Origin of the sequence: Pseudomonas sp. K2I15, assembly GCF_002204795.1 — a bacterium.
GTDB lineage: Bacteria > Pseudomonadota > Gammaproteobacteria > Pseudomonadales > Pseudomonadaceae > Aquipseudomonas.
In genome coordinates this window covers 1-85,323 of record NZ_NIXO01000026.1, presented here as the reverse complement: position 1 = coordinate 85,323, position 85,323 = coordinate 1, and the positions used below count along the sequence as shown (strand labels likewise).

The 85,323-nt window shown below is 61.4% G+C and carries 76 protein-coding genes and 1 pseudogene; 45 read left to right on the top strand and 32 right to left on the bottom strand.

Annotation, left to right across the window (positions count from 1 at the left end):
- Positions 1-138 precede the first annotated feature (138 nt).
- Positions 139-1,467: a hypothetical protein gene (locus CEC48_RS17130; RefSeq protein WP_088424814.1), complete on the bottom strand. Its 1,329-nt coding sequence runs from the start codon at positions 1,465-1,467 to the stop codon at positions 139-141.
- Between the two features lie 216 nt (positions 1,468-1,683).
- On the opposite strand from CEC48_RS17130, the gene CEC48_RS17125 reads away from it, so the two are divergent.
- The 3 genes from CEC48_RS17125 to feaR all read left to right on the top strand — a co-directional run bounded on the left by CEC48_RS17125 (position 1,684) and on the right by feaR (position 4,819).
- Complete coding sequence (locus tag CEC48_RS17125; RefSeq protein ID WP_088424813.1) at positions 1,684-3,183, top strand: APC family permease; 1,500 nt, start codon at positions 1,684-1,686, stop codon at positions 3,181-3,183.
- Positions 3,164-3,748 (top strand): DUF3156 family protein, encoded by a 585-nt coding sequence (locus CEC48_RS17120; RefSeq protein WP_088424819.1) that lies wholly within the window; start codon positions 3,164-3,166, stop codon positions 3,746-3,748. Before CEC48_RS17125 ends, CEC48_RS17120 begins: the two co-directional genes overlap by 20 nt.
- A gap of 117 nt (positions 3,749-3,865) precedes the next feature.
- Positions 3,866-4,819, top strand: a complete 954-nt coding sequence (gene feaR / locus CEC48_RS17115) for a transcriptional regulator FeaR (RefSeq protein WP_088424812.1) — start codon at positions 3,866-3,868, stop codon at positions 4,817-4,819.
- A gap of 105 nt (positions 4,820-4,924) precedes the next feature.
- Here feaR and CEC48_RS17110 read toward each other — a convergent pair whose 3' ends face one another.
- The 8 genes from CEC48_RS17110 to CEC48_RS17075 all read right to left on the bottom strand — a co-directional run bounded on the left by CEC48_RS17110 (position 4,925) and on the right by CEC48_RS17075 (position 15,294).
- Positions 4,925-5,341, bottom strand: coding sequence for a hypothetical protein (locus tag CEC48_RS17110; protein ID WP_088424811.1), 417 nt, complete (start codon positions 5,339-5,341; stop codon positions 4,925-4,927).
- Positions 5,342-5,343: 2 nt separating this feature from the next.
- Positions 5,344-10,128 carry an RHS repeat-associated core domain-containing protein gene (locus CEC48_RS17105; RefSeq protein WP_088424810.1) on the bottom strand — a complete coding sequence of 1,595 codons (4,785 nt, stop codon included), beginning with the start codon at positions 10,126-10,128 and terminating at the stop codon, positions 5,344-5,346.
- Between the two features lie 174 nt (positions 10,129-10,302).
- Entirely contained in the window at positions 10,303-11,064 is a 762-nt protein-coding gene (locus CEC48_RS17100) for an SDR family oxidoreductase (protein ID WP_088424809.1), read from the bottom strand.
- Complete coding sequence (locus CEC48_RS17095) at positions 11,057-11,857, bottom strand: SDR family NAD(P)-dependent oxidoreductase (RefSeq protein ID WP_088424808.1); 801 nt, start codon at positions 11,855-11,857, stop codon at positions 11,057-11,059. Before CEC48_RS17095 ends, CEC48_RS17100 begins: the two co-directional genes overlap by 8 nt.
- The gene (locus CEC48_RS17090) at positions 11,850-12,671 is read right to left on the bottom strand and encodes a molybdenum cofactor biosynthesis F family protein (protein WP_088424807.1); all 822 of its coding nucleotides are present in this window, start codon (positions 12,669-12,671) and stop codon (positions 11,850-11,852) included. Before CEC48_RS17090 ends, CEC48_RS17095 begins: the two co-directional genes overlap by 8 nt.
- A gap of 85 nt (positions 12,672-12,756) precedes the next feature.
- The gene (locus CEC48_RS17085; RefSeq protein WP_088424806.1) at positions 12,757-13,416 is read right to left on the bottom strand and encodes a LuxR C-terminal-related transcriptional regulator; all 660 of its coding nucleotides are present in this window, start codon (positions 13,414-13,416) and stop codon (positions 12,757-12,759) included.
- 52 nt (positions 13,417-13,468) lie between these two features.
- The gene (locus tag CEC48_RS17080) at positions 13,469-13,834 is read right to left on the bottom strand and encodes a cupin domain-containing protein (RefSeq protein WP_088424805.1); all 366 of its coding nucleotides are present in this window, start codon (positions 13,832-13,834) and stop codon (positions 13,469-13,471) included.
- 161 nt (positions 13,835-13,995) lie between these two features.
- Positions 13,996-15,294, bottom strand: coding sequence for an FAD-binding oxidoreductase (locus CEC48_RS17075; protein ID WP_088424804.1), 1,299 nt, complete (start codon positions 15,292-15,294; stop codon positions 13,996-13,998).
- A 195-nt stretch (positions 15,295-15,489) separates the two neighbouring features.
- Between CEC48_RS17075 and hpaR (CEC48_RS17070) the strand changes: the two genes are divergently transcribed.
- Positions 15,490-15,912 (top strand): homoprotocatechuate degradation operon regulator HpaR, encoded by a 423-nt coding sequence (gene hpaR / locus CEC48_RS17070; protein ID WP_010175444.1) that lies wholly within the window; start codon positions 15,490-15,492, stop codon positions 15,910-15,912.
- Between the two features lie 148 nt (positions 15,913-16,060).
- On the opposite strand, the gene hpaI is transcribed toward hpaR (CEC48_RS17070), so the two are convergent.
- From hpaI to CEC48_RS17030, 8 genes are all read right to left on the bottom strand, one after another.
- On the bottom strand, positions 16,061-16,861 hold the full coding sequence (gene hpaI, locus CEC48_RS17065; protein WP_088424803.1) for a 4-hydroxy-2-oxoheptanedioate aldolase: 801 nt from the start codon (positions 16,859-16,861) through the stop codon (positions 16,061-16,063).
- Positions 16,862-16,879: 18 nt separating this feature from the next.
- The gene (hpaH, locus tag CEC48_RS17060; RefSeq protein WP_088424802.1) at positions 16,880-17,683 is read right to left on the bottom strand and encodes a 2-oxo-hept-4-ene-1,7-dioate hydratase; all 804 of its coding nucleotides are present in this window, start codon (positions 17,681-17,683) and stop codon (positions 16,880-16,882) included.
- A gap of 10 nt (positions 17,684-17,693) precedes the next feature.
- Complete coding sequence (locus CEC48_RS17055; protein WP_088424801.1) at positions 17,694-18,998, bottom strand: MFS transporter; 1,305 nt, start codon at positions 18,996-18,998, stop codon at positions 17,694-17,696.
- A 49-nt stretch (positions 18,999-19,047) separates the two neighbouring features.
- Positions 19,048-19,440, bottom strand: a complete 393-nt coding sequence (locus tag CEC48_RS17050; protein WP_088424800.1) for a 5-carboxymethyl-2-hydroxymuconate Delta-isomerase — start codon at positions 19,438-19,440, stop codon at positions 19,048-19,050.
- Between the two features lie 162 nt (positions 19,441-19,602).
- Entirely contained in the window at positions 19,603-20,460 is an 858-nt protein-coding gene (gene hpaD, locus CEC48_RS17045; RefSeq protein ID WP_017478949.1) for a 3,4-dihydroxyphenylacetate 2,3-dioxygenase, read from the bottom strand.
- A gap of 170 nt (positions 20,461-20,630) precedes the next feature.
- Positions 20,631-22,091 (bottom strand): 5-carboxymethyl-2-hydroxymuconate semialdehyde dehydrogenase, encoded by a 1,461-nt coding sequence (gene hpaE, locus CEC48_RS17040; RefSeq protein ID WP_088424818.1) that lies wholly within the window; start codon positions 22,089-22,091, stop codon positions 20,631-20,633.
- 5 nt (positions 22,092-22,096) lie between these two features.
- Positions 22,097-22,867: a fumarylacetoacetate hydrolase family protein gene (locus tag CEC48_RS17035; protein ID WP_088424799.1), complete on the bottom strand. Its 771-nt coding sequence runs from the start codon at positions 22,865-22,867 to the stop codon at positions 22,097-22,099.
- A complete protein-coding gene (locus CEC48_RS17030) occupies positions 22,864-23,529 on the bottom strand; it encodes a fumarylacetoacetate hydrolase family protein (protein WP_088424798.1) in 666 nt (221 codons plus the stop codon). The genes CEC48_RS17035 and CEC48_RS17030 overlap by 4 nt, the downstream gene beginning before the upstream one ends.
- Before the next feature lie 143 nt (positions 23,530-23,672).
- Between CEC48_RS17030 and hpaA the strand changes: the two genes are divergently transcribed.
- Positions 23,673-24,575 carry a 4-hydroxyphenylacetate catabolism regulatory protein HpaA gene (hpaA, locus tag CEC48_RS17025; RefSeq protein WP_088424797.1) on the top strand — a complete coding sequence of 301 codons (903 nt, stop codon included), beginning with the start codon at positions 23,673-23,675 and terminating at the stop codon, positions 24,573-24,575.
- 11 nt (positions 24,576-24,586) lie between these two features.
- On the opposite strand, the gene CEC48_RS17020 is transcribed toward hpaA, so the two are convergent.
- Positions 24,587-25,843: an OprD family porin gene (locus tag CEC48_RS17020; RefSeq protein ID WP_088424796.1), complete on the bottom strand. Its 1,257-nt coding sequence runs from the start codon at positions 25,841-25,843 to the stop codon at positions 24,587-24,589.
- 210 nt (positions 25,844-26,053) lie between these two features.
- Here CEC48_RS17020 and hpaR (CEC48_RS17015) point away from each other — a divergent pair, with 210 nt between their 5' ends.
- From hpaR (CEC48_RS17015) to CEC48_RS16985, 7 genes are all read left to right on the top strand, one after another.
- Positions 26,054-26,476 (top strand): homoprotocatechuate degradation operon regulator HpaR, encoded by a 423-nt coding sequence (gene hpaR, locus CEC48_RS17015; protein ID WP_088424795.1) that lies wholly within the window; start codon positions 26,054-26,056, stop codon positions 26,474-26,476.
- 86 nt (positions 26,477-26,562) lie between these two features.
- Positions 26,563-28,953: a TonB-dependent receptor gene (locus CEC48_RS17010; protein ID WP_088424794.1), complete on the top strand. Its 2,391-nt coding sequence runs from the start codon at positions 26,563-26,565 to the stop codon at positions 28,951-28,953.
- Positions 28,954-29,086: 133 nt separating this feature from the next.
- Positions 29,087-30,007, top strand: a complete 921-nt coding sequence (locus tag CEC48_RS17005) for a Fe(3+) dicitrate ABC transporter substrate-binding protein FecB (protein ID WP_088424793.1) — start codon at positions 29,087-29,089, stop codon at positions 30,005-30,007.
- Positions 30,008-30,009: 2 nt separating this feature from the next.
- The gene (gene fecC, locus CEC48_RS17000; RefSeq protein ID WP_176438729.1) at positions 30,010-30,999 is read left to right on the top strand and encodes an iron-dicitrate ABC transporter permease FecC; all 990 of its coding nucleotides are present in this window, start codon (positions 30,010-30,012) and stop codon (positions 30,997-30,999) included.
- Positions 30,996-31,964 (top strand): iron chelate uptake ABC transporter family permease subunit, encoded by a 969-nt coding sequence (locus tag CEC48_RS16995; RefSeq protein WP_088424792.1) that lies wholly within the window; start codon positions 30,996-30,998, stop codon positions 31,962-31,964. Before fecC ends, CEC48_RS16995 begins: the two co-directional genes overlap by 4 nt.
- 4 nt (positions 31,965-31,968) lie before the next feature.
- Entirely contained in the window at positions 31,969-32,760 is a 792-nt protein-coding gene (gene fecE, locus CEC48_RS16990; protein ID WP_088424791.1) for a Fe(3+) dicitrate ABC transporter ATP-binding protein FecE, read from the top strand.
- A 118-nt stretch (positions 32,761-32,878) separates the two neighbouring features.
- The gene (locus CEC48_RS16985) at positions 32,879-33,505 is read left to right on the top strand and encodes a TetR/AcrR family transcriptional regulator (RefSeq protein WP_088424790.1); all 627 of its coding nucleotides are present in this window, start codon (positions 32,879-32,881) and stop codon (positions 33,503-33,505) included.
- Between the two features lie 109 nt (positions 33,506-33,614).
- Here the strand turns inward: CEC48_RS16985 and CEC48_RS16980 are convergent, their stop codons facing one another.
- Complete coding sequence (locus CEC48_RS16980; protein WP_088424789.1) at positions 33,615-36,368, bottom strand: glycoside hydrolase family 3 protein; 2,754 nt, start codon at positions 36,366-36,368, stop codon at positions 33,615-33,617.
- Between the two features lie 508 nt (positions 36,369-36,876).
- On the opposite strand from CEC48_RS16980, the gene CEC48_RS16975 reads away from it, so the two are divergent.
- From CEC48_RS16975 to CEC48_RS16915, 13 genes and pseudogenes are all read left to right on the top strand, one after another.
- Entirely contained in the window at positions 36,877-37,104 is a 228-nt protein-coding gene (locus CEC48_RS16975; RefSeq protein WP_076016050.1) for a hypothetical protein, read from the top strand.
- A gap of 125 nt (positions 37,105-37,229) precedes the next feature.
- Entirely contained in the window at positions 37,230-38,924 is a 1,695-nt protein-coding gene (gspE, locus tag CEC48_RS16970) for a type II secretion system ATPase GspE (RefSeq protein WP_256579724.1), read from the top strand.
- The gene (gspF, locus tag CEC48_RS16965; RefSeq protein ID WP_088424787.1) at positions 38,921-40,123 is read left to right on the top strand and encodes a type II secretion system inner membrane protein GspF; all 1,203 of its coding nucleotides are present in this window, start codon (positions 38,921-38,923) and stop codon (positions 40,121-40,123) included. Before gspE ends, gspF begins: the two co-directional genes overlap by 4 nt.
- Before the next feature lie 20 nt (positions 40,124-40,143).
- The gene (gspG, locus tag CEC48_RS16960; protein WP_003209911.1) at positions 40,144-40,569 is read left to right on the top strand and encodes a type II secretion system major pseudopilin GspG; all 426 of its coding nucleotides are present in this window, start codon (positions 40,144-40,146) and stop codon (positions 40,567-40,569) included.
- The gene (locus CEC48_RS16955; protein WP_088424786.1) at positions 40,569-41,000 is read left to right on the top strand and encodes a type II secretion system protein; all 432 of its coding nucleotides are present in this window, start codon (positions 40,569-40,571) and stop codon (positions 40,998-41,000) included. The genes gspG and CEC48_RS16955 overlap by 1 nt, the downstream gene beginning before the upstream one ends.
- Positions 40,997-41,368 carry a type II secretion system protein gene (locus CEC48_RS16950; RefSeq protein ID WP_088424785.1) on the top strand — a complete coding sequence of 124 codons (372 nt, stop codon included), beginning with the start codon at positions 40,997-40,999 and terminating at the stop codon, positions 41,366-41,368. Before CEC48_RS16955 ends, CEC48_RS16950 begins: the two co-directional genes overlap by 4 nt.
- A complete protein-coding gene (locus CEC48_RS16945; protein WP_088424784.1) occupies positions 41,365-41,997 on the top strand; it encodes a prepilin-type N-terminal cleavage/methylation domain-containing protein in 633 nt (210 codons plus the stop codon). The genes CEC48_RS16950 and CEC48_RS16945 overlap by 4 nt, the downstream gene beginning before the upstream one ends.
- Positions 41,994-42,716, top strand: a complete 723-nt coding sequence (locus CEC48_RS16940; RefSeq protein WP_088424783.1) for a general secretion pathway protein GspK — start codon at positions 41,994-41,996, stop codon at positions 42,714-42,716. Before CEC48_RS16945 ends, CEC48_RS16940 begins: the two co-directional genes overlap by 4 nt.
- Complete coding sequence (locus CEC48_RS16935) at positions 42,713-43,765, top strand: PilN domain-containing protein (protein WP_088424782.1); 1,053 nt, start codon at positions 42,713-42,715, stop codon at positions 43,763-43,765. Before CEC48_RS16940 ends, CEC48_RS16935 begins: the two co-directional genes overlap by 4 nt.
- Positions 43,740-44,351: a type II secretion system protein GspM gene (gene gspM / locus CEC48_RS16930; protein WP_088424781.1), complete on the top strand. Its 612-nt coding sequence runs from the start codon at positions 43,740-43,742 to the stop codon at positions 44,349-44,351. The genes CEC48_RS16935 and gspM overlap by 26 nt, the downstream gene beginning before the upstream one ends.
- Positions 44,348-44,872 (top strand): general secretion pathway protein GspN, encoded by a 525-nt coding sequence (locus CEC48_RS16925; RefSeq protein WP_088424780.1) that lies wholly within the window; start codon positions 44,348-44,350, stop codon positions 44,870-44,872. The genes gspM and CEC48_RS16925 overlap by 4 nt, the downstream gene beginning before the upstream one ends.
- Entirely contained in the window at positions 44,869-47,100 is a 2,232-nt protein-coding gene (gspD, locus tag CEC48_RS16920) for a type II secretion system secretin GspD (RefSeq protein ID WP_088424779.1), read from the top strand. The genes CEC48_RS16925 and gspD overlap by 4 nt, the downstream gene beginning before the upstream one ends.
- A 503-nt stretch (positions 47,101-47,603) precedes the next feature.
- Positions 47,604-48,332, top strand: a pseudogene (locus CEC48_RS16915) (MFS transporter); the annotation flags it as partial.
- Between the two features lie 387 nt (positions 48,333-48,719).
- Here the strand turns inward: CEC48_RS16915 and bamA are convergent.
- On the bottom strand, positions 48,720-51,086 hold the full coding sequence (bamA, locus tag CEC48_RS16910; protein ID WP_088424778.1) for an outer membrane protein assembly factor BamA: 2,367 nt from the start codon (positions 51,084-51,086) through the stop codon (positions 48,720-48,722).
- A gap of 224 nt (positions 51,087-51,310) precedes the next feature.
- Between bamA and CEC48_RS16905 the strand changes: the two genes are divergently transcribed.
- From CEC48_RS16905 to CEC48_RS16885, 5 genes are all read left to right on the top strand, one after another.
- Entirely contained in the window at positions 51,311-51,994 is a 684-nt protein-coding gene (locus CEC48_RS16905; protein ID WP_088424777.1) for a response regulator transcription factor, read from the top strand.
- Positions 51,991-53,271: a HAMP domain-containing sensor histidine kinase gene (locus CEC48_RS16900; protein WP_088424776.1), complete on the top strand. Its 1,281-nt coding sequence runs from the start codon at positions 51,991-51,993 to the stop codon at positions 53,269-53,271. The genes CEC48_RS16905 and CEC48_RS16900 overlap by 4 nt, the downstream gene beginning before the upstream one ends.
- A gap of 80 nt (positions 53,272-53,351) precedes the next feature.
- Entirely contained in the window at positions 53,352-53,801 is a 450-nt protein-coding gene (locus CEC48_RS16895; protein ID WP_088424816.1) for a hypothetical protein, read from the top strand.
- A gap of 123 nt (positions 53,802-53,924) precedes the next feature.
- Positions 53,925-55,289 (top strand): MFS transporter, encoded by a 1,365-nt coding sequence (locus tag CEC48_RS16890; protein WP_088424775.1) that lies wholly within the window; start codon positions 53,925-53,927, stop codon positions 55,287-55,289.
- Between the two features lie 75 nt (positions 55,290-55,364).
- Positions 55,365-56,495 (top strand): MFS transporter, encoded by a 1,131-nt coding sequence (locus CEC48_RS16885; protein WP_088424774.1) that lies wholly within the window; start codon positions 55,365-55,367, stop codon positions 56,493-56,495.
- Between the two features lie 757 nt (positions 56,496-57,252).
- Here the strand turns inward: CEC48_RS16885 and CEC48_RS16875 are convergent.
- On the bottom strand, positions 57,253-57,774 hold the full coding sequence (locus tag CEC48_RS16875; RefSeq protein ID WP_088424773.1) for a DUF3087 family protein: 522 nt from the start codon (positions 57,772-57,774) through the stop codon (positions 57,253-57,255).
- 151 nt (positions 57,775-57,925) lie between these two features.
- Here CEC48_RS16875 and CEC48_RS31590 point away from each other — a divergent pair, with 151 nt between their 5' ends.
- Positions 57,926-58,099, top strand: coding sequence for a hypothetical protein (locus tag CEC48_RS31590; RefSeq protein WP_176438728.1), 174 nt, complete (start codon positions 57,926-57,928; stop codon positions 58,097-58,099).
- Between the two features lie 23 nt (positions 58,100-58,122).
- Positions 58,123-58,317 carry a DUF6021 family protein gene (locus CEC48_RS16870; RefSeq protein WP_088424772.1) on the top strand — a complete coding sequence of 65 codons (195 nt, stop codon included), beginning with the start codon at positions 58,123-58,125 and terminating at the stop codon, positions 58,315-58,317.
- Positions 58,318-58,350: 33 nt separating this feature from the next.
- Here the strand turns inward: CEC48_RS16870 and CEC48_RS16865 are convergent, their stop codons facing one another.
- Positions 58,351-58,596 (bottom strand): DUF6555 family protein, encoded by a 246-nt coding sequence (locus CEC48_RS16865; protein WP_063028819.1) that lies wholly within the window; start codon positions 58,594-58,596, stop codon positions 58,351-58,353.
- A gap of 157 nt (positions 58,597-58,753) precedes the next feature.
- Between CEC48_RS16865 and CEC48_RS16860 the strand changes: the two genes are divergently transcribed.
- The 3 genes from CEC48_RS16860 (at position 58,754) to CEC48_RS16855 (ending at position 60,344) form a co-directional block, all read left to right on the top strand.
- Positions 58,754-59,584 (top strand): arylamine N-acetyltransferase, encoded by an 831-nt coding sequence (locus tag CEC48_RS16860; protein WP_088424771.1) that lies wholly within the window; start codon positions 58,754-58,756, stop codon positions 59,582-59,584.
- A 141-nt stretch (positions 59,585-59,725) separates the two neighbouring features.
- Positions 59,726-59,875 carry a hypothetical protein gene (locus CEC48_RS31585; protein ID WP_176438727.1) on the top strand — a complete coding sequence of 50 codons (150 nt, stop codon included), beginning with the start codon at positions 59,726-59,728 and terminating at the stop codon, positions 59,873-59,875.
- 31 nt (positions 59,876-59,906) lie between these two features.
- Positions 59,907-60,344: a carboxymuconolactone decarboxylase family protein gene (locus CEC48_RS16855; RefSeq protein WP_088424770.1), complete on the top strand. Its 438-nt coding sequence runs from the start codon at positions 59,907-59,909 to the stop codon at positions 60,342-60,344.
- Positions 60,345-60,662: 318 nt separating this feature from the next.
- On the opposite strand, the gene CEC48_RS16850 is transcribed toward CEC48_RS16855, so the two are convergent.
- Positions 60,663-62,807, bottom strand: a complete 2,145-nt coding sequence (locus CEC48_RS16850) for a TonB-dependent siderophore receptor (RefSeq protein WP_088424769.1) — start codon at positions 62,805-62,807, stop codon at positions 60,663-60,665.
- A 190-nt stretch (positions 62,808-62,997) separates the two neighbouring features.
- Between CEC48_RS16850 and CEC48_RS16845 the strand changes: the two genes are divergently transcribed.
- Entirely contained in the window at positions 62,998-63,777 is a 780-nt protein-coding gene (locus CEC48_RS16845) for an acetoin reductase (protein WP_088424768.1), read from the top strand.
- A 125-nt stretch (positions 63,778-63,902) separates the two neighbouring features.
- On the opposite strand, the gene CEC48_RS16840 is transcribed toward CEC48_RS16845, so the two are convergent.
- Positions 63,903-65,768 carry a sigma-54-dependent Fis family transcriptional regulator gene (locus CEC48_RS16840; RefSeq protein WP_088424767.1) on the bottom strand — a complete coding sequence of 622 codons (1,866 nt, stop codon included), beginning with the start codon at positions 65,766-65,768 and terminating at the stop codon, positions 63,903-63,905.
- Positions 65,769-66,078: 310 nt separating this feature from the next.
- Between CEC48_RS16840 and CEC48_RS16835 the strand changes: the two genes are divergently transcribed.
- From CEC48_RS16835 to CEC48_RS16825, 3 genes are read left to right on the top strand one after another with little or no spacing between them, the layout of a single operon-like run.
- A complete protein-coding gene (locus tag CEC48_RS16835) occupies positions 66,079-67,056 on the top strand; it encodes a thiamine pyrophosphate-dependent dehydrogenase E1 component subunit alpha (RefSeq protein ID WP_088424766.1) in 978 nt (325 codons plus the stop codon).
- A 39-nt stretch (positions 67,057-67,095) separates the two neighbouring features.
- Positions 67,096-68,115, top strand: a complete 1,020-nt coding sequence (locus CEC48_RS16830) for an alpha-ketoacid dehydrogenase subunit beta (protein WP_088424765.1) — start codon at positions 67,096-67,098, stop codon at positions 68,113-68,115.
- Positions 68,112-69,215 (top strand): acetoin dehydrogenase dihydrolipoyllysine-residue acetyltransferase subunit, encoded by a 1,104-nt coding sequence (locus CEC48_RS16825; protein WP_088424764.1) that lies wholly within the window; start codon positions 68,112-68,114, stop codon positions 69,213-69,215. The genes CEC48_RS16830 and CEC48_RS16825 overlap by 4 nt, the downstream gene beginning before the upstream one ends.
- Positions 69,216-69,333: 118 nt before the next feature.
- On the opposite strand, the gene CEC48_RS16820 is transcribed toward CEC48_RS16825, so the two are convergent.
- Complete coding sequence (locus CEC48_RS16820) at positions 69,334-70,236, bottom strand: helix-turn-helix domain-containing protein (RefSeq protein WP_088424763.1); 903 nt, start codon at positions 70,234-70,236, stop codon at positions 69,334-69,336.
- 141 nt (positions 70,237-70,377) lie between these two features.
- On the opposite strand from CEC48_RS16820, the gene CEC48_RS16815 reads away from it, so the two are divergent.
- The 5 genes from CEC48_RS16815 to CEC48_RS16795 all read left to right on the top strand — a co-directional run bounded on the left by CEC48_RS16815 (position 70,378) and on the right by CEC48_RS16795 (position 77,333).
- A complete protein-coding gene (locus CEC48_RS16815; RefSeq protein ID WP_088424762.1) occupies positions 70,378-71,736 on the top strand; it encodes a glutamine synthetase family protein in 1,359 nt (452 codons plus the stop codon).
- Positions 71,737-71,769: 33 nt separating this feature from the next.
- On the top strand, positions 71,770-72,858 hold the full coding sequence (locus tag CEC48_RS16810; protein ID WP_088424761.1) for a polyamine ABC transporter substrate-binding protein: 1,089 nt from the start codon (positions 71,770-71,772) through the stop codon (positions 72,856-72,858).
- Positions 72,855-74,153, top strand: coding sequence for an FAD-binding oxidoreductase (locus CEC48_RS16805; protein WP_088424760.1), 1,299 nt, complete (start codon positions 72,855-72,857; stop codon positions 74,151-74,153). Before CEC48_RS16810 ends, CEC48_RS16805 begins: the two co-directional genes overlap by 4 nt.
- A gap of 98 nt (positions 74,154-74,251) precedes the next feature.
- Positions 74,252-74,452 carry a hypothetical protein gene (locus CEC48_RS16800; RefSeq protein WP_088424759.1) on the top strand — a complete coding sequence of 67 codons (201 nt, stop codon included), beginning with the start codon at positions 74,252-74,254 and terminating at the stop codon, positions 74,450-74,452.
- Positions 74,453-75,794: 1,342 nt separating this feature from the next.
- A complete protein-coding gene (locus CEC48_RS16795) occupies positions 75,795-77,333 on the top strand; it encodes a diguanylate cyclase (RefSeq protein ID WP_088424758.1) in 1,539 nt (512 codons plus the stop codon).
- Positions 77,334-77,706: 373 nt separating this feature from the next.
- On the opposite strand, the gene CEC48_RS16790 is transcribed toward CEC48_RS16795, so the two are convergent.
- From CEC48_RS16790 to CEC48_RS16760, 7 genes are read right to left on the bottom strand one after another with little or no spacing between them, the layout of a single operon-like run.
- Positions 77,707-78,738 carry an ABC transporter substrate-binding protein gene (locus CEC48_RS16790; RefSeq protein WP_088424815.1) on the bottom strand — a complete coding sequence of 344 codons (1,032 nt, stop codon included), beginning with the start codon at positions 78,736-78,738 and terminating at the stop codon, positions 77,707-77,709.
- 17 nt (positions 78,739-78,755) lie between these two features.
- Complete coding sequence (locus CEC48_RS16785; RefSeq protein ID WP_088424757.1) at positions 78,756-79,859, bottom strand: FAD-binding oxidoreductase; 1,104 nt, start codon at positions 79,857-79,859, stop codon at positions 78,756-78,758.
- Entirely contained in the window at positions 79,856-81,199 is a 1,344-nt protein-coding gene (locus CEC48_RS16780; protein WP_088424756.1) for an NAD(P)/FAD-dependent oxidoreductase, read from the bottom strand. Before CEC48_RS16780 ends, CEC48_RS16785 begins: the two co-directional genes overlap by 4 nt.
- Entirely contained in the window at positions 81,196-81,486 is a 291-nt protein-coding gene (locus CEC48_RS16775) for a (2Fe-2S)-binding protein (protein ID WP_088424755.1), read from the bottom strand. Before CEC48_RS16775 ends, CEC48_RS16780 begins: the two co-directional genes overlap by 4 nt.
- Positions 81,486-82,280 (bottom strand): ABC transporter permease, encoded by a 795-nt coding sequence (locus CEC48_RS16770; RefSeq protein ID WP_088424754.1) that lies wholly within the window; start codon positions 82,278-82,280, stop codon positions 81,486-81,488. The genes CEC48_RS16775 and CEC48_RS16770 overlap by 1 nt, the downstream gene beginning before the upstream one ends.
- A 4-nt stretch (positions 82,281-82,284) precedes the next feature.
- On the bottom strand, positions 82,285-83,130 hold the full coding sequence (locus tag CEC48_RS16765; protein WP_088424753.1) for an ABC transporter permease: 846 nt from the start codon (positions 83,128-83,130) through the stop codon (positions 82,285-82,287).
- Entirely contained in the window at positions 83,127-84,155 is a 1,029-nt protein-coding gene (locus CEC48_RS16760) for an ABC transporter ATP-binding protein (RefSeq protein WP_088424752.1), read from the bottom strand. The genes CEC48_RS16765 and CEC48_RS16760 overlap by 4 nt, the downstream gene beginning before the upstream one ends.
- A gap of 239 nt (positions 84,156-84,394) precedes the next feature.
- Here CEC48_RS16760 and CEC48_RS16755 point away from each other — a divergent pair, with 239 nt between their 5' ends.
- Positions 84,395-85,225, top strand: coding sequence for an IclR family transcriptional regulator (locus CEC48_RS16755; protein WP_088424751.1), 831 nt, complete (start codon positions 84,395-84,397; stop codon positions 85,223-85,225).
- Positions 85,226-85,323: the final 98 nt, after the last annotated feature.

The following is an 85,323-nucleotide window of genomic DNA, read 5'->3' as shown; positions in this document are numbered from 1 at the left end:
GGAAAGCGCACGCTGCCTGATTCGGCAGCGGTATGTCGTAAAGGTCACACGGCGCAGAGCTGTGGGAGCTTGGCTGTCTTTGAGAACGATGCCTAGGTTATGGCCATCAAGACAGTTGCTCCCACATCTGGACTCGCGCTAGAACGGTACGGCCACGGTGACTTGGCTGTAGAGGTTGGTACCGTTGCCGCCCACTTGATTGCCGCCGTTACTCTCATCCTTGTTGGGCTTGTACAGGCCCAGCAGCGGCGTGACGATCAGGTGCTCGTTCACCGCCCATTCGGCATATAGGTCAACCTCGCGGCCGTCCAGGTTGAGCATGCCGCCCTTGCTCAGCGTCTTGTAGTCAAAGAACAGCGCGCCGACGGTCACGTTGTCCAGTGGCTTTACCTTCAACGCCACGTGCTGCACCTCGGTATTGGTATTGAAGGGCCCCGAGTAATTACCAGCCACTTCGCCCTGCACCCAGGTGCCGTAGCCACGGCTGAAGCCTGCGAACATTGCATCCCAGTTTTTCGAATAGCGGCTGTAGCGGTAGGTCAGGTCTGGTGACCACGGCAGCGCGGCGAAGGTATAGCCGCCCTCGGTGTACCAGGCTTTTTCCGGGCCCGCGTCCTTGTCCTGCCAGGCGTATTCAAAGGAAAAGTGCGCGTTCTCGATCCCGGCATTGCCGGCGCCCCGCAGGCTGTAGATGTTCATCCCGGCGCGCTGTCTTTGCAGGTCGTTGGCATAACGATCGTCGACGCTGATGCCATGGATATAGGTCAGCCCCACGGTGCCCGGTGCGGTGGTGTAGTCCAGGGTGCCGGCGGCCATTTCGGTGTTGGCCTGGGCGCGGTTGTCGGACTTGATCCACATCACGCTGCCATGCACGCCGTCCTTGCCCCCCAGGCGTAACACGGCGGTTTGATCAAAGGCATGGCGCGCGGCAATGTAGTAGGCGCCGCCCCGGTTGAACTGGCCGTCACCAACGCCCTTGCCCAGGTTCGGGCCGTCGTCATTGATGATGAAACCGTCGCCGAGCAGGATGATCTGGCGGCCGAACGACAGGTCGACGCCATCCTTGCCCAGCCCCGGAAACAGCTCGCCCGAGCGCCAGCCGGCGAAGGCTTCGTCGAACTTGGTGGTGCGCTCGCTGCCGGTGGTCACGCCGGACGCGTCGCCGTCGCCCCAGGTGCCGGAGCTGACCAGGTTGGCGGTGCCATACACGCTGCCCAGGGCGCCGAAGCGCTGGTCGATGCTCAAGCCATACTTGATAAAGCCTTCGCGCCAGGTAGAACCACCGGTGGTGCCGTCGTAGTTCTTGCGGCTGTTGAACATCCCGTACACCGCCAGGAAGTTGCCGGTGACCTTGGTGTCGTCATCGGCATACAGCTCGAGCGCCTGGGCCGATGACTCGACGATCATCAGCGCAATACCCAGGCTCACGGCCTTGTACAGCCGACGGGTTTTTTGTGTGTGCTCCATTGTTATAGTCCCCAGCAGGTTGAGTTGAGGGCGCATTAGGGCGAGCGGGGTCGGGCAAGTCTTTCCTCTGCGTGCCAGGCAATTGACCCTGGCCGCCAGCGGCGGGGCGGTGGCAGGCAGCAACAAAACCGGCGGCAGCCAGGAGCAAGACGATCAGCCAGGGCGGGGCGCAGAGTGCCAATACTTCTAAAAATCCGCTTCTTGAGGATCCGCACCATGTCGATCAACGACCGGCTCACCGAACACTTGAAACGCGGCACGGTGGGCTTTCCCACCGCGCTTGCGAGCACCATTGGCCTGATCATGGCCAGCCCGGTGATCCTCACCGCGACCATGGGGTTTGGCATCGGCGGCAGCGCCTTCGCGGTGGCGATGTTGATTGCGGTGGTGATGATGCTGGCCCAGGCGACCACCTTCGCCGAAGCCGCCTCGATCCTGCCCACCACCGGCTCGGTCTACGACTACATCAACTGTGGCATGGGCCGGTTCTTTGCGATCACCGGCACCTTGTCGGCCTACCTGATCGTGCATGTGTTTGCCGGTACAGCTGAAACCATCCTCTCTGGGGTGATGGCGCTGGTGAACTTCGAACACCTCAACACCCTGGCGGAATCCGCTGGCGGTTCGTGGTTGCTGGGGGTGGGCTTCGTGATTGTGTTCGGGGTGCTGAATGCGTTTGGCGTCAGCGCGTTCGGCCGCGCCGAAATCATCCTCACCTTCGGCATGTGGACCACCTTGATGGTGTTCGGCGTGCTGGGCCTGATCGCGGCCCCGGCGGTGCAGCTGGACGGCTGGTTCGGGGAATCCCTGGTGGGCACCGACCTGATCACCATCCTGTCGTTGGTGGGCATGGCGATGTTCATGTTCGTCGGCTGCGAATTCGTTACGCCGCTGGCGCCGGACCTGCGCAACTCGGCCAAGGTCATGCCCAGGGCGATGGTGCTGGGGCTGCTGGGCGTGGCCACGTGCATGTTCATCTACGGCGCGGCCATGAAGCGCCAGGTGGAAAACGTATTGATCGACGCCGCTGGCGGCGTGCACCTGCTGGACACGCCGATGGCCATCCCGAAATTCGCCGAGCAGGTCATGGGCAGCATCGGCCCGATGTGGCTAGGCATCGGCTTCCTGTTTGCCGGCGCTGCGACCATCAACACCCTGATGGCCGGTGTGCCACGGATTCTGTACGGCATGGCGGTCGACGGTGCGTTGCCCAAGGTCTTCACCTACCTGCACCCGCGCTTCAAGACGCCGCTGCTGTGTATCCTGATGGCGATGCTGATCCCGTGCCTGCACGCGCTGTACCTGGGGGGCAATACCGACAACATCATGCACCTGGTGCTGGCGGCGGTGTGTGCGTGGAGTTTTGCTTACCTGCTGGTGACGTTGTCGGTGGTGATGTTGCGGATTCGCCGTCCTGATCTGCCTCGTGCCTACCGTTCGCCGTTCTTTCCGCTGCCGCAGATTTTGTCGAGCATCGGCATCCTGCTGGGCATGTGGTTTATCACCCCGCCGGGCATGAACCCCGCAGACATCTACATCCCCTTTGGCGTGATGCTCGGTTGCACGGCGGCGTACGCGCTGTTCTGGACCCTGGTGGTGCAGAAGGTCAATCCATTCAAGCCAGCCTCGGTGGAAGAGGTGTTGGCAAAGGAGTTCGCCCATGAGCCGGGTCAGCCACACAACGGGTATGTCAGCCATGCTGCAAAAACTGTCTGAACTGTTCAGCGCCCGGCGTGCGCCTGCCGGGTATCGGCCCGGCGTCACACTGGAACATCTGCGACGCAACCTCGGCCTGGCGGGCTATGAGGTGTGCGGACCGACGACGGCCCGGGTTGCCCTGGACGATCTCGGGTTGCAATTGGAGATCGTGGAGCGCACCGAATCCCAGCTGTTGATGCACCTGGTGATGACCGAATTCGTACTGCGCATCCCTGCCTCGCAGCAGGGCACGGCGAGCTTCGAACTGCACCACACCGGGGCCGTTCGACGCACCGGAATTCGCTGTCGGCAGCGCTCAGGAGACAAGGCGGTGTTGAGCGTTCTGCAAACCGAATTGCAGGCGGGCAGTGCGTTGCATCGCGCCTTGATGCCGCTGGATTTCAAGCGCCTGCGCATCGACCTGCAGGATCGGCAGTGGTGCGTGCGGCTTGAGCATATGGGCGGCAGCGAGGTGGTCAACCGCATGCCGGCGTTCCGGCGCTACATCGCCTTGAGCAGCGATCAGCGCGCCTGGCTGCTGAACGCGTTAAGCGGTTTCCAGCGCGCATTACAGGCCCACTGACCACAGGATTTGGCATCAATAGTGCAACCACTTTGGCAGACACGTACTTGTTGCGCGCATATAGATAACATGTTAACTATTGCCCGACAAAAACAAAAAGCTAAGGTGGAAACAACCATGAGCATGCAACAGATTGGGCAAGACGGGCTGGACCGCTGGACCCGCGATCTGCGCGCGGTTTGCGGTCACTTCGACACAGAACTGGCCTTCAACCGCTCGCTGTTCATCGGCAGCATCTCCACCTTTTCCCGCGGAGGTTTGCCGTTGGCCAACCTGCGCACCAACGCCGGCCTGATCAGCCGCCCTAAAGCGCGCGCCAATCACGATGACGACCAACACTGCTTCCTCGTCAGCCAGCGCAGCGGCTACTGCCAGATCACCCAAAACGGCCAGAGCGTACAACTCGCCCCCGGTGAATTGTTATTGATGGACTCGGTGGGCTCCATCGACATCACCCCGTTCGGGCTGATCGAACACGCCTCCCTTTCCTTGTCCCGCTACGAAGTGTGCAAACAGTTCGGCAACCAGCCCAAGACCTTCGGCAAAATCTCCTCAAGCAAAGCCTGCGGGCGCATGTTGCATGTGCTGATGGATCAATTGTGCAAAGACGCATTGAACGGCGAAGGCGCGGTAGGTGAGGGGCAGGCGTTGCAGGCGGCGTTTGTGTCGCTGCTGGGCTCGGCGTTTGAGCAGGAAGACGATGAGCGCGATGACTGTGGCGGGTTGCAGGGCGGTAATTTGCGCAGCTATGTGCAGAAGGTGATCGATGAGTCGTTGACCCAGCCCGGGTTAAGCCCGGTGGGGTTGGCGAGTCGGTTGAATATCTCGGTAAGGCATTTGTACCGGTTGTTTGAGGAACAGGATGACAGCGTGTGCCGGTATATCCAGCGGGCGCGGTTGAAGCGCAGTGCGGATGATTTGACTAACCCGTTTTTGCGCAGTGAATCGATTACGTCGATTGCGTATAAGTGGGGGTTTACGGATTCGGCGCACTTTAGTCGGTCGTTTAAGAAGCAGTTTGAAGTGTCGCCGAAGGATTTTCGGGCTGGGCGGTTGCAGCAGGTGGGGTGAGTAGCCCTATTTGCGGTAGTTTATGGCAGGTATTTCGTCGGCTCCCATAGATTAACTGTAGGAGCAATCGGTAGTGCAATGAGGGAGACACTCAAAGTTTCAGGTCTACCAAGTAGACTGATCTTCCATGCTGGCTTTTTGAAGTTCCTGTTTCCACTCATCACTCGCTAATTTATAGATTTCTTCAAAAAAAACTCTCGGATCATCTATCTCTGTCTCATCCCACGCCATTATTTTATGTTTTTCGTGATTGCTTTCAAATTCTTTTGAAAAATCAGAGCTAGGGTTTTCTAACGCTTCTTTCAATATAGAAATTAAGACAAACCGGTGTCTGTAGGTTAGATAGGTTAGGTCGTTTAAGATAAATGACCTGATGATTTTCTCTCGGTCTCCAGGATTATTAGGGTTGTATTGCCAAAGGGCTTCGCCTTTAGTTTCTTCTTGATCATATATCGAGAGCGCTCCCAATATATGAGAGAGTTTTGGTTCGTAGGGTGCGTCTATAAATGGGATTTTTAACATTGTTATCTCACAGGGAATGCGGTAAAGGGGCGGCTCACGTTGTTTTTGTCAAACCGGACTTCGGCTTTGTTCATGTTTTCCGAGTATTTTGGATTTTGTTTGTCTTTACTATTCGGCCTGTATCCATGTCCTGCTTCTGGTAGCTCCATAACGACTACTGGGTTGCCTTCATTGTCAAAACCTGTAGGTGAAGGGTTTTTACCCTGCATCTTATACAAAGCTTTATTTATTACATGAAGCTGCATTTTCCAACTTTTAAATTGGGAGCTTGAACTTATTTTCCCTTTTTTGCCATTGGCTGGGTTAGTTCCATCTATCGCACGTTGCTTCATAGCCCAGTCGGGTATTTCTGGTCCATGCTTGACTACAGTATGCATGTCGTATTTCTTTTCAAATTCTAATACCCGCCTTTTTGCGTTCGCCTCCGTTAGCTCGCCAATTTTTGCCCGGCGCTCGGCTTGCGTTTGTTTGGGTAGCGGCGGCTCGCTGTCATCAACTTTCGCAGTCGGTTTTTCTACGCCTGCACTTGGTTTACACCCATCCCCTCCCGGACAGGTACTTAAACCCAACGGATCCACCCACCCCGTCGGGTTGGGCACGTATTGGTATCCGTTCAGCCCGCCCGCCAGCTTCACCGGATCGGGCGTCAGGTAGCGACCAACGTCCGGATTGTAGTAGCGATGGCGGTTGTAGTGCAGTCCGCTTTCCGGGTCGAAGTATTGGCCCTGGAAGCGCAGCGGGTTGGTGACGGTATTGACGTCCAGCTTCGCGATTTGGCCGTAGGCGCGGTAGTGCGCGGACCAGACGATTTCGCCATCGGGTGCGGTGAGTTCCTGCGGGGTGCCAAGGTGGTCGAGTTGGTAGTGGAAGGGTTTTGCGTCTTCCGGGCCGTAGCCTTTCAGCAGTGCTAACGGGCGGAAGCTGTTGGGTTCATAGATATAGCTTTGGTGATGATCAGCGCTGTGCTCGGCGATCAGCGTGTCGCCTTGCCAGAAAAACTCTGTGGTCTGGCCGTCGAGGGTTTTCGCTATGCGCCGACCGAATGGGTCGTAGCGGTAGCTGGCCTGTGTACCGTCCGGTTGGATGACACTGATCAGTCGATGCTGGCAGTCGTAGCGGTACTCGGTGACCAACTGCTGGGCCCGGCCCCGACGCTCGCGTAGGAGGTTGCCGAAGGTGTCGTAGTCGTAATGACGGTCGCCTTGCATCAGCAGGCGGCTGCCTTTGATCACACTCGGGCCTACGCGGTCCTGCATCAGCAGGTTGCCGGCGGGGTCGTGGAAGAAGCGCTCCTGCAGGTCGTGCGAGTGGTCGGCGCGGGTCAGGCGGTCGAGCGGGTCGTAGTGGTAGTCGTGTTGGCCTTTGCGGGTGTCGAGGATGCGGGTGAGGTTGCCGCGTTTGTCGTAGTCGTATTGGCGGCGCTGGTGACGTTGTTCTTGTTGGGTGATGGCGTGGGCGTGCAGGCGGCCCTGGTCGTCGTAGTGGTAGTGGCTGAGAAGTTGGCCTTGCTGGCGCTGGTGTTCGCGGCCGGATTTGAACAGGTGCGAGGTGAGCGGGTTGCCATTCAGTTCGACGGTGGCGAGGTCGCCGCCTTTTTCGTGGTGGAAAGCCAGGCGGTTGTTGTCGGGCAGGCGCAGGTAGTTGAGTTGCCCGCATTCGTCGTAGCGGTAGCGCAGGGTGCCCCAGCCTTGGTGCTCGGCGGTAAGGCGGTTTTGCAGGTCGTATTCGTAGTGGAGCGGCCAATTCCCGTCGTCGACGCTGAGGAGATTGCCGAGGCGGTCGTAGGTGTAATCAACCTTGCTGCGGTCGGGCAGGGTTTTTCTTACAAGCCGGCCTGCTGGGTCTCGTTCATATCGGGTAACCAGCTGACTGCCATCGTCGCCGTATTCGGTCTTTTCCAGCAGATGCCCGGCGAGGTCATAAACGTAGGCAGTGCGGCGACCATCAAAGCCGGTTTCCTGTTGGATCAGGCCGTTGGCGTGGTAGTCGAGTCGATAGGTTTCGCCGACTTCGTTTTCAATTTCGGTGAGTAACAGCCGGACATTGTCGTAGCGGTATTTGAGCTGCGTGCCGTCGGGGTTAATGCGCCGGCTGATCAGGTGCAGGCCGTCGGCGTACTCGTAGCGAGTAACCCGGCTCAGCTCGTCACGCTCGGCAGTGATTTTTCCGTACGGGTTGTAGCTGAATTCGCGAGTGGCGCCCCCCGGCTGAATCACTTTCAGCAAACGACCTACGGCGTCCCACTGATACTGGGTCAGCGCACCATGCTCATCCTCGCAAGCAACCTGCCGCCCCAGCTCGTCATAGCGATAACGCCGCACACCACCGTTGGCCAGCTTCTCTTCGGTGAGCTGGCCGCGCTCATTCCAGATCAGCCGCTGACTGCTGTTGTCCGGGTGCCAGACGCCGCTGAGCTTTCCGTGTTTGGTGTAGGTGTATTCGGTGTAGCTACCATCCGGATCAGTCTTGCGGGTGACATCGCCCTGATCGTTACGCTGGTATTTCCACACCGCGTCACCACGGCGTACAACCCGCACGAACCCGTTGTCATGCTCGTAGGACGTGGGTGCATCGTCACCGGGAAACAGTGCAATCAGTCGCCCGGCTTCGTCGTACTGATACGCCGTCACCGCCCCAAGCGGATCCTGCTCGACCGTTAGCCGGCCTTTTTCATCGTAGGATTTGAAGTGCTCCGCGCCGTCCGGATCAATCCGTTGTACCAGCCGTGCGCGCTGGTCGTGCACATACACTTCCTGGCTGCCGTCGGCGTTGTGGACGGTGACGGTGCCCTTGTCGTCCCAGGTATATCGCGTGTCCATCTGCGAAAAGCTGGCCCAGTGCCGGATGCAGCGCGCAGCCTTGCCGGACCGTTCCCACTCCCAGAAGAAACTCGCCCCACCGGCCAGTTCCCGTTCCAGAATCACCTGCTGATCGTCGTACCGATAACGCTCGCTTTCGCCTACAGCGTTGGTCGCCTCAATCAACCGCCAAGCGTCGTCGTACTTGTAGGAAACAACGTTCTGCTCGGTAACCCAGGCGAGCTCCCGCTGCACCTGATAGTCGACCGCAACGATATGTCCGCGCTCATAACGCAGCAGCAACCCCTGGCCGGCGCCGTTATCGATCCGCTGAATCCGTCCGGAATAGTCGCGGGTAATACGCAGCCGATTGTCGTACGCATCGCTGATCGACGTCAGCACACCGTCGCGGAAGTGGTAGAAAAGGGACGTTTGAGCCAGTACCAGCTCATCGGGCAAAGCGCCCAGATAAATCGCAGCTTCCGCCAGGCTGTTGATGATTGCGGGCCGTGCAGCAGAGGGCAGGGGAAAGGTGGTGCTGCGGTTCTCGTGATCGGTCCACACTACCGAGTCACCGTTAACAATCAACCGCTGAGCCAGCGAATGACTCCAGCCAAACCCCAGCCCGCAATCCACTTCCACCGCACTGGAGCGGTACAGCCGCGTCCAGGCAAACGTGAGCACACCCTCCAACGAGCCGTCTGTGAGGGTCAGCAGCTCCTCACCGGTAACCATCGATACCGGGCAACCGTCTTTACAGGTGTCTACCGCGCAGACCGACGCATCCCCATTGGGGTTTTTCGAAGAAGCAGGCGCATCATCCACATGCTCCTGCTTCACCAGCGCCGTGCGCGCCGTCTTCGGCTCCCGCACCAGAGCCGCCGGGTTCGAAACTTCCTCCACGCCAACCTTCAACGGCACCGCCGCTGCCTTGACCGGCACCGCATGGCTCTGAAGCGATAACGGCTTAAGCACCTCGGAATGCCCGTCAATCCGGGCCGTACCGCCCAACTTGGCAATCTGCTCCAACCACTCCCGTGCCCGCTCGGACTTGACCTTGCCCAGCACCTGCGCACCCAGCCGCACCGCCACACCCATACCGCCGGTAGCCCACAGCAACAGCAGATTGAGCAGAACCTCGGTGGTGATTTCCCCCAGCAACTCAAACAGGTAATGGGGCGGCAGCATGCGCATCCAACTGACCATCGCGGACAGGTAGATGAACAGCAGCGGCTCGTCGCTGAGAATCAACAATCCTTTGGCAATCGCCTCCTTACTGAGCTTCAGCAGCGCTCCAAGCTCGGCCTGGGAGAGGTAATGCAGGAGCTTTTCGCTGTTGGGCTTGATGTCTGCCAACCACTGGTACAGCTGCGCAATACCGTCCCAGAGGCCGTAAAGCACGTTGCCAAACCCTTGCGCGTAGGCCATTTGCAGCGAAGTGTACCGATCGACATAACCGGCCTTGGAATAGCTCTCCCATATCGGCTTGAACGTGCTCGTCCACTCGCCACGCAAGCGGCCTTCCAGCGAGCTGATCTCGGACTGATAGGAGGCATACAGCGCCTTGATGTGGTCCCTGGACACGTTGGGATAAAAGCTGATCCGGTACTGCCGGTCGACGGTGCACTCGGTGACTTCGAGCATGCCGCTGGGGCCGATGGTCTTATGGATGGGATCGCCGAGCGGGCCACCGTCTTGCGCGATTTCCTGCAGCATCACCGGTGTATTGCCTATGGGCACGAACCGTGTGCTCTGGAACATATGCACCAGGGTCATCGACGCATTGGCCTTGCAGGTCGCGACGGTGCTGCTGGGATACAGAGAGCGGGTGATGGGCGCGACCAGCGAAACCTCATCGCCGACCTTGAACACCTGCTCGACATCCAGTGCCGAGAAGCTCCAGAAGCTCTCGGCCCATGCGTCGTAGGTGTTCAGGCAATGTGTGAAGTCGTTGAGAACCGCATTGACGTCGCGCGTCTTGGGGTCCATCGCCGCCACGACCAGAAAGCCTATGGCGGGATTCAAGAGGCAGCCCCATCGGGCAGGGCATTAATCGTAAAAAACATCGGCGTTCCCTCGCGCTGTGTGATCAGGCGAGGGACTTTGCAGAGGTTCTCAGGGCAGGGGAGTAGAGGTTATCCGGCAGTTCGGTAGGACGTTTCGTTAAACCTCCGGCAAGGTCGAACCGCCGTCCACCACCAGCGTCTGCCCGGTGATGTAACCCGCCAGGTCCGACGCCAGAAACAGCATCGCCCCGGCAATATCCGCCGGTGCACCCAGCCGTCCCAGCGGCACCCGGCTGGCGATCTGTGCATTTACCTGGTCATCTCCCAGATTGCCCATGGCCGGGGTTGCGATCATGCCGGGTTCCACACCGTTGACCCGAACGTTCAAACCGGCCAGTTCCAGTGCTGCATTACGAATGAACCCGTTGACCCCGGCCTTCGACGCTGCGTAGTGACTCAGGCCCGCAAATGCGACCCTGGGCCCTGTGACGGAAGACGTGACCAGCACACAGCCCCGACCCTGGCGGCGAAACATCGGCAGCGCCGCCTGGGTGAGCCAGAACAACGCCGAGAGATTGACCGCCAAGGTACGGTCGAGAATCTCTGGGGTGATTTCGGCAAACGCCGTCAGCGGAAAATACCCGGCGTTATGCACCACAATATCCAGCCGGCCCCAACGTTGTTCCAGCCCCTCAACCAGCCCGAATACCGCAGCCGCCTGCGCCAGATCCACAGCTACCGCCTCCACCTGGCAGCCGCGGCCGCACAGCTCCTGCACGAGTGCCTGCGCCAGTTGCAGATCGGCGATCATCACCCGCGCACCGCGCAGGGCAAAAGCTTCAACGATGGCCCGGCCAATGCCTTGTGCACCGCCCGTTACCAATACGCTACGGTCAGTGAAATCCAGGTCTTCATTCATGACCCAACTCCATACGCGCATACGCCAACGTCGGCACATCGACGATGCTCGAACCACCATCCGCCACCAGCGTCGCGCCCGTGATGATCGACGCTTCACTCGAAGCCAGAAAACGGCACACCCTGGCGATTTCCTCAGCGCTGGCGGGTCGGCGCAACGGCACGTCGGCACACACCCGGTCATAGGCGTGCTGCAGCGTCTCGCCATAAAAGTCCATCAGCGGCTGCATCTCTTCATCAGCCATCGGCGTGCGCACCCAGCCGGGGCACACGGTGTTCACCCGCACACCACGCGGGCCGTAATCCCGGGCCAGTGAGCGATTGAGCCCGAGCAAGGCATGCTTGGCCGTGGTGTAGCCGCATACTTCAGGCCCGGCGGCCAGTGAGGCAATCGAGCCCATCAGTACGATATTCCCGGCACTTTCCAGCAGCAGCGGCAAACACGCCCGCGCACTGTAGAACGCGCTGTCGAGGTTGCTGCGCAGCGCCGCTTCCCAGGTCTGCGGGCTGGTATCGGTGGCGCTGCCAACTCCATGGCCGCCCGCGCAGGCCAGCAGCACATCAATCCGGCCATAGCGCTGGCGAATCTGCTCCACAAAGCCTGCCCATGTGTCAGGGCAGGCCGCATCACCCACCAGCACCAAACCACCGGTTTCCCGTGCAACCTGCTCCAACGGTTCGCGACGACGGCCGATCAGCACCAACTGTGCACCCTCGGCGGCGTGCAGCCGGGCGCAGGCGGCACCGATACCCGTGCCGGCGCCGGTAATCACAATAGTGCGTGGCTCAGTCATCGGGGTGCTCCGTGCGGTTGAGCACCTGGCAGTAGGAACTGATGGGAAAGTTCGACAGCTCATCGAAAGCCGCCCCGGCATAGCCGAAGATCTTGCCGTCGCTGCGATGTTGTTGCAGATCGATCAGCACCAGGCCGAGGGTGGGGATGATTTTTTCGCGCCAGACAAACAGGTACAGCTGATCGGCGATCTTGTAGTAGTGGCAGCGGTCGGTGTCGCACAGGCCTTGCTCGACGCCCTTGAGGCATTGCCAGGCGTAGAACTGGTCGTTGAGGTAGATGTGCTCGTAGACCTCGCTTGGGCTGTAGCGGTACTGGTTGCGCAGGCCGGTCAGTTCGGTGGTGGGGGCGTGTGGGCATTGGCCTGCCTGCCAGGGGCGGTCGAGGCTGCCGTGCAGGAATTCCACTTCCACCGAGGTCAAGGGCTTGCCGGCCAGGGCGCGGCTGTAGAGGCCTTCGCGGGTTTGCTCCTGGGTGGGCATGCGCCCGAGTACGGCGGTGAACGAGGCGCTGGTGGTGTCGAGCACCAGGCTTACCGACCAGGCTTGGGTGCCTTCGTGCTTGATGAAGTCCACCAGGTACAGGCCGGGGCGCACCGAGGTCGCACGGTAGGTTGCGCTGCCACTGGAGTGACCGTCGGCGGCGACCCAGGCCAGGCTGTCGCGCTCGAAACGGTGCTCGATCTGCCAGCCATTGGCAAAGTACAGGGTGAAGGTCTTGCCGCTTAAATCAGCGAGATTCGGCAGGATGAAAGCCTCTGCAGCGAAGCCGTCAGCCAGGGCGCCTACGGTGATCCAGTCAGAAGGTGTGGTCATTGCGATGCTCCGGTTGGGTGGATGAACACCACGGATCATCGCGCCCGGGAGCGGGCTCGGGTATCAACCGGATGGTTGAGGCGGGCTACAGAAACAGCGTGCCCACCAGCTCTGTGCGGCTACTGACGCCGGTCTTGCGAAACAGGTTGATCAGGTGGGTCTTGATGGTTGGCAGGCCGACGTCCAGCTCCTGGGCCAGCTGTTTGTTGCTGGCGCCCTGGCGCAACAACAGGGCGATCTGGCGCTCCTTGGGCGTCAGGCCGGCCAGCGCATCTTCAGCGGGCTGCATGTTGGCGACGGCCAGTTGCAGCAAGGTTTGCAGGGCATTCAGTTGGGCCAGTTGCTCGCCGGTGAAGGCGCCTTGATCAGCCGTGCGCAACAGCGAAATCGCCGCCTGTGGTTGGCCGGCGCGCTGGGCGAGGATTTCCACCACATCGACCACGCCATAGCGCCGCAAAAAATCCCCATAACGCCGGGTATCCCGCGTTGGCTGGCGGGCCATCGCAAAGCCCAGCGGCACCACTGCCAACCCGCTGGACAGGCAGTTGCGGGGTTGAAGAGGATCGAATTGGCGGTAGTTGTCCAGGTAGTCGCGGTGCATTTCGCCGCTCATGCCGTGCAGCTGGAAATCCCGCGCCTGCAGGTGCCGGTCGACACAATAGAACGCGGCCTGGCTGACCGGAATCAGCCGGGTGAAAGCCTGCAGGCACTGGCCGGCGACTTCGTGGGCGGGGAGGGCGTGCATGGTCAGTCACCTGCGCCAAAGGGCTGCCGACGGGTGCCGGCAGCCGGGTCCATCACACCACGGCGAAGTAGTGTTTGACGAAACTTTCGCTGACCACTTCCCACAGCACCGGCGTGCCTTTGGTCACGAACCAGCTGTCGCCGGCCTTGTAGCGGGTGCTCTGGCCGGTGGACTCATCGGTGAGCACCACTTCGCCGGTGACCACGGTGGCCTGTTCGGCGAATGGGTAGACCATGCGGAACTTGCCCTGGGTGGTGCCGAAATAAGCGCTGCTGACCGGGTCGGTGGGTGCGCCGAAGGTCATTTTGCCGAAGGCCCGGACTTCGCCTTCGAGGATGGTCGAACCGAGGTCGGCGACGGTGCCCCAGGCGTCGAGTTCCGACAGCTGGATGTCTTTCTTGAGGGTGATGAGGGTCATGGCAGTTGCTCCTGATGGGAAAAAATAGCGATCAACTGTAGGCGCGAGCTTGCTCGCGAAGGTCGTCAACGATGACGTTGGCGTCCTGAATGAACGCGGCGTCCTTGAGTTTTTCGCGAGCAAGCTCGCTCCTACAGGTGTCAGGTGTCAGGTATTGGGCTTTAGCGGCGGCCGTTCCAGTAACCGGAGAGCTGGTGCCAGGACTTGCCGGCAGTGAGCAGCAGCGGGCGGATCGCGTCCTTGCCGATGATGGTCGGGCGATGGATCGAGCTGACCAGGTCATACCGCGCCGAGCCTTCGCTCATGCCCTCGGCCAGCACCTTGCAGATGATGTGGCTCGGGGTGACACCGAAGCCCGAATAGCCCTGTACATAGAACGCGTTGCTGCGACCGGGCAGGGTGCCGATCTGCGGGAACAGGTTCGGGGTGCAGGCCATCGGACCGCCCCAGGCCAGGTCGATCTTCACGTCCTTGAGGTACGGGAAGATTTTCAGCATCAGGTTGCGGTTCCAGGCTTTTAAATCGCCGGGAATGTGCTCGACCAACGGCGTGGCGGCGCCGAACAGCAGGCGGTTTTCGTTGGTGACGCGGTAGTAGTCGATCACCGGGCGAATGTCGCTGTAGGCCCCGCGAATCGGGCTGATGCGGTTGATCAGCTCCTCGGACAACGGCTCGGTCATCATCTGGAACGCGTAGGTGTTGATGGTCGAACGGTGCAGTTCCGGCTCCAGCTTGTTGAGAAAACTGTCGCAGGCCCACAGCAGCTTGCTGGCCTTGACCGAGCCACGCCCGGTGCGCACGGTGATGCGTTCGCCGTAGCTGACTTCCAGCGCCGGGCTGTTCTCGAAAATTTGCACGCCATGGCCGGCCAGGGCCTTGGCTTCACCCAATAGCAGGTTCAACGAGTGCACATGCCCGCCGCCCATGTGTAGCAGGGCGCTGCTGTAGGCATCTGAGCCGATGATCTGCTTCACGTCGGAGCCGCCGAGGAAGCGGATCTCGTGTTGGGAGTTGATGGATTTGAAGTCTTTTTCCCAGGCGCGCAGGGTCTTTTCCTGGCGGGCGTTGAAGCCCATGTAGCCGTAGCCGTGGCAGAAGTCGGCATCGATGTCGTACTTGGCGATGCGGTTCTTGATGATGTCGGCGCCCAGGTCGCTGATCTCGAAGATCTGGCGCAGGCCATCTTCACCCACCTCCTTCTTGATCTTTTCCAGGTCGTGCCCGATGCCGGCCATGATCTGCCCACCGTTGCGCCCGGTGCCCCCAAACCCCAGGTAACGCGCTTCCAGCACCACGATATTGGTGATGCCTTTTTCAGCGAGTTCCAGGGCGGTGTTGATCCCGGAAAAGCCGCCGCCGATGATCACCACATCGGCTTCCACGTCCTGTTCCAGGGTCGGGAAGCTGAGGTTGTATTTCTTGGTCGCCGTGTAATAGGTCGGCGTTTCGATATTGATCATTGCGCTGCCTGACAGTGAAGAGCTAATGAGCGTATTAAGAGCGTTGGCGCGGCGGATGTCTTGATTCTGTGTGCCGCAGGTTTTGATCCTGCGCGCCAGAGCCTTCGCCCGTCTCACAAGTTATAGCGTGAGGAGGGGAGGAGAGTGTTAGAGTTTCGTTAAAACATTAACTAAATTTATCGTGACCCTGAGCCTATGTTGAAACCCAGACAATCCCTGACCTTGACCTTGCTTCAGGCCCGTGAAGCGGCCATGAGCTTTTTCCGGCCCTCGCTGAATGAGCATGGGCTGACCGAGCAGCAATGGCGGGTTATTCGAATTCTGAGCCAGCATGACGAGCTGGAGATTTATCAACTGGCGGAGCTGGCGTGCATTCTCAAACCGAGCATGACCGGCGTGCTGGTGCGCATGGAGGCGGCGGGGATGGTGCATCGGCGCAAGGCCGAGCAGGATCAGCGACGGGTACTGGTGACGCTGGCGGAGAAGGGCAAGGCCAGTTTTGAGTCGATGAGCCAGTGCATGGAGGAGAATTACCAGCGCTTGCAGGGGCAGTTCGGGGAGGAGAAGTTGCAGGTGTTGTTGGGGTTGCTGGATGAGTTGAAGACCATCAAGCGGTGAAACACCCCGGATCCCAATGTGGGAATGGGCTTTTGTGGGAGCGGGCTTGCTCGCCAATGCGGTGGGTCAGCCAACAAATCTGGCACTGATACACCGCTTTCGCGAGCAAGCCCGCTCCCACATTTTGGATCTTTGTTGTTTCAGAGAGTCAGTACACCCCGCCGGAAGTGGCGGGTGCTGCGGTGTCTTTGAACTTGGCCGCCAAGCCCTGCAACCCACGCATCAACACGGTCGTATCAACCCCGACCGCCACAAACGCCGCCCCCAACTCGATATACCGCCGCGCCAGCTTCTCATCTGCACTCAAAATCCCCGCCGCCTTGCCAGCCCTTTGAATCCGCCCGATCGCGTCTTCAATCGCCAGCTGCACCTCAGGATGCCCCGGATTCCCCCGATGCCCCATGGCCGCACTCAGATCCGCCGGCCCGATAAATACCCCGTCCACCCCGTCAACCGCCGCAATTGCGTCCAAATTCTCCAGGCCTTCACGGTTCTCGATCTGCACCAGCAGGCACATCTGCGCATCGGCCTCATCCAGATACCCAGGAATACTGTTCCAGCGCGACGCCCGCGCCAGCGCACTGCCAACACCCCGTACGCCATGAGGCGGATAACGCATCGCCCGCACCAGTTGCCGCGCCTGTTCAGCCGTCTCCACCATCGGCACCAACAGCGTCTGCACGCCAATATCCAGCACCTGCTTGATCAACGCCGTATCGCCGATCACCGGGCGAATCACCGGCTGGCTGGCGTACGGCGCAACCGCCTGCAACTGGCCGAGCATCCCGCGCAGGTCATTCGGCGCGTGCTCGCCGTCGATCAGCAGCCAGTCAAACCCGGCATTCGCCGCCAGCTCGGCGCAATAGGCATCGGCCAGGCCGAGCCACAGGCCGATCTGGGTTTCGCCACTTTGCAGGCGCTGCTTGAAGCGGTTGATGGGCATGTCCATGAAACAGTCCTCCAGTATTCAGACAAAGCGGCAGGAGATGGAGCCCAGCATGTCGTAGTCGACATGGAAGGTGTCACCCGGATTTGCTGCCACCGGGCGGGTAAAGGAGCCGCCGAGGATGATCTGGCCGGGTTGCAAGGTGACGTCGTACGGCGCCAGTTTGTTCGCCAGCCACGCCACACCCTTGGCCGGATGATTGAGCACGGCCGCCGAAACGCCGGATTCTTCGATCACCCCGTTGCGGTACAACACCGCCGGCACCTTGCGCAGGTCGATCTCGGTCGGGCGCACGGCACGGCCGCCCATCACCACACCGGCGTTGGCGGCGTTGTCGGAGATGGTGTCGAACACCTTGCGCGTGGCATTGGTGTGCGGGTCGATTTGCTGGATGCGTGCGTCGATGATTTCCAGCGCCGGGATCACCCATTCGGTGGCATCGAGCACATCGAAAATCGTGCAGTTCGGGCCTTTGAGCGGTTTGCCAAGGATGAACGCCAGTTCCACTTCCACCCTTGGCACGATGAAGCGCTCGAACGGGATATCAGTGCCTTCGTCGAAGAACATGTCATCGAGCAGGGCGCCGTAGTCCGGCTCGCTGATGTTCGACGACACCTGCATGGCCCGGGAGGTGAGGCCGATCTTGTGCCCGACCAGCTTGCGCCCGTCCTTGATTTTCTGTGCCACCCAGGCGCGCTGGATGGCATAGGCGTCTTCGAGGGTGATGTTCGGGTGCTCCAGGGAAAACTGGCGCACCTGTCCACGGGAACGCTCGGCCTGGTCGAGGCGGGCGGCGGCTTGCTGGATAAGGGCTTGATCAAGCATGACGAACTCTCTACTGGGGGTTGACGATGGCAGCGTGGGTGCGCAGCACCAGCAGGCCGCCGAGGGCGATAAGCAGCGCCAGCACGTACAGGGCCAGGCTCGCGCTTTGGGTGGTGTCGCGCATCCAGCCGATCAGGTACGGCGCAAGAAACGAAGCGATGCTGCCGAACGAGCTGATCAGCGCGATGCCGGCCGCCTGGGTGCTGTTGGACAGGAACGCCGGCGGCAGTTGCCAGAACATCGGCAACGCCGCGCTGGCGCCCATGCCGGCCAGGATCAGGCCGCCCAGCACCAGGGTCGGGTTGGTGGGCGAGAGCCCGGCGACGGCGATGCCGATGGCCGACATCAGCAACGGCACGCACAGGTGCCAGCGGCGCTCGCGGTGGCGGTCGGATGAGCGTCCGCAGCCGATCATGAAGAAGCACCCGGCCAGGTACGGCACGGCACTCAGCAGGCCCACCTGGCTGTCGCGGCCGATGCCGGCGCCGTGAATCAGGGTGGGCATCCAGAATGCCAGGGTGTTCACCGCCAGCATCACCGCGAAGTACACCGCCACCAGCAACCACACCTGCGGGTCCCGCACGATGCCGCCAAAGGAGGTGATGGATTTGCGCTGTTCTTCATTGCTCAGTTGCTCGCGCAGTTGTTGCTTTTGCGCCGGTTCCAGCCACTTCACGGTTTCGAAGCTGTCCGGCAGGTATTTCAGAACCACCAGGCCCAGCAGCACTACCGGCGCACCTTCGATCAGGAACATCCACTGCCAGCCGCGCAGCCCGCCAAAATCATGGAAGTGCTCCAGGATCGCGCCGGACAACGGGCCGCCGATCACACCGGCCATGGGCACGGCGATCGCAAACAGCGCGGTGACTTGCGCCCGGCGCCGGGCCGGGTACCAGCGGTTGAGAAACACCAAAATCCCCGGGAAGAAGCCGGCCTCGGCCACCCCCAGCAAAAAGCGCAGCACGTAGAAGCCGGTGGAGCTTTCGATCCACAACATGCTGGTGGACAGCACGCCCCACACCACCATCAGGCAGGCGATCCAGCGCCGTGGCCCGACCCGGTCCAGGGCCATGTTGCTCGGTACGCCGAACAGCGCGTAGGCGATGAAAAACAGGCCGGCCCCGAGGCCGTACACCGTGTCGCTGAAGTGCAGGTCGGTGCTCATCTGCATCTTGGCGAAGCCGATGTTGATCCGGTCCAGGTGGGCAAACAGGTAGCAGATCAGCAGCAACGGCATCAGTCGCCAGGTGACGATGCTGTGGGTGCGCTGATGTTCGATCAGGGTGGTGCTGTCGGCAGTATTGGCTGTGCTCATGATGTTGTTCTTTTTTGTTTGAGTGCCATGGGCGGAAAGCGGGCTGTGGTCAGCCCGCCTGGTTCTTCAGGAATGCGTGCACGTTGTTCTGCTTGAAATTCAGCTCGGGGTGCAGCTCGATCATCTCGAACGACAACGCCAGCAGCCGTTGGGATTGCAGCTCGGCGAAGTGTTCGGTGATGACCTTGAACAGCGCTTCGGCGACTGTCTTGCGGGTCTCCAGGTCCCGTCCGTGGCCGACCTTGAGGGTCATGTGGACGAAGGCGTAGTCATGCTTGCCGTCGGCCATGCGCCAGGTGTCCAGGCGCACCCCGCGACTGCGAATGCCCCCCAGGGGAAACACGCCGCTGTCGCCCAGCACGGCGTGAACCTGTTCGAACAGCGCCGGCAGGTTGGCTTGCTGTTCGAGGTTGTCGGTGTATTCGGCAATGAAGTGCGGCATGTGTATCTCCTCTCATGGTGAGGTGCAGCTGATTCCTTGTGGGAGCTGTCGAGCTTTAGCGAGGCTGCGATGGCATCACCGCGGTGTACCTGTCGGACCGTAGCGATCCCATCGCAGCCTCGCTGGGGCTCGACAGCTCCCATATTTGATCCTCACCAAGGCTCATAAAGGGAAAATGGCATTGATCTGGCCGGTACCCGAACTGCCGAACGGCTGGGTGATGATCTCGGCCGGCTGGTTGTAGTCCGGCCCGCCCAGCAGACCCAGGAGCATCGCGGTGTCGTGCATCTTGCCTTCGCCGAAGCAGTGCTCGGCGTAGTCCGGCAGCATCGCGCAGAACTCCTTGAAGCGGCCTTGCTTCCACATTTCCACCACGTGCAGGTCCATCTGCTTGTCGAATTCACGGGTCCAGTTGTGGATGTTGGCTTCGGCTTCGCGGTCGTCCGAGAAACGGTGGGAGAGGGAACCCGAGGCCAGCACCAGGACTTTGCGGTCGCTCTTCTCGATGGCCCGGCGCACGGCAGCGCCAAACGCGAAGCTGTCTTCCAGGCGGTGCCAGGCGCACCAGGCGGCGATGGAGATCACGTCGAACTTCTGCTCGTCGGGTACGCCCATGTGCATGTAGCGCATCGGTACCAGGGTGCCGTATTCCAGCTCCAGGCTCGGGATGTTGTGGGCCATGGTGCGCACGCCGGCCAGGTTGGCCTCGGCGGCGATCAGCTCACCCAGCTCCGGGCAGCCCGGGTACTCGTACTCCATATTCTTGATGAAGTGCGGCAGCTCGTTACTGGTGTAGGTGCCCTTGAAATGCTCGCCACAGTTGACGTGATACCCGCTGTTGACCAGCCAGTGCACGTCGAACACCACGGCGGTGTCGGCCCCCAGTTCACGGGCGCGCCGCCCGATTTCCTTGTGCCCGGCGATGGCTGCTTCACGGCAACCGTGGTGCTTGCCGGGCAGTTCCGACAGGTACATTGAAGGAACGTGGCAGATCTTCGCTGCCAGGACGACTTCGCCCATGATGATTCTCCTGAATAATTGTTTTTGTCTGGGAAGCGTGTTGTCAAAGATCAAATGTGGGAGCTGTCGAGCCCCGGCGAGGCTGCGATGGGATCACCGCGCTGTCTCCGGCAGACCGCAGCGCTTGCATCGCAGCCTCGCCAAAGCTCGACAGCTCCCACAGGGATCACTCAAACACCCCAGCGCGGGATGTGATGACTGCCCATGGAAATGCACACGTTCTTGATCTCGGCGAACACTTCGAAGCTGTACTGGCCGCCTTCACGGCCGGTGCCGGAACCTTTTACGCCACCGAACGGCTGGCGCAAGTCCCGCACGTTCTGGCTGTTGATGAACACCATGCCGGCTTCTATGCCGTAGGCCAGACGATGCGCTTTGCCGATGTCCTGGGTCCAGATGTAAGACGCCAGGCCGTACTCGGTATCGTTGGCCAGTTGCAGCGCCTCGGCTTCGTCCTTGAACGGAATCAGGCACACCACCGGGCCAAAGATCTCTTCCTGGGCAATGCGCATTTTATTGTTCACATCGGCGAATACCGTCGGCTGGATAAACTGCCCACGGCTCAAGTGCGCCGGCAGGTTGGCCGGGCGCTCCAGGCCACCGGCCAGCAGGGTGGCGCCTTCTTCGAGGCCAATCTTGATGTAGCCGGTGACCTTGTCATAGTGGGCCTGGGTGATCATCGAGCCGACCTGGGTTTTCGGGTCCTGCGGGTCACCGACGATCAGGCGTTTGGCGCGGGCGGCAAACTCGGCGACGAACTGCGGATACACGCTCTCCTGAATGAAGATCCGGCTGCCGGCGGTGCAGCGTTCACCGTTCAGCGAGAAGATGGTGAACAAGGCTGCGTCGAGGGCGCGATCCAGGTCGGCATCTTCAAAGATCAGCACCGGCGACTTGCCGCCCAGCTCCATCGAGTACTTTTTCAGCCCGGCGGTCTGCATGATTTTCTTGCCGGTGGCGGTGCCGCCGGTAAAGGAAATCGCGCGCACGTCGGGGTGGCGCACCAGCGCGTCACCGGCGGTGGCGCCGTAGCCCTGGATCACGTTCAACACGCCTTTGGGAATGCCGGCCTCGACCGCCAGGCGCCCTAACTCATTGGCCGTCAGCGGCGACAGCTCGGACATTTTCAAAACGGCAGTATTGCCCAGCGCCAGGCACGGCGCGGTTTTCCAGGTAGCCGTCATGAACGGCACGTTCCACGGCGACACCAGCGCGCAGACACCCACCGGCTGGTACAGGGTGTAGTTGAGCATCTGGTCGTCCACCGGGTAACTGTGGCCGTCCATGCGGGTGCAGACTTCGGCGAAGAAGTCGAAGTTGTGGGACGCGCGGGGAATCAGCACGTTTTTGGTCTGGTGGATCGGCAGGCCGGTGTCGAGGGTTTCCAGCTCGGCCAGGTGCGGCACGTTCTGTTCGATCAGTTCACCGAGCTTGCGCATCAAGCGGGCACGTTCCTTGGCCGGGGTTCCCGCCCACTTCGGAAAGGCTTCCTTGGCTGCCGCTACCGCCTGCGCCACTTCCTCGGCGCCGCCGCTGGCGACTTCACCGATGGCTTCGCCGGTGGCCGGGTTGTAGTTGATAAAGGTGTCTTTGCTTTCGACCTCACGGCCGTTGATCCAGTGTTTGATCATGCTGCTCATGCCTCTTGACCGGCGGCAAAAAAGTCCGCCTCGCTGACAATTCGATTAACCAGGCGACCTACGCCTTCCACTTCCACGATCACTTCGTCCCCCGGCACCACATCGGCCAGGCCTTCCGGCGTGCCGGTGGCGATCATGTCGCCGGGTTGCAGGGTCATGAAGCTGGACAGGTATTCGATCAAATACGGGATGTCGAAAATCATGTCCTTAGTGCTGCCTTCCTGGCGCAGTTCACCGTTGATCCAGGTGCGCAGCTTCAGGTTGCTTGGGTCCGGCACGTCGGCGACGTCGACAATCCAGGGGCCGACGGGCGTGGTGGCATCGCGGTTTTTCACCCGCAGGTTGGGGCGGTAGTAGTTTTCCAGGTAGTCGCGGATCGCGTAGTCGTTGCACACCGTGTAGCCGGCCACGTAGTCCAGGGCGTCTGCACGCTTGACGTTGCGCGCCGGTTTGCCGATGACGGCCACCAGCTCGCACTCGTAGTGCATGTAGGCGACGTTGTCCGGGCGCCAGGTCACCTGGTTGTGGCCGGTGTAGGTGCCGGGGGACTTGATGAAGGCCAGCGGTTCGGTCGGCGGCTTGAAGGCCAGTTCGGCGGCGTGGTCGGCGTAGTTCAGGCCGAGGGCGAACATACTGCCGGTGGCCGGTGGCAGCCATTCGACCTGGTCTTCAGCCACCCGGCGGCCATCAGCCAGGCGCACGGCGTTCTGGGCTTCGACCAGAACCTGGTGCACGGCACCTTCAAAGCGAATACGGGCGTGTTTCATGACAGCTCCTCTGCCTTGATGTGGTTGACCAGGCGGCCCAGGCCGCTGATCTCGACTTCAACCGTGTCGCCGGGTTGCACATCCACCCGGCCTTCGGGTGTGCCGGTGATCAGCACATCGCCTTCGTGCAGGGTCATGAACTCGCTGATCTCGGCGATCAACTGCGGGATGCTGCGCACGAAATTGGCGGTGGAGTTTTGCTGGCGCAGTTCACCGTTGACGAACAGCTTCACGCTTAATTGGTGCGGGTTGGCAATCTGGTCACGGGCCACCAGTTCCGGGCCCAATGCGCAGAAACCGTCCCGGCACTTGGCTTTCACCGCCGGGCGGTAGTAGCTGTCTTCCGGCAGGCTGAACTCATTGACGATGGTGTAGCCGGCCACATGCTCCAGGGCGTTTTCAACGCTGACGCGGCTGGCGCTTTTGCCAATCACCACCCCGAGTGCCGGGCCGGGTTGCAGGCGTTCACCCGGAGGGTGCAGCACCACACCGCTGTGGCTATTGCGGGTGTTGGGCGTCTTGATGAACAGCACCGGCTTGACCGGTGGTTTCTGGTAAGGCGCTTGTTCGAATTCGGCGAGACTTTGGTTCAGCAACCCCTGGTAGTTCAGCGCAACGCCGAACAGGGTGCCGTTCGCAACATCATGCAGGGCACGGCTCATGCTTTTCTCCTGGCAGTGGCGGGGCAGATTCGGCTCTGCTCCGTGGGATATTCGTTAACCTGTTAACGTTATAATTAAGATGTTAACTATCGTCAAGCGTGGCAATATTTCGGGGCACGCAAAACAACAAAGAGAATGCAGTGATGAGCGATCGTCAGCCGATCCCCAACATCAACATCGGGCAGGTCTACGACCAGCGTTACAGCGATGCCGAGGTGCACTACGACAGGCTCGGCAACCTGGCGGGTTTTTTTGGCCGCAACATGCCGGTGCATCGCCACGACCGGTTTTTCCAGGTGCATTACGTCAAGACCGGCGCGGTGCGTGTCTATCTGGACGACCAGCAGTACCTCGAATCCGGGCCGATGTTTTTCCTTACGCCGCCCACGGTGGCGCATTCCTTTGTCACCGAAGCCGACGCCGATGGGCATGTGCTGACCGTACGCCAGCAATTGGTGTGGGCCTTGATCGACGCCGACCCGAGCCTGGCCCCCGGCGCGCAATTGCCCCCCGCCTGTGTGGCGCTGGCGCGGCTGGCGCCGGAGTTTCATTCCGAGGTGCGCCGCCTGGAATTCCTCTTCGACGAGCTGTGCAACGAGATCAACGCCCAGGCCTGTGGGCGCGGTTCGGCGCTGGACAGCCTGACGCGCCTGATCATGATCAGCCTGCTCAGGCTCTGCGCCAATTCCCTGGAGGCCCGCCCGGCACGCCACGAAGACTTGCGGATCTTCCACCGCTTCAACGAACTGATCGAAGACCACTACCGGCAACACTGGCCGTTGTCGCGCTACGCCGACGGTGTGGGTGTCACCGAAGCGCGGCTGAACGAAGTGTGCCGACGCATCGCCGACCTGCCGTCCAAACGCCTGATCCTTGAACGGTTGATGCAGGAAGCCCGGCGCCTGCTGCTGTTTACCGGCAGTTCGGCGAATGAAATCTGCTACCAATTGGGGTTCAAGGACCCGGCGTATTTCAGCCGGTTCTTCCAGCGTTACGCGCAGATGACGCCGGGGGAATACCGCCAGCGTCAATCGGGGCTGCGTTGAGGCGCTTACCCTTACCACAGGGCCACGGTGTAGCCGATGATCACCCGGCTTTCGTCGATGTCGCTGGTCAGGCCGTTGCTTGAGCGCAGCGTGGCGTTGCGCAGGCGCACGTTGACGTTCTTCAGTGGGCCGCTTTGCACGGTGTAGACCAGGTCGGTGTCGCGTTCCCATTCCCGGCCGTTGCGCACCGTGGCGGTTTGCGCGTGGCTGCCGTCGACGTAGCGGGTCATGAAGGTCAGGCCGGGCAGGCCGAGGGCGGCGAAGTTGTAGTCGTATCGCGCCTGCCACGCGTCGGTGTTGGCCTTGGTGAAGATATTGATGGTCACTAGGTTGACCGAGTACGGGTCTTGCCCCGGGAAGGCAAAATCGCCGTCACCGGAAAGGTTCTGGTAGCCCAGGCCGAATTTGTGCGCGCCCACCGACAAGCTGAACATGCCGTTGAAAAAGCGGTTGTCGATCCGCCCGCCGTCAACCCGGGTAGGGCTGCGCAGCAGCGCGCTGCCTTGCTCGCGGGTGTCGAAGTAGCGCAGGTCGGTGCGCAGGCTCACGCCCTCGGCCAGCGGCAGGTCATGCACCAGGCCGATAAAGTTCTGGCGGTAGATGTCCTGCATCTGCGCGTAATAATAGGTCGCCGCCAGGTGCGGGTTGATCGCGTAGGTGCCGCCGGCCAGGTCCAGGTGGCTGCTGGTGACGCCGCCGTAGCTCATGGATTCGTTGTTGGAGGAGTCCCGCAGGTTTTGTTTTTCCAGGCGGCCCACATTCAGGGTCAGGCCATCGATATCCTGGGACGTCACCAGTTCGCCGTTGTAGGTCGACGGCAGCAGGCGGGTGTCGTTGTAGGCGGCCACCGGCAGTATGGGTTGCAGGGTGCCGAGCTTGAGCACGGTTTTAGACACGCGCAATTTGGCGGTCAGGCCGAGTTCGCTGTAGCTGTCGGCAGGCTCCCCGCTGGCGCCAGACGGCAGCAGCCCGGTGCCCCGGCGGTCGCGGCTGGAGTCGAGCTTCAGCCCCATTTCACCCAAGGCATCTACGCCAAAACCGACCACGCCTTCGGTGTAGCCCGACTCCAGGCGCAACACAAAACCTTGCGCCCATTCGTCAGCCTTGTTCTGCGGCGCGTTGGCCTGGCGAAAGTCGCGGTTCATGTAGAAATTGCGCAGGTCCAGGCTGGCTCTGCTGTCCTGGATGAAGTCGGCGTGGGCGACCAGAGGGGTAAACGCGGCGCACAGGCCAGCGCTTGCCGCCGTGCGAAAGAGGCACGAGTGCATGAGGGCGTTCCTTTTATTGTTTTTGTTGGTGGAGCCCGCCGCCGGGGCAGGGGCGGCATATTGTTAACATGTTATATTTAATCTGAATAGCGGGATTAACAGCTTTTTACGAATTCATTTCGAAATTAACGACTTGCTGCGTGCCCCGAGTTGCATGCACAAGGCACCGACTCTAAGCTTCGACGCTTCGACCTCTTATGCGCGTGAACCATGCCCACCCCTAGACCGTCCCTTACGCTCACCTTGCTCCAGGCCCGCGAAGCGACCATGGCGTTCTTCCGGCCGTTGCTCAATGAACATGACCTGACCGAACAGCAGTGGCGGGTGATCCGCATCCTGCGCCAGCAGGGCGAACTGGAAAGCCACCAACTGGCGCACCTGGCGTGCATCCTCAAGCCGAGCATGACCGGCGTGCTGGGGCGGCTGGAGCGTGACGGCATCGTGCGCCGGCGCAAATCGTCCGAAGACCAGCGCCGGATGTTTGTTGCCCTGACCGAGCAGGGCCAGCAGTGTTTTGTCGACATGAGCGCCGGGATGGAAAGCAATTACCAGAAGATTCAGGAGCAGTTCGGCGAGGAATCCCTGGAGCAATTGCTGGAGTTGCTCAACAAGCTGAAAAGCATCAAACCGTAATTTCGAAAATATTGGCTGAAGCCTGTCCCCTTTTTTCACGTGGCTGGTCATTCCAGGTAAGTGAACAAAATCGAGAGCTTCTGCCAATGCCCGCAATACGCCCGTTGCTGAATTTCAGCCTCATGCTGAGCCTGAGTGCCAGCCCGTTGTTCGTCCCCATCAGTTATGCCGAAGACGGCGCGTCCCGGCGCAGCTACCAGGTGCCGGCCGGCAGCCTGAGCGCCGCGTTGACCCGTTTCGCCGGCCTGGCGGGGGTCAACCTGTCGGTGGACCCGGCGCTGGTCAGCGGCCGCAACAGCAGCGGGTTGTCCGGCGAATACGGCGTGGAAGAAGGTTTCGCGCGCCTGCTCCAAGGCTCGGGCCTGCAACTGCAACCCATGGGTGAACAGGCTTACATGCTGACCCCGATTCCCGAAGGCGGCAGCCTGCAACTGGCGCCCACCTCGATTCTCGGTACCACCAGCGACGCTGGCAGCGAGTCCTTCGCCGGTGGCCAGGTGGCGCGCCGTGGCTCCCAAGGCCTGCTGGGCTCGAAGGACTTCATGGAAACCCCGTTCAGCATGACCACCTACACCAGCGAGGCGGTCAAGAACCAGCAGGCGCGCACCCTTGGCGACCTGATCGCCAGCGACCCCTCGGTGCGCGCCACCAACCCGGCGGGCGGGCGCTATGAGCAATTCACCATTCGCGGCTTCAGCCTGTTCAACAGTGATGTCGCCTACAACGGTCTCTACGGCGTATTGCCGACCTACACCATCGACATGGAAATGGCCGAGCGCGTCGACATCATCAAAGGCCCCAGCCAGTTGATCAACGGCATCTCGCCACGGGGCAGCGTGGGCGGCGGGATCAACGTGGTGCCCAAGCGCGCCACCGACACACCCATCACCTCGTTTACCGGTAGTTGGGCCTCCGACAGCCAGGCGGGCGGGGCCGTGGATATCGGCCGGCGTTTCGGTGAAGACAACAAGTTCGGCCTGCGTTTCAACGGCGTGAAGCAGTCCGGCGACACCGCCTGGGACCACCAGAGTGTCGACCGCGAGATGGCGGTACTGGGCCTGGATTTTCGCGGTGAGCGCCTGCGACTCTCCACCGACATCGGCCGCACCGAGCGTGACACCGACGCCCCGCAAGAACGCGTACAGGTCGGCCCCGACGCCAAGGTGCCGAGTGCCAACGACGTGCGCCACAACTACGCGCAGCCCTGGAGCAAGGCGAGCACCAACGACACGTTCGGCACGGTCAACGGTGAGTTCGACCTCAGCGACAACGTGATGCTCTACGGCGGCGTGGGCGCGCGCAAAAGTAACCACGACTTCCTGCGCCACGCCGTGTCAGTGACCAACAATGCCGGTGATTTCAGCGTGCAGCCCCGCGACTTCACCCGCGACGAAAACGTGCGTACTGCTACGGCCGGCGTGCGCAACTGGTTCCATACCGGCCCGGTGAGCCATGAGGTCAACCTGGCGGCCAGCTACTTCTACATGGACTTCGAAAACGGCGGCGCGCGCTATGCGTCCGGTACGAGCAATATCTACAACCCTGTGCAAACCCCCGCGCCCGGCCGGCCAACGCGGTTCGACTCGAAGGTCTACACCGAGAACCGCTTCAGCGGCGTGGCGTTGTCCGACACCCTGGGCTTCTTCGATGACCGGCTGCTGCTGACCCTCGGCGCGCGCTGGCAGCGGGTCAAGGTGGACGACTGGACCGATAACGTCAAAGGCAAGACCGCCTACGACGAAGAAAAGATTTCACCCTCGGGCGGCATCCTGTTCAAGGCCACCGACAAGCTCTCGTTGTACGCCAACTACATGGAAGGCCTGAGCCAGGGCAAGGTCGCGCCGTCGACCTCGATCAACGACGACGAAATCTTCCCGCCGTTCATCAGCCGCCAGGTCGAAGTCGGCGCCAAGTACGACGCCGGTGCGTTCGCGGTAACGGCGGCGGTGTTCCGCATCAAGCAGCCGGCCTACGAGACCAATGCCACCACGCAGGTGTTCGGCCCCAACGGCAAGCGCCAGAACGACGGCGTGGAACTCAGCGTGTTCGGCGAACCGCTCAAGGGCTTCCGCCTGCTGGGCGGGGTGATGTACATCGACAGCGAGTTGAGCAACACCACCAACGGCACCTTTGATGGCAACCGCGCACCGGCCACGCCCAAGTACAACGTCAACCTGGGCGCCGAGTGGGATGTGCCGACCGTTGAAGGCCTGACCCTGACCAGTCGCGGGATCTATTCCAGCTCGCAGTACCTGGACCAGTCCAACGTCAAGGAAATCGACGCCTGGACCCGCCTCGACGTCGGCGCACGCTACGCCTTCAAGCTCGACGACAAGCACATTACCCTGCGGGCCAATGTCGAGAACGTGGCCAACCGGCGCTACTGGAGTTCAGCGGGTGCCTCGGATGACAGCGAGCCGGGGTTGACCTTGTCGACGCCCCGCACGTATTTGCTGTCAGCCACTGTTGACTTTTGAGGACAGGGCAGGGGGTGAATAGGAAGCTCACGCAACGGCGAATGTTTTTTGATCGTATCGCCGCGATATGGAATAGTACCCGCCGTTTTCCCAGGCCTGTCTAGCGTGGGCGTTTCAAGCCAAGGTACTTGCCATGCGTATGTTCAGCTTCATCCCGACCCTTGCCGCCTGTGTTCTGGCTTTGTCTTGCAGCGTGTTGCGCGCCGAGCCCATCGATGTCAACGATGGCCAGCATGCGGTGCATCTGCCTGATGCGCCCAAGCGCGTGGTGGTGCTGGAATTTTCGTTTCTCGACAGCCTGGCCGCCGTTGACGTGACCCCCGTAGGCGCTGCCGATGACGGTGATGCCAACCGCGTGTTGCCGCGTGTGCGCCAGGCCATCGGCCAGTGGAAGTCTGTCGGGTTGCGCTCCCAGCCGAGCATCGAAGAAATCGCTCGACTCAAACCGGACCTGATCGTTGCCGACCTGAACCGTCATCAAGCGTTGTACAGCGACCTGGCCAGCATCGCGCCGACCCTGTTGTTGCCCTCTCGCGGTGAGGATTACGAAGGCAGCCTGAAGTCAGCCGAACTGATCGGCAAGGCCCTCGGCAAAAGCCCGCAGATGCAAGCGCGTATTGCACAGAACCGTGAGCATCTAAAGGCGATTGCGCAACAGATCCCGGCAGGTGCCAGCGTGCTGTTTGGCGTTGCCCGAGAGGACAGTTTTTCAGTGCACGGGCCGGACTCCTATGCGGGCAGTGTGCTGCAGGCCATCGGCCTGAAGGTGCCTGCCGTGCGCGCCAAGGCGGCGCCTACCGAGTTCGTCAGCCTGGAACAACTGCTCGCGCTAGACCCTGGTTGGTTGCTGGTAGGTCACTACCGGCGTCCGAGCATTGTCGACAGTTGGAGCAAACAACCGCTGTGGCAAGTGCTGGGGGCGGTGCGCAATCATCAGGTGGCCGAAGTCGACGGCGACAGTTGGGCGCGTAACCGGGGGGTATTGGCCTCGGAGCAGATTGCTGAAGACGCCTTGGCCATTCTCAAGGGCGGCAAAGCCGTGCTGAGCCAATAAACGTGCCGCGCGGGATCGCGACGGCGTGCATTGTGCTGCTTGGCGCCGGGTTGTTCTGGCTTTCGTTGTATAGCTGGTCGCCGTTTGCAATCAGCCAGGCGGATGCGTGGAATGGTTTGGTTCATCAAGGGCAAGCAGGCGGCAACATGGCCTATATCGTCGCGCAGTTGCGTGTTCCGCGTGCCCTTTGCGCCGCATTAGTGGGCGCTTGCCTGGGCCTGGCGGGTGCGTTGATGCAAGGCATCACGCGCAATCGCCTGGCATCGCCTTCGTTGTTCGGCGTAACAGCCGGGGCGGCCTTGGGGCTGGCGTTGTTTTCCACCGGCCTGGTGGCGCCGCCGTTTGCCGGTGGTGCATTGCTGATGACCTGTGTGGGCGGCGCCCTGGCCTGGGTCACGGTGTTCAGCCTGGGCGGCGCCTGGTCTGCGACCACGGCCCAGGGCCGGCTGGTGCTGGCCGGTGTCGCGGTGGCTGCGTTATGCGCCGCGTTGACGCGCCTCACGGTGATCCTGGTCGAAGCGCAAGCGCAGAGCGTGCTGAATTGGCTGGCCGGTTCGTTGGCCAACGTGGGCGCGGCGCAGGTGCAATTGCTCTGGCCCTGTACGTTGATCGGCGGGCTGTGGGCGCTGTGGTGCGCGCCGCGTTTGAACCTGATCAACCTGGGCGAAGACGCTGCACGCTCGTTGGGCGTCGGTATTGCCAGCCTGCGCCTTCAAGTCTTTATCGCCAGCCTGCTGCTGGTGGGCGCCAGTGTCTGCGCGGTGGGCCCCATCGGTTTTGTCGGGCTGATTGCGCCGAATATCGTGCGCCAGTTCCTGGGCAACGACTATCGCTGGCTGATTCCGCTGAGCGCGGCGTTGGGGGCGGTGATCGTGCTCGGGGCGGATCTGCTGAGTCGCGCGGTGGCCTTTCCCGTGGAGACGCCCGCCGGTGTAGTCACCGCACTGATTGGCGCACCGTTCTTTCTGTTCCTCGCCAGGCGCACCTTATGACCCGGCCGCGAATGCGTGTGTGGCTGTTGGTGGGCCTGTTGCTGCTGGCAACCTTTGTCAGCCTCAGCGCCGGCACCTTGTGGCTCAAGCCGGAAACAGTGTTGGCCCGTCTGTTGGCCCATGACGCCCTGGATTTTGAGGTGTGGAACCATCGCCTGCCGCGCAGCCTGATCGCGATACTCGCCGGCTGTGCGTTCGGCCTGGCCGGGGCGATCGTGCAGGGCGTGATTCGCAACCCGCTGGCGTCGCCGGAGATTCTGGGTGTCACCCAGGGGGCTGGGCTGGCGCTGACCGTGGCGATCATCGCCTGGCCGCAGTTGCCGATTGTGTGGTTGCCGCTGGTAGCCTGCCTGGGCGGTGCCGGTGGCGCATTGCTGCTGGCGCTGTACAACACCGGGGTGAGTTTTTCCGGGGTGCGTTTTGCCCTGTCCGGGGTGGCTATTGCGGTGACCCTTTCCAGCGTTACTGAATTTCTGATCCTGTCCCATCCACTGGATATCAACACGGCGCTGCTCGCGCTGACCGGCAGCCTGTGGAGCCGTAACTGGCACCACGTGGTGCTGGTGCTGCCGTTCCTGGTGCTGATCCCCTTGGGAATGTGCCTGGCCAAACCGCTGAACCTGATTGCCCTCGGCGATGAGGCCGCGCACAGCCTGGGCACCGCACTGGGCCGCACGCGCTGGCTGGCGATGGCGTGTGCGGTGTTGCTGACCAGCCTGGGCGTTGGCGTGATCGGGCCGATCGGCTTTATCGGCCTGGTGGCACCGCACATGGCACGGCGCCTGGTGGGCGGGCATCATCAGCAGCTGTTACCGGCCTCGATGCTGATCGGTGCGCTGCTGCTGGTGCTGGCCGACACGCTGGGGCGCACGCTGATCGCGCCCAGCGAAATCCCGGCGGGGATCCTCACAGCGGTGATTGGCGCACCGTATTTTCTTTGGTTGCTGGCACGGTTCAAAGGCTGATGACATGAGCACTCTTTACGCACGCCAGCTCGATGTTGGTTATGGCACGACGCGCATTGTGGAAGGCTTGTCCTTCGCGCCACCTCCCGGTCGCGTCACCGCCCTGATCGGCCCCAACGGTTGTGGCAAGTCGACGTTGCTGAAGGCTTTCGCGCGGATCCTCAAGCCGACCCGCGGCGAATTGGTGCTTGATGGCCAGTCCTACCACACCTTGTCTGCACGCGAGTTGGCGCGCCACATTGCATTTCTGCCCCAGGTGCTACCGGTGCCGGAAGGCGTCAGCGTGCGCCAACTGGTCGCCTATGGCCGCAGCCCGCACAACTCATTGTGGGGACGCCTGAGCGGCAGCGATCAGTCCCACGTCGCGCAGGCCATGCAACGCCTGGAACTGGACACCCTTGCCGAGCGTGCCCTGGCGGACCTGTCCGGTGGCCAACGCCAACGCGCCTGGCTGGCGATGGTGCTGGCGCAGAATGCCCCCGTGGTGTTGCTGGACGAGCCCACCACGTACCTCGACATCAGCCACCAGGTTGAACTGATGGATTTGATGCGCGAATTGGCCGCTGAAGGCAAAACCGTGATCACCGTGTTGCACGATATCAACCAGGCCTGCCGCTACGCCGACCACCTTGCCGTGATGCGGGGCGGCAAGCTGGTGGCGGATGGCACGCCGCAGGTGGTGATGAGCGCCGGGCTGATGCACGAGGTGTTCGATGTGCAGGTGCAGATCATGCGCGAACCGGTGGCGGGTACGCCGATGTGCCTGGTGGAAAAAAGCACCCGCAGTCACTCCTGATGCCACACCGCGTCTTGCGCGTTGGCGTGCCGCTTGATCGAGCGCGAGAGCGCCTGAGGTTTATTTGCGGCTCCTGGCCATTTTGGATACGGTGCAGACCTGCCCAAAGGACCTTCCAATGACCGAGACGCAACCCGCTACCTTGCCCAAATCCCGACGTGCGCCCAAAGGTGAAAAACGCCGGGAAGAATTGCTGGACGCCGCATTACAGGTGTTTTCCCTGGAAGGTTACAGCGGCGCCTCGATGGCGCAGGTGGCGGCGATCGTCGGGATCTCGGTGGCCGGCCTGCTGCATCACTTTCCCAGCAAGATTTCGTTGTTGATGGGTGTGCTGCAACGCCGGGACGAGGTCAATCAACGGATTGCCGACGAGGTTCGGGCCGAGAAGTCATTGTCCGGGTTGCTGGGGAGCCTGCGGGCGATCAACCGCTCCAACGCGACTGCGCCGGGCGTGGTGCGGGCCTTTACCATTCTGAATGCGGAAAGCCTGCTGGACACCCAGCCGGCCTGGGGCTGGTTCCAGGAGCGCTATGCGGGCATTCAGCGGCGCCTGCACGGGCAGTTTGCAGACCTTGTGGCCATGGGTGAGGTGCGCGGTGATGTGGACATCGCCGGGCTGGTGGAAGAGATCCTGGCCATGATGGACGGCTTGCAGATCCAGTGGCTGCGCTTTCCTGCTCAGGTGGACCTGGTGGCGCGTTTCGATACCTACATCGCGCGGGTCGATGCGGCCATACGAGCGTGAATGTAGGAGCGAGCTTGCTCGCGAAGGACGTCAACGATAACGCGGGCATCCTGGATTAACGCGGTGTCTTTGCGTTTTTCGCGAGCAAGCTCGCTCCTACAGGGTTTTATCAGTTGCCAGTCGAACTGCCCTGGCTGCTGTCATCCGAGGTGTCGTAGCCGTCACCGTCGCTGGTGTCGGAGTCACCCTGGTTCTGCTGCAGGACACCACCGGTCTTGACTGTTGGCTGCTCACGCAGCGTGGAGTTGAGTGCCGAACGTGGCAGCGGGTTGCTGGTGGTGGTCGACAGTTCCTGGCGGAACGGGTTGACCAGTTTGGCGTTCAGGCGAATGTCCTGGGACGAGGCGCCGACCGACAGGTTGAAGCTGTCAGCGTCCACCACCCATTGCTTGCTCGCCACATCGAAGTAAGCCAGTGAGCGGTCGTTGAGTTCGATGGTGACGCGCTTGCTCTCGCCGGGCTTGAGGAACACCTTTTTGTAGCCCTTCAGTTCCTTCAGCGCCCGTTCGACTTTTGGTTTGTTCTGGCCCACATACAGCTCGGCGACTTCAGCGCCTGCCACCTTGCCGGTGTTGCTCAGGTCAAACGACACCTTGATCGGCGCGCCGGCCACCGCCACCCCGGGCGTCACGCTGATGTTGCTGTAGCCGAAGGTGGTGTACGACAGGCCATAGCCGAACGGGTAGAGCGGCTTGATGCCTTTCTTTTCGTAGCCGCGATAACCCAGGAACAGGTCGTCCTTGTAGCTCATCTGCGTGAGGGTTTCCTGATTGTCGAATTTCGGGAAAGTCGCGTAGATCGGGTTGTCTTCAATGTTGCGTTCGATGCTGATCGGCAGCTTGGCGGACGGGTTGACCTTGCCCAGCAAAATCTCCGCCAGGGCCTGGCCGCCGTTCTGCCCCGGGTAGAACGCATGCAGCGCCGCCGGCACCTGGTCGATCCAGTCGCTCATCTTCAGCCCGGTACCGCCGTGCAGGGTGACCACGGTGTTCGGGTTGACCTTGGCGATGCTCTGGATCAGCAGGTTCTGATACTCCGGCAAGTCGAAGCTGTGGTCGAAGCCTTCACCTTCGTACTCATTGCTGTTGCCTGCGGCCACCAGTACGGCGTCGTACTGGGCCAGGTCCTTGGGCGCCACCAACGAGGCCCAGCTCATTTGCACGCCTACCAGGCCGCCCATGGTCGAGATGTAGCCTTTGCGGCGCGAGTACTCAAGCTTGATATCCACGGCTTTGCCGGCTTCAAGATTGACCTTGGCAAACACCGGAATCGTCGGCGGAATGCTGTTGTTGGGCAGTGGATTGCCGTCGCCGTTGTCGAGGACTTTCTGGCCATTGACGTACAGGCGCACGGCACCGTCGGCGCGCACCTTGAACACCTGTTCGCCGCTGACGGTCGGGGTGATCTGGCCGCTGTAGCGGATCGACGTGGCGGCAGTGTCGCCATTCACCGGCAGGCTGTCGGTGGACCAGTCGAGGTCGACATGGTTGTCGGTACGGGTGGCCGCAGGGTCGCCGGACCAGTTGGTATTGCTGAAGAACTCGGTCTTCAAGCCCTTGACGCTGTTGCCGTCGCTGTCGGTGTGGGTCCAGTTGGACGCCGTCTGGTCCAGGGACAGCCCGTCGATGAACTCGACCTTGGCGTTCGGCGCCAATTGCTGCAGGCCGCTCAGCTCACTGATGTAGTGGGTGGCCATCACGTTGGCGCTGCCAAATCCGGTAGGCGGTGCGTACTTGGCCAGGTTGCCGACCACGGCGATGCGCTTGACCTTCTTCGCATCCAGGGGCAGCAGGCTGTTCTGGTTTTTCAGCAGCACGATGCCTTCGCGGGCCGCATTCAGCGCCGTGCGGTTGCTGGTGGCGCTGTTCATGTTGTGGCTGGTCAATGGCGCCTTGCTGTCGAATTTGTACAGGTAGATCTGCTTGAGGATGCGCCGCACCTTGTCATCGATGGTGGCGCTGGCAAGCTCGCCACTGTCGAGGAACGGCTTGAGCACGGTGCTGTTCATCTGGTAGCCCATCATGTCCAGATCGGTACCGGCCTGTGCCGCCGGCAAACCGTCGACCACAGCGTTGTAGTCACTCTGCACGAAGCCCGGATAGCCCCATTCGGTCTTCAGGATATCGCGCATCAGGTGCTTGTTCTCGCAGGCGTACTCGCCGTTCACCTTCTGGAATGAACACATCATCATCGCCACTTTGCTGTTCTTCGAGGCGGACTCGAAGGGCGGCAGGGTCATCTCGCGCAGTACCCGTTCGCTGATGGTCTCGTCGAGGTGGAAGCGGTTGCTTTCCTGGTCGTTGGCGGCGAAATGCTTGGCGTTGGCCCATACCCCGCGCGACTGGATGCCATTGATCAGCGCCGGCCCCAGGCTGGCGCCAAGGAACGGGTCTTCACCGGACAGGTACTCAAACGCCCGGCCGCTGTAGGGCATGCGGTACAGGTTCACCCCGGGCCCGGTGACGAATTGATAACCGCCGCTGGCGGTGTCGTAACCCAGGGCGCGACCCAGGTCGATGGCGCGGCGCGGGTTCCAGCTGGCCGCCAGGTTCGGGCCGGAGGGGTACACCACGCCCTGGTCATTGCCTTCGCTGGTGTAGCGCACGCCCACGCCACCGTCGGCACCATGAATCTGCGGCACGCCATACTGGGTCAGCGGCTTGACGTCCCAACCACCGGTGCCGCCGATATAGGCGAGTTTTTCTTCCATGGTCATCTTGGCCAAGGTCTTGTCCGCGGCCTTTTCGGCACGGCTTACCCGGGCTTCATCCAGGGCAGGGCTGGTGGCTGCATGCACCTGTGACACGGCAAGTGCCAGCAGGGCGAAAGCCGACTGCGCACCGATCATTTTGCGTTTACTCATGGGGCTCTCCGACAACTGATTATTGAAAACTGGGCGCCGAGAAGTGCGTTTCGTTGTGCACGCTCGTCACTTTTTTACGGGCAATAGTTCGCCTTTGTCGCAACTTTTGGCCGATGGCTAATTGCGATTACGGGGCGGATTCCGCAGTTTTAAAAGTGTAATAATTAAACTAATTATTGTTATGAATAGTGTCTAAGCGATATCACGAGATGGCATTTTGAACCGCGAAAACACGGTAATTAAGTCAATTCTTGCCATAAAATGTCAAACGAAAGCTAATTTTTGCGTGAAATAAGAAATATTTTCTTACGTTTGTGAACTTAGATTAAACCTACCAGTCGATTGGTTTAAGAAAATATGCGCGGTCATGGCTAACTAGTGGCTTCTGCCAGTAGTTCTAAATGGCCATAACTCAAATGGGCTGTAATACAAAATGCTTTGGTGTAGGGTCTTGACCTTGTCAGGACAGCGCCTGGGCGATTGATTGTTTTTGATCTGGAGAAAGTTGATGAAGATTTCCCTGTTGAGTGCTGGTGTTGTACTGGGCGTTGCACTAAGTGGTGCGGCAATGGCCGTTGAGTCGACGGACGCCGACGCGAAGTCCGGTGCCGCCGATTCCACGGTGATCACCCAGGCCCACGACGCCAAGGCGGCGAAGAAGCAGAAGGCCGAAACCACCAAGGGCGGTCGCCCGCTGAGCAACAGCCAGGCGACTGCGCCAAAAACCTCCAACTAAGGTTGGATGTACCTGTTCCCGCACGCCCCACCCGCAGGCGCCACGGGAACAGGTTTTTTAAATAGCCCCTCAGATTTGTGCAGATGCCCCAGCCCATACCGTCACTACCCATCGATGCTTGCCGAATGCAGATTCCGGATGCCGAACAGGTGTGCGCGTGGCTGATGCGCAAGGCCGGTTTGAAAACCGTCGACCTGGAGCGTGCCCGACGGTTATCCCAGGAATCCGACGACACCGAATTGCTTGGCCTGCTGACGCGCCTGGGGCTGGTCTCCGAAGTGGAACTGGCGCGGGCCTGGGCCGATTTGCTCGGCGCGCCGTTGCTGCTGGCCGACGCCGCACCTCCCTTGCTCGACCCGCTGCCGGCGCTGACCGAGCGCTTCATGCGCCATTATCAGGTGGTGCCCGTGGGCTGGAGCCATGGCGGGGTGCGCGTGCTGGCGGCCAACCCGGCGTTGCTGTATCCGTTCCAGGCCATGGCTTATGCCTGCGGCGTGCCGGTGTGGCTGGCGGTCGGGCCGCGCAATGAAGTCGAAACCCTGATCGAGCGTTATTACGGCCAGGGCCGTTCCGCCATGGGCACCCTGATCGAAAACCTCGACGAGCAGGGCGGCGCCCTGGAAGACATCGAACACCTCAAGGATATGGCGTCCGAAGCGCCGGTGATTCGCCTGGTCAACCTGATCCTGCAACGCGCCGTGGAGCATCGCGCCTCGGACATCCATATCGAACCCTTCGAAAACCAGCTCAAGGTGCGCTACCGCATCGACGGCGTGCTGCACGAAGCCGAAGCGCCGCCGTCGAGTTCCTCGGCGGCGGTGATTTCCCGGGTCAAGATCATGGCGCGGCTCGACATCGCCGAGCGGCGGCTGCCGCAAGACGGCCGGATCATGTTGCGCATCCAGGGCAAGGAACTGGATTTGCGCGTGTCCACGGTGCCCACCAGCTTTGGTGAGTCGGTGGTGATGCGCCTGCTGGACCGCCAGACCGTGCAGTTCGATTTCCAGAGCCTTGGCTTCGACGGCCAACGCCTGGAAACCTTTCTTGAAGTGCTCGAACGGCCCCACGGCATCCTGCTGGTGACCGGGCCTACCGGCTCGGGTAAAACCACCACGCTCTATACCGCGTTGTCGCGGCTCAATACCGCCGAGCGCAAGATCATCACCGTCGAAGACCCGGTGGAATATCAGTTGGAAGGCATCAACCAGATCCAGGTCAAGCCGGCGATCGGGCTGGACTTCGCCGGGGCGCTGCGCTCGATCGTGCGCCAGGACCCGGACGTGATCATGATCGGTGAAATCCGCGACCTCGAAACCTGCCGCATCGCTATCCAGTCATCCCTGACCGGCCACCTGGTGCTCTCGACCCTGCACACCAACAGCGCCGCGGCGAGTATCACCCGCCTGCTGGACATGGGCGTGGAGAGCTACCTGATCGCCTCCACCGTCAATGGCATCCTCGCGCAGCGCCTGGTGCGCCGCCTCGACCCGGCTACCCGCGAGGCGTTCGAAGCGCCGGCGGAGTTGATCGAGGAACATGGCCTGGACCGCTTCACCGACCAGCGCCCGATTCTGCTCTATCGGCCGCGCGCCAACGCCCCGGGCGGTGGTTACCACGGCCGCAGTGCAATCACCGAATTGCTGGTGATGAATGAAGAGCTGCGCAGTTTGTTGATGCGACAGGCCGACGCCGCGACCCTCGAACAGGCTGCCCGCCGCGGTGGCCTGCGCACCCTGCATGAAGAAGGCCTGCGCCAGGCCGTGGCCGGTGTTACATCCCTTGAAGAAGTGCTGCGCGTCACCCGTGGAGAGGGCACGTGAGCCTGTTCAAATACCGGGCCCTGGACAGCCAGGGCGTCGCGCAAAACGGCACCCTCGAAGCCAAGGACCAAGCCGCTGCGGTCGCCGCGCTGCACAAGCGCGGCTTGTTGCTGTTGCACATCGAGGCCGCCGGTGCCCAAGGGCTACGCAATGCGTTCGGGCGCGGCCAGTTGAATGGCGCGGCGCTGGTCAGTTTTACCCAGCAACTGGCCACGCTGCTCGGCGCAGGCCAACCGCTGGAGCGCTCGTTGGGCATCCTGCTCAAGCAACCCGGCCAACCGCAAACCCGTGCGCTGATCGAACGCATCCGCGAACACGTCAAGGCCGGCAAGCCGTTGTCGGCAGCGCTGGAGGAGGAGGGCAGCCAGTTCTCGCCGCTGTACCTGAGTATGGTGCGCGCCGGTGAGGCGGGCGGCGCGCTGGAGAACACCCTGCGCCAGCTCAGCGACTATCTGGAGCGCAGCCAGTTATTAAGGGGCGAGGTGATCAACGCCCTGATCTATCCCGCATTCCTGGTGGTCGGCGTGCTCGGTTCCCTGGCCCTGTTGCTGGCCTATGTGGTGCCGCAGTTCGTGCCGATCTTCAAGGATCTGGGCGTGCCGATCCCGCTGATCACCGAAGTGATTCTGGGCCTCGGCCAGTTCCTCGGTGCCTATGGCCTGGCGGTGCTCGCCGGGCTGATCGTGACGATCTGGGGCCTGGCGGCACGCCTGCGTAACCCACAGCACCGCGAAAATTACGACCGGCGCGTGCTCGGTATTCGCCTCATCGGCCCGCTGTTGCAGCGGGTCGAAGCCGCACGCCTGGCACGCACCCTCGGCACCTTGCTGAGCAACGGCGTAGCGCTGCTGCAAGCGCTGGTGATCGCCCGCCAGGTCTGCACCAACCGCGCCTTGCAGGCACAAGTCGCCCAGGCCGCCGAGTCGGTGAAAGGCGGCGGCACCCTGGCCAGTGCATTTGGCAGCCAGCCGCTGCTGCCGGACCTGGCCCTGCAAATGATTGAAGTCGGCGAACAGGCCGGTGAACTGGACAGCATGCTGCTCAAGGTCGCCGACGTGTTCGACGTCGAAGCCAAGCGCGGCATCGACCGCCTGCTCGCCGCCCTGGTGCCGTCCCTGACCGTGGTCATGGCGGTGCTGGTGGCGGTGATCATGCTGGCGATCATGCTGCCGCTGATGAGCCTGACCAGCAATATATGAAAACCCGAGGAAGCAAGCCGATGCGCCATACCCGTTTCAAACCTGCCCGCCGCCAAGGCGGTTTTACTTTGCTGGAAATGCTCGCGGTGATCGTGCTGCTGGGCATCGTCGCCACCATCGTGGTGCGCCAGGTGGGCGGCAACGTCGACAAGGGCAAATACGGCGCGGGCAAGGCGCAACTGGCCAGCCTGAGCATGAAAATCGAGAGCTACGGCCTGGACGTCGGTTCGCCCCCCAAGACCCTCCAGCAACTGGTCGACAAGCCCGGCAACACCGCCGGCTGGGCCGGGCCGTATGCTAAGCCGTCAGACCTCAAGGACCCGTTCGGCCATGCCTTCGGCTATCGCTTCCCCGGTGAACATGGCGCCTTCGACCTGATCTTCTACGGGCAAGACGGCCAGCCCGGCGGCGAAGGCTACAGCGCTGACCTGGGCAACTGGGAATAATGCCGGCCCTCCAACGCGGCTTTACCCTGCTGGAGATGCTGGTGGTGATCGTGTTGATCAGCATCGCGGCCGGGTTGGTGGGATTTGGCTTGCAACAAGGCCTGCGGGTTGCCAAGGAGCGTCAGGCGGTCGGGCAGATGGTCGATGCCCTGCGAAGCACACGGGCGAGGGCGATTGTCAGCGGCATGCCGGCCAAAACCGTATTCGACTTGGGAAAACTGAGCTTCCAGGCGCCGGGACGTCCGGCCAAGCACTGGCCGGCCGACCTGCAGGTGACCCTGCACACCGCCGAGCACGCAGGCTCGGCCGTGGAGTTTTACCCCGACGGCAGTTCCACCGGCGGCAACCTGTTGTTGGCCAATGGCTCGCGGCGCTGGCGCATCGATATTGGCTGGCTGACTGGCAGCGTGCAGTCCAAGGCATTGCCATGAACCGCCAATCGGGTTTCACCTTGCTGGAGATGCTCGCCGCACTGACCCTCATGGCGATCTGCAGCACGGTGTTGCTGGTCGCTTTCGGCCAGAGCGCACGCTCTTTATTACAGGTCGCCCACAGCGACCGCCTGACCCATGCCGCCTTGAGCGTGATGGATCAGGAAACCTCGGGCCCGTTGGCCAGCGGCATTCGCCAGGGCAGCCTGGGCGACGGTATCGATTGGCAATTGACGATCGCCCAGCAGCCGACGCGTATCGGTCAACCGCGTTTGTTTCGCCTCGACCTGACCGTCAGCGAGGCTCGACGCCAGGCCCATTTCAGCACCTTGAAATTGCGCGCCGCTACCGACAGGGCCGGCCTGTGAATCAGCGTCAACAGGGTTTTACCTTGCTGGAAATCATGATCGTGCTCAGCTTGCTGGGCGTGCTGTTGACCCTGGTGGGTGGCGCGTTGCTGGGCGCCAACCGCGCGGTGCTCAAGGCTCAGCGCTACACGGTCAGCCTCGATGAAATGCGCGCCGCACAACAGTTTCTACGCACGTCCATCAGCGAGGCGCTGCCGCTGGACGTGACCGAGGACGACAGCCAAACCAACGGCTTTTTCGCCGGCTCCGCCCAGCGCCTGCAATTCGTCGCGACCTTGCCGGGCGTGCTCGGTGGTGGCATCCAGCGTTTCACCTTGCAGTTGACCGGGCCCGAGGAGCAGCGCGAGTTGCAGGTGGCATTCGCGCAGTTTGAGTCCAACGCCCAGGTCAGCGTGCCGGCCACCCGCAGCGAGCCGCAAGTATTGCTGAAGAATGTCGAGGATCTGCAATTCAGCTATCGCGGTGTGTCGCCCAAGGGCCAGGCCACCGGCTGGATCAGTGACTGGCCGTGGACCAAACGCCTGCCTTACGCGGTGCGTATTGCCGCGCGGGTCAACGGTCCGGTGCCGTGGGTGACCCAAGTGGTTGCCCTGCGCCTGAATCTCTCCAGCGGAGCATCGGACCAATGAAGCGTCAGCGCGGCGTTGCACTGCTGCTGGTGCTGTGGGTGCTGGCGTTGCTCAGCCTGCTGCTGGGCGGCCTGGCCGGTTGGGTGCAACTGGAAAGCCGCCAGGCCCTGTGGCATCGCCAGCACACCCAGGCGTTGCTGGCAGCGGAGGCCGGCGTGGCGTTTGCCATGCAGGCCTTGGCCGACCCGCTACAGCGCAAACAATGGATTGCCGACGGCCGCGAAATGCCCTTGGTGTTTGATGACGCACAGCTGCACGTAAGCCTGCACAGCGAGCGCGGCAAGCTGTATTTGAACAGCGCCGAGGCGGCCGACTTTGCCCGCCTGGCCCTGGCCTGCGGTGCCACCCAGGCCCAGGCCAACCGGCTCGCCAAAGACCTGGACGTGCGGCGCAACGAAGGCCTGCCACCGTTGCGCGTGGTGGAGGAAGTACGGCAATTGCCCGGCATGACCCAGGCGCTGTACAGCCGGCTGGTCCCGGAAATCAGCTTGTGGAGTGGCCTGGACCGGCCCGATCCCGCTTTCGCCAGCCCGTTGATGCGCCAGGCGTTGAACCTGCCCCGGCAGAGTGCGGTGGGTGCCGACGCCGGTGAAGTACTGGTGATCGACAGTCGCGCGCAACGCCCCGGCGGTTACCACGCCCGGTTACGAACCACGGTTTTATTGAGCCCATCGGAGGGAAGCGCACAACCTTATCGGGTGCTGCGTTGGCAAGAATGAATCCAAACCTTTCGGCGCCAGTGGCGCGCCTTCAACGGCTGGCAGAACCGCTCACCCGGCGCTGGCGCGGCAGTTTGCTGCAATTGGGCTGGCGGCTGTGGCTCAAGGAGCTGCGTGGCTGCCTGCCGGCGTGGCTGTCGATCCACGACATCCCCGAGCAGCGCTACCACTGGCCGTTGACGGCGCCTGTGGCAAAACCTGCCGGCGAAGTGCGCGAGGTGCTGGTGCTCGCGCCCTCGGCGGTGTTGCTGCAAACCCTGCAACTGCCGTTGGCGGCGGCGCGCAACCTGTCGACGGTGGTGGGTTATGAGCTGGACCGCTTTACCCCGTTCGAGGCTGAGCAGTTGTACTTCGTTGCGCGTCAGGAACGGCGCACCGCCACACACTTGCAGGTGACCCTGGTGGCGATCCTGCGAGAGCGTCTGGATCAAATCCTGGTGGACTGCGCCGCCCTCGGGTTGCAGCCCCACGCGGTGGATGTGGACGGTGGCGCAGGCGAGCCCATGGGCATCGATTTGCTGCCGACGCCCTTGCGCCCACGCCAGCGCCCGGCCGGGAAGGGCTTGCAACGCAGCTTGCCGTGGCTGTGCGGCGCCTTGCTGATTGCGGCGATGCTGCTGTGGCTCAACGACCGCCAGCGTGTGCTCGACGTGATGCATGAGCAGGTGCAGCAGCAAAAAGCCCAGGTCGCCGAAATCCAGAGCCTGCGCCAGCAACTGCTCAACACCCGTGGTGCCGCGCAGTACCTGATCCGCCGCAAATCGGCACAACCGCCGTTGGCCGCGCTGCTGAATGAGCTGACCGCGTGCCTGCCCGCCGACACCTGGATCGACCAGTTGGAGGTCAACGACGGCGCCGACGTTTCATTCTCCGGGCAGAGCGCCAAGGCGAGTGCCTTGATCACCCGGATCAAGGCCTGTCACAGCCTGGAAAACGCCCAGTTCGAAGGGGTGATCCAACCCGATGCGCAAACCGGCAAGGATCAGTTTTCCCTGCGCGCCCACTTGCACCAAGAGGCCGCCGATGCGCAGACCACTGACACCCCGTGAACGTCGTGGCGCGGCCTTGCTGGTCCTGGCGCTGGTGCTCGGCAGCGGTTACTGGTTGCTGATCGACAGCTGGTTTGCCGGACCCTTGCGCGCCATGGGCGAGCAAGCCGAACAGTTGCGCGAACAACAGCAGCGGTATGCCGGCCTGCTGCACCAGGGCGCCGCCTTGCGCGAGCAACTGGAGCAAGCCCGCCAGGACCCGGCCAGCAGCACCAGCCTGTTGCCCGGGGATGACCCCAGCGCTGTGGCGGCAGACCTGATGCAGCGCATCGCCGACCTGATCAGCAGCCGCGCCGGCCTCGGCGGCGGTTGCAGCCTGACCCAGCGCATGCCCATCACCCCGGAGCAGGACGACACCGAGCCCTATCGCCAGGTAAAAGTCAGCCTGACCCTCAACTGCGCCATCGAACCCCTGACCGCGATCCTGCATGAGCTGGAGTACCAGCGGCCGTTCCTGTTCGTGGATGAAATGAGCATCCGCCGCGGGCCGAATGCCCCGGCCAGCGGCAGCGCCGGAAAGCTGGTGGTGCATCTGCTGGTGCGCGGCTATCTGCAACCGGCAATCGCTACGCAGGCCCGCCGATGATCAACTCATTACGCCCCCTGGAGTGGGGTTTGCTCGGTGTGGCCGGGCTGCTGGGCCTGCTGATGGTGGGCATCTTGAGCAGCATCGGCGATGCACCGCAGTGGCTGGATGAGCCTGCCTCCACTACGCGCGCCAATGCTTCAGCCAAGGTTTACGTGGCCCCGAGTGCAGCCCTGGAAAGCCTCGCCGGCACCTGGCAGGCGCCGCTGTTCAGCCCCGACCGCAGCCCCGATGCCGCCGTTGGCCAGGCCGAGGTCTCCAGCCTGTCGGGCCTGAAGCTGAGCGGCGTGCTGCTCGACGGCGACTTGCGCGTTGCGCTGCTCAAGCGCGCCGACGGCCCGCCACTCAAAGTCCACCAAGGCCAGACCCTGCCCAACGGCTGGCGCCTGGAACACCTGACACCGCTGCACGCCCGTTTTGTGCTGGATGGCCGCACGCAAACCCTGAGCCTCAGCGCCCCGCGTTTGCCGCCGCCGTCCACCACACCACCGATTTCCCTTCCTCACGAGCCCGCACCTTGATCGATACTTTCCCTGGCGCCTTGCGCACCACCGTGTTTTGCCTGGCCACTGCCGTCTCCCTGGGCGGCTGTGGGTCATTCCCCGATCACCTCGACCCGGACGATGCGTTGCTCCACGAGGCGATGCAGGGCACCGGTTCGCAGCGGCCACCCGTGGACCCGGCCAGCGAGCAGCCTGCCGTCGACAGCCGCCAGCCGCAGGCGACCACGGCGCCCCAACGCCAGTTGATTCGTGGTAACCAGCAGTTTGTGCGTCAGCCCGCACCGGCGCCTGCGGTCAAGGATGAAGCCAGCGGCGACATCGTGTTCAACTTCGCCGACCAGCCGATTGAAGCGGTGATCAATAGCGTGATGGGCGACCTGCTGCATGAGAACTACAGCATCGCCCAGGGCGTGAAAGGCAACGTGAGCTTTTCCACCTCAAAACCGGTGAACAAGAAGCAGGCGCTGTCGATCCTCGAAACCCTGTTGTCCTGGACCGATAACGCGATGATTCGCCAGGGCCAGCGCTACGTGATCCTGCCGGCCAACCAGGCGGTGGCGGGCAAACTGGTGCCGGAAATGAGCGTGTCGCAACCTTCCAACGGGCTCTCGGCGCGGCTGTTTCCGCTGCGCTACATCTCGGCCACGGAAATGCAGAAACTGCTCAAGCCGTTCGCCCGGGAAAACGCGTTCCTGCTGGTGGACCCGGCGCGCAATGTGCTGAGCCTGGCCGGTACGCCCGATGAGCTGGCCAACTACCAGGACACCATCGATACCTTTGACGTCGACTGGCTCAAAGGCATGTCGGTGGGGGTGTTCGGCTTGCAACGGGCCTCGGTGGCCGAGTTGATGCCCGAGCTGCAAAAAATGTTCGGCCCCGACAGCGGCATGCCCCTGGCGGGCATGGTGCGGTTCTTGCCGATTGAGCGGACCAATTCGGTGGTGGCGATCTCGTCCCAACCGCAGTACCTCAGCGAAGTCGGCGACTGGATTCACACCATCGACGAAGGCGGCGGCAACGAACCGCAGATGTACGTCTACGATGTGCGCAACATGAAAGCCACGGACCTCGCCAAGTACCTGCGGCAGATCTACGGCACCGGCGCGATCAAGGACGATACCCCGGCCAAGGTGGCGCCGGGTTTGCGCACCGCGACGTTGTCGTCACTCAACACCAGCGGCGGCACCTCGGGCGGCCTGAACAACAGCGGCAATAACGCAGGCATCAGCAACAACCCGCCGGCCGGTGACGATGAAGATCAGGCCCCGGCCGCCAGCGAAGACAGTGAAAACGCAGAGCAGGGCGCCGCCGACGGTACCGCCTCCAAAAGCCTCGACGCGGGCACCCGGATCACCGCGCAAAAAAGCAGTAACCAGTTGCTGGTACGCACCCGCCCGGTGCAATGGAAGGAGATCGAATCGGCGATCAAACGCCTCGATAACCCGCCGCTGCAAGTGCAGATCGAGACGCGCATCCTCGAAGTCAAACTCACCGGCGAACTGGACCTCGGGGTGCAATGGTACCTGGGCCGCCTGGCGGGCAATTCCACCAGCACCACAGTGGCCAACGCCTCCGGCAGCCAGGGCGCGTTGGGTGGTGGCGGCGCGGGATTGGGCACGGACTCGCTGTTCTATTCCTTCGTCAGCTCCAACCTGCAAGTGGCCTTGCACGCCCTGGAAACCAATGGTCGTACCCAGGTGCTGTCGGCGCCGTCGCTGGTGGTGATGAACAACCAGCCGGCGCAGATCCAGGTGGGCGACAACATCCCCATCAGCCAGACCACGGTCAACACCGGCAACTCCGACACCACCTTGAGCAGCGTCGAATATGTACAGACCGGTGTGATTCTCGACGTGGTGCCGCGCATCAACCCGGGTGGCCTGGTGTACATGGACATCCAGCAGCAGGTCAGCGACGCCGAGAGCCAGACCACCAACAGCAGCGACACGCCCAATAACCCGCGTATCTCCACACGTTCAGTGTCCACCCAGGTGGCCGTGCAAAGCGGCCAGACCGTGTTGCTTGGCGGGCTGATCAAACAGGACAACGCCGAGAGCGTCAGCGCCGTGCCATACCTGGGGAAAATCCCGGGGCTGCGCTGGTTGTTTGGCAGCACCAGCAAATCCAAGGACCGCACCGAATTGATCGTGCTGATCACACCCAGGGTGATTACCAGCAGCAGCCAGTCGCGGCAGGTGACGGATGACTATCGCCAGCAGATGCAACTGTTGCGCCCGGCGAACTAGTTCACGGGTGCTACGGCCTACTCGGTAGCATCAAACGCATCGTGGTACTTCACGCTGGCGGTGTGGTTCCTGAAGCCGATGACTTGCCCCATTCAAACTCAGAGCCGCTCTTCTGTAGGAGCGAGCTTGCTCGCGAAAAACCTGAGGACGCCGCGTTCATTCAGGATGCCAACGTCATCGTTAACGACCTTCGCGAGCAAGCCCGCTCCTACAGGAAATCGCGTTTGCTTTTAACCACTCAAGCCGGCCGGTAGGCCGCCATGCGTATGCCGTTTAGCAGCTTCCCTTGCTGCACCTGCGGTGCGACCGATGCCCAATGAATTCAGGGTCATCGATTTAAACTGCATTCTGCGCCATAAGAAAAACCGATACCTGCTTAAGGATTTCCCGCAGGCCGGGCAGCCAACTGTGGTTTTAGAATCATACGCAACGTTCGACGGTTGGCGCGTAGGCCTTAACCCCCGAACCTGTCGGCATTTCTATAAAAATAAGAAGGTGCAAGCATGAGTAACGAAACGGTCGATATCAAAGCGTGGATCGACAACCGCCCGGTTGCAAGGTACCAGTGGCTCATCATGGGCCTGTGTTTTTTCATTGTTCTTTTCGATGGCTTCGATGTGGCGGTGATGGGGTTTATCGCGCCTTCACTGATACAGGAGTGGGGCCTGTCCAAAGCCGCGTTCGGCCCGGTCATGAGCGCCGGTATGATCGGCCTGGCCATTGGTGCCTTGACCGCTGGCCCTTATGTCGACCGGCTCGGGCGCAAGAAGGTGCTGCTGATCGCGGTGACCGGTTTCAGTGTGCTGAGCCTGGCCTGCGCCTTCGCCCGCAACCCTTACGAACTGGCTGGCCTGCGCTTGCTCGCCGGCGTCGCACTGGGCGCGGCGTTGCCGAACACCACGACGCTGTTATCCGAGTACCTGCCTGAGCGCAATCGTTCGCTGCTTATCACCCTCATGTTCACGGGCTTCAATATGGGCTCGGGCCTGGGCGGCTTTCTTGCTGCGTGGCTGATTCCGAGTCACGGCTGGCAATCGGTGCTGTTGGCGGGCGGGTTTTTGCCGCTTTTGCTGCTGCCGTTCCTGTGGTTGCTGCTGCCTGAATCGGCGCGGTTCCTGGCGACACGTAATGCGCCGGCGATCCAGATCGCCAAGGTTTTGAACAAGTTGGGCGGCACTTTCAGCGCCGCCACGCGGTTCATCATGACGGAGCCCCAGGCCCAGCAAAAAGCCCACACGGACAAAACGCACGCACATGCATCAGACTGGGCAGTTCAGGGGAGTCCATAGGGTGTGCTCGCAGGTGGGTTGTTGCGGTGGGTCATGCCGCCACCACTCGGCGCGCGCCAATAAAAAACGCATACGTGCAACAGCGTAATACATTCGGCCCGCCTGTTCACGGGCGGTGCGGTCTGGGTGCCGGACGACCTTTAGGTTTTGTGCTCAGCGGAGAAATAACCTGACTCCAAGGCATGGGGGCTTTCCGGCGAAGTTGGTTCGCCGAAAAGTGTCAACCATGTCCCCGCACACCCGTCAACCAAGCGTGCGGTCCGTGCACGTTTTTGAAGAGAGGAACCATAAGCCGCCGTTACCGCAGCAACGGATATACAACCCAGCGACTCAGAACGTCTGTCCGAAGGAAAACTGAAACACCTGTTTCTCCGCGTTTTCAGGCGTGCGGATCGGGTATGCCAAATTCACACTCAACGGCCCTAACGGGCTGTACCACGTCACGCCTACGCCCACCGAGCTGGCCATCTGGCTCAGGTCCACACTGCCACAGCCCTGCGTGGTGCTCAGGTAGCACTTGTCCGAATACACCGAGCCCACGTCCCAGAACACCGAGGTGCGTACGGATTTGTTGTCTTTGATAAACGGCACCGGGAACAAGTACTCCGCGCCGCCGGTAATCAGGATATTGCCGCCCAGCGCCTCGGTGTCACGGTCTGAGTAGTACGCCTGCCCGGCACTGGCGTAAGCGCCGGTAGCCGGGGTGTTGCGCGGGCCGAGGGTACCGCTTTCAAAACCGCGCACCGTGCCTTCGCCGCCTGCCGTGTAGGTTTCGTAGAAGGGGAGGCCGTCCGTAGAGCCATAGCCGCTGCCGTAGCCGAGCTTGGTGTGGAAGCGCAGCGATGTGTTATTGCTTACGGGTAAGAACGTCTGCCCCGTGTAATCGATTTTGTAGAAGCTCAGGTCGCTGCCGGGCACCGTCACCATCAGGTTGAGGTTCTGCGAGTACCCGCGAGTCGCCAGCACGCCTTTGTTCAACGTCGATTCCGACCAGCCAAGGTTGGCCTTGAAGTTGGTGAACTCCTTGCCTTCGCGCTCAATAAAGTCGTAGATCTCATCGGCGCTGTAGGTGCCCGGTTCGATGCTGTCGTGTTGTGCCGTCAGGCCAAAACTCAGGCGCGAGGTTTCGTTGATCGGGTAGCCGAGGGTGGCGCCCAGGCCAAAGCTGTTGATGGCGTAATAGGACACGCCGTCATCGTAGTATTTGTTGTAGTCGGTCTTGCTGTAGAACGCGTTGTAACCCAGGCTCACCCCATCGGTGGTGAAGTAGGGGTCGGTGAAGCCGATGTTGTATTTGCTCTGATAGGAGGAGCGCGTCAGTCCGAGGCTGGCAGAATTACCGGTGCCGAGGAAGTTGTTCTGGCTGATCGAACCGCCGAGGATCAGGCCCGAGTTCTGGGCAAAGCCGACACTGGCGGTAATCGAGCCGGACGCCTGTTCTTCCACGGCGTAGTTCACGTCCAGTTGGTCATCCACACCGGCAACTGCCGGCGTTTCCACGTTCACTTCCTTGAAGAAGCCCAGACGGTCAAGACGCACCTTGGATTGGTCGATCAAGTAGGTCGACGCCCAGCCACCCTCCATCTGACGCATCTCCCGGCGCAGTACTTTATCGTCAGTCTTGGTGTTGCCACGGAAATTGATGCGGTTGACGTAAGCCCGCTTGCCCGGGTCGACGGAGAACGTGACGTCAACGGTGTGGTCTTCATCGTGGGCCTGCGGCACGCCATTGACGTTGGCGAACGTATAACCTTCATTGCCCAGGCGGCGGGTAATCAGGTCCGAGGTGGTGGTCATCAATTTGCGCGAGAACACCTGGCCCTTTTGCACCAATAACAACGACTGGACCTGGTCCTGCGGGACTTTCAGCTCGCCACTCAGCTTCACCTCGCGCACCGTATACTTCTGGCCTTCGTTGATGTTCACGGTGATGTAGACGTGCTTCTTGTCCGGGGTCATGGACACCTGGGTCGAGGCGATATCCATGTTGATATAGCCACGGTCCAGGTAGTAGGAGCGCAGCCTTTCGAGGTCGCCGGAGAGTTTTTCCCGGGCATATTTATCGTCATTCTTGAAAAACGACAGCCAGTTGCTCGTCTTGAGGGTGAACTGGTCGATCAATGCCTCATCGGGGAACACTGTATTGCCCACCACGTTGATGTGCTTGATCGACGCCACTTCGCCCTCATCAATCTTGATCTTTACCCCCACTCGATTGCGCGGCTGGGGCACGATCTCGGTGTCGACCGATGCCGAGTAACGTCCCTGGGCAACGTACTGGCGCTGCAACTCGTTGCGCACGCCTTCAAGGGTCGCACGTTGGAATATCTCGCCCTCGGCCAGGCCAGATTGCTTCATGCCCTTCATCAGGTCATCGGTGGAGATGGCTTTGTTGCCTTCGAACTCGATACTGGCAACCGAGGGGCGCTCGACTACATTGATAATCAGCACATCGCCTTCGCGGCTCAGTTGGATGTCCTGGAAGAAGCCGGTCTTGAACAGCGCGCGGGTGGAATCCACCAGCCGTCGATCATCCACTTCGTCACCCACGTTTAAGGGCAAGGCACCAAACACGCTGCCCGCGGAGACCCGTTGCAGGCCGTTGATACGAATATCCGAGATTTTGAAGGCTTCAGCGTGTGCAAGTGTGACATTGAGCAGCAGCGCAACCGAGCAGAGCAGGCGCGAAAAATTCATCAAGATCTTTTCCAGAACACATCGACAAGCAGCGCAAGCGCGCAGGGATGACTCGCCGCAGACGGATCACCACAACGCGGCCAGACGGGTGGACGGCAAGCATAAGAGCGCTGGGGGTTTGGTGCGGTTAACCAAGTGTCAAGTTAGGTAAAGGTTGGCCCCGGGGCGATGACGTTGGGCGGTGCAAGGGCGATACTGTGCCGATACCCCCTCACGAGCTCGCCATGATCCGCGTATTGCTAGTCGACGATGACCAGGAACTGACTGAAATGCTGGGCCAATACCTGGAGCATGAAGGCTTTGAAGCGACCTGCGTGCACACCGGCGAGGAAGGTGAGGTGGAGGCGCTGTCGGGTCGCTACAGCATTGTGGTGCTGGACGTGATGCTGCCCAGGCTGTCGGGAATAGAGGTGCTCCGGCGTATCCGCGCCAGCAGCCAGGTGCCGGTGGTGTTGCTCACTGCCCGTGGCGACAACATCGACCGGATCACCGGGCTGGAGCTTGGCGCGGACGACTATGTGCCCAAGCCCAGTTCCCCGGGTGAGCTGGTGGCGCGCTTGCGCGCCATCATGCGCCGGGTTCAGCCGGTGGGTCAGCCGACCACAGACGTCATAAAGACCGGCGCCCTGGTGCTGTGGCCCGGCAAACGCCAGGCCCTCTGGAAGGGCAGCGAACTGGGGCTGACCAGTACCGAATTCAGCCTGCTCGAAGTGCTGGCCCGGTGCGCCGGCCAGGTGGTGAGCAAAAAGGACCTGTCGCTCAATGCCCTGGGCTGCCCGCTGACCCGCTATGACCGGCGCATCGACGTGCACATCAGCAGCATTCGCCAGAAGTTGGGCCCGCGCCCCGACGCCAAGGCCTGGATCCAGAGCGTACGCGGCCTCGGTTACCTGTTGATCGCCGAATGATGAAGCCTAGCCGCTTGTTCTGGAAACTGTTCCTGGCCTTTTGGCTGGCCACCAGCCTGACGTTTCTGGTGGGGTTGAGCATTCTGGTGGCGGGCAGTCTGGGCCCCGGGGATAATCACCTGGACGCGATTTTGGCCAGCGAAGAACAGTTGCTGGAGCAGTACGGTGTCGATTCGGGGCGCCAGCTCCTGGCAGTGTGGCAGCCACCCCACGGCCAAGCCATTGGCGTCTATGACAGTGCCGGTCAATTGCTGGCCGGCACGCCGGTCTCGCAGCCGGCCTATGAAAAGTTGCTCGTCAGCAAAGACGGGGCCGCGCTGTCGCTCCGGTCTTCCCAGCCTCCTCACGACCCCGGACGGCTGGGCCACTGGATTCCATTGATCATCGGCACGGTGATGAGTGCACTGTTCAGCGGGTACATGGCCTACTACCTGGCGTGGCCGTTGGCGTATCTGCGCCGGGCCATGGGCGACGTGGCCCTGGGGCGCTTCGAAACCCGTGTCCGGCCGATGATGGGCAGGCGCCGTGATGAAATCGTCGACCTGGCCGAAGACTGCGACCGAATGGCCAACCAGTTGAAACTGCTGGTGGAGGCCCAGCAACAGCTGTTGCACGATATCTCCCATGAACTGCGCTCACCGTTGACGCGCATGCAGGTGGCCATCGGGCTGTTGCAGCAAGACCCGGCACGCCACGAAATGCTCGGGCGTATCCAGCGTGAATCGGCGCGCATGGACACCTTGATCGAGGCGCTGTTGACCCTCGCGCGCGTGCAGGGCCGCCCCGAGAGCATCGGGCGCGAACCGGTGGATATCGTCGAGTTGCTGGCAGTGATTGTCGAAGACGCTCAGTTCGAGGCGGGCATCAAAGGCTGTCGTGTCAGCTTGCAGGCGTGTTCTGACTTTGTCAGTCGTGCCAGTGGCGAGCTGTTGTATCGGTGTTTTGAGAATGTCATTCGCAATGCGGTGCGCTACACGCGGCCTGATACGACGGTGCGGGTCTCGGCTGAGGTCAGTCCCGACACACGCTGGCTGAGGGTGTTGATCACTGATCAGGGGCCGGGTGTTGACCACCTGCGGTTGCGGAGTATTTTCCAGCCCTTCGAGCGCGGCCCGAATGAAGCCGATGCCGGTTTCGGGCTGGGCCTGGCAATCGCCTTGCGAGCCGTGGAAATGCATGGCGGAACCGTCGAGGCGCACAACGCGCCATCCGGCGGGTTGAGCGTGGAAATCATCCTGCCTCGGGTGGGATCTTTACACGATATTACATTGGCTTGACCGCCCTGTACGCCCTGCGCCTTTAGACTTTTCCTCTGCGTGAGTTGATGTTCAGTGACGCCATTGGCGTGGAGGTTGCGATGTTTCAGGTGCACAAAAAAGGCTTCGTGGCCGGCAAGAAAATGGTCGACGGGCTGGTGCCCTACGATTTTTTTTGCGAAGACAGCCCGGCGATCAATCTGTTCGTGTTTACCGGCTCTGCTGCCCTCGGCCAAACGGTGGCGGAGCAGACGCTGTGGGGCTTTACCCGGCTGGAGCGATTCGAGGCAATGACCGGTGCCCTGGTCGCGAACAAGAAGAACGACGGCTGGTTTCAAAGTGTCAACGTGCTCACCGGGCCCAACCAGAACGGTACCCAAAGCGTGAAATTCCAGCGGGTGCTTAAAATCATCAAGCATGTGACTGCAACGGGCCGGGTGGCCAGTAAATTTGAATACGAGATTCATACGGATGAAGGCGATACCTACTTCACCCGACGGCCTGCTGCACCCGACAGCGCGCAAACCATCATCTATACAGCGGACCAGTAACCCGTGAAAACTGGGTAAATGGCGCACTTGAACATGAATATTTGGACAGCCGTACATTTGTCCGCTGAAAAAAAAGGCCGCTGCCCGTAATCTAGGGGCCTTTGCCACGTGTGCGGATTGTCCATGTCTTCAGTAGCTGATGGGTTGCCCAGTGATAAACGTCTAGCGGCGGTGGTCGCCATTTCCCTGGGGATCGGCATGGCGACCCTCGACACGGCCATCGTCAACACCGCGTTACCGACCCTCGCGGAAGGGATTGGCACCGATTCCGCCTCGGTGATCTGGGTGGTCAACGCCTACCAACTGGCGACCATCGCCGCCGTGTTGCCCTTTGCTTCCCTGAGTGATGTGGTCGGCCACCGCCGGGTGTTCCTCGGTGGTTTACTGGTGTTTGTGGTGGCATCGCTGTTTTGCGGGCTGGCCTGGTCGCTGCCGACGCTGACCGCCGCCCGGGTGGTGCAGGGCCTGGGCGCGGCGGCGATCATGAGCGTCAACATTGCGCTGTTGCGGCATATCTACCCGGCAAAAATACTCGGCCGGGGGCTGGGGTATAACTCACTGGTGGTGGGGTTGGCCTTTACGCTGGGGCCGACTGCGGCGTCGGCGATTTTGTCGGTGGCCACCTGGCACTGGTTGTACCTGATCAATCTGCCGCTGGGCGCATTGGCGTTGTGGCTGGGTGTGCGTGCGATTCCGGTGATCCCGATTACCGGGCATGCCTTCGACCGGCTTGCGGCGATTCTCTGCGCCGGGTTGTTCGCCCTGTTGGTGCTGGGCCTGGGTTCGGCGGTGCACGGTGCGCAGGCGTTGTTAACGCTAGGGCTGATCGCCGTGGCGCTGCTGTGCGGGCTGTTGCTGATTCGCCGCCAGGCCGGGCACCCGGCGCCGATGCTGGCAGTGGATTTATTCAAGCGCCCGCTGTTCACCTTGTCGGCACTCACCGCGATTTGCGCGTTCAGCGCCCAGGGCCTGGCGTTTGTGTCGCTGCCATTCCTGTTGCAAACGGTGCTGGGCCACAGCCAGGTGGCCACCGGCTTCCTGATGACGCCGTGGCCAGCAGTGGTCGCGGTGATGGCGCTGATCGCCGGGCGCCTGGCGGACCGCATCTCCCTGGCGTTGTTGTGCGGCATCGGCCTGGTGATGTTGAGCGCGGGCATGGCCTCGCTGGCGACCCTGGGCAACGACGCTTCCACCTTCGATATCGGTTGGCGCATGGCCTTGTGTGGCGCCGGGTTCGGTTTCTTCCAGTCGCCCAACCTCAAGGCGATCATGACCAGCGCACCGATTGCCCGCAGTGGTGGTGCCAGCGGGATCGTTGCTACGTCGCGGTTGATGGGGCAGACGCTGGGGGCTTCGTTGGTTGCGTTGTGTTTCCATCTGTCCCTGAGCAGCGGCCCGCAGTACGCGTTGTGGTTGGGTTGCGGGTTTGCACTCGTTGGTGCGGTGGCCAGTGGTTTGCGCCTGATGCAGGACGGCACCAAGGTTTAATCATTTGGGCCTTGTAATACATTGAGGTAGACGGCTACCGTGGCCGTCTAAATAATTCTGAATGTTTCAGCTTTTATGTCTGACCTGGCCCAACGCAGTGCTGATGCCCACTCCCGCCGTGCTGCGCTGACCCTTGGCCTGTGCCTGCCCAGTGATGTGTTGCTGTACCTGGTACTGCCGATGGAGTCCCAGGCGTTCGGTATCACCCTGGCCCAGGCCGGGGTATTGCTGGCGGCCAACCGCCTGGTGCGGATCTTCGGCTACAAGCATGTTCTGAATTTCTACGCCCGTCACGGCGACCGCCTGACCTGCTCCATCGCCGCCGGCGCGGCCGCGGTGTGTGCCTTGGGCAACTCGATGCTGTCCGGCTTTGCTGCGTTGCTCGGGCTGCGGTTGATCTGGGGCCTGTGTTTTGCGGCGTTGAACCTTTCCACTCAAGTGTTGGCGACCTCCGAACCACTGGGTGCGGCGCGTCGGGCGGGGCGCTCGCGGGCGTTGATCGCCCTGGGGCCGATGCTGGCCTTGCCGCTGGGTGGATGGCTGACGTTACAGGTCGGGCCGCGTCCGATTTTTCTGATTCTGGCGGTGTGTTGCCTGGTGGGGTTGTGGATGGCGCGGGGGTTGCCTAGTGTCGGCCACAATTTACAGGGTGCGCCGGGGCGGCGTTTCAAACTGCCCGACAGCGTGGCGACCTGGTCGTTTATTGAAGGTGTGGCGCTGGATGGGCTGTTTATCTTTGGTCTGTCGATTCAGGCGCAGAAGATGCTGGGTGGTGATGCGGTGTTGATTGCCGGGGGGCTGATGGCCTTGCGGTATGTCTCGGAATTGCTCCTGAGCCCGTTGGGTGGCCGCGCTGCGCAGCAGTTTGGCGCGACGTCGATGTTGTTGCTGTTTTCGTTTCTCAGCGCGCTGGCGCTGGGGGCGTTTGGTAGCCATTGGGTGATTGTGGGTGCGGCGGCGGTGTTGGTATTGCGGGCGTTGCAGTTGCCGTTGGTGACCACGTTGGTGGCGGAGCGTAATCCTGGGGCGATGCGCGTGTCGGCCCTGGCGTCGAATGCGGTGTGGCGTGATGTGGGCGCGGGGCTTGGGCCTTTGCTGGCGGGGTTGTTGTTGCCGGTGGCATCGGCGCCCTGGGTGTTTGGCGTGGCGGGGGCGGCGATTGCGGTCAGTGCGGTGTTTTGCTGGCGGGCTAAGGTTTCGCCTTGATGATGTGAGGTTGGTTGTGGCTTTTGACGATAGGTTTGTGCGGTTGTTGGATGAGGCTTATAAGCATTGGACGGGGCAGGGGTTGCCGGCGCCTGAGGGGCTGAGTCTGGGGCAGCGGTTGATTTGGTTGCATGAGCAGGCGTCCTGCCGGTTTACCCGCTCCTCAATACCTGCGTTCGGCCTCGGGCTGAATGGGGCAGTCAGATCAAGATCAACAGCAGATCAAGAGCACGGCGACCTGAAAGCCGACCTGAGAGTTAGAAGCAAGGGCAAGGGCAAGTTCCAGAGCGAAAGCAGAGCTGCTTTTATGTGGGAGCTGGCTTGCCTGCGATGCAGACACCTCGGTACATCAGTTACACCCAGTTGATGCCATCGCAGGCAAGCCAGCTCCCACAGTTGACCGTGCCCGCTTTTGATTTTGCTTTTGCTCTACACCACTCAAGCCGGCCTGTAGGCCGCTGTGCTCTTGCTTTTGATCTTGATCTTGATCTTAGGCGCCCCGTTAAACCACGCTGGCCGAACGCAGGTAGTACGGAGCGGGTAAACCGGCAGGACGCCGGTTTAGCCGCGACGGGGCAGGGACGCCCCGTCGCGGCGGCCCGCGCAGTACTACCGGAGAGAGGGCACACCGAGCCTAAGCGAGGTGCCGAGTGGTGGGGCAAGAGCCTTTTGGTTACTTTTGGGCTCCTTTCAAAAGTGACCCGCTGTAAGAGCGGAACCCATATCAAAAATCACCAAATAACGGATATGCCCCCCATCAGCGCACCTTCACAGCCTCAACCCACCCCGGATCCAACCGCGTCTGGTCAGGCTCAATCCCCAACCCCCGCATCCTCTCCAGATGCTCATCCACCTCCCGCACCAACTGCGCCTGAGAGCTGGAATTGGCGTCCAGTTCGTGCATCTGCATCAACCCAAGGTGATAAAACCGCAGCAACTTGATCGCGGCCGGGTCGTTCGCCTGGACCCCCTCAGTCACCTTGTGCATCACATTCGTCACACTCATCAAACTACGCTTGAGCTGCCACCCATACACCGCCGGCGCCAGCCACGCCTGGCTCCAGAACGGCCCCCGCACCAGCCCAAGGGTAATCAAAACCCCGGCAAACACCCCACCCACATTAAAGCGAAAATTATCCCCCCCAGGCTCCCCAAACAGCATCACCGCCAAGCTGGAAAGCACCATCGCCAACACCACAAACAACCCCGCGACAATCAACGTACTGCGTCGCGTCTGCTGGCGAAAAACAATCGGGTCGCACGGTTTGAGCTCAAACATCCAGGGTCAGTCTCCATGGTACAAGTAGGGTTATACGGTCGGCCGGCATCTTCTCATGCTTCGCCCGTCGGAGTGACGGTAATCCGGTTGAACGATGGCCCACCGCGTTTTCTCTAACCCTGGTAGGCAAAAAAACCAAGCGAGGTGAACCATGACCCGGTACCAGCAACAACCGCCCGGCACACCCAACCCTGACCGAACCCCCGGCGAAGAGGAGCGCGACAACGACGCCCTGCGCCCCAACGACCCCGCCGAGCGCGAACACAACGAGAAGCGGGTCGAGGAAGACCTGGAAAACCTGCACGACAAGGCCCGCCCGCTGTAAGCCCGGCGCGCCAGGAGGTAACTATGAATAACAGTAAAAGTGGCCCGCATTCTTCGGAACATTCCAGCGGCAAGGACGAACTGGGTTTCGACCCCGATTCCCCGGACGTCGCAGACCCGCAGGTCGACCCGGTAGGCCCTGCAATTGCCCCATTGGACAAACCAGAAAAAACCGGCAAGAAGCCGGCCTATGATCCATTGGGTGATCTGAAAAAGTGAAAAAAGCCCCGCCGTTGTGCGGGGCTTTTTCATTCAGCCCAAGCGTTTCGGCGCTACCCAGGTCACCTCGGTGATGCCGAATTTCTCAGCCCAAGGCCGTGTGGTCTTTTTCACCCGCTCATGGCCCGGCCGGCCTATGCGCCCCACGTGGGCAATGTCGGCGTCAACGGCTGCCCAATGCCACGCCTCGGCGTTGTTCATGACCTCGGCACGCACCACAAAGGTTTTCGGTTCGCCGTGTAGCAAGTAGTGGATGGTGTAGATCATTGCGGTACTCATCATGGCTCCCTGTCTTGTAGTGAATTGATATAAATCAGTTCAGAAAGGTTCAGAAAGTTTCTGCATCCCGGGGCTTGTATTTGATTCAAATCACAATTGGCAAACAACGGCCTTCAGGGTATTAGTGGTGTTTCGCCACCGACCCCAGGATTGCGTCATGCCTGAGCTGACCCACAGCCGCCTGTACCTGCAACGTTTGGGCTACGACACGCCGCCACCGCCGACCCTGCAAACCCTGCAGGCGTTGCAACTGCGCCATGTCAGCACCTTCGCCTTCGAGAGTCTGTCGACGCTGCTGCACCTGCCGGTGCCGATCGATTTGCCCAGTGTCGAGCAAAAGGTTCTGTTCGATGGGCGTGGTGGTTATTGCTACGAACTGAATCAGATGTTTCTCGCGTTGTTGCAGGAGCTGGGCTTCGACGCGCGAGGCATTACCGGCCGCGTGGTGATGGGCGGGCCGCCCGACGCACTCACGGCGCGCACCCATCGGCTGAGCCTGGTGACCCTGGACGGTGTGCGTTACATCAGCGATGTCGGCTTTGGCGGCCTGGTGCCCACCAGCCCGTTGCAACTGGACACCGACGCGACCCAGGCCACCGCCCATGAACCCTATCGCCTGAGCTTGGACGAAGGCAGCTACACCTTGTGGGCGCAGGTCGCCGGTGAGTGGCGTGGCTTGTATGTGTTCGACCTGCAGTTGCAGTCGCGCATCGACTACGAAATCGGCAACTGGTACGTCTCCACCCACCCGGATTCGCCGTTCCTCGGCCAGTTGAAAGTCGCACTGATCGGCCCGGGATTTCGCCGCACACTGAACAATGGCGACTACGCCATTCACTACCTGGACCGGGCCAGCGAAAAGCGCGCAATCAAGGACGTGGATGAGCTGCTGGCGCTGTTGCAAGCCAGCTTCGGCATTCGCCTGCCCGAGCATCCACAGTTGCGGTCAATAGTCGGTCGCTTGCTGGATCAGGTCAAAAAGGCTTGATTTAGAGCCTTTACTGAACCGTTTCCTGAATGCTTTGCCACCTGCATGGAGACGTAAAACGATGTCCAACGATGCGAAAAAATCCTCAAGAATTCCTCGGTCCTGGCCCTGATCGCGGCAGTTGGTGTGGTGTTCGCCGCAATGCCGACCGACCCTATTTCCACCTTCGGAATCCTCGGCGGCTACAACGACTTCAACCTCGAAGGTGAGGACAGGCCAATCCCGGCGATTGGCTACCCGATCTTCCCCCGAATTGGCTATTTGTCCAACGCCGCCGGCTCACTACTCTAGACAGCAATCCCCACTGCTCTGGAGTACCACCATGCAAACTCGCACCGACTTCTACACTGCCTCCCCGGACGCCATGAAAGCCATGCTTGCCCTGGAGGCTGCCGTCGGCAAACTGTCCATCGAACTGCCGCTGCTGGAGCTGATACGCCTGCGCGTCTCGCAGATCAACGGCTGCGCCTTCTGCCTCGACATGCACACCGCCGACGCCCGCAAGGGTGGCGAAACCGAGCGCCGCCTGTACACCGTGTCGGCCTGGCGTGAAACGCCGTTCTTCACCCCCCGTGAACGCGCCGCGCTGGCCTGGGCCGAAAGCCTGACCCTGATCAGCCAGACTCGCGCGCCGGATGAAGACTTCAACGAGCTGGCCGCCCACTTTAGCCCGCAAGAGCAAGTCGACCTGAGCGTGGCGATTGCCACCATCAACAGCTGGAATCGCCTGGCGGTGGGCTTTCGCAAGATGCCTAAATAACACCGCAGAACCTGTGGCGAGGGAGCTTGCTACCGTTGGGCTGCGCAGCAGACCCATGGATTTTCCCCACAAGATGCCGGGATTGCGTCGATTTGGACCGCAGATTAACCTCCCTCGGTTGCTGACTCTCAGCAACTGGGCGTCGCGGCCCGCTAACTTGATGCATCATTGCCACCGCTTTGCGCCGGACACGTTGGTGTTCGGCGTTTCGTGTTATGGCAGCTGTGCGTGGGATACCTTCGGGTATGCCGAGTTCCAAGTTCTCGGTCCGCGAACCTGCGTACAGCTGCCACCTTCCATCGCGTCGCTCAAGCAGCTTTAGAAGTTGACCGTCGCACTCAAGCGCGCCGTCAACGGCGCGCCCTGGAACAGGTAATCATCCCCCAGGTATTCGCCGGTATCGCGCCAGTAACGCTTGTCGAACAGGTTGTCGACGCTCAGGCGAAACACCGTCTCATAGCCATCAAGCTTGGTGGTGTAGCGGCTGCCGACATTGACGATGGCGTAGTCGCCCACCTCCACATCGCCCGTGCGGTTGGCGTACTTGCTGGCGCTGTATTGCACACCGCCGAGCAATGCCAGGCCGTCGACCCAGGGCAGGGCGTAATCGGCATACACACTCGCCCTAAGTTTCGGCACGTTGATCGCCTGATGGCCTTCGTATTCCGGCGTGCCGCTGCCTGTCACACGTGCACGAATCGCTGCGACGCTGGCGGCGATCTGCAAGCGCTGGGTGGCCCAGCCGTTGGCGGATAATTCCAGGCCGGTGTTTTTCTGTTCGCCTTGTTGCACGTAGGTGTAGTCGCCGGCGTCATCCGGCTTGGCGTATTGGTAGGCCTGGCGAGTCTGGAAGATCGCGGCGGCGAAGCTGATGCGGCGCCAGTCGTATTTCACGCCGGCTTCGATCTGGCGGGAGACTGTTGGGGCGAGGGTTTCATCGTTGTTCAGCGCAAACCACGGCGCCTGTCCGCCCAGCGACAGGCCCTTGCTGTAGCTGGTATAGAGCGACAGGTTCTCAATCGGTTTGTAGATCAGCGCAGCCTGGGGCAGAAACACATACTGCTGGGTGTGGCGCGACTCGTTGCCTTGATCATCGAAGGCCTTTTCGTCCAGACGCACTTCGCGGCCGCCCACGATGGTCTGCCATTGCTCGTTGAAGCTGATGCGGTCGGTGACGAACAGACCGTATTGGCGGCTGTCGAGGCTGCGGTGGCTGTCGTTCAACGGCTTGTCGGTGGGGGTGAAATTTTGCGGGTCCTGGTCGATGTTGCCCGTGCCAATCCACTCGTTCACGGCCTCCCGCTTATCGATCACCCGGCGAAACGCGCTGGTGCCAAACGTCAATTCGTGACCCAGTCCGCCGGTGTTGAACAACCCGGTCATCGCCGCTTGAATCTCATCATCGCGCCGGGTGTCGTCGGGGCTGCGGAAATCGTAGATGCCGTAGTCGCCTTCCGGGCTGAAGTAGTTTTCGTTGCCGGCAGTGTCGCCACCCCACGCAAACGAACTGTAATCATCAATCACCACCTTGCTGCGCGCCGCGCTCACGCTGCCTTTCCACTGATCGCTGAAGCGATACTCAAACTTGCCATTGAGGTTCAGCGAATCTATCCCCACCTGGTTCGCGCCGCTCTGATGCCCCAACAGCTTTTTCGGTGAGGCGTTGTGCGGCAACTCGGTCCCGCCCAGCAACTGGTAACCCGGCACCGAGCGCTGCTGCTTGTTCTGATACTCCGCATCCAACTGCAGAACCGCGTCGGGGCTGATGTTCCAGTCGAACGCCAGGGACAGGAAATCCCGGTGGCCATTGGCATGTTCGACATAGGAATTGAGGTCTTCATGGGCCACGTTGGCGCGCAGGCCGAACTGCTGTTCGCTGCCAAACCAGCCGCCCACGTCGGTAGCCAGGTAGCCGCTGCCGCGATCATCGGTGGACACCGTTACCGAACGCACATCCTCCGGGCGCTTGGTCACGTAATTGATCACGCCGCTGGGCTCGGAAATCCCGCTTTGCATACCCGACAAACCCTTGAGCAACTCCACACGCTGCTTGTTCTCCAGGGCGACGTTCTGCTCGCCGGTGATGGTGCGGCCATTGATCTTGTAGCTGCTGGCTGCGTTCAGCGAGAAGCCGCGCACCACGAAGTTTTCGTAGTAGCCGATCGGCGCATAGCTGTCGCCCACCGAGGCGTCATTGCGCAGCACTTCGCTGAGCAAACGCGCCTGTTGATCCTTGATCAGCGACTCGTTGAACACCGCAATCGAGGCTGGCGTATCGAGCAGCGGCGCCTCATTGAAGCCGCCCACCGAGGCCGTGTCGGTGTTATAGCCGGACTCATCCTGGCCCTGAACCTTCACCTCCGGCAGCTCAATGTCAGCCGCCTGGCTGCTACCAATGCCTGCGCTAAGCAGCAAGCCGAGGGCGAAACGTGAAGGAACAACGGGGCGAAGACGCAAAACCATGGGGGAAGGCCTGAGAGCGCAGAGCGGAGGGCGCATAAGCTAGGCATAACGGCGGCGTTTTACAAGTTTCCGAGAATGATTCGCTTTGAGACGCCCCGTCTCAGCCCGCACACCAATCCGCCTGCTGCTCGACAGCGGTGCCTGGCAACTGCGATAGACAAGGCTTCTCTCACCGTTGAAGGAGATCGTCATGAGTATCGCTGGAAAAGTTGCACTGGTGACCGGCGCCGGGCAAGGCATCGGCCGGGCCATTGCCCTGCGCCTGGCGCGAGACGGCGCCGACATAGCGTTGGTGGACATCAACAGCGCCAAGATCGAAGCGGTGGCGGCCGAAGTGGTAGCGCTGGGGCGCAAGGCCTCGGTGTTTGTCGCTGATGTCTCGCGGCTGGAGCAAGTGGTCGCGGCGGTCGAACATGCCCACCAGACCCTGGGCGGCTTCGACATCATCATCAACAACGCCGGCGTCGCGCAGATCGACGCGCTGCTGGACGTGACCCCGGAACAGGTCGACCGCACGCTGCGTATCAACGTGCAGGGTACGCTTTGGGGCATCCAGGCCGCGGGCAAGAAATTCAAGGCCCTGAAGCAGAAGGGCAAGATCATCAATGCCTGTTCGATTGCCGGCCATGAAGGCTTTGCGTTGCTTGGCGTGTACTCGGCCACTAAGTTTGCCGTGCGGGCGCTGACCCAGGCGGCGGCCAGGGAATTGGCCAGTGACGGGATTACCGTGAACGCCTATTGCCCGGGTGTGGTGGGCACGGACATGTGGGTCGAGATCGACAAACGCATGGCCGAGATTACCGGTGCCGAGGTCGGTGCGACGTACAAGAAGTACGTGGACGGGATCGCACTGGGCCGGGCGGAAACGCCGGAGGACGTGTCGGGGTTGGTGTCGTACCTGGCGGGACCGGATTCGGATTACATGACCGGGCAATCGCCGTTGATTGATGGCGGGATTCTGTACCGCTGAGGCGGCTGAATCACTCGGTCAAAATGTGGGGCTTGCTCGCGAAGGCGGTGTATCAGTCACATATTAGGTGCCTGACACTCCGCATTCGCGAGCAAGCCCGCTCCCACATTTTTTACGGTGTTGTGTCAGTGCTTTCCGGGCATGTCGATCCCCAACTGGTTAACCCGCCGATACAACGTCGCCCTGGAAATCCCCAACGCCTGCGCCGCCGCCAACGGCTTCCACCGGTGCCGAATCAACGCATCCAGCACCAGCTGCCGTTCCGGACTCACGCTTTCCTGCTCTTCCACCGCAACCGCCTCACCACGAACCTCCACCGGCAAATCCGCCAGTTGAATCGTCCCGCCGTCACACACCGCACACGCATACGCCAATACATGCCGTAGCTGCCGCACATTGCCCGGCCAGGCGTAACCCAGCAGCAACTCCAGTGGCGCCGCCGCAATCCCAACGGCAATACCGCTCTGCCGCGCCTCCTGCTCCAGCAACCGGTTGATCAACGCCAGCTTGTCCGTCCGCTCCCGCAACGGCGGCACGCAGAACCGCGCACAGCCCAATCGAAAATACAGATCTTCACGAAAGCTCCCGGCACTCACCAGCGCCGCCAGGTCCCGGTGGCTGGCGCAGATCACCTGGATATCCACCGCTCGGGTTTTTGCCCCGCCCAGCGGCGCCACTTCACCTTCGGCCATCACCCGCAGCAGTCGCGTCTGCAACGCCAGTGGCATGTCGCCGATCTCGTCGAGAAACAGCGTGCCGCCATCGGCCTGCAACAGCAGCCCGGTCATGCCCTTGCTGGAGGCACCGGTAAACGCTCCGGCCACGTAGCCGAACAGTTCGCTCTCGATCAGGTTCTCCGGGATCGCCGCGCAGTTCACCGCCACGAATGGGCCATCGCGACGGGCACTGCGTTCATGCAGTTGACGGGCGAAAACTTCTTTGCCTGCGCCGGTTTCGCCTTGTACCAACACCGGCAGGTTGCGGTCCTTGACCCTTACGGCCAGGCGTAAATGCTCTTCCACACGCGGGTCGATCTGATTAATCAAAGAAGCCACTGCACGCGCTGCTTTACGCCGAGGCGCGCTGACCCGTACCTGCAACGCCCCCGGCTCGCCGAGCCATTGCAGCTGTTGTGTCGATTGATCGGTCACACCGCGCAACGCGTCCAAATCAAACACTTCACCGATATGCTCCGGCAACTGCCCGAAGCGCAATCTCAGCGCCTGCCGCGCCTTGCTGTTCAACGCTTGCAGCCGCCCATCCTGATCCCACGCCAGCAGCATGTCGGGCTGGCTGTCGACGTAACCCGGCGTGCTGTGGGCCTGTAACACCCAATGCTGCTGGGCACTGTGCATGAAAAACGCGTTCTCGATGGCCCGCGCGCTTTGCGCCACCATTTGCCGTACCAGGTGCTGGCTGCGCCGGTCATCCGGGGACTTGAGGGCGGAAGCGTCCATGACCCCGAGCAGGTTGCCCTGGGGATCGAAGATCGGTGCAGCGGAGCAGGTCAGGCCAATAAACGCCGCACGGAAGTGATCACGCTTATGCACGGTCACCGCCGCCTTGCTGGTCAGCACCGTGGCCACGCCGCAGGTGCCTTCCTCAGCTTCCGACCAACAGGTGCCGAGGTACAGGCCGGCCTTGCGGCAGTCGTTACGAATGCCGGCGTCCACGCGGTGGTCGATGGTCTGGCCCTGGGCGTCGGTGAGCATCACGCAATAATCGGCGTGGCGCACCCGGCTATGAATCTGCCCGACTTCTTCGCTGGCGATGCGCATGAACAGTTCGGCGCGTTCGCGGCATTCCTTGAGCAGGGTGCTGGTGAGGATGCGCGGCCCTTGCAGGGAACCGGGGTCGAGGTGGTGCTGCTCCATGGAGCGGCGCCAGGAATCAAAAATCAGCGACGGCACCGGCGCCTGGGGCAGGCGGTCGGCATTGCGTACCACGCGGCTGACACAGTCGACATGGTCCTTGGAGTTCACGGCGAGCATTGAAGCCTCCGGTTCTCGATCTTTGTTGTTATGCCCGCCATTAAGCGCCTATGGGGCGGGAGGAACAAGGGCGGCCTGACCAACTGCCCGAGGTGAGACGCAGCGTCTCATCCCGCCTGAGACGCTAGGGGTAACGTGCAACGGCGCGTCTCATTGAACGGATCACAGTGGCATACCCGTGCCCCCAGGCAGCTGCTCTGGATCAAGGCTTTCCCAGGTTTTCCAACAGTTTGGCACAGGCCGTGCTGAGTGCCTTGCAGCTGGCCTGATCCAGCCTTTTGTGTGTCGAGACAACCTGGAGAACAACAAGATGTCCACTCACCTGTCCACTGATCAATTGCTCCATGCCTACACCGTGATGCGCACCATCCGTGATTTCGAAGAACGCCTGCACGTGGAATTCGCCACCGGCGAGATCCCGGGATTCGTGCATTTGTATGCCGGCCAGGAAGCCAGCGCCGCCGGCGTCATGGCCCACCTCAACGATGAAGATTGCATTGCCTCCAACCACCGTGGCCACGGCCATTGCATCGCCAAGGGCGTGGATGTGTTCGGCATGATGGCCGAGATCTACGGCAAAAAAACGGGCGTCTGTGGCGGCAAGGGCGGCTCCATGCACATCGCTGACCAGGAGAAGGGCATGCTCGGTGCCAACGGCATTGTCGGTGCGGGTGCTCCGCTGGCAGCCGGTGCGGCCCTGGCGGCCAAGCTCAAGGGCAGCCAGGGCGTGGCCGTCGCGTTTTTTGGCGACGGCGGCTCCAACGAGGGCGCGGTGTTTGAAGCGATGAACCTGGCGTCGATCATGAACCTGCCGTGCCTGTTCGTTGCCGAGAACAACGGTTATGCCGAAGCCACCGGGTCTGGCTGGTCGGTGGCCTGCAAGGATATTGCCGAGCGCGCCGTGGGCTTTGGCATGCCGGGCGTGATCGTCGACGGTAACGACTTTTTTGCCGTGCACGCAGCCCTCGGCGTCGCGGTGGAACGTGCCCGCAGCGGGAAAGGGCCGACGCTGGTGGAAGTCAAACTCAGCCGTTTCTACGGCCACTTCGAAGGCGATGCGCAAACCTATCGCGGCCCGGATGAAGTGAAAAACCTGCGTGAAACCGGCGACTGCCTGAGCCTGTTTCGTCAGCGTTGCACCGCTGAAGGCTGGCTGGACGCCGCCCAATTCGAACGCATCGACACCGAAGTCGCGCAACTGATCGAAGACGCCGTGCGCCTGGCCAAGTCCGATCCAAAACCCCAAGCCGCCGACCTGCTCAGCGACGTCTACGTCGCCTATCGCTAACCGCCACCCACTACAAAAACAATCCGTGGAGAAGTCATCATGGCTAGAAAAATCAGCTATCAGCAGGCAATCAACGAAGCCCTGGCCCAGGAAATGCGCCGCGACCAGAGCGTGTTCATCATTGGCCAGGACGTGTCCGGCGGCACCGGTTCGCCGGGTGAGCAGGACGCATGGGGCGGCGTGCTCGGCGTCACCAAGGGCCTGTATCCAGAGTTTCCCGACCGCGTGCTGGATGCGCCACTTTCCGAGGTCGGCTATGTGGGCATGGCAGTCGGCGCCGCCACCCGTGGCATGCGCCCGGTGTGCGAGTTGATGTTCGTCGACTTTATCGGCTGCTGCCTCGACCAGTTGCTCAACCAGGCGGCGAAGTTTCGCTATATGTTCGGCGGCAAGACCACCACGCCGCTGGTGGTGCGCGCCATGTACGGCGCCGGCCTGCGTGCGGCGGCCCAGCATTCACAGATGCTCACCTCGATGTGGACGCATATTCCCGGGCTCAAGGTCGTGTGCCCGGCCACGCCTTATGACGCCAAGGGCATGCTGATCCAGGCGATCCGCGATAACGACCCGGTGATTTTCCTCGAACACAAAATGCTCTACAGCCTCCAGGGCGAAGTGCCGGAAGAGCTGTACACCGTGCCCTTCGGCGAAGCCAACTTCGTGCGTGAAGGCAACGACGTGACCCTGGTGACCTACGGGCGCATGGTGCATATCGCCATGGAAGCGGCGGCCAACCTGGCGCGCCAAGGCATCGACTGCGAAGTGCTGGACCTGCGCACCACCAGCCCGCTGGACGAAGACAGCATCCTCGAAAGCGTGGAGAAAACCGGGCGCCTGGTGGTGATCGACGAGTCCAATCCGCGTTGCTCCATCGCCACAGATATCAGTGCTTTGGTGGCGCAACGGGCGTTCAGCTTCCTGCGCGCGCCGATTGAAATGGTCACCGCGCCGCACACGCCGGTGCCGTTCTCCGATGCGCTGGAAGACCTGTACATCCCCAACGCGGCGAAGATCGAAGCCGCCGTGCTGAAGATCGCCGACAAGAGGAACGCCGCATGATCCACACACTGACCATGCCCAAGTGGGGGCTGTCGATGACCGAGGGCCGGGTGGATGTCTGGCTCAAGCAGCCGGGCGACACGGTTGAGAAGGGCGAGGAAGTGCTGGATGTCGAGACCGACAAAATTTCCAGCAGCGTCGAGGCGCCGTTCAGCGGGGTGCTGCGACGTGTGTTGGCCCAGAGCGATGAGACGTTGCCGGTGGGTGCATTGCTGGCCATCGTGGTGGAGGGTGAGGCCAGCGATGCCGAGATTGATGCGGTGATCGAGGCGTTTCAGGCTGGGTTCGTTTCCAGTGCTGCCGAGGCTGAAGCCAGCGGCCCTTGCGCGCAAAAGGTTGAAGTGGGTGGGCGCCTGTTGCGCTATCTGGACTTGGGGGAGGGCGGCACACCGCTGGTGCTGGTCCATGGTTTTGGTGGTGACCTGAATAACTGGCTATTCAATCACCCGGCGCTTGCGGCTCAGCGGCGGGTAATTGCCCTGGATCTGCCGGGGCATGGTGAGTCGGGCAAGTACCTGCAAACCGGTGAGCTTGAGGAGTTGAGCCAGGCGGTATTGGCACTGCTGGATCATCTGAAGATTGACCGTGTACACCTGGCCGGGCATTCCATGGGTGGGCTGGTCTCACTGAACATCGCCCGCGTGGCACCGCCGCGTGTGGCCTCCTTGACCTTGATCGCCAGTGCCGGGTTGGGGGCGCAAATCAACGGTGATTACCTGCAAGGATTTATCGAGGCGAGCAATCGCAATGCACTCAAGCCGCAACTGGTTCAACTGTTCAGCGACCCGGCGCTGGTGACCCGCCAGATGCTGGAGGACATGCTCAAGTTCAAGCGGCTGGAGGGTGTGGATCAAGCGTTGCGGCAGATCACCGGGGCGTTGTTCAGCGATGGTCAGCAGCGGGTGGATTTGCGCAATGTGGTGGGGCAGCAGCCGAGCCTGGTGATCTGGGGCAGTGACGATGCAATCATCCCGGCGACCCATGCCCAGGGGTTGGAGGCTCAAGTGGAGATACTGCCGGGGCAGGGGCATATGGTGCAGTTGGAGGCCGCGGAGCGGGTGAATCAGTTGGTGCTGGCCTTTCTCAAAACCCAAGCTTAGTGGAGATCAAAATGTGGGAGCGGGCTTGCTCGCGAAGGCGGTGTATCAGTGCCAGATTTGTTGGCTGACCCACCGCATTCGCGAGCAAGCCCGCTCCCACACAAGCCCGCTCCCACACTTACCTGTGGCGCTTCAGGGTCTCGCTCGGCAACTCCTGAAACAACGCCCGATAACTGTTAGAAAACCGCCCCAAATGCCAGAACGACCAGTTCATCGCCACCTCGGCCACGGTGGTTTCCATTGAGGGCGGGTTCAACAACTCCCGCCGCGCACTGTTCAACCGGCGCAACCTCAACCACTGCGCCGGGCTAATCCCGGTATACGTCTTGAACCCATGCTGCAACTGGCGCAACGGCACCCCGGCAATGCGCGCCAGTTCCAGCAAGTTGATGGTTTCATCCGGCACATCCGCGGCCCATTCGCCGATGCGCGCCATGATGATTCGTTCCTCGGTACGCCGCTGCAATGAACCCTGGTCCAGGCACACGCAGGCGTTGTCGAGAATGAACAGGCAATCGTCCAGCAGTTGCTGAGTCAGCGTGTCGCGACTCGGCGGGTCAAACGTGGCCGACAGTCGCGTCAGCGTGCCGCTGAGCCAGCGACTGAACAACGCGTTTTGCAGGGAGTTGAGCGGGGCCATGAACAACCCCTCCAGCTTCGCCACATCCAACCCATGGCGCTGCACGAACTGCGGCCCGAACACCACCGCCACTTCGCGGTAGTTTTCCGGGGTGATCCAGGTGTTGCGGCTTTCGCCATTGAGCACATACAGCGCGTTGTCGCTGCCATCAAAACAGAACGCCAGCGAGCCCGGTGGCGCGTTGAAATGCTGCTCCACGCGGGTGTTCATCTGCTCTTCATACACCTCGACGCCTTGCAGGTCGAGGTAGCGAATCTGCCCGGCAAAATGCCCCGGGGACATCTGCTGGTACTGCTGCACCCAACCGGGTGTCGCACTGCATTGAGCGGCCACATCACCGGTGGTGAAGGCCTGTACGCGCAAAGCTGTTGCCTGTGTCATGGGTAACCTGGGCGCACTCTATTGGTGCGTTGTGGTTGGTGCAAAGTGGATAGATGCCGTTGGACGGCTGGCCCAAGATAGACCTCAATGCGCGGCGAGGGAAGCCCGCCGGCGCATCATCCAACCCATGACGAGGTCCTTATGAACGCCCCCTTCGATCAGCTGTCCGCCTGGCTGAAAGAACACAAGATTACCGAAGTCGAATGCGTGATCAGTGACTTGACTGGCATCGCACGCGGCAAGATTTCGCCCACCAACAAGTTCCTGCAAGAGCGAGGCATGCGCCTGCCGGAAAGTGTGTTGCTGCAAACGGTAACCGGGGACTTTGTCGACGACGACATCTACTACGACCTGCTGGACCCGGCCGACATCGACATGATCTGCCGCCCGGTGTCCAACGCCACCTACGTCATACCGTGGGCCATCGAACCTACCGCGATCGTGATCCACGACACCTTCGACAAGCAGGGCAACCCCATTGAGTTGTCGCCGCGCAACGTGTTGAAAAAGGTCCTGCAGCTCTACACCGACCAAGGCTGGCAGCCGATCGTCGCGCCGGAAATGGAGTTCTACCTGACCCAGCGCTGCGAAGACCCGGACCTGCCGCTGAAGACCCCGCTGGGCCGTTCCGGCCGCGCTGAAAGTGGCCGTCAATCGTTCTCTATTGACGCCGCCAACGAATTCGATCCACTGTTCGAAGACGTCTACGACTGGTGCGAAGCCCAGGGCCTGGACCTCGACACGCTGATCCATGAAGACGGCCCGGCGCAGATGGAAATCAACTTCCGCCACGGCGATGCCCTGGACCTGGCCGACCAAATCACCGTGTTCAAACGCACGTTGCGCGAGGCCGCGCTCAAGCACAACGTGGCTGCCACCTTCATGGCCAAACCCGTGGCCGACGAGCCCGGCAGCGCCATGCACCTGCACCAGAGCGTGGTAGAGATCGCCACCGGCAAGCAGGTGTTTGTCGATGAGCACGGCAACAAGAGCCAACTGTTCCTGAACCACATTGGCGGCCTGCAGAAGTACATCCCCAAGCTGCTACCGATGTTTGCGCCCAACGTGAACTCCTTCCGCCGCTTCCTGCCGGACACCTCGGCACCGGTCAACGTGGAGTGGGGCGAAGAAAACCGCACCGTCGGCCTGCGCGTACCGAGCTCCAGCCCCGACGCCATGCGCGTCGAAAACCGCCTGCCGGGCGCCGACGCCAACCCGTACCTGGCCATCGCCGCGAGCCTGCTGTGCGGCTACCTCGGCATGATCGAGAAGGTCGAACCCAGCGCCCCGGTGGAAGGCCGCGCCTACGAGCGCCGCAACCTGCGCCTGCCGATCACCATCGAAGACGCCCTGGCGCGCATGGAAGAGTGCGACACCGTCAAACAGTACCTGGGGGACAAGTTTGTGCGCGGCTACGTCGCCGTAAAGCGCGCCGAACACGAGAATTTCAAGCGGGTGATCAGCTCCTGGGAACGTGAGTTCCTGCTGCTGAGCGTCTGAGAAACCACATTAATAAACCAAAGGGGTGTCGATATGCGTCTGGTGAAAAAGCTTCTCCCGCTGGCCTTGGCGGCGTTGTTCAGCAGTGCGGGCCACGCCGCGCAGACGGTCAGCGTGTACAACTGGACCGACTACATCGGCGAGACCACCTTGGCCGATTTCCAGGCCAAAACCGGGATCAAGGTCATCTATGACGTGTTCGACTCCAACGAAACCCTGGAAGGCAAACTGCTCGCCGGCCGCACCGGCTACGACGTGGTAGTGCCGTCCAACCACTTCCTGGCACGTCAGGTAAAAGCCGGCGCGTTCCTCAAACTGGACCGCTCGCAGCTGCCCAACTACAAGAACCTCGACCCCAAGTTGCTCAAGCTGCTGGAGAAAAACGACCCGGGCAACGAGCACTCGGTGCCGTACCTGTGGGGCACCAACGGCATTGGCTACAACGTGGACAAGGTCAAGCAAGTGCTGGGCATCGACCATATCGATTCGTGGGCGGTGCTGTTCGAACCGGAGAACCTGAAGAAGCTGCATGAGTGCGGCGTGGCGTTCCTCGATTCGGCGGATGAACTGTTCCCGGCGATCCTCAACTACATGGGCAAGGACCCGCGCAGCGAGAATCCCGAAGACTACAAAAAGGCCGAAGCCAAGCTGCTGACCCTGCGGCCGTACATCACCTATTTCCATTCCTCCAAGTACATCTCGGACCTGGCCAACGGTGACATCTGCGTAGCCTTCGGTTATTCCGGCGACGTATTCCAGGCGGCCAACCGCGCCAAGGAAGCCAAGAACGGCGTGAACATCGCCTACTCGATCCCCAAGGAAGGCAGCAACCTGTGGTTCGACCTGCTGGCCATCCCGGCGGACGCGGCCAACCCGAAAGAAGCCCACGCCTTTATCAACTACCTGCTGGACCCAGAGGTGATCGCCAAGGTCAGCGCCAGCGTCGGCTACGCCAACCCGAACCCGGCGGCCAAAGCCTTCATGGCGCCGGAGCTGGTGAACAACCCGGAGATCTACCCGTCCCAGGAAGTGCTCGACAAACTTTACATTTCCACCACCCCGACGCCTGCCGTCATGCGCTTGATGACACGGTCCTGGAGCAAAGTGAAGACCAACAAATGAACCGTTCCCCGTCCGACCACGCCCGTTCCTATTACCTGGCTTCGGCCAACGCCATGCCCCAGCGTCCCGCGCTGGGGGCTGACCTGACGGCCGATGTGTGTGTGATCGGCGGTGGGTTCACCGGGGTCAACACCGCCATCGAACTGGCCCAGCGCGGGCTGTCGGTGATCCTGCTGGAGGCCCGGCGTATTGGCTGGGGCGCCAGCGGGCGCAACGGTGGGCAGTTGATTCGTGGCATTGGTCATGATGTGTCGGGCTTCGCCAAGTACGTGGGCGAAGAGGGTGTGCGTTATTTGCAGCACGCCGGGATCGATTCGGTGGCGCTGGTGGGCGAGCGGATTCGCGAGCACGGGATTGACTGTGACCTGCGCTGGGGGTTTGCCGAATTGGCCAACACACCGGCACAGTTCGCGGCGTTCAAGGGCGAATTGGAAAGCCTGGCAGCGTTGGGTTATGCGCCCGAAACCCGGCTGGTGGCGCCGCAGGATATGGCGCAGGTCGTGGGCTCAGGCCTGTATGCCGGTGGTTTGGTGGACATGGGATCGGGGCATTTGCACCCGCTGAATCTGGTGCTCGGAGAGGCTGCTGTCGCCGAATCGCTCGGTGTGCGCATTTTTGAAAACAGCCCGGTGCTGGAGCTGATCCATGGCGACACGGTGCAGGTGCGGTGCGAGTCCGGCACTGTGCGCGCTGGCAGCCTGGTGTTGGCGTGTAATGCGCATCTGGAAGAACTGGAGCCGAAGTTGAGCGGCAAGGTGCTGCCGGCGGGGAGCTACATCATTGCGACTGAGCCGCTGTCGGTTGAGGTGGCCAATCAGTTGATTCCGCAAAACCTGGCGCTGTGTGATCAGAAAGTCGGGCTGGATTACTACCGGCTTTCGGCGGATCGACGGTTGTTGTTTGGTGGGGCTTGTCATTATTCAGGGCGTGATCCGGTGGATATCGCGGCGTATATGCGGCCGAAGATGCTCAAGGTTTTTCCGCAGCTAGCCAATACGGCGGTTGAGTTTCAGTGGGGCGGCAAGATCGGTATCACCGCCAATCGCTTCCCGCAGGTGGGGCGGTTGAAGCAGCACCCGAATGTGTTTTACGCCCAGGGTTATTCCGGGCATGGGCTCAACGTCACGCACTGGTGCGCGAGGCTGTTGGCTGAAGGGATTCACGCGGGGCAGAGCAAAGGTTTAGATATTTTCAGCCAGGTGCCCCACATGACCTTCCCGGGCGGCAAGGCCTTGCGCTCGCCGCTGTTGGCGTTGGGGATGTTGTGGTACAGGGTGCGGGAGATATTGGGTTAGATGATCGTTCGCTCGCGTGGGAACGATCAGCGTTATTCAATATTCCATTTCTGGGGACTCCAGGTTTCGTTCGGCTGAGACATATCCGTGAGTCGGCGGTGACGTACTGGCTGGTGTCCTGGCAGTTCATGGCGACGGTGTCGTTCTCGGCAAAGCCCGCCGGGCTGATCTGGATGCTGCCAGGCCGTGGCTGGATGGATTGCACGGAGAACGAACTGGTTGGGTCCGGCCAGAAAAACGGGATTGCGATACTGGCGGCAACGCTGGTATCAGCATCATTGCCATACGCCAATACATGACCCAGGTTGTTAATTGCCACGGCGCTATTCCGAGCGCCACCCGGTAGAGACAGCAGCAGAGGTGTAGCCGTCGCAGAAGACCAGAAGGCGGTTTGGAACCCGGTGCTGGTTGTGCCGGTGATCAGGCAGCTACCGACGAATTGGCTACTGTCGTTGATGTCTGCCGCTGCACAGTAAACGGCGGCGGCTGGTATGGGCGCCTTAGTAAGTGTAAATCCGCTGCCGTTCCATTTGGCGACGGTGGCTTCATTCGTACCTAAGGGGCCAGGGCAATTCATCAGGATGCCCGGTGTAGTGGTGCTGGTTGGCGTTTCAGTTAAATCGACACCCACACAGTTATCGCCCCAGTTCGAGACACGCTGTGGCGTGCTGCTTCCTGCTGTGTACAGCACCACGGTAGCGTCCAGGCTGGCACTGATGCTCTCTGCCAGAACGGCACCGTGCTGGTTCAGGGCTGTGGGGAATGTCTGCACATCGGCGGCACGAAACGGCAGAATGATAAGTACCCTGGCAGGCAGTGGTGCCAGCGCTGTGGGGACATTGGTTGGCGCGCTGGTACTCCAGAGGGAGGCAAAAGACAGGCCGCTGGCATTACTGCAGCCGCCCAGGATCGATCCATTGTTGGCAATCGCCGCTACACTGCAACGCTGTCCGGTGACCAGCGACGGCAGCACTTGCTGAGGACCGGCCTCGTGGATACAAACCACGGATTGCTATTGGCACTGGGGTCGGTCGATCTGCAATTGCCGACGGCCTGGCCACTGTCGTTGACCCGTGCGGTAGCGCACTGCGGCCCTGCCGTGGCCTGAACTTACGAATGTCGCGGCATTAGCCATTGCGCCATAACCGCAAAGCAATGCACCCATGCTCAACAGCAGTGGGATCATCCTGAATCTGGGTGAGTGCTGCATCGTCAGCCCGTCCCTGGAAGCTCATCTGTCGGCCCGGCGTGCCAGAGGCGGCACCGGGTTTGAGCATGAGTAAAGACCTGGGTGGAAGGGGCGCACAACTGTCCTTCTAACAGGTGCTGAACGAGTTTTGGCCAGGTGAGAAAGGACGTTATTTAGCTATAGAGGGTTCTAGCGTGAGGCTTCCCAAGCGGAATCCGCTGTCAGATGCAGGATGCCTGGTAGAGATTATTACGGCGAGCGGTTAGTGCTCGGTCGAACCACTCCACCCGCGAACAGGTTTTAACTGTAGCCGGTGTTATAGGGTTGGATTCAGATGCGGTAATTCGAATGGCCGCGCAATATGGCCGTTTGATGTCGTGAGGGTAAGCCGATATGCTGGCCAGTGCTTAGGGATTGGTGCGGCGAGTCGGCTGGTTCCTGCGAGAGTTGTTATGTCATTGATTATAAAAAATAAAAAAGTTCAGAGTGGCGGTTTAAAGCGTTTTTCGTTGGCAAACATCACCATCGTTTTTATAGGGTTTGTGTGTGTTTGTTTGGTTGGGTTGCTTTTCCTTCATTTGGTTGAAGCAAGGCGCTACGAACTAAAAGTTGCCGAGTTCGCGTCGGCTAACGTCACGCGCGCGATGGCGCAACAAGCCGAAGATACGTTTGATGAAGCCGATCTGGTGCTGGAAGCATTGATCGATTCGCTCGGCGCCAATAACTATGACGCGCAACAGCAACTGCGGCTGCATGATGTGCTGGCGCGAAGAGCGCAGGCACTGGCTCAAGTACACGGTTTCTTTTTCTTTGATGCCGGGGGGCATTCGGTCGTCAGTTCGTTTGGCGAAAAATTTCCTGAGGCAACGGTGGCTGACCGTGCCTATTTCAAATATCACCAAAACAGTGACAGCCTGGCACCGCTGATTAGCGCGGCCATCCGCAGTCGAGAAAATGGAGAGTGGGTGATCCCGTTCTCTCGCAGGGTTAACGACGCTCAGGGCCACTTTAACGGTGTGGTGCTTGCCGCAATAAAAATGCAGTACTTTGACGACTTCTTCCGGGGATTCAATATTGATGCTGATGGCGCCATGCTCATCGCATTATCCGACGGCACATTGCTGGTCAGGCGCCCCTCGGTTGAACGGTATATTGGAGTGTCGCTCGTCGATGGAGAGATATTTCATGACTACCTCCCGCACGCATCCTCAGGTAACGCCCGAATAACGTCCAAGCTGGATGGGCAAGTCCGGTTGTTCGCCTATAAACGGCTCGGTAAATACGATCTGGTGGTGGCCGGGGCTAATTCAGAGAAGTCGGCCCTGAACGAGTGGTACAACACCGCGGTGCGCACGAGTTTAATTACGGGAGGCGTCATTGCGGTTATTGGTTTGTTCGGTTGCCTGTTGCTTATTCAGGTTCGCAACGGCGTGCAAGTTGAACAGAGCTTGCGTGAGGCCAAGGGCATGCTCCAATTGCAGGCGACTCATGACAGCCTTACGGGGCTGGCTAACCGACGCCTGTTTGAGCTGTCGTTCAGTCTGGAAATCAAGCGATGTGCTCGGTATAAGCGGCCCATAAGCCTGGTCATGATCGACATCGATTTTTTTAAAACCTATAACGACCTGTATGGGCATGTGGCGGGTGATCAATGCCTGTCCATCGTGGCCGAGATCATCCGGTTGTGCAGCCAGCGTACCTCAGACCTGGCCGTCAGATATGGCGGTGAGGAGTTCTGCCTGCTGTTGCCGGAAACCGACGCGACAGGTGCTTTTGCGATTGCCGAGCGTTTGCGTCTTGGCATTATCGAGCGAGCGATTCCCCATACTGGAAATCCACTCGGGACGCTAACCATAAGCCTGGGCTGCCATACGTTTATCCCAGAGGGCAACGAGGCGAGTTCCGACATCATTGCAAAGGCTGATACGGCGTTGTACCAAGCAAAAAACGCCGGACGCAATACCACGCAGGTGTTTGCTGACATGGCGTAATACTGCGATCAGTGTGCTTTTGCTGTTGATCTACACCACTCAAGCCGGCCGGTAGGCCGCTGTGCTGTTGCTTTTGATCTTGATCTTAGGCGCCCCGTTAAACCACGCTGGCCGAACGCAGGTAGTACGGAGCGGGTAAACCGGCAGGACGCCGGTTTAGCCGCGACGGGGCAGGGACGCCCCGTCGCGGCGGCCCGCGCAGTAATACCGGAGAGAGGGCACACCGAGCCTAAGCGAGGTGCCGAGTGGTGGGGCAAGAGCGTTTTGCTTACTTTTGACTGGGCCGGCATTCCGGCTGTTCAAAAGTGAGCCGCTGTAAGAGCGGAACCAATAGCCGCCCTAACCGCAGCAACGGATATACACCCCAAACCCCCTACCGCTCAATCGACCGACTCCACCGCGCATTCCACTCCGGCCGCGCCTGGTTAACCTGGTCCCAATCAATCGAAATCGCCGTCTGCAAATAGCCGTTCATCGCCTCCACCCGCGCCCGGGTTTTGTCGGTAGTCGGCGTAGTAGGGTTCGAAGGAATCTGATCCCCCAACTCAAGTGCAGGCGCTTGCGCCTCAGCCGTCAACAAAAACTGCGCCAGCTTCTGCGCCAACTCCGGCTGGTCATTACGCGCAATCACACACTCCGCCACGTTCAACACCACCGCACCTTCCTTGGGCTGCGCATACTCCATCGGCACACCCAGCAACTGCTGCGTAGTCACCTGCGTCGGCGTCAGCGGAAAAATCGCCGCCTCATCCGTCTGCACCATCTCGGAAATCTTCGCCGAACTGGCGATGTACTCCAACACATTAGGCCCAACTGTTTTCGGCCACGCCTTGAACCCCGGCTCCACGTTGGTCTCGCTCCCCCCCTGAATCCGGTTAAACATCAAAAAACCATGCAGCCCAAACGTGGAGGAGGCCAGCGACTGAAACACCACCTTGTCCTTGAACCGCGGATCCGCCAGATCCATCCACGACGTCGGCGCAGCCCAGCCCTTTTCCTTGAACATCTTGGCGTTGTAACCCAAGCCGGTTACCCCGAGCGTCACCGCAACCGCTTCCTCCTTGATCTTGGCCTTGGCCGGAATCTGATCCAGCGTCGGGTTAGGCGTGAGCTTCTCGCACAGCCCCATCGAGATCGCGCGGTACATGATGCCGTCATCGAGGAACATCACGTGCATCTGCGGGTTGTCTTTATTGGCCTGCACCTTGGCCAGGATGTCTGACGAGGTGCCCGGCACGATCACCACCTTGACGTTGTTGGCCTTCTCGAACGCGGGCAGCACCTTGTCGGCGTAGACCCGTTCCATGGTGCCGCCGTTCATGCCCAGGTACAGCGTCGGTGCGGCGTGGGCCGCCGTGCTCAACAGGGCGAGGGACAGGCAAGACAGCGCAGTACGTTTGATCATGTGCATAAATCTTCCTCTCAGACTTGGAAACGACGGATGGAAAACGCTTCGATGGGTTGCCGGCTCACGCCCGCGCAGACGATCTCTGCCAGGGCTTCACCGACCGCAGGGCCGAGTTGGAACCCGGCTCCGGCAAAGCCGAAACCGTGGAGCAGGCCGGGTTGGGTGCTGCTGTCGCCGATCACCGGTTCGTGGTCGGGTAGATAACCTTCGGTGCCGCTCCAGGTGCGGATCGCCTGGGCACCTCTGAGGAACGGGTACAACTCGCCGGCATTGCGCAAAATCTCCAGCACCGCCGCTTGCCCCGGGCGCGCTTGTTGTGGGCCCAATGCAAAGCCACGACCGCCACCCAGGATGCAATTGCCCCGGGCAACCTGCCGCGCATAAATCCCGCCGCCTTCGACGCCGGTGCTCACGTCCATCACCACCGCCAACGGCTCGGTCACCAGCATTGCCGGGTGCGCCGAGGTCATCGGCACCGGCTCGCCAAATTGCGCGGCCACGGTACTGGCCCAGGCGCCGGCGCAGTTCAGCAGCCACGGCGCTTGCAGCTTCACGCCATTGGCACAGCGCACCTGAAACCGCTGGCCGTCATGTTCAACCTGGGTGACTTCGGTTTGCTCCATCACCCTGGCACCGTGCCGTTGCGCGGCGCGGGCAAAGGCGGGGGAGACCAGGCGCGGGTTGGCGTGGCCGTCTTGCGGGCATAACGAAGCGCCGACCGCCACATCACCCACCCACGGGAACCGCGCACGCAGTTGAGCGTGATCAAGCATTTGCAGCCCCAGGCCAAAACCACGGGTGGCGTCGGCGTAGGCCTGCAGGGCCGCCAGGTCATCGTGACTGCGGGCCAGTTTCAAATGCCCGGAGCGCACGTATTCGCCGTCGATGCCGATTAGGCCTGGCAAGTCGGACCACAGCTCATGGGAACGTTGCGACAAGGGCAACTGATGTAATGGCCGACCTTGCCGCCTTACGCCGCCATAGTTGACGCCGCTGGAGTGTGAGCCACAAAAATCCCGTTCCAGCAGCACCACGCGCCGACCTTTTTGCGCGAGCATCAAGGCCGTCGAAGCGCCGACAATCCCGCCACCCAGCACAATCACTTCGCTGTCGATCATGGCTGCACCTGCACACCAAACGGCAAGGGTTTGATCGGTGCCTGGCCACGCAGGCGGCCAACGTTTTCAATCTCGCGCCCACTGCGCTCGGCAATAATTTCCGCTGCTGCCAATCCGCACATCCGGCCCTGGCAGCGGCCCATGCCAACCCGGCAATGGGCTTTAACCCGGTTCACTTCCCAGTGGCCTTCATCCACCACTGCGCGCACCTCGCCGACACTGACTTCTTCACAGCGGCACAGGATCAATTCATCCGGGGCTCTGGCGGCCCATTTTTCAGGGAACGGGAAGGCGGTTTCCAGGCCATGGCGAAAGCGCTGGATGCCTGCCAATTGCTGCTCCAGCACGGGCCCACGACGCTGGTCGATGGCGATGCCGGTGTCTTCCAGCAACGCCAACGCCGCTCGTTCTCCTGCCATCTGCGCCGCATCGGCGCCCATGATTCCGGCGCCATCGCCCGCCAGGTAAACGCCCGCGACACTGCTACGCCCGGCCGCATCACGCTCGGGCAACCAGGCGCGGTTCAATTCACTCCAGGCAAACTCGCACCTGAGCAAATCCGCCAGTTGGGTCTCGCTGCGCAGCGCATGGGCGAAGGCTACGGCATCACAGGCGATCTCCTGCTTATCCCAGTGAATGCCCGTGACCCGCTGCTCGCCGTCGATGTGCGACAGCGTTGCGCCCTGATGCACCGGGATGCCATGGGCCGTGAGCCAGGCGCGGTAATACAACCCCTTGGCCAGGGTCGCCGGCTGGCCAAGCAGCGCCGGCAACGCCCGGCATTGGGCGCTGAACGGCGCACTGTCGAGTACCGCCACCACTTTGGCCCCGGCCTTGACGTACTGATACGCCACCAGGTACAGCAACGGCCCGCTGCCGCAAAACGCCACGCGCTCACCGATGGCGCAGCCTTGATATTTGAGCGCGATTTGCGCAGCGCCCAGGCTGTACACGCCGGGCAAGGTCCAGCCCGGCACCGGCAGGATCCGGTCGGTAGCGCCGGTGGCGACGATGATCTGCGAGTACTCGATGCTTTCGGCGCGGCCGTTGTTAAGCATGTCCAGGCGACCATTTTCCGCGTTCCACACCAGGGTTTCCGGCCGGTAATCGATCTGCGTGGCCAGCTCATCCATGGTGCGATGCAGTGCCGTCGCCTTGCCCGCTTCAAAGCCATACAACTGCTTGGGCGAGCGCTGGAAATTCGCCGGCTGGCGCCGATAAATCTGCCCGCCACCGCGCTGGCTTTCGTCCACCAATACCGGGGTTACGCCATGATCGAGCAAAGTCTTTGCTGCGGTAATGCCCGCCGGGCCTGCGCCCACTATCACCACTGTATTCATGCCTGGCGCCCCGGATCACGGCGAATCGCCTGGCCGTCCTCCAACAAGGTCGAACAGGCACGTACCCGCCGACCATCTTCCAGGCGCACCCAGCAATCCTGGCAGGCGCCCATCAGGCAGAAACCGGCACGCCGTTCGGCGCTGAAATCACTGCCCCGCAGGTGTTCGGCGCAAGTCAGTACGGCGGTCAGCAAGGTGTCCCCAAGCAAGCCCGTGGCGGGCTGCCCGTCGAGGGTGAACGCCAGGGTTGGCCGCTCGGTCTCGGTCAGTCGTTTGAACAGAGCCATCAATGTTTCCCTACCAACACACGGTCCAGGCCGTAGACCCGGTCCAGCAAAATCATCGCCGCCGCCGTCAACCCAATCACCAGCGCCGACACGGCCGCCATCATCGGGTCGATGGATTCGGTGGCGTACACGTACATGCGCACCGGCAAGGTTTGGGTGGCCGGCGAGCTGACAAAGATCGACAAGGTGACTTCGTCGAAACTGTTGATGAACGCCAGCAACCAGCCGCCGGCCACACCGGGCAAAATCATCGGCAAGGTGATCTGGCGAAACAGGGTGAAGCGGCTGGCACCCAGGGATTCGGCGGCCTGCTCGGCGCTGCGATCAATGCCGATGGCGGCGGCCAATACCAGGCGCAAAACGTAGGGCGTGATGATCACCACGTGGGCCAGCATCAACCAGGTGAAGCTGCCGTTGACGCCCATCATTGCGAACAGCCGCAGCATCGCCACCCCCAGCACCAAGTGCGGGATGATGATCGGCGAAAGGAACAGCGCACTGAAGAAGTTGCGGCCGGGGAACTGGTAGCGACTGATCGCCAGCGCCGCCGGTACCGCAATCAATGTCGCCAAGGTGGCGGCAACGAACGCCAGGATCAGGCTGTTGTAGAACGCCTGGATAAAGTCCGCGCGCTCGAACACTGCATGAAACCAACGCAGGGAAAAGCCCGACGTCGGTAGGCTCAAGGTGTTTTCCGGGGTGAAGGCCACCAGGCACACCACCACCAGCGGCGCCATCATGAACAGCACCACCAGGCCGTGAAAGCCCAGGGCCAAAGGACCGTTTCTGGACATCGTCTTATACTCCCAGGGACTTTTTGTAGCGGCCTTCGACCATGCGGTTCCAGCTCAGCATGATCAGCAGATTGACCAACAGCAGCACCACCGCGATGGTCGCGCCCATGGGCCAGTTGAGTTCCGAGAGGTATTGGTCGTACACCACCGTGGCGACCATTTTCAGCCGGCGCCCGCCCAACAGGCCGGGGATCGCGAACGAGCTGGCGGCCAGGCCGAACACGATCAAGGTGCCCGACAACACGCCGGGCATCACTTGGGGCAACACGATCTGGCGCATCACTGTGGCCTGGCTGGCACCGAGGGACAGCGCCGCCTGTTCCGCCGACGGGTCGAGCTTTTGCAGGGAGGTCCACACCGGGATGATCATGAACGGCAGCATCACGTGCACCAGCGCGATGATCACTGCAAACGAGGTGTACAGCAGCTTCACGGGCTTGCCGCCAAGGGCCTGGATCACCTGGTTCACCAGGCCATCGGCGCCCAGTAACAGGCTCCAGCCAAACGCCCGCACCACCACCGAAATCAGCAACGGGGTGAGGATCAGGATCAGGAAGATCGAGCGCCACGGCGTGCCCATGCGGCTGAGGATGTAAGCCTCGGGCACCCCGATCACCACGCACAGCAAGGTCACCAGGGCGCTGATCCAGAAGGTGCGCCAGAAGATTTCGTAGAAGTACGAGTCGCTGAACAGCGACAGGTAATGGGCGAAGGTCCACTCATCAGCCTTCACGCCCACCTGGTAATCGAACACGTTGAACGACAGCACCAGCGTCAGCCCCAGGGGCAGAATCAACAGCCCGAAAAACAACACCAGCGCCGGCAACGACAGCAGGTAGCCACGGCTCATGCGTGCACCTCATCGGCGGCGAGTACCCGCAGCAGGCTCGACTCCCACTCCAGGCCCACTGCCGCGCCACAGCCCAGCGGCGCGCTGCCGTCGTTGCGGCGAACCACGGTCAGCTCGCCGATGTCGGTCTTGATGCGGTACAGCCATTGGCTGCCGAAGAAGTAGCTGTCGAGAATCTTGCCTTGCAGACGCCCTGAGCCTGCGGCCACCAGGTCGATCTTTTCCGGGCGCAGGCTCAGGGTCAGTTCGCCGTCGCCTGGCTCGAAACGCACTTGGGGCGCGCCGAGTTGATCGAAGTCGCCCGTCAGCAGGTTGGCCTTGCCGACAAAGTCGGAGATAAAGCGCGTGCGCGGGTGTTCATAGAGTTTGTAGGGGGCGTCGATCTGCGTGACGCGCCCGGCTTGCATCACCACGACGCGGTCGCTGATGGACAGCGCTTCGGCTTGGTCGTGGGTGACCATCAAGGTGGTGATCCCGACTTCGCACTGGATGCGGCGGATTTCGAATTGCATCTCTTCGCGCAAATTGGCGTCGAGGTTTGACAGTGGCTCGTCCAGCAGCAACACCGGCGGCTCGATCACCAGGGCGCGGGCCAGGGCCACGCGCTGGCGCTGGCCGCCGGAGAGTTCCCGTGGGTAGCGCTCGGCGTGGGGCGCCAGGCGCACCAGCTCCAGTACGGTTTTGACTCGGCTGGCGATCTCGCCGGCGGGCACCTTGCGCATCTTCAGGCCGAAGGCGACGTTGTCACGCACCGTCATGTGCGGGAACAGGGCATAGCTCTGGAACACCACGCCCAGGCCGCGGCTGGCGGGTTTGGCGTGGGTGATGTCGCGGCCATCGAGGAGGATCTGCCCACCGGTGACGTCGACGAAGCCGGCGATCATTTGCAAGGTGGTGGTCTTGCCGCAGCCCGAGGGGCCGAGCAGGGAAACGAATTCGCCTTTTTCCACCGCAAGATCAGTGGCGACCACCGCGTCGACGGCGCCGTAGCGTTTGCTCAAGGCGTTGAGTTGGAGAAAAGCCATGTCTGCGTTCCACCTTTTTGAGTCGCGTCGAAACGCGCTTTTTTGTTTTGGGCAGATGCGAAAAGGGTAGTGCGGGTGCGTTGGCGCTCGTTCTGAGTCGGCTGCCGTTAGTTGTTCATTTCGCCCCTGTGGACGCAGATTAGGGCGAAGACTAGGATGGCGGAAGATGGAATTTCACTGAATAGAGTACTTTTTTCAGTTTCATTCACTAATCAGAATTTAGTGTGAGATATCGGCGTATGAATTCCACTGAGCGGAATGAAAGTGTCAAAGAAGTCGGCGCCGGTGGCGTCTCACGGCTGTTCGCGCTGCTGCGTATCCTGGGCGCGGCGCCGGACGGTGGTGAGCGGGTGACGCAACTGGCGCAGCAGGTGGGGTTGTCGCAACCGACCACACACCGGTTGCTGCGCAGCCTGATAGACGAGGGCATGGTGGAGCAGGATGCGCGCAGCAAGCGTTATCGCCTGAGCCTGGAGTTCTTTGCGCTGGCGGCGAATGCTGGCAACACCGGCAACCTGCGGGACCTGGTGCGGCCGAGCATGTTGCGGCTCAGTGCGTCGTTGGGGGATTCATTGTTCCTGCTGGCCCGCAGCGGGTTTGATGCAATCTGCCTGGACCGCAGTGAAGGGCCGTACCCGATCCGTACGTTTACCGGTGATATCGGCGGGCGTGTGGCGTTGGGAGTGGGGCAGGGCAGCCTGGCGATCCTGGCGTTCTTGCCGGAGGAAGAGCGCGAGACGGTGATCCGCTACAACTTGCCCCGGCTCAAGGATTTTCACCTGTACGACGAAGTGTTTTTGCGTTCGGAGGTGGAGAGTGTGCGGCGGCTGGGGTATGCGGCGCGCAATACCGGGGTGCTGGAAGGCATGGCCGGGTTGGCGGTGCCGATCCTGGACCGCAATGGGCATGCGGTGGCGGCATTGAGTGTGGCGACCATCAGTGACCGGCTGGGGCCGGGGCGGTTGCCGACGGTGGTGGAATTGCTGAAGCGTGAGGCGGCGGCGATCGGGCCGAAGATCAATCCGTTTGATCCGACGTTGCGCCGGCCTTCTCAGATCTTTGGTGGGTAGGCAAAACCAGCAACGACGTAGATCAAGTGTGGGAGCGGGCTTGCTCGCGAATGCGGTGTATCAGTAACAAATTCGGTGGCTGACACACCGCATTCGCG

Excerpts from the sequence above, each read along its gene's own strand:
- CEC48_RS16765 (WP_088424753.1), bottom strand. The coding sequence starts at position 83,130 with ATGAGCCGTGGCTACCTGCTGTCGTTGCCGGCGCTGGTGTTGTTTTTC.
- CEC48_RS16975 (WP_076016050.1), top strand. The coding sequence starts at position 36,877 with ATGAAGATTTCCCTGTTGAGTGCTGGTGTTGTACTGGGCGTTGCACTA.
- CEC48_RS17095 (WP_088424808.1), bottom strand. The coding sequence starts at position 11,857 with ATGACTGAGCCACGCACTATTGTGATTACCGGCGCCGGCACGGGTATC.
- CEC48_RS16835 (WP_088424766.1), top strand. The coding sequence starts at position 66,079 with ATGTCCACTCACCTGTCCACTGATCAATTGCTCCATGCCTACACCGTG.
- CEC48_RS16885 (WP_088424774.1), top strand. The coding sequence starts at position 55,365 with ATGTCTGACCTGGCCCAACGCAGTGCTGATGCCCACTCCCGCCGTGCT.
- CEC48_RS16840 (WP_088424767.1), bottom strand. The coding sequence starts at position 65,768 with ATGCTCGCCGTGAACTCCAAGGACCATGTCGACTGTGTCAGCCGCGTG.
- CEC48_RS16940 (WP_088424783.1), top strand. The coding sequence starts at position 41,994 with ATGAAGCGTCAGCGCGGCGTTGCACTGCTGCTGGTGCTGTGGGTGCTG.
- feaR (WP_088424812.1), top strand. The coding sequence starts at position 3,866 with ATGAGCATGCAACAGATTGGGCAAGACGGGCTGGACCGCTGGACCCGC.
- CEC48_RS17125 (WP_088424813.1), top strand. The coding sequence starts at position 1,684 with ATGTCGATCAACGACCGGCTCACCGAACACTTGAAACGCGGCACGGTG.
- CEC48_RS16810 (WP_088424761.1), top strand. The coding sequence starts at position 71,770 with ATGCGTCTGGTGAAAAAGCTTCTCCCGCTGGCCTTGGCGGCGTTGTTC.
- gspM (WP_088424781.1), top strand. The coding sequence starts at position 43,740 with ATGCGCAGACCACTGACACCCCGTGAACGTCGTGGCGCGGCCTTGCTG.
- hpaI (WP_088424803.1), bottom strand. The coding sequence starts at position 16,861 with ATGGACATGCCCATCAACCGCTTCAAGCAGCGCCTGCAAAGTGGCGAA.
- CEC48_RS16755 (WP_088424751.1), top strand. The coding sequence starts at position 84,395 with ATGAATTCCACTGAGCGGAATGAAAGTGTCAAAGAAGTCGGCGCCGGT.
- CEC48_RS16890 (WP_088424775.1), top strand. The coding sequence starts at position 53,925 with ATGTCTTCAGTAGCTGATGGGTTGCCCAGTGATAAACGTCTAGCGGCG.
- CEC48_RS16770 (WP_088424754.1), bottom strand. The coding sequence starts at position 82,280 with ATGTCCAGAAACGGTCCTTTGGCCCTGGGCTTTCACGGCCTGGTGGTG.
- fecE (WP_088424791.1), top strand. The coding sequence starts at position 31,969 with ATGAGCACTCTTTACGCACGCCAGCTCGATGTTGGTTATGGCACGACG.
- gspE (WP_256579724.1), top strand. The coding sequence starts at position 37,230 with ATGCAGATTCCGGATGCCGAACAGGTGTGCGCGTGGCTGATGCGCAAG.
- hpaA (WP_088424797.1), top strand. The coding sequence starts at position 23,673 with ATGAGCGATCGTCAGCCGATCCCCAACATCAACATCGGGCAGGTCTAC.
- CEC48_RS16845 (WP_088424768.1), top strand. The coding sequence starts at position 62,998 with ATGAGTATCGCTGGAAAAGTTGCACTGGTGACCGGCGCCGGGCAAGGC.
- CEC48_RS16865 (WP_063028819.1), bottom strand. The coding sequence starts at position 58,596 with ATGAGTACCGCAATGATCTACACCATCCACTACTTGCTACACGGCGAA.
- CEC48_RS16900 (WP_088424776.1), top strand. The coding sequence starts at position 51,991 with ATGATGAAGCCTAGCCGCTTGTTCTGGAAACTGTTCCTGGCCTTTTGG.
- CEC48_RS17090 (WP_088424807.1), bottom strand. The coding sequence starts at position 12,671 with ATGACCACACCTTCTGACTGGATCACCGTAGGCGCCCTGGCTGACGGC.
- CEC48_RS16785 (WP_088424757.1), bottom strand. The coding sequence starts at position 79,859 with ATGATCGACAGCGAAGTGATTGTGCTGGGTGGCGGGATTGTCGGCGCT.
- hpaR (WP_010175444.1), top strand. The coding sequence starts at position 15,490 with ATGTTGAAACCCAGACAATCCCTGACCTTGACCTTGCTTCAGGCCCGT.
- CEC48_RS16905 (WP_088424777.1), top strand. The coding sequence starts at position 51,311 with ATGATCCGCGTATTGCTAGTCGACGATGACCAGGAACTGACTGAAATG.
- CEC48_RS17105 (WP_088424810.1), bottom strand. The coding sequence starts at position 10,128 with ATGGACCCCAAGACGCGCGACGTCAATGCGGTTCTCAACGACTTCACA.
- gspG (WP_003209911.1), top strand. The coding sequence starts at position 40,144 with ATGCGCCATACCCGTTTCAAACCTGCCCGCCGCCAAGGCGGTTTTACT.
- CEC48_RS16825 (WP_088424764.1), top strand. The coding sequence starts at position 68,112 with ATGATCCACACACTGACCATGCCCAAGTGGGGGCTGTCGATGACCGAG.
- CEC48_RS17080 (WP_088424805.1), bottom strand. The coding sequence starts at position 13,834 with ATGACCCTCATCACCCTCAAGAAAGACATCCAGCTGTCGGAACTCGAC.
- CEC48_RS31590 (WP_176438728.1), top strand. The coding sequence starts at position 57,926 with ATGACCCGGTACCAGCAACAACCGCCCGGCACACCCAACCCTGACCGA.
- CEC48_RS17010 (WP_088424794.1), top strand. The coding sequence starts at position 26,563 with ATGCCCGCAATACGCCCGTTGCTGAATTTCAGCCTCATGCTGAGCCTG.
- CEC48_RS17120 (WP_088424819.1), top strand. The coding sequence starts at position 3,164 with ATGCTGCAAAAACTGTCTGAACTGTTCAGCGCCCGGCGTGCGCCTGCC.
- CEC48_RS16815 (WP_088424762.1), top strand. The coding sequence starts at position 70,378 with ATGAACGCCCCCTTCGATCAGCTGTCCGCCTGGCTGAAAGAACACAAG.
- CEC48_RS17130 (WP_088424814.1), bottom strand. The coding sequence starts at position 1,467 with ATGGAGCACACACAAAAAACCCGTCGGCTGTACAAGGCCGTGAGCCTG.
- CEC48_RS16955 (WP_088424786.1), top strand. The coding sequence starts at position 40,569 with ATGCCGGCCCTCCAACGCGGCTTTACCCTGCTGGAGATGCTGGTGGTG.
- CEC48_RS16895 (WP_088424816.1), top strand. The coding sequence starts at position 53,352 with ATGTTTCAGGTGCACAAAAAAGGCTTCGTGGCCGGCAAGAAAATGGTC.
- CEC48_RS17110 (WP_088424811.1), bottom strand. The coding sequence starts at position 5,341 with ATGTTAAAAATCCCATTTATAGACGCACCCTACGAACCAAAACTCTCT.
- CEC48_RS17100 (WP_088424809.1), bottom strand. The coding sequence starts at position 11,064 with ATGAATGAAGACCTGGATTTCACTGACCGTAGCGTATTGGTAACGGGC.
- CEC48_RS16850 (WP_088424769.1), bottom strand. The coding sequence starts at position 62,807 with ATGGTTTTGCGTCTTCGCCCCGTTGTTCCTTCACGTTTCGCCCTCGGC.
- CEC48_RS17050 (WP_088424800.1), bottom strand. The coding sequence starts at position 19,440 with ATGCCGCACTTCATTGCCGAATACACCGACAACCTCGAACAGCAAGCC.
- CEC48_RS16780 (WP_088424756.1), bottom strand. The coding sequence starts at position 81,199 with ATGAATACAGTGGTGATAGTGGGCGCAGGCCCGGCGGGCATTACCGCA.
- CEC48_RS17075 (WP_088424804.1), bottom strand. The coding sequence starts at position 15,294 with ATGATCAATATCGAAACGCCGACCTATTACACGGCGACCAAGAAATAC.
- CEC48_RS16875 (WP_088424773.1), bottom strand. The coding sequence starts at position 57,774 with ATGTTTGAGCTCAAACCGTGCGACCCGATTGTTTTTCGCCAGCAGACG.
- CEC48_RS17005 (WP_088424793.1), top strand. The coding sequence starts at position 29,087 with ATGCGTATGTTCAGCTTCATCCCGACCCTTGCCGCCTGTGTTCTGGCT.
- hpaD (WP_017478949.1), bottom strand. The coding sequence starts at position 20,460 with ATGGGCGAAGTCGTCCTGGCAGCGAAGATCTGCCACGTTCCTTCAATG.
- CEC48_RS17020 (WP_088424796.1), bottom strand. The coding sequence starts at position 25,843 with ATGCACTCGTGCCTCTTTCGCACGGCGGCAAGCGCTGGCCTGTGCGCC.
- hpaE (WP_088424818.1), bottom strand. The coding sequence starts at position 22,091 with ATGATCAAACACTGGATCAACGGCCGTGAGGTCGAAAGCAAAGACACC.
- CEC48_RS16775 (WP_088424755.1), bottom strand. The coding sequence starts at position 81,486 with ATGGCTCTGTTCAAACGACTGACCGAGACCGAGCGGCCAACCCTGGCG.
- bamA (WP_088424778.1), bottom strand. The coding sequence starts at position 51,086 with ATGAATTTTTCGCGCCTGCTCTGCTCGGTTGCGCTGCTGCTCAATGTC.
- CEC48_RS16950 (WP_088424785.1), top strand. The coding sequence starts at position 40,997 with ATGAACCGCCAATCGGGTTTCACCTTGCTGGAGATGCTCGCCGCACTG.
- CEC48_RS16935 (WP_088424782.1), top strand. The coding sequence starts at position 42,713 with ATGAATCCAAACCTTTCGGCGCCAGTGGCGCGCCTTCAACGGCTGGCA.
- CEC48_RS17085 (WP_088424806.1), bottom strand. The coding sequence starts at position 13,416 with ATGCACGCCCTCCCCGCCCACGAAGTCGCCGGCCAGTGCCTGCAGGCT.
- CEC48_RS16925 (WP_088424780.1), top strand. The coding sequence starts at position 44,348 with ATGATCAACTCATTACGCCCCCTGGAGTGGGGTTTGCTCGGTGTGGCC.
- CEC48_RS17055 (WP_088424801.1), bottom strand. The coding sequence starts at position 18,998 with ATGAGCACAGCCAATACTGCCGACAGCACCACCCTGATCGAACATCAG.
- CEC48_RS17035 (WP_088424799.1), bottom strand. The coding sequence starts at position 22,867 with ATGAAACACGCCCGTATTCGCTTTGAAGGTGCCGTGCACCAGGTTCTG.
- CEC48_RS16805 (WP_088424760.1), top strand. The coding sequence starts at position 72,855 with ATGAACCGTTCCCCGTCCGACCACGCCCGTTCCTATTACCTGGCTTCG.
- CEC48_RS16830 (WP_088424765.1), top strand. The coding sequence starts at position 67,096 with ATGGCTAGAAAAATCAGCTATCAGCAGGCAATCAACGAAGCCCTGGCC.
- CEC48_RS16980 (WP_088424789.1), bottom strand. The coding sequence starts at position 36,368 with ATGAGTAAACGCAAAATGATCGGTGCGCAGTCGGCTTTCGCCCTGCTG.
- CEC48_RS16795 (WP_088424758.1), top strand. The coding sequence starts at position 75,795 with ATGTCATTGATTATAAAAAATAAAAAAGTTCAGAGTGGCGGTTTAAAG.
- CEC48_RS16820 (WP_088424763.1), bottom strand. The coding sequence starts at position 70,236 with ATGACACAGGCAACAGCTTTGCGCGTACAGGCCTTCACCACCGGTGAT.
- CEC48_RS16995 (WP_088424792.1), top strand. The coding sequence starts at position 30,996 with ATGACCCGGCCGCGAATGCGTGTGTGGCTGTTGGTGGGCCTGTTGCTG.
- CEC48_RS16760 (WP_088424752.1), bottom strand. The coding sequence starts at position 84,155 with ATGGCTTTTCTCCAACTCAACGCCTTGAGCAAACGCTACGGCGCCGTC.
- CEC48_RS16985 (WP_088424790.1), top strand. The coding sequence starts at position 32,879 with ATGACCGAGACGCAACCCGCTACCTTGCCCAAATCCCGACGTGCGCCC.
- CEC48_RS16855 (WP_088424770.1), top strand. The coding sequence starts at position 59,907 with ATGCAAACTCGCACCGACTTCTACACTGCCTCCCCGGACGCCATGAAA.
- CEC48_RS16790 (WP_088424815.1), bottom strand. The coding sequence starts at position 78,738 with ATGATCAAACGTACTGCGCTGTCTTGCCTGTCCCTCGCCCTGTTGAGC.
- CEC48_RS17030 (WP_088424798.1), bottom strand. The coding sequence starts at position 23,529 with ATGAGCCGTGCCCTGCATGATGTTGCGAACGGCACCCTGTTCGGCGTT.
- hpaH (WP_088424802.1), bottom strand. The coding sequence starts at position 17,683 with ATGCTTGATCAAGCCCTTATCCAGCAAGCCGCCGCCCGCCTCGACCAG.
- CEC48_RS16860 (WP_088424771.1), top strand. The coding sequence starts at position 58,754 with ATGCCTGAGCTGACCCACAGCCGCCTGTACCTGCAACGTTTGGGCTAC.
- hpaR (WP_088424795.1), top strand. The coding sequence starts at position 26,054 with ATGCCCACCCCTAGACCGTCCCTTACGCTCACCTTGCTCCAGGCCCGC.
- CEC48_RS31585 (WP_176438727.1), top strand. The coding sequence starts at position 59,726 with ATGCCGACCGACCCTATTTCCACCTTCGGAATCCTCGGCGGCTACAAC.
- CEC48_RS16870 (WP_088424772.1), top strand. The coding sequence starts at position 58,123 with ATGAATAACAGTAAAAGTGGCCCGCATTCTTCGGAACATTCCAGCGGC.